The sequence below is a fragment of the Jiangella gansuensis DSM 44835 genome (assembly GCF_000515395.1).
In the GTDB taxonomy this organism is placed as follows: domain Bacteria; phylum Actinomycetota; class Actinomycetes; order Jiangellales; family Jiangellaceae; genus Jiangella; species Jiangella gansuensis.
On record NZ_KI911782.1, the window covers coordinates 5,019,110 to 5,131,205 of the forward strand.

General features: G+C 70.4%; 107 protein-coding genes, 1 tRNA gene, 5 pseudogenes and 1 riboswitch (2 of these 114 cut by a window edge). Of the genes and pseudogenes, 42 read left to right on the top strand and 71 right to left on the bottom strand.

The annotated features are described in order from the left end of the window. Window positions 1–631, top strand: partial view of an FAD-binding oxidoreductase gene (locus JIAGA_RS0123720; RefSeq protein ID WP_026877579.1) — the 3' end only. It extends 1,058 nt beyond the left edge of the window; only the last 631 of its 1,689 coding nucleotides appear in the window; its start codon lies off the left edge, out of view; it ends in the stop codon at window positions 629–631. On the opposite strand, the gene JIAGA_RS0123725 is transcribed toward JIAGA_RS0123720, so the two are convergent. Continuing rightward, on the bottom strand, window positions 591–1,871 hold the full coding sequence (locus tag JIAGA_RS0123725) for an MFS transporter (protein ID WP_026877580.1): 1,281 nt from the start codon (window positions 1,869–1,871) through the stop codon (window positions 591–593). The genes JIAGA_RS0123720 and JIAGA_RS0123725 overlap by 41 nt on opposite strands. 99 nt (window positions 1,872–1,970) lie before the next feature. Here JIAGA_RS0123725 and JIAGA_RS0123730 point away from each other — a divergent pair, with 99 nt between their 5' ends. Beyond that, window positions 1,971–2,597 carry an HD domain-containing protein gene (locus tag JIAGA_RS0123730; protein WP_026877581.1) on the top strand — a complete coding sequence of 209 codons (627 nt, stop codon included), beginning with the start codon at window positions 1,971–1,973 and terminating at the stop codon, window positions 2,595–2,597. A gap of 139 nt (window positions 2,598–2,736) precedes the next feature. Here the strand turns inward: JIAGA_RS0123730 and JIAGA_RS0123735 are convergent, their stop codons facing one another. Then, complete coding sequence (locus JIAGA_RS0123735) at window positions 2,737–3,000, bottom strand: DUF4031 domain-containing protein (RefSeq protein ID WP_026877582.1); 264 nt, start codon at window positions 2,998–3,000, stop codon at window positions 2,737–2,739. 15 nt (window positions 3,001–3,015) lie between these two features. After that, on the bottom strand, window positions 3,016–3,720 hold the full coding sequence (locus JIAGA_RS0123740) for a copper homeostasis protein CutC (RefSeq protein WP_026877583.1): 705 nt from the start codon (window positions 3,718–3,720) through the stop codon (window positions 3,016–3,018). A gap of 37 nt (window positions 3,721–3,757) precedes the next feature. Between JIAGA_RS0123740 and JIAGA_RS0123745 the strand changes: the two genes are divergently transcribed. Continuing rightward, the gene (locus JIAGA_RS0123745) at window positions 3,758–4,099 is read left to right on the top strand and encodes a hypothetical protein (protein ID WP_211239817.1); all 342 of its coding nucleotides are present in this window, start codon (window positions 3,758–3,760) and stop codon (window positions 4,097–4,099) included. Window positions 4,100–4,104: 5 nt separating this feature from the next. On the opposite strand, the gene JIAGA_RS34805 is transcribed toward JIAGA_RS0123745, so the two are convergent. From JIAGA_RS34805 to JIAGA_RS0123760, 3 genes are all read right to left on the bottom strand, one after another. After that, entirely contained in the window at window positions 4,105–4,254 is a 150-nt protein-coding gene (locus tag JIAGA_RS34805; RefSeq protein ID WP_157553462.1) for a hypothetical protein, read from the bottom strand. An 86-nt stretch (window positions 4,255–4,340) separates the two neighbouring features. Continuing rightward, window positions 4,341–5,489 (bottom strand): epoxide hydrolase family protein, encoded by a 1,149-nt coding sequence (locus JIAGA_RS0123755; protein ID WP_026877585.1) that lies wholly within the window; start codon window positions 5,487–5,489, stop codon window positions 4,341–4,343. 17 nt (window positions 5,490–5,506) lie between these two features. Beyond that, complete coding sequence (locus tag JIAGA_RS0123760) at window positions 5,507–6,637, bottom strand: epoxide hydrolase family protein (RefSeq protein ID WP_026877586.1); 1,131 nt, start codon at window positions 6,635–6,637, stop codon at window positions 5,507–5,509. Window positions 6,638–6,699: 62 nt separating this feature from the next. On the opposite strand from JIAGA_RS0123760, the gene JIAGA_RS0123765 reads away from it, so the two are divergent. Together JIAGA_RS0123765 and JIAGA_RS36275 are read left to right on the top strand one after the other, a co-directional pair. Then, a complete protein-coding gene (locus JIAGA_RS0123765) occupies window positions 6,700–7,656 on the top strand; it encodes a helix-turn-helix transcriptional regulator (protein ID WP_026877587.1) in 957 nt (318 codons plus the stop codon). 304 nt (window positions 7,657–7,960) lie between these two features. Then, window positions 7,961–8,254: pseudogene (locus JIAGA_RS36275) on the top strand (type II toxin-antitoxin system PemK/MazF family toxin); the annotation flags it as partial. Window positions 8,255–8,351: 97 nt separating this feature from the next. Here JIAGA_RS36275 and groL read toward each other — a convergent pair. Next, window positions 8,352–9,980 carry a chaperonin GroEL gene (groL, locus tag JIAGA_RS0123775; protein WP_026877588.1) on the bottom strand — a complete coding sequence of 543 codons (1,629 nt, stop codon included), beginning with the start codon at window positions 9,978–9,980 and terminating at the stop codon, window positions 8,352–8,354. 198 nt (window positions 9,981–10,178) lie between these two features. Here groL and JIAGA_RS0123780 point away from each other — a divergent pair, with 198 nt between their 5' ends. Further along, a complete protein-coding gene (locus JIAGA_RS0123780) occupies window positions 10,179–10,643 on the top strand; it encodes a hypothetical protein (protein WP_026877589.1) in 465 nt (154 codons plus the stop codon). Next, window positions 10,640–11,533 carry a hypothetical protein gene (locus JIAGA_RS31985; RefSeq protein ID WP_051426446.1) on the top strand — a complete coding sequence of 298 codons (894 nt, stop codon included), beginning with the start codon at window positions 10,640–10,642 and terminating at the stop codon, window positions 11,531–11,533. Before JIAGA_RS0123780 ends, JIAGA_RS31985 begins: the two co-directional genes overlap by 4 nt. 76 nt (window positions 11,534–11,609) lie before the next feature. Here the strand turns inward: JIAGA_RS31985 and JIAGA_RS0123790 are convergent, their stop codons facing one another. From JIAGA_RS0123790 to JIAGA_RS0123800, 3 genes are all read right to left on the bottom strand, one after another. After that, window positions 11,610–13,088 carry a phytoene desaturase family protein gene (locus JIAGA_RS0123790; RefSeq protein ID WP_026877590.1) on the bottom strand — a complete coding sequence of 493 codons (1,479 nt, stop codon included), beginning with the start codon at window positions 13,086–13,088 and terminating at the stop codon, window positions 11,610–11,612. 21 nt (window positions 13,089–13,109) lie between these two features. Beyond that, window positions 13,110–13,520, bottom strand: a complete 411-nt coding sequence (locus JIAGA_RS0123795) for a hypothetical protein (RefSeq protein WP_026877591.1) — start codon at window positions 13,518–13,520, stop codon at window positions 13,110–13,112. A 160-nt stretch (window positions 13,521–13,680) separates the two neighbouring features. After that, window positions 13,681–16,038 (bottom strand): Ig-like domain-containing protein, encoded by a 2,358-nt coding sequence (locus JIAGA_RS0123800; protein ID WP_157553464.1) that lies wholly within the window; start codon window positions 16,036–16,038, stop codon window positions 13,681–13,683. Between the two features lie 181 nt (window positions 16,039–16,219). Here JIAGA_RS0123800 and JIAGA_RS0123805 point away from each other — a divergent pair, with 181 nt between their 5' ends. Together JIAGA_RS0123805 and JIAGA_RS35090 are read left to right on the top strand one after the other, a co-directional pair. Then, entirely contained in the window at window positions 16,220–16,948 is a 729-nt protein-coding gene (locus JIAGA_RS0123805) for a class E sortase (RefSeq protein WP_169738930.1), read from the top strand. A gap of 4 nt (window positions 16,949–16,952) precedes the next feature. Next, a complete protein-coding gene (locus JIAGA_RS35090; RefSeq protein ID WP_026877594.1) occupies window positions 16,953–17,108 on the top strand; it encodes a hypothetical protein in 156 nt (51 codons plus the stop codon). 83 nt (window positions 17,109–17,191) lie between these two features. On the opposite strand, the gene JIAGA_RS0123815 is transcribed toward JIAGA_RS35090, so the two are convergent. From JIAGA_RS0123815 to JIAGA_RS35840, 4 genes are all read right to left on the bottom strand, one after another. Then, on the bottom strand, window positions 17,192–17,476 hold the full coding sequence (locus JIAGA_RS0123815; RefSeq protein ID WP_026877595.1) for a ubiquitin-like small modifier protein 1: 285 nt from the start codon (window positions 17,474–17,476) through the stop codon (window positions 17,192–17,194). 3 nt (window positions 17,477–17,479) lie between these two features. Then, the gene (gene thrC / locus JIAGA_RS0123820) at window positions 17,480–18,727 is read right to left on the bottom strand and encodes a threonine synthase (protein WP_026877596.1); all 1,248 of its coding nucleotides are present in this window, start codon (window positions 18,725–18,727) and stop codon (window positions 17,480–17,482) included. Between the two features lie 10 nt (window positions 18,728–18,737). After that, a riboswitch (SAM riboswitch) is annotated at window positions 18,738–18,863 on the bottom strand. Between the two features lie 110 nt (window positions 18,864–18,973). Further along, window positions 18,974–19,357 (bottom strand): type II toxin-antitoxin system death-on-curing family toxin, encoded by a 384-nt coding sequence (locus tag JIAGA_RS0123825; protein WP_026877597.1) that lies wholly within the window; start codon window positions 19,355–19,357, stop codon window positions 18,974–18,976. Beyond that, a complete protein-coding gene (locus JIAGA_RS35840; RefSeq protein ID WP_026877598.1) occupies window positions 19,354–19,557 on the bottom strand; it encodes a hypothetical protein in 204 nt (67 codons plus the stop codon). The genes JIAGA_RS0123825 and JIAGA_RS35840 overlap by 4 nt, the downstream gene beginning before the upstream one ends. Before the next feature lie 138 nt (window positions 19,558–19,695). Here JIAGA_RS35840 and JIAGA_RS0123835 point away from each other — a divergent pair, with 138 nt between their 5' ends. Continuing rightward, on the top strand, window positions 19,696–20,154 hold the full coding sequence (locus JIAGA_RS0123835; protein WP_211239818.1) for a hypothetical protein: 459 nt from the start codon (window positions 19,696–19,698) through the stop codon (window positions 20,152–20,154). Between the two features lie 7 nt (window positions 20,155–20,161). Here JIAGA_RS0123835 and otsB read toward each other — a convergent pair whose 3' ends face one another. The 3 genes from otsB to JIAGA_RS0123850 form a co-directional block, all read right to left on the bottom strand. Beyond that, entirely contained in the window at window positions 20,162–20,938 is a 777-nt protein-coding gene (otsB, locus tag JIAGA_RS31990; RefSeq protein WP_051426448.1) for a trehalose-phosphatase, read from the bottom strand. Then, a complete protein-coding gene (locus JIAGA_RS0123845) occupies window positions 20,935–21,519 on the bottom strand; it encodes a LytR C-terminal domain-containing protein (RefSeq protein WP_157553466.1) in 585 nt (194 codons plus the stop codon). Before JIAGA_RS0123845 ends, otsB begins: the two co-directional genes overlap by 4 nt. Before the next feature lie 112 nt (window positions 21,520–21,631). Beyond that, a complete protein-coding gene (locus JIAGA_RS0123850; RefSeq protein ID WP_084470026.1) occupies window positions 21,632–21,877 on the bottom strand; it encodes a DUF3263 domain-containing protein in 246 nt (81 codons plus the stop codon). 76 nt (window positions 21,878–21,953) lie between these two features. Between JIAGA_RS0123850 and JIAGA_RS0123855 the strand changes: the two genes are divergently transcribed. Next, on the top strand, window positions 21,954–23,354 hold the full coding sequence (locus tag JIAGA_RS0123855; RefSeq protein ID WP_026877602.1) for an alpha,alpha-trehalose-phosphate synthase (UDP-forming): 1,401 nt from the start codon (window positions 21,954–21,956) through the stop codon (window positions 23,352–23,354). Between the two features lie 92 nt (window positions 23,355–23,446). Here JIAGA_RS0123855 and JIAGA_RS0123860 read toward each other — a convergent pair whose 3' ends face one another. Continuing rightward, window positions 23,447–23,707 carry a hypothetical protein gene (locus JIAGA_RS0123860; RefSeq protein WP_026877603.1) on the bottom strand — a complete coding sequence of 87 codons (261 nt, stop codon included), beginning with the start codon at window positions 23,705–23,707 and terminating at the stop codon, window positions 23,447–23,449. A gap of 193 nt (window positions 23,708–23,900) precedes the next feature. Between JIAGA_RS0123860 and JIAGA_RS35440 the strand changes: the two genes are divergently transcribed. From JIAGA_RS35440 to JIAGA_RS0123875, 3 genes are read left to right on the top strand one after another with little or no spacing between them, the layout of a single operon-like run. Next, window positions 23,901–24,632 (top strand): hypothetical protein, encoded by a 732-nt coding sequence (locus tag JIAGA_RS35440; RefSeq protein WP_211239819.1) that lies wholly within the window; start codon window positions 23,901–23,903, stop codon window positions 24,630–24,632. Beyond that, complete coding sequence (locus JIAGA_RS0123870) at window positions 24,629–25,015, top strand: YidH family protein (protein WP_026877604.1); 387 nt, start codon at window positions 24,629–24,631, stop codon at window positions 25,013–25,015. The genes JIAGA_RS35440 and JIAGA_RS0123870 overlap by 4 nt, the downstream gene beginning before the upstream one ends. 4 nt (window positions 25,016–25,019) lie before the next feature. Next, window positions 25,020–25,340 carry a DUF202 domain-containing protein gene (locus JIAGA_RS0123875; RefSeq protein ID WP_035812914.1) on the top strand — a complete coding sequence of 107 codons (321 nt, stop codon included), beginning with the start codon at window positions 25,020–25,022 and terminating at the stop codon, window positions 25,338–25,340. 26 nt (window positions 25,341–25,366) lie between these two features. Here JIAGA_RS0123875 and JIAGA_RS0123880 read toward each other — a convergent pair whose 3' ends face one another. From JIAGA_RS0123880 to JIAGA_RS0123895, 4 genes are read right to left on the bottom strand one after another with little or no spacing between them, the layout of a single operon-like run. After that, window positions 25,367–25,756 (bottom strand): type II toxin-antitoxin system VapC family toxin, encoded by a 390-nt coding sequence (locus tag JIAGA_RS0123880; protein ID WP_026877606.1) that lies wholly within the window; start codon window positions 25,754–25,756, stop codon window positions 25,367–25,369. Next, window positions 25,753–26,019, bottom strand: coding sequence for a type II toxin-antitoxin system Phd/YefM family antitoxin (locus JIAGA_RS34100; protein WP_084470028.1), 267 nt, complete (start codon window positions 26,017–26,019; stop codon window positions 25,753–25,755). The genes JIAGA_RS0123880 and JIAGA_RS34100 overlap by 4 nt, the downstream gene beginning before the upstream one ends. Window positions 26,020–26,040: 21 nt before the next feature. Then, window positions 26,041–26,946 (bottom strand): N-acetylmuramic acid 6-phosphate etherase, encoded by a 906-nt coding sequence (gene murQ, locus JIAGA_RS0123890; protein WP_026877607.1) that lies wholly within the window; start codon window positions 26,944–26,946, stop codon window positions 26,041–26,043. Next, a complete protein-coding gene (locus JIAGA_RS0123895; RefSeq protein WP_026877608.1) occupies window positions 26,943–27,662 on the bottom strand; it encodes a GntR family transcriptional regulator in 720 nt (239 codons plus the stop codon). Before JIAGA_RS0123895 ends, murQ begins: the two co-directional genes overlap by 4 nt. A gap of 90 nt (window positions 27,663–27,752) precedes the next feature. On the opposite strand from JIAGA_RS0123895, the gene JIAGA_RS0123900 reads away from it, so the two are divergent. The 3 genes from JIAGA_RS0123900 (at window position 27,753) to JIAGA_RS0123910 (ending at window position 30,500) form a co-directional block, all read left to right on the top strand. After that, entirely contained in the window at window positions 27,753–29,333 is a 1,581-nt protein-coding gene (locus JIAGA_RS0123900) for a family 10 glycosylhydrolase (RefSeq protein WP_026877609.1), read from the top strand. Window positions 29,334–29,502: 169 nt separating this feature from the next. Then, window positions 29,503–30,063 carry a class I SAM-dependent methyltransferase gene (locus JIAGA_RS33465; RefSeq protein ID WP_051426449.1) on the top strand — a complete coding sequence of 187 codons (561 nt, stop codon included), beginning with the start codon at window positions 29,503–29,505 and terminating at the stop codon, window positions 30,061–30,063. An 86-nt stretch (window positions 30,064–30,149) separates the two neighbouring features. Then, window positions 30,150–30,500 carry a hypothetical protein gene (locus JIAGA_RS0123910; protein WP_026877610.1) on the top strand — a complete coding sequence of 117 codons (351 nt, stop codon included), beginning with the start codon at window positions 30,150–30,152 and terminating at the stop codon, window positions 30,498–30,500. A 27-nt stretch (window positions 30,501–30,527) separates the two neighbouring features. Here JIAGA_RS0123910 and JIAGA_RS0123915 read toward each other — a convergent pair whose 3' ends face one another. Continuing rightward, window positions 30,528–30,794, bottom strand: coding sequence for a twin-arginine translocase TatA/TatE family subunit (locus JIAGA_RS0123915; RefSeq protein WP_026877611.1), 267 nt, complete (start codon window positions 30,792–30,794; stop codon window positions 30,528–30,530). 109 nt (window positions 30,795–30,903) lie between these two features. Here JIAGA_RS0123915 and JIAGA_RS0123920 point away from each other — a divergent pair, with 109 nt between their 5' ends. From JIAGA_RS0123920 to JIAGA_RS0123940, 5 genes are all read left to right on the top strand, one after another. Beyond that, on the top strand, window positions 30,904–31,320 hold the full coding sequence (locus tag JIAGA_RS0123920; protein ID WP_157553468.1) for a hypothetical protein: 417 nt from the start codon (window positions 30,904–30,906) through the stop codon (window positions 31,318–31,320). Between the two features lie 90 nt (window positions 31,321–31,410). After that, window positions 31,411–34,008, top strand: a complete 2,598-nt coding sequence (secD, locus tag JIAGA_RS32005; RefSeq protein WP_157553470.1) for a protein translocase subunit SecD — start codon at window positions 31,411–31,413, stop codon at window positions 34,006–34,008. Window positions 34,009–34,057: 49 nt separating this feature from the next. Then, window positions 34,058–34,134: transfer RNA gene (locus tag JIAGA_RS0123930), tRNA-Thr, on the top strand. Window positions 34,135–34,232: 98 nt separating this feature from the next. After that, complete coding sequence (locus tag JIAGA_RS0123935) at window positions 34,233–35,021, top strand: helix-turn-helix transcriptional regulator (protein WP_026877613.1); 789 nt, start codon at window positions 34,233–34,235, stop codon at window positions 35,019–35,021. Between the two features lie 76 nt (window positions 35,022–35,097). Then, window positions 35,098–35,715 (top strand): LysE family translocator, encoded by a 618-nt coding sequence (locus JIAGA_RS0123940; RefSeq protein ID WP_026877614.1) that lies wholly within the window; start codon window positions 35,098–35,100, stop codon window positions 35,713–35,715. Window positions 35,716–35,788: 73 nt separating this feature from the next. On the opposite strand, the gene JIAGA_RS0123945 is transcribed toward JIAGA_RS0123940, so the two are convergent. The 3 genes from JIAGA_RS0123945 to JIAGA_RS0123955 form a co-directional block, all read right to left on the bottom strand. Then, complete coding sequence (locus JIAGA_RS0123945) at window positions 35,789–37,096, bottom strand: MFS transporter (protein ID WP_035812916.1); 1,308 nt, start codon at window positions 37,094–37,096, stop codon at window positions 35,789–35,791. A gap of 357 nt (window positions 37,097–37,453) precedes the next feature. Further along, on the bottom strand, window positions 37,454–38,653 hold the full coding sequence (locus JIAGA_RS0123950) for a right-handed parallel beta-helix repeat-containing protein (RefSeq protein ID WP_051426450.1): 1,200 nt from the start codon (window positions 38,651–38,653) through the stop codon (window positions 37,454–37,456). Between the two features lie 275 nt (window positions 38,654–38,928). Further along, a complete protein-coding gene (locus tag JIAGA_RS0123955) occupies window positions 38,929–39,369 on the bottom strand; it encodes a CBS domain-containing protein (protein WP_026877617.1) in 441 nt (146 codons plus the stop codon). A 321-nt stretch (window positions 39,370–39,690) separates the two neighbouring features. Between JIAGA_RS0123955 and JIAGA_RS0123960 the strand changes: the two genes are divergently transcribed. Next, the gene (locus JIAGA_RS0123960; RefSeq protein ID WP_026877618.1) at window positions 39,691–40,812 is read left to right on the top strand and encodes an ABC transporter ATP-binding protein; all 1,122 of its coding nucleotides are present in this window, start codon (window positions 39,691–39,693) and stop codon (window positions 40,810–40,812) included. Window positions 40,813–40,929: 117 nt separating this feature from the next. Next, entirely contained in the window at window positions 40,930–42,198 is a 1,269-nt protein-coding gene (locus JIAGA_RS0123965; protein WP_026877619.1) for a DUF4032 domain-containing protein, read from the top strand. A 9-nt stretch (window positions 42,199–42,207) separates the two neighbouring features. Here the strand turns inward: JIAGA_RS0123965 and JIAGA_RS32010 are convergent, their stop codons facing one another. Continuing rightward, window positions 42,208–42,594, bottom strand: coding sequence for a YciI family protein (locus tag JIAGA_RS32010; RefSeq protein WP_051426451.1), 387 nt, complete (start codon window positions 42,592–42,594; stop codon window positions 42,208–42,210). Between the two features lie 123 nt (window positions 42,595–42,717). On the opposite strand from JIAGA_RS32010, the gene JIAGA_RS32015 reads away from it, so the two are divergent. Together JIAGA_RS32015 and JIAGA_RS34810 are read left to right on the top strand one after the other, a co-directional pair. Further along, window positions 42,718–44,337: an MFS transporter gene (locus JIAGA_RS32015; RefSeq protein WP_245597233.1), complete on the top strand. Its 1,620-nt coding sequence runs from the start codon at window positions 42,718–42,720 to the stop codon at window positions 44,335–44,337. A 44-nt stretch (window positions 44,338–44,381) separates the two neighbouring features. After that, entirely contained in the window at window positions 44,382–45,140 is a 759-nt protein-coding gene (locus tag JIAGA_RS34810; protein ID WP_026877620.1) for a hypothetical protein, read from the top strand. On the opposite strand, the gene JIAGA_RS0123985 is transcribed toward JIAGA_RS34810, so the two are convergent. From JIAGA_RS0123985 to cysS, 4 genes are all read right to left on the bottom strand, one after another. Continuing rightward, the gene (locus tag JIAGA_RS0123985; protein WP_026877621.1) at window positions 45,119–45,943 is read right to left on the bottom strand and encodes a TrmH family RNA methyltransferase; all 825 of its coding nucleotides are present in this window, start codon (window positions 45,941–45,943) and stop codon (window positions 45,119–45,121) included. The genes JIAGA_RS34810 and JIAGA_RS0123985 overlap by 22 nt on opposite strands. Then, window positions 45,940–47,088: an acyl-CoA dehydrogenase family protein gene (locus JIAGA_RS0123990; protein ID WP_026877622.1), complete on the bottom strand. Its 1,149-nt coding sequence runs from the start codon at window positions 47,086–47,088 to the stop codon at window positions 45,940–45,942. Before JIAGA_RS0123990 ends, JIAGA_RS0123985 begins: the two co-directional genes overlap by 4 nt. A gap of 131 nt (window positions 47,089–47,219) precedes the next feature. Next, window positions 47,220–48,200 (bottom strand): 23S rRNA (guanosine(2251)-2'-O)-methyltransferase RlmB, encoded by a 981-nt coding sequence (rlmB, locus tag JIAGA_RS0123995; protein WP_026877623.1) that lies wholly within the window; start codon window positions 48,198–48,200, stop codon window positions 47,220–47,222. Beyond that, window positions 48,200–49,654: a cysteine--tRNA ligase gene (gene cysS, locus JIAGA_RS32020; RefSeq protein WP_051426452.1), complete on the bottom strand. Its 1,455-nt coding sequence runs from the start codon at window positions 49,652–49,654 to the stop codon at window positions 48,200–48,202. The genes rlmB and cysS overlap by 1 nt, the downstream gene beginning before the upstream one ends. 163 nt (window positions 49,655–49,817) lie before the next feature. Between cysS and JIAGA_RS33470 the strand changes: the two genes are divergently transcribed. Then, a complete protein-coding gene (locus JIAGA_RS33470) occupies window positions 49,818–50,573 on the top strand; it encodes a phosphatase PAP2 family protein (protein ID WP_169738931.1) in 756 nt (251 codons plus the stop codon). A gap of 5 nt (window positions 50,574–50,578) precedes the next feature. On the opposite strand, the gene JIAGA_RS0124010 is transcribed toward JIAGA_RS33470, so the two are convergent. Then, complete coding sequence (locus JIAGA_RS0124010) at window positions 50,579–51,871, bottom strand: L-fuconate dehydratase (protein WP_026877624.1); 1,293 nt, start codon at window positions 51,869–51,871, stop codon at window positions 50,579–50,581. Window positions 51,872–52,017: 146 nt separating this feature from the next. Between JIAGA_RS0124010 and JIAGA_RS0124015 the strand changes: the two genes are divergently transcribed. Next, on the top strand, window positions 52,018–52,764 hold the full coding sequence (locus tag JIAGA_RS0124015) for an SDR family NAD(P)-dependent oxidoreductase (RefSeq protein WP_026877625.1): 747 nt from the start codon (window positions 52,018–52,020) through the stop codon (window positions 52,762–52,764). A gap of 106 nt (window positions 52,765–52,870) precedes the next feature. Here JIAGA_RS0124015 and JIAGA_RS36280 read toward each other — a convergent pair. The 7 genes and pseudogenes from JIAGA_RS36280 to JIAGA_RS0124045 all read right to left on the bottom strand — a co-directional run. Then, window positions 52,871–53,122, bottom strand: a pseudogene (locus JIAGA_RS36280) (2-C-methyl-D-erythritol 2,4-cyclodiphosphate synthase); the annotation flags it as partial. Continuing rightward, window positions 53,119–53,364, bottom strand: a pseudogene (locus JIAGA_RS32030) (IspD/TarI family cytidylyltransferase); the annotation flags it as partial. The pseudogenes JIAGA_RS36280 and JIAGA_RS32030, both read right to left, overlap by 4 nt. Before the next feature lie 72 nt (window positions 53,365–53,436). Then, the gene (locus JIAGA_RS35445) at window positions 53,437–54,495 is read right to left on the bottom strand and encodes a hypothetical protein (RefSeq protein WP_211239820.1); all 1,059 of its coding nucleotides are present in this window, start codon (window positions 54,493–54,495) and stop codon (window positions 53,437–53,439) included. Next, complete coding sequence (locus JIAGA_RS34110; RefSeq protein ID WP_211239821.1) at window positions 54,485–55,399, bottom strand: glycosyltransferase family protein; 915 nt, start codon at window positions 55,397–55,399, stop codon at window positions 54,485–54,487. Before JIAGA_RS34110 ends, JIAGA_RS35445 begins: the two co-directional genes overlap by 11 nt. Window positions 55,400–55,503: 104 nt before the next feature. After that, complete coding sequence (gene serS, locus JIAGA_RS0124035) at window positions 55,504–56,796, bottom strand: serine--tRNA ligase (RefSeq protein ID WP_026877627.1); 1,293 nt, start codon at window positions 56,794–56,796, stop codon at window positions 55,504–55,506. Between the two features lie 11 nt (window positions 56,797–56,807). Continuing rightward, window positions 56,808–57,494, bottom strand: a complete 687-nt coding sequence (locus JIAGA_RS0124040) for a histidine phosphatase family protein (protein WP_026877628.1) — start codon at window positions 57,492–57,494, stop codon at window positions 56,808–56,810. A 2-nt stretch (window positions 57,495–57,496) separates the two neighbouring features. Then, the gene (locus JIAGA_RS0124045) at window positions 57,497–58,744 is read right to left on the bottom strand and encodes a methionine adenosyltransferase (RefSeq protein WP_026877629.1); all 1,248 of its coding nucleotides are present in this window, start codon (window positions 58,742–58,744) and stop codon (window positions 57,497–57,499) included. Between the two features lie 221 nt (window positions 58,745–58,965). On the opposite strand from JIAGA_RS0124045, the gene JIAGA_RS0124050 reads away from it, so the two are divergent. Both JIAGA_RS0124050 and JIAGA_RS0124055 read left to right on the top strand, forming a co-directional pair. Continuing rightward, complete coding sequence (locus JIAGA_RS0124050; protein WP_026877630.1) at window positions 58,966–59,736, top strand: aminotransferase class IV; 771 nt, start codon at window positions 58,966–58,968, stop codon at window positions 59,734–59,736. Between the two features lie 123 nt (window positions 59,737–59,859). Further along, a complete protein-coding gene (locus JIAGA_RS0124055) occupies window positions 59,860–60,729 on the top strand; it encodes an SUMF1/EgtB/PvdO family nonheme iron enzyme (protein ID WP_035812918.1) in 870 nt (289 codons plus the stop codon). Between the two features lie 157 nt (window positions 60,730–60,886). Here JIAGA_RS0124055 and ispF read toward each other — a convergent pair whose 3' ends face one another. From ispF to JIAGA_RS0124070, 3 genes are read right to left on the bottom strand one after another with little or no spacing between them, the layout of a single operon-like run. Beyond that, window positions 60,887–61,366 carry a 2-C-methyl-D-erythritol 2,4-cyclodiphosphate synthase gene (ispF, locus tag JIAGA_RS0124060; RefSeq protein WP_026877632.1) on the bottom strand — a complete coding sequence of 160 codons (480 nt, stop codon included), beginning with the start codon at window positions 61,364–61,366 and terminating at the stop codon, window positions 60,887–60,889. Continuing rightward, on the bottom strand, window positions 61,363–62,043 hold the full coding sequence (gene ispD / locus JIAGA_RS0124065; protein ID WP_026877633.1) for a 2-C-methyl-D-erythritol 4-phosphate cytidylyltransferase: 681 nt from the start codon (window positions 62,041–62,043) through the stop codon (window positions 61,363–61,365). The genes ispF and ispD overlap by 4 nt, the downstream gene beginning before the upstream one ends. A 27-nt stretch (window positions 62,044–62,070) precedes the next feature. Continuing rightward, a complete protein-coding gene (locus tag JIAGA_RS0124070; RefSeq protein WP_026877634.1) occupies window positions 62,071–62,553 on the bottom strand; it encodes a CarD family transcriptional regulator in 483 nt (160 codons plus the stop codon). A gap of 314 nt (window positions 62,554–62,867) precedes the next feature. On the opposite strand from JIAGA_RS0124070, the gene JIAGA_RS0124075 reads away from it, so the two are divergent. Further along, window positions 62,868–63,497, top strand: a complete 630-nt coding sequence (locus JIAGA_RS0124075) for a hypothetical protein (protein ID WP_157553476.1) — start codon at window positions 62,868–62,870, stop codon at window positions 63,495–63,497. A 126-nt stretch (window positions 63,498–63,623) separates the two neighbouring features. Here JIAGA_RS0124075 and JIAGA_RS0124080 read toward each other — a convergent pair whose 3' ends face one another. The 9 genes from JIAGA_RS0124080 to JIAGA_RS0124120 form a co-directional block, all read right to left on the bottom strand. Continuing rightward, the gene (locus JIAGA_RS0124080; RefSeq protein ID WP_026877636.1) at window positions 63,624–64,697 is read right to left on the bottom strand and encodes a mandelate racemase/muconate lactonizing enzyme family protein; all 1,074 of its coding nucleotides are present in this window, start codon (window positions 64,695–64,697) and stop codon (window positions 63,624–63,626) included. Next, window positions 64,684–65,583 (bottom strand): 5-dehydro-4-deoxyglucarate dehydratase, encoded by a 900-nt coding sequence (locus JIAGA_RS0124085; protein ID WP_026877637.1) that lies wholly within the window; start codon window positions 65,581–65,583, stop codon window positions 64,684–64,686. The genes JIAGA_RS0124080 and JIAGA_RS0124085 overlap by 14 nt, the downstream gene beginning before the upstream one ends. Further along, window positions 65,580–66,461, bottom strand: a complete 882-nt coding sequence (locus tag JIAGA_RS0124090) for an NAD-dependent epimerase/dehydratase family protein (RefSeq protein WP_026877638.1) — start codon at window positions 66,459–66,461, stop codon at window positions 65,580–65,582. The genes JIAGA_RS0124085 and JIAGA_RS0124090 overlap by 4 nt, the downstream gene beginning before the upstream one ends. Further along, window positions 66,458–67,825, bottom strand: a complete 1,368-nt coding sequence (locus JIAGA_RS32040; protein WP_211239823.1) for a Gfo/Idh/MocA family protein — start codon at window positions 67,823–67,825, stop codon at window positions 66,458–66,460. The genes JIAGA_RS0124090 and JIAGA_RS32040 overlap by 4 nt, the downstream gene beginning before the upstream one ends. Before the next feature lie 67 nt (window positions 67,826–67,892). Beyond that, window positions 67,893–69,212, bottom strand: coding sequence for an ABC transporter substrate-binding protein (locus JIAGA_RS0124100; RefSeq protein WP_026877639.1), 1,320 nt, complete (start codon window positions 69,210–69,212; stop codon window positions 67,893–67,895). 51 nt (window positions 69,213–69,263) lie between these two features. Next, window positions 69,264–71,369 carry a hypothetical protein gene (locus JIAGA_RS0124105; RefSeq protein ID WP_035812919.1) on the bottom strand — a complete coding sequence of 702 codons (2,106 nt, stop codon included), beginning with the start codon at window positions 71,367–71,369 and terminating at the stop codon, window positions 69,264–69,266. Continuing rightward, complete coding sequence (locus JIAGA_RS0124110) at window positions 71,366–72,661, bottom strand: ABC transporter substrate-binding protein (RefSeq protein ID WP_211239824.1); 1,296 nt, start codon at window positions 72,659–72,661, stop codon at window positions 71,366–71,368. Before JIAGA_RS0124110 ends, JIAGA_RS0124105 begins: the two co-directional genes overlap by 4 nt. A gap of 14 nt (window positions 72,662–72,675) precedes the next feature. Continuing rightward, window positions 72,676–73,605, bottom strand: a complete 930-nt coding sequence (locus tag JIAGA_RS0124115; protein ID WP_084470036.1) for a carbohydrate ABC transporter permease — start codon at window positions 73,603–73,605, stop codon at window positions 72,676–72,678. Next, on the bottom strand, window positions 73,595–74,563 hold the full coding sequence (locus JIAGA_RS0124120) for an ABC transporter permease subunit (RefSeq protein WP_026877643.1): 969 nt from the start codon (window positions 74,561–74,563) through the stop codon (window positions 73,595–73,597). The genes JIAGA_RS0124115 and JIAGA_RS0124120 overlap by 11 nt, the downstream gene beginning before the upstream one ends. A 278-nt stretch (window positions 74,564–74,841) precedes the next feature. Here JIAGA_RS0124120 and JIAGA_RS0124125 point away from each other — a divergent pair, with 278 nt between their 5' ends. After that, window positions 74,842–75,993, top strand: a complete 1,152-nt coding sequence (locus tag JIAGA_RS0124125; protein WP_035812920.1) for a Gfo/Idh/MocA family protein — start codon at window positions 74,842–74,844, stop codon at window positions 75,991–75,993. Window positions 75,994–76,009: 16 nt separating this feature from the next. Continuing rightward, a complete protein-coding gene (locus tag JIAGA_RS0124130) occupies window positions 76,010–77,056 on the top strand; it encodes a LacI family DNA-binding transcriptional regulator (protein WP_211239826.1) in 1,047 nt (348 codons plus the stop codon). 57 nt (window positions 77,057–77,113) lie between these two features. On the opposite strand, the gene JIAGA_RS32045 is transcribed toward JIAGA_RS0124130, so the two are convergent. Both JIAGA_RS32045 and JIAGA_RS0124140 read right to left on the bottom strand, forming a co-directional pair. Further along, complete coding sequence (locus JIAGA_RS32045) at window positions 77,114–78,478, bottom strand: pectate lyase family protein (RefSeq protein WP_211239827.1); 1,365 nt, start codon at window positions 78,476–78,478, stop codon at window positions 77,114–77,116. Window positions 78,479–78,590: 112 nt separating this feature from the next. After that, window positions 78,591–79,904, bottom strand: a complete 1,314-nt coding sequence (locus tag JIAGA_RS0124140; protein ID WP_026877646.1) for an ABC transporter substrate-binding protein — start codon at window positions 79,902–79,904, stop codon at window positions 78,591–78,593. A gap of 187 nt (window positions 79,905–80,091) precedes the next feature. Between JIAGA_RS0124140 and JIAGA_RS0124145 the strand changes: the two genes are divergently transcribed. After that, window positions 80,092–81,477, top strand: a complete 1,386-nt coding sequence (locus tag JIAGA_RS0124145) for a glycoside hydrolase family 5 protein (RefSeq protein WP_026877647.1) — start codon at window positions 80,092–80,094, stop codon at window positions 81,475–81,477. Between the two features lie 11 nt (window positions 81,478–81,488). Here JIAGA_RS0124145 and JIAGA_RS0124150 read toward each other — a convergent pair whose 3' ends face one another. Then, window positions 81,489–82,466 carry a GlxA family transcriptional regulator gene (locus JIAGA_RS0124150; RefSeq protein ID WP_026877648.1) on the bottom strand — a complete coding sequence of 326 codons (978 nt, stop codon included), beginning with the start codon at window positions 82,464–82,466 and terminating at the stop codon, window positions 81,489–81,491. Between the two features lie 71 nt (window positions 82,467–82,537). Between JIAGA_RS0124150 and JIAGA_RS0124155 the strand changes: the two genes are divergently transcribed. Then, on the top strand, window positions 82,538–82,717 hold the full coding sequence (locus JIAGA_RS0124155; RefSeq protein WP_026877649.1) for a hypothetical protein: 180 nt from the start codon (window positions 82,538–82,540) through the stop codon (window positions 82,715–82,717). On the opposite strand, the gene JIAGA_RS0124160 is transcribed toward JIAGA_RS0124155, so the two are convergent. Together JIAGA_RS0124160 and JIAGA_RS32050 are read right to left on the bottom strand one after the other, a co-directional pair. Further along, window positions 82,714–83,394 carry a response regulator transcription factor gene (locus tag JIAGA_RS0124160; RefSeq protein ID WP_026877650.1) on the bottom strand — a complete coding sequence of 227 codons (681 nt, stop codon included), beginning with the start codon at window positions 83,392–83,394 and terminating at the stop codon, window positions 82,714–82,716. The genes JIAGA_RS0124155 and JIAGA_RS0124160 overlap by 4 nt on opposite strands. Then, window positions 83,391–84,572, bottom strand: coding sequence for an ATP-binding protein (locus JIAGA_RS32050; RefSeq protein WP_084470038.1), 1,182 nt, complete (start codon window positions 84,570–84,572; stop codon window positions 83,391–83,393). Before JIAGA_RS32050 ends, JIAGA_RS0124160 begins: the two co-directional genes overlap by 4 nt. Window positions 84,573–84,758: 186 nt before the next feature. Between JIAGA_RS32050 and phoU the strand changes: the two genes are divergently transcribed. The 3 genes from phoU (at window position 84,759) to JIAGA_RS0124180 (ending at window position 85,948) form a co-directional block, all read left to right on the top strand. Then, the gene (phoU, locus tag JIAGA_RS0124170) at window positions 84,759–85,424 is read left to right on the top strand and encodes a phosphate signaling complex protein PhoU (RefSeq protein ID WP_026877651.1); all 666 of its coding nucleotides are present in this window, start codon (window positions 84,759–84,761) and stop codon (window positions 85,422–85,424) included. 78 nt (window positions 85,425–85,502) lie between these two features. Then, window positions 85,503–85,643: a hypothetical protein gene (locus JIAGA_RS34815; RefSeq protein WP_157553478.1), complete on the top strand. Its 141-nt coding sequence runs from the start codon at window positions 85,503–85,505 to the stop codon at window positions 85,641–85,643. Next, complete coding sequence (locus JIAGA_RS0124180) at window positions 85,643–85,948, top strand: type II toxin-antitoxin system PemK/MazF family toxin (RefSeq protein ID WP_026877652.1); 306 nt, start codon at window positions 85,643–85,645, stop codon at window positions 85,946–85,948. Before JIAGA_RS34815 ends, JIAGA_RS0124180 begins: the two co-directional genes overlap by 1 nt. Here the strand turns inward: JIAGA_RS0124180 and JIAGA_RS0124185 are convergent. Genes JIAGA_RS0124185 through mshA form a run of 3 tightly spaced genes read right to left on the bottom strand, consistent with a single transcriptional unit; the run spans window position 85,945 to window position 88,490 of the window. Beyond that, window positions 85,945–86,691, bottom strand: coding sequence for a phosphoglyceromutase (locus tag JIAGA_RS0124185; RefSeq protein ID WP_026877653.1), 747 nt, complete (start codon window positions 86,689–86,691; stop codon window positions 85,945–85,947). The two genes, JIAGA_RS0124180 and JIAGA_RS0124185, sit on opposite strands and share 4 nt — an antisense overlap. Before the next feature lie 9 nt (window positions 86,692–86,700). Continuing rightward, window positions 86,701–87,195, bottom strand: a complete 495-nt coding sequence (locus JIAGA_RS0124190; protein WP_084470040.1) for a type III secretion system chaperone family protein — start codon at window positions 87,193–87,195, stop codon at window positions 86,701–86,703. Further along, window positions 87,192–88,490, bottom strand: coding sequence for a D-inositol-3-phosphate glycosyltransferase (gene mshA, locus JIAGA_RS0124195; RefSeq protein WP_245597234.1), 1,299 nt, complete (start codon window positions 88,488–88,490; stop codon window positions 87,192–87,194). Before mshA ends, JIAGA_RS0124190 begins: the two co-directional genes overlap by 4 nt. A 385-nt stretch (window positions 88,491–88,875) precedes the next feature. Between mshA and JIAGA_RS33475 the strand changes: the two genes are divergently transcribed. Further along, entirely contained in the window at window positions 88,876–90,024 is a 1,149-nt protein-coding gene (locus JIAGA_RS33475) for a L,D-transpeptidase family protein (protein WP_211239828.1), read from the top strand. 21 nt (window positions 90,025–90,045) lie between these two features. Here JIAGA_RS33475 and JIAGA_RS0124205 read toward each other — a convergent pair whose 3' ends face one another. After that, complete coding sequence (locus tag JIAGA_RS0124205) at window positions 90,046–90,639, bottom strand: hypothetical protein (RefSeq protein WP_026877656.1); 594 nt, start codon at window positions 90,637–90,639, stop codon at window positions 90,046–90,048. Between the two features lie 283 nt (window positions 90,640–90,922). Between JIAGA_RS0124205 and JIAGA_RS32060 the strand changes: the two genes are divergently transcribed. Then, entirely contained in the window at window positions 90,923–94,504 is a 3,582-nt protein-coding gene (locus tag JIAGA_RS32060) for an ABC transporter ATP-binding protein (RefSeq protein WP_157553482.1), read from the top strand. Between the two features lie 48 nt (window positions 94,505–94,552). On the opposite strand, the gene JIAGA_RS0124215 is transcribed toward JIAGA_RS32060, so the two are convergent. The 11 genes and pseudogenes from JIAGA_RS0124215 to JIAGA_RS0124255 form a co-directional block, all read right to left on the bottom strand. After that, the gene (locus tag JIAGA_RS0124215; RefSeq protein ID WP_051426458.1) at window positions 94,553–95,839 is read right to left on the bottom strand and encodes a sugar phosphate isomerase/epimerase family protein; all 1,287 of its coding nucleotides are present in this window, start codon (window positions 95,837–95,839) and stop codon (window positions 94,553–94,555) included. A 210-nt stretch (window positions 95,840–96,049) separates the two neighbouring features. Continuing rightward, entirely contained in the window at window positions 96,050–97,228 is a 1,179-nt protein-coding gene (locus JIAGA_RS36430) for a COG1470 family protein (protein ID WP_425402794.1), read from the bottom strand. Between the two features lie 222 nt (window positions 97,229–97,450). Then, window positions 97,451–99,649 (bottom strand): annotated as a pseudogene (locus tag JIAGA_RS36435) (family 78 glycoside hydrolase catalytic domain); the annotation flags it as partial. A gap of 480 nt (window positions 99,650–100,129) precedes the next feature. Then, window positions 100,130–100,573 (bottom strand): annotated as a pseudogene (locus JIAGA_RS36470) (glycoside hydrolase family 78 protein); the annotation flags it as partial. Beyond that, on the bottom strand, window positions 100,570–103,902 hold the full coding sequence (locus tag JIAGA_RS32070) for a family 78 glycoside hydrolase catalytic domain (RefSeq protein ID WP_211239829.1): 3,333 nt from the start codon (window positions 103,900–103,902) through the stop codon (window positions 100,570–100,572). The gene JIAGA_RS32070 and the pseudogene JIAGA_RS36470, both read right to left, overlap by 4 nt. Window positions 103,903–104,074: 172 nt before the next feature. After that, a complete protein-coding gene (locus tag JIAGA_RS0124230; RefSeq protein WP_026877658.1) occupies window positions 104,075–104,290 on the bottom strand; it encodes a hypothetical protein in 216 nt (71 codons plus the stop codon). 35 nt (window positions 104,291–104,325) lie between these two features. Then, on the bottom strand, window positions 104,326–105,420 hold the full coding sequence (rhaS, locus tag JIAGA_RS0124235; RefSeq protein WP_026877659.1) for a rhamnose ABC transporter substrate-binding protein: 1,095 nt from the start codon (window positions 105,418–105,420) through the stop codon (window positions 104,326–104,328). A 24-nt stretch (window positions 105,421–105,444) separates the two neighbouring features. Next, complete coding sequence (locus tag JIAGA_RS0124240; RefSeq protein WP_084470046.1) at window positions 105,445–106,491, bottom strand: ABC transporter permease; 1,047 nt, start codon at window positions 106,489–106,491, stop codon at window positions 105,445–105,447. Next, entirely contained in the window at window positions 106,481–107,521 is a 1,041-nt protein-coding gene (locus tag JIAGA_RS0124245) for an ABC transporter permease (protein ID WP_026877661.1), read from the bottom strand. Before JIAGA_RS0124245 ends, JIAGA_RS0124240 begins: the two co-directional genes overlap by 11 nt. After that, a complete protein-coding gene (locus tag JIAGA_RS0124250) occupies window positions 107,518–108,996 on the bottom strand; it encodes a sugar ABC transporter ATP-binding protein (RefSeq protein ID WP_425402795.1) in 1,479 nt (492 codons plus the stop codon). The genes JIAGA_RS0124245 and JIAGA_RS0124250 overlap by 4 nt, the downstream gene beginning before the upstream one ends. Window positions 108,997–109,284: 288 nt before the next feature. Then, a complete protein-coding gene (locus JIAGA_RS0124255; RefSeq protein WP_026877663.1) occupies window positions 109,285–109,974 on the bottom strand; it encodes a FadR/GntR family transcriptional regulator in 690 nt (229 codons plus the stop codon). Window positions 109,975–110,080: 106 nt separating this feature from the next. Between JIAGA_RS0124255 and JIAGA_RS0124260 the strand changes: the two genes are divergently transcribed. Further along, entirely contained in the window at window positions 110,081–111,292 is a 1,212-nt protein-coding gene (locus JIAGA_RS0124260) for an alpha-hydroxy acid oxidase (protein WP_026877664.1), read from the top strand. A 49-nt stretch (window positions 111,293–111,341) separates the two neighbouring features. Then, a protein-coding gene (locus tag JIAGA_RS0124265; protein WP_026877665.1) for a fumarylacetoacetate hydrolase family protein crosses the window boundary here: on the top strand, window positions 111,342–112,096 show its 5' portion. Its footprint extends 94 nt past the window's final position; the window shows 755 of its 849 coding nt (coding positions 1–755); its start codon is at window positions 111,342–111,344; its stop codon lies off the right edge, out of view.

A 112,096-nucleotide genomic window follows, 5' to 3' on the forward strand; every position in this document is an offset into this window, starting at 1 on the left:
GCGCGGCTGGGATCTCGACGCGGCCTGCCTGTCCTACATCGGCTACGAGGGCGACGAGGGCCACCTCAAACACGAGAAATCGATCGTCGGCAAGATCGTCCGGAAGCACGGCGGCATCAAGCTCGGCAAGGGCCCCGGCGCGCTGTACGACCAGAAGAAGTTCGACACGCCCTACATCCGCGACTTCCTGCTCGACATCGGCGCCTTGGGCGACGTGTCGGAGACCGCCGCCCCGTGGTCGAAGCTGATGGACCTCTACGCCAACACGATCCGCACCGCCACCGACGCCTTCGCCGAGCTCGGGGTCAAGGGCTTCGTGATGTGCCACCTGTCGCACAGCTACCACTCCGGCGCGTGCCTGTACTTCACCTTCGCGTTCCCGCCCAGCGGCGATGTGGCCGCCGAGCAGATCGAGCAGTACTGGGTGGTCAAGCGGGCGATCCAGCAGTCGTTCATCGACAACGGCGCCACCATCTCGCACCACCACGGCGTGGGCACCGACCACGCTCACTGGCTGGAGGACGACATCTCACCGGCCGGCACCGATGTGATGGCCGGGCTGCTGAAGGCGGTGGATCCGGGCCGCAACCTCAATCCTGGGACGCTGCTGCCATCGCACCGGGAGTGGTAGCGGCGGGCTGATCCGGCTCGCTCGGCCGGAGCCGTCGGCCGGGGCCGCCGGTGGCTCGGGCCCGGACGGCGGCCGCGAGCAGTGCCACCGCCGCGGCCGTCACGGTGACGGCGAATGCCGGACGGTGCCCGCCGAGGTCGGCCAGCCGTCCGGCCACGCCGGAGCCGACGGCGTACCCGATGCCGGTGGCTCCGGCCAGCACGGTCAGCGCGGCACCGACCCGGGACGGCGGCACCAGTTGCTCGGCGGCGGCGAACACGCTGATCATGTACGGCGCGATGGCCAGGCCCAGCACCAGCACCGCCGGCACCAAGGCCGCCAGCGAACCGACCAGCAGCAGCGGCGCCGACAGCACCAGCAGCGCGCCGGCGAACACCAGGATGCGGCGCTGGTATCCGAACCGTTCCGGCAACGCGGCGGTGGCCAGACCGGCCAGCACGCTCCCGACGCCGAGCAGCGCGTGCACGAGCCCGGCCAGCCCCGGGCGCCCCTCGGCGGTGGCCAGTGCCGTCGTACCGGTCTGGGTGGCGCCGAAGATGACCCCGATGAGCAGCTGGGCCAGCGCGAGCGCGAGGAACGCGGAAGTGACGAATCGCCGCGACCCGCTGGTGGTGTCCGGCCGTAGCGTGTGGGCCAGCCGCGCGGTCGGGTGCAGCGCGAACCAGGAACCGAACACGATCAGGAGGGCGGCCGCGGCCAGCAGCGCACCGCTCGGGCTGAGTGCGACGGCACCGACACCGACGAGCGCCGGGCCGAGCACGAACGACGCCTCGTCGGCCGCGCCCTCGTAGGAGAACGCGGCGTCGACCAGCCGCCGCTGGTGCGCGCCGGTGCGATGGGTGATGGGCCGCCACCGGGTCCGTGCCAGCGGCCCGACCTGGGGCATCGCCAGCCCGGCGGCTGCCGCGGCGGCGACCAGGAGCGGGGTGGCCAGGCCGGCGTCGACCGCGGCGACGAGCACGGTCAACCCGACGCCGGCAGCCAGTGACTGCGCCAGCACCACCGGCCGTTGACCGAACCGGTCGGCGATGGCGCCGGCCACCGGGGCGCCGATGGCGTTGGCCACGGCGAGCGCCCCCGCGGCCAGCCCGCCGGCGGTGTACCGGCCGGTGGCGTCGGAGACCAGGAGCAGGGTGCCCAGCTGGCTCATGGCGAGCGGCAGCCGGCCGAGGAAGGCGACGGCGACGTAAGCCGGCCCGGCCAGGGCGATGAGACGGCGGTAAGACGACAGAGGCGACACGACAGGGCTCCACAACGGACACTCGACCTGCGCGCCTCCCCACCACCAGGTCGCGCCGAAACCCTGTGCTGTGTCGGAGTCTACCGCGATGATGGCCGCATGGACGAGCTGCGACGGCAGTGGGCGGTACTCGCGGGCACCGGCCCGGAGGCCGAGGCGGCCGGCGACGACCTGCTGCGGCGCTGGCAGGAACCGCACCGGCACTACCACGCCGTCGGGCACCTGCGGGCGGTGCTGGATGCCGTGGACGAGCTGGCCGATGCCGCCGACGACGTCGACGCGGTGCGCCTGGCCGCGTGGTTCCACGATGCCGTCTACGCCGGCCGGCCCGGCGACGACGAGCGCGCCAGTGCGGTGCTGGCCCGCGACATGCTGACGGGGCTGGGGGCGGCCCCTGCCCGGGTGGACGAGGTGGCGCGGCTGGTGCTCGTCACCGTCGCCCACGACCCCGCGCCCGGCGACGCCGACGGCGCGGTTCTGTGCGACGCCGACCTCGCCGTCCTGGCGGGTTCGCCCGCCGAGTACGCGGCGTACGCGTCCGCCGTCCGCGACGACTACGCGCAGGTGTCCGACGCGGACTTCGCCGCCGGCCGGGCCGCCGTGCTGGAGCGTCTCCTGGACCGGCCGGCGTTGTTCCACACCGCCACCGGCCGGCGGCGGTGGGAGGAACCGGCCCGGCACAACCTGCACACCGAGCTGGTGCTGCTGCGCGCGGCCGGCTCCTGACCGGCGGTGATGGGCGCAGCGGTCCGCTCCGCCCCCTCCCCGCGTTGATCTTGGAGTAATCGCAGAATCGCCGGGTGAAATGTCCGATAGATTCCGCCGTTACTCCAAGATCAACGCGCCATCGGGCCCGGACGCGCGGTCAGTGGCGGCGGCGTTTACGCCGGCGCAGCCCGGCTGCGTGCAGCCGGGCGACGATCTCGCGGCTGCGCGCCGGCACGGCTCCGGCATCGACCACGCGCTGGTAGTCCGTCTCCGGCACGTCGTAGTGGTCGCCGTCGAAGCCGCGCGCCGGCAGCCCGAGCCGCGCGGCGAACTCGTGCAGTTCGTCGAAGGAGCGGTCGGAGGCCAGGTGTGACCACAACCGGCCGTGTGCCGGCCAGGCAGGCGGATCGATGAGGATCATGACCAGGGGTGTCTCCTAGAGCGCCGCCGCGACGGCGTCGTCGATCAGGATGCGCCACGACCGCACCAGTGCGGCGTCGACGTACGCCTTCCAGGAGCCGCCCGGCCGAACCCGGCTGCCGACGTGGAACTGCCGGACGCCGGCCCGCGCCAGCCAGGGCACGTGATCGGCCTCCAGTCCGCCGCCGGCCATGATGAGCCGGGCAGCCGTGGCGTCGCCGGCGGCCCGGCTGCACAGCTCGTCCAGGCCGGACGCGACGCCGCGCGGCGAACCGGCAGTGAGGATGGCGTCCAGGCCGGGCAGGCCCGGGACCACGTCCCAGGCCGCCTCGTGGTCGAGGGTGTGGTCGATGGCACGGTGGAACGTCCACGGCATGCCGTCGAGCTCGTCGGCCAGCGCGATGGTCGCCTCGACGTCGACCTCCGCATTGAGCCCCAGGAAGCCCAGGACGAAGCTGTCGGCGCCGGCGGCGGCCAGCTGATGTGCGGCGATCTTGAGCCTGGCCAGTTCGGACCCACTGGTTGAGAAGCCGTCGTTGGAACGCAGCATGACCCGCAGCGGGAGGTCGCAGGCGCGTTTGAGGTCGCGGACGGCGTCGAGGGTGGGCGTGAGACCGTCGGCGTCCATGTCGGCTACGACTTCGAGCCGGTCGGCGCCGCCTTCGGCCGCGCCGGACGCGTCGCCGGGACCCAGCGCGATGACCTCCAGGAGCGGACGCACGTGCATAGTGTGCCAGCGAAATGGCACGATCGACATCGTGGTTGACGACGTGATGCTCGCGGCGCGGGCACTGGTGCTGCGCGACCTGGGCGCGCGCCGGCTCGACGTGCCGGCCGCCGTCGACGCGCTGGACGCCGCCGTGCGCGAGCGGCGCTGGTGGGTGGAGCAGTGGCCGGACGGTGCGGCGTTGGTGTCCGGGCAGCTGGCGCAGGACGTACAGGACCGGCTGCTGGACTCCGGTGTGGGGCGCTGGCCGCGGTGCCGGTCGTGCGACGAGACCGTCCCGCACGAACTGCGGATCGAGCCCGAGTTGGGGCCCGATCCGCAGTGGGTGTGCGAGAAGTCCGGCGTGCACGTCGCGCCGCTCGGCGCGTTGTGAGCCGGTCACGCCACGCGCGCCGCCGCCTGCTGTAGGTGTTCGTCGGCCGCCGGCTCCGGGACCCAACGAAGTTCCGTCCGCTCGCGGCCGGAGATGTCCGTCACGGTCACCCACCGGGCCACGAGACCGGAGCGCTGGACCATCGTCGTCGCCATGTCCGCCCCCTTCGGCCACTCCTGAGTCGGGTGCTGTTCACCTTCTGTTCACCTACAGTACCAGAGGTGTTCGGCTGGCCGCGCGGTCAGTGCCGGCCGCTGAAGAACTCGATGACGTCGGCGGCCAGCAGGTCCGGCGTCTCCAGCGCGGCGAAATGGCCGCCGCGGTCGAACTCCGTCCAGCGCACGACGCTGCCCATCGGGTCGACGAGGTGCCGGACGGAGGTGTCGGCGGCGAACACCGCGACAGCACCCGGCGGCAGGGCCGGCGGCACACCGTCGTCGGCCCCGGCACCCGCCGACGCCATGAACTGCTTGAACGCCTGCATCCCCTCGTAGACGACATGCGCGGCCGACGCACCGCTGCCGGTGAACCAGTAGATGCTGACGTTGGTGAGCAGCCGGTCGCGGTCGACGGCGTCCTCGGGTAGTTCGGCGGCCGGGTCGGTCCACTCCCTGTACTTCTCGGCGATCCAGGCGAGCTGCCCGACCGGCGAGTCGGTGAGCCCGTACGCCAGCGTCTGCGGTCGGGTCGCCTGCTGCACGAGGTAGCCGATGCCGTCCTCGCGGAACAGGTTGAACCGCTCGGCGCGCGCCCTCTCCGCATCCGGCAGCCCGGCCAGCTCGACCGGCGGCCCGAACGGGTACGGCGACGGGCCGTTGACGTGGGTGCCGATCACTCGGTCGGGGTGCAGCATCGCCAGCAGGCCGACCACGCCGGCGCCCACGTCTCCACCCTGAGCGGCGAACCGCTGGTAGCCCAGGCGAGTCATCAGCTCGGCGACCGCGCCGGCGACGCGCATCAGATTGCCCCAGCCGGTCTCGCGCAGCGGCGTGGAGAACCCGAACCCGGGCAGCGACGGGACCACCAGGTGGAACCGGTCGGTGAGCAGCGGGATGAGGTCGAGGAACTCGACCACCGAACTCGGCCAGCCGTGCAGCAGCACCAACGGTGTCGCGTCCTCGTTCGCGGAGCGGACATGCAGGAAGTGCAGGTCCTGCCCGTCGACCGTGGTGACGAACTGCGGGTGTGCGTTGAGCTCGGCCTCGCCGGCGCGCCAGTCGAAACCGTCGCGCCAGTACTCGGCCAGCTCCTTCAGGTAGCCGACCGGAACACCGCGCTCCCAGCCGGTATCGGTCAGCTGCGCCGGCCAGCGGGTGGCGGCCAGCCGCCTCCGCAGGTCGTCCAGATCGGCCTGCGGGATCTCGATGCGGAACGGGCGGATCTCGTTCATGGCTCCCCCTCGACGGGTCAGTGGGTCAGGTCCGCGAAGAACCCGCGGACGTCGGCGGCCAGCAGGTCTGGCGCCTCCATCGCGGCGAAGTGGCCGCCGCGGTCGAACGTCGTCCAGCGGACGATGGTGTGGTCGCGTTCGGCGAACCGGCGGATCGCGATGTCGGTGGCGAAGTTCGCCACCGCCGTCGGGACGGTGAACCGCTCCCGCGGCGCCCAGAAGGCGGCATCGTGTAACCGCTCGTAGTACGAGTGCGCGGTCGACGCGGCGGTCCCGGTGAACCAGTAGATGCTGACGTCGGTGAGCAGCCGGTCGCGGTCGACGGCGTCCTCGGGTAGTTCGGCGGCCGGGTCGCTCCATTCCTGGAACTTCTCGACGATCCAGGCCAGCTGCGCCACCGGCGAGTCGGTGAGCCCGTACGCCAGCGTCTGCGGCCGAGTGCCCTGCAGCCGCAGGTAGCCACTCCCGTCCTCCTGGAACTGCTGGAACAGCGCCAGGCGCCGCTGCTCGTCCTCGGTCAGCCCGGCCAGGTCGGACGGGTCGTCGGACGGGAAGGTCACGAACGCGTTCGCGTGCACCCCGACGACGCGGTCCGGCGCCAGCCGGCCGATCTCCGGGCCGAGGAAGCCTCCGACGTCGCCGCCCTGCACGCCGTAGCGGTCGTAGCGCAGCCGGTCCATCAGCTCCACCAGCGCGGACGCGGACCGGCCGTCGGTCCAACCGGCGGCGGTGACCGAGCCGGAGAATCCGTACCCGGGTAGCGACGGGACCACCAGGTGAAACTCGTCGGTGAGCAGCGGGATGAGGTCGAGGAACTCGACCACCGAGCCGGGCCAGCCGTGCAGCAGCAGGAGCGGCGTCGCGTCCTCGTTGGCGGAGCGGACGTGCAGGAAGTGCAGGTCCTGCCCGTCGACCGTGGTGACGAACTGCGGGTGTGCGTTGAGCTCGGCCTCGCCGGCGCGCCAGTCGAAACCGTCGCGCCAGTACTCGGCCAGCTCCTTCAGGTAGCCGACCGGAACACCGCGCTCCCAGCCGGTATCGGTCAGCTGCGCCGGCCAGCGGGTGGCCGCCACCCGGGCGCGCAGGTCGGCGACGTCAGCGTCCGGGATCTCGATCCGGAAGGGCCGGAGGTCCATGGAATTCGTCATACACCCACGGTCGCGGCAATCGCGGCCAGTTACGGGCCGCAATAGCTGGCAATATCGACGACATGGTGGAAACCTCGGCCCGGCTGCTGAAGCTGCTGTCGTTGCTGCAACTGCGCCGCGAGTGGGCCAGCGCCGACCTCGCCGCCCGGCTCGGCGTCGCGGTCCGGACGGTGCGCCGCGACGTCGAGCGGCTGCGGACGCTGGGGTATCCGGTCGATTCCACGCCCGGCGTGTCCGGCGGCTACCGCCTCGGGTCCGGCGCGGACATGCCGCCGCTGCTGCTCGACGACGAGGAAGCGGTCGCCGTAGCCGTCGGGTTGCGGACGGCCGCCAGCGGGTCGGTCACCGGCATCGAGGAGACCTCGGTGCGGGCGCTGGCCAAGCTGGAGCAGGTGCTGCCGGCCCGGCTGCGGCACCGGGTGGCGACGTTGTCGTCGGCGACGGTGCCACTGACCGGCGGCGGCCCCACCGTCGACGCGGACGTGCTGACGGCCATCGCGGCCACCGTCCGCGACCACGAACGGCTGCGCTTCGACTACGTCGGCCATGACGGCAGGTCGTCTCGCCGCGAGGTCGAGCCCCATCGGCTGGTCACCCGCGGCCGCCGCTGGTATCTGGTGGCCTGGGACGTCGGACGGTCGGACTGGCGCACCTTCCGGGTCGATCGACTGACGCCGAAGATCCCGACCGGGCCGCGGTTCACCCCACGCGAGGCACCGTCGGGCGATGTCGCCGACTTCGTCGCCCGCGGACTTGACTACGCGCTCTGGGAGTACCGGGTGAGCCTGCGCCTGCACGCGCCGACGGAGGCCGTCGCGAGCCGGCTGCCGTCGTCGATCGTCGTCGAGCCCGAGGACGAACACACCTGCGTCGTCCACACCGGTGCCGACAGTTTCGAGATGATCGCCGTCTACATCGCCATGCTCGACGTCGACTTCGACGTCCTCGACCCGCCCGAGTTCGCCGACCACCTACGCGCGCAGGCCGCCCGCTATCTGCGCGCCGCCGGCACGGTGTAGACCTCGTAGGAGACGGGCCGGATCTACAGCCCCGTAGATTCGACACATGTCGACGACGACGATCCGGGTGTCGCGCGAACTGCACGAGCGGCTGGCCAGGCACGCCGCGGAACGGAACACCCTCACTGGCCGGCGCGATCGCGCATGCCCTCGACACTGAGGAGCACATCGCGTTCTGGGCTGCGGCCCGAGCCACCATGGAAACGCGCGAGGCAACCGCCGTCCTGCGCGCCGAGGCCGAAGCACACGCGGGTTCACTCAAGGACGGCCTCGATCCGGATGAGCGGTGGGACGACCTGCTGTGATGCGCGGCGACATTCAGCTCTGCGACTTCGGCGACCCGATCGGCCATGAGCAGGGATTCCGGCGACCAGCCGTCATCGTGTCGGCCACGGAAATGTCCAGGTTCGGCCTGTCGATCGTCTTGCCGGTCACCCGCACGAAGCGTGGGTACGCGACGCACGTCGAACTCGACGGCGTCCTGCCGGTCACGAGCTACGTGCAGTGCGAGCAGATCCGCCTGGTGCCGACCGAGCGATTCATCCGCCGGCCCGGCGCCGTCGACACCGTGGACATGACGCGCATCGAAGCGGTACTGCGGCGGGTTCTGGAGCTCTGGGATCGCGAACGAGGGCGGCACCCCGAACCGGGGTACCGCCCTCGTTGCTGTGTCGTTCGCGACCGAACGGCAGGACTCAGAAGTCCATGCCGCCCATGCCGCCGCTCGGGTCGCCGGCCGGAGCCTTCTCCTTCTCCGGCTTGTCCGCCACGACGGCCTCGGTGGTCAGGAACAGCCCGGCGATCGACGCGGCGTTCTGCAGCGCCGACCGGGTGACCTTCACCGGGTCGTTGATGCCCTCGGCGAGCATGTCGACGTACTCACCGGTGGCAGCGTTCAGGCCCTGCCCGACCGGGAGGCCGCGCACCTTCTCGGCCACGACGCCGCCCTCGAGACCAGCGTTCACCGCGATCTGCTTCAGCGGCGCCTCGACGGCCACCTTCACGATGTTGGCGCCGGTGGCCTCGTCGCCCTCGAGCTCCAGCTTCTCGAACGCAGCGGCACCGGCCTGGATCAGAGCCACGCCACCACCGGCGACGATGCCCTCCTCCACGGCCGCCTTCGCGTTGCGCACCGCGTCCTCGATGCGGTGCTTGCGCTCCTTCAGCTCGACCTCGGTGGCCGCGCCGGCCTTGATGACCGCAACGCCACCGGCCAGCTTGGCCAGGCGCTCCTGCAGCTTCTCGCGGTCGTAGTCGCTGTCGGAGTTCTCGATCTCTGCACGGATCTGCGACACGCGACCAGCGATCTGGTCCGGGTCGCCCGCACCCTCGACGATGGTGGTCTCGTCCTTGGTGACCACGACCTTGCGGGCCTGGCCGACCAGGTCCAGGGTCGCGTTCTCCAGCTTGAGGCCGACGGTCTCGCTGATGACCTGACCACCGGTGAGGATGGCGATGTCCTGCAGCATGGCCTTGCGACGGTCGCCGAAGCCCGGAGCCTTGACGGCGACGGACTTGAACGTGCCGCGGATCTTGTTGACCACGAGGGTCGCCAGGGCTTCGCCCTCGACGTCCTCGGAGATGATGATCAGCGGCTTGCCGGACTGCATGACCTTCTCCAGCAGCGGGAGCAGGTCCTTGACGTTCGAGATCTTCGACTCGACGAGCAGGACGTACGCGTCCTCGAGGACGGCCTCCTGACGCTCGGCGTCGGTGACGAAGTAGCCGGAGATGTAGCCCTTGTCGAAGCGCATACCCTCGGTGAGCTCGAGCTCCAGGCCGAAGGTGTTGCTCTCCTCGACGGTGATGACACCTTCCTTGCCGACCTTGTCCATCGCCTCGGCGATCAGCTCACCGATCTGCGGGTCGCCGGCGGAGATCGACGCGGTCGCAGCGATCTGCTCCTTCGTCTCCACCTCGCGCGCCGAGCCCAGCAGCTGCTCGGCGATCGCCTCGACCGCCTTCTCGATGCCGCGCTTCAGCGCGATCGGGTTGGCACCCGCGGCCACGTTACGCAGGCCCTCACGGACCAGCGCCTGGGCCAGCACGGTCGCCGTCGTCGTGCCGTCACCGGCGACGTCGTCGGTCTTCTTCGCGACCTCCTTGACGAGCTCGGCCCCGATCTTCTCCCACGGGTCCTCGAGCTCGATCTCCTTCGCGATGGACACACCGTCGTTGGTGATCGTCGGCGCGCCCCACTTCTTCTCGAGGACGACGTTGCGGCCCTTCGGGCCGAGAGTGACCCTGACGGCGTCGGCAAGAGAGTTCATGCCGCGCTCGAGGCCACGCCGCGCCTCCTCGTCAAAGGCAATGATCTTTGGCATGGGTTCCTGGTCCTCCCATAGCGGGTGGATGGTCCGGTCCGGTGCCCGCGACGGACGACCGCAGGCAGTCCCGGCTCCTGTCACCGGAATCCCGCGGCCTCACCGACCGAAGTCCTGTCACTCTCACCTTGAGAGTGCTAACACTGTGTTTAGCACTCTGCCCTGGAGAGTGCAAGCTCGCCCGTATACTCCTGCCCTGTGAGCTCCGAACCGACCCTCCGACGGCTGTCCCGCGCGGGAAAGGGGTGGCGGCTGGGCGTCACCGCGGTCGCTCTGGTCATCCTGACCATGGGTCAGCTGCACGACACGAACGACTACTTCCCGCTCGGCTCACTGTCGCAGTACGCCACCCCGCGTGACATGGACGGCACGGTCCGCTCGGTCTACATGCTGGCCGACACCGCGGGCGGCGAACAGGTACGGGTGCCGCTCAACCCCCACGGCGTGGGCGTCGGCCGCGCCGACATCGAGTCCCAGCTCGACCGCATCGTCGACGACCCGGCCCTGCTCCAGGGCATCGCCGACGCCTGGTCGGAGCTGCACCCGGACGCCGACCCCTACGTGAAGCTGTACGTCATGCGTGACACCTACCAGCTGGCTGACGGCCGCCAGCAGGGCGCACCCGACACCGAGGAGCTCACCACGTGGGAGGTGCGCCGATGACCGCGCTGAGCGGCGCCGGCCGCGCGGTTGCCGGCTGGTGGACCCGCCCGGTCCCCCTGGCCCGGGTGGCGGTGTTGCGGGTCGCCATCTACCTGTTCCTGCTCTACGACATCTTCGTCCTCACCAACGACGTCATCCCGATGGCGCACGCGCCGGAGTTCTACCAACCCACCTGGATCGGCCGGGCGCTGCCGCTGCCGGAGCCGTCGGTGCCGCTGGCGCAGACGCTGCAGATCGTCATCGTCGTCGGGGCCCTGATCGCCGCGACCGGACGGCTGCCACGGGTGGCCGGGTGGGTGGTCGCCGGCGCCTACTTCCAGTGGATGGTGTTCAGCCAGGGCTACGGCTACGTCTCCCACGACCACCTGGCGCTGATGGTCGCCGTCGCCGCGCTACCCACCATCGGCCGGGCCGGCTTCACCGAGCGCGACTCCAGCGAGGCGGCCGGCTGGGCGTTCCGGTGCATCCAGGTGTCCACCATCGCCACCTACTTCGCCTCGGCCGTCGTCAAATGGGTTCGCAGCGGCTCACCGCAGGCCTGGGCCAACGGGGCGGTCTTCATCTGGGCGCTGATCCGGCGCGGATCCGACCTGTTCCGCTGGACCACCGACTACCCGTGGCTGCTGATCATCGCCCAGTGGGGGCTGCTGATCATCGAGTTCCTGTCGCCGGTGGTGCTGTGGCTCAAGGGCAAGGCGCTGTACCTGGCCGTGCTCATGTTCGCCGGCTTCCACCTGATGACCTACCTGGCGCTGGGCATCCACTTCCTGCCCACCGTCATCTGCTGGCTGGCGTTCCTGCCGCTGGAGCGGCTGGTGCCGCTGGCACAGCGGGCCGTGAACGGCGTGCGGCGCCGGCCCCCGGTCCCTGCCGGGCCGCCGAGCAAATGATCACGTTGCCCATGGGTGTATTCGCCGCACGCGGAATGCTTGCCTGGTGAGGCGGGAGCACCCATGGGGGACGTGATCATTTGCTCGGCGCCGACGGGGCCAGCTCAGGCAGGGTACGAATGCCGAAGCGGGCCCTCAGCGCATGACGGGCGGCGTTGAGCCCGCACATGCCGTGCACCGCCGGGCCCGGCGGGGTGGACCCTGAGCACAGGTACACCCCGGGCGCACCGGTGGCGTAGGGGTTCCACCGCAGCGTCGGCCGTTTGAACAGCTGCCAGAAGCTCATGGCGCCGGCGGCGATGTCGCCGTCGACGTAGTTGGCGTTGTGGTCTGCCATCTTCGCCGCCGGGATGGTGTGCCGCTCGACGACGAGGTCGCCGAAGCCGGGCGCGAACCGCTCGATCTGCGCCTGCACGGTGTCGCCGACGTCCATGGTGGACCCAGCGGGTACGTGCGCGTAGGTCCAGAACGGCCGCAGCCCGCCGACGGCGCGGCCGGGATCGAACAGCGCGGGATCCGACGCGAGAATCATCGGCCGCTCGGCGTGCCGGCCCGCCGCCACCTCGGCCTCGGCGAGCGACATCTCCGCCAGCGTGCCGCCGACGTGAACAGTGCCGGCCCGGCGGACCTCCGGATGCTCCCACGGCACCGGACCGGACAGCACGAAGTCGACCTTGGCCGCCGCGTTGCCGTACCGGAACCGTTCGACGGCGTTGCGGTAGCGCGCGGGCAGCTGGTCGCCCATGACCCGGGCAAGCGTGCGGGGCGTGGTGTCGAACAGGTAGGTGCGAGCCTTCGGGAGCTGCCCGAGGGACGTGACCTCGATGCCGGTGTGCACGACACCGCCGTGCGCGGACAGGTCGGCCACCATGGCGTCGATGATCGCCTGGCTGCCGCCCACCGGCAGCGGCCAGCCCGGCGAGTGCGCCAGCGCGCCCAGCGACAGCGCGGTACCGGCGGCGGTCAGCGTGGGCAAGCGGCCGATGGCGTGCGCGGCCACACCCATCAGCAGCGCCGGCGCCACCTCGCCCTTCCACCGGATGCCGTTCAAGCCGGTGCCCTGCTCGAGCATCGACAGCGCGAACTGGGCGGCCGTGAGCAGATCGGCGGGAAGGCCGCGACGGTCGGACAGCGCGAGGTCGACCACCGCCGGCGAGTGGCGGGACAGCGGGCCCATCAGGCGTCGCCAGGCCGGGCCGTCGGGGCCCAGACCGTCGACGGTGTCGTCGAGGTCGCGGTAGGCGATACCGGCCCGGCCGCCGTCCAGCGGCTGGGCGTACGACACATCCGGGTAGCTCAGCCGGACACCACGCGACGGCAGGTCGAAAGCGCGGAAGAACGGTGACGCCGCGGCCATCGGATGGACGGCGGAGCAGATGTCGTGGACGATGCCGGGAGCCAGGCCGAGGTCGAGCGTGCGAGCGCCACCGCCGATGGTGTGCTGCGCCTCGAAGACCTGGACGCTCAGCCCGGCCCGGGCCAGGACCACCGCCGCCGCCAGGCCGTTCGGGCCGGATCCGACGACGACGGCATCACACTGCTCGGATGCCTCCACGACGCCATCCTACGGCGGTGATCACTCCTGCATGGGCGGAGGCGTCATCGTGTCCTCGTACATCAGCCGGCCGCTCGGGCCGACCCGGAGGGTGGCATCGCGCAGCAGCAGGTCACGAAGCTCGTCGACGGTGGTGTTGTTGATCTCGGCGACCTGTTCGATGCGCTCGCCGAGGGCGTCGATGGCTTCCTGGCCTCCCATCGGCGATGGCAGCACCTCGACCGGCTCACCGGAACGCAGCGCCGGATCGGAGCCGCTGCCCTGGGAGCCTTCGGTCGCTGGTCCGTCGGTCGCGGGCACCGCCACGGCGTCGGGCTCGTCGTCGTCGCCGCCGGTGAGCCAGATCGCGAGCACCACCACGACCGCGGCCACCGCCACCGCACCCACGACGGCGAGCAAGCTGTTCCGCCTCTGCTGCGGTGCGTCCGGCATGGTTCCGGCCTCCCGTGATCCGGTGACTGTCTCTTACCCATGAGACGGCAGGGACGGCGCCGCGGTTTCGTGTGGGCGCAGGGCTCCGGAGACGCAGCTGGGGCCCGGGACGACAGTGTCCCGGGCCCCAGCGCCTTCAGCGGATGACGCGTGTGAAGCGTCAGCCGGTCACGCTACGACGGGTGCGGGCGTAGAGCGCCGCGCCCAGACCGAGCAGGAGCAGCCCGGCAGCCATGACCAGCGTGTTGGTGGAAGCACCGGTGTCCGGCAGGTCCTCGCCGCCGTCCTCGGTGCCGTTGTCGCCGCCGTCCTCGGCGCCACCCTCACCGTTCTCGTCGCCGTTCTCGTCACCGGACTCGACGTCGATGGTGAAGGTGACCGGCCCGGCCTCCGGCGACGTGGCGCCATTGATGGTCTGCACCGCGGTGACGGAGCACTCGCCGTTCGGGAGGCCCTCCTCCGGGGTGAACGACCAGGCACCCTCGGCGTCGACCTCGGCAGCACCGGCCCAGGTGTCGTCGCCGCAGGCGATGGTCAGCTCGACCGTGGCACCCGGGATGCCCTCACCACTGAAGGTGGGGGTGGCCGTGGTGGCGGTGTCGCCTTGCTCCGGGCGGACGATCGACGGAGCGTCGACCGGGACCACGACGGTGACCTCAGCGGTCTCCGGGACCTGGATGCTGCCGACGATCTGCCGCGCGGTGATGATGCTCTCGCCGTACGGCAGGTCGCCCTCGAGCACGATGCTCCAGGTGCCTTCCTCGTCCGTGGTGCCGGTGCCGACGACGCCGTCGCCGATGCTCAGCGTCACGGTCGAGCCGGGCTCGGCGGAGCCGGTGACCTCGACCGGAGACGGCTGGACCTCAGCGCCGTCCTCAGGCGAGATGATGGTGATCGGCGCGGCCTCGAACGCGGCGGCCGTACCGGTCAGGGTGTAGTTGCCCAGGCTGCCGTACGAGGTGTAGCCCGAGCCGTTGCTCGGCGTGTTGGCGGCCGGGTCGCCCTGGCCGGCACCGCTGACGCGCACGGAGTACGCACCGGCCTCGACCTCGGTCTCGATGGTGGCGCCCAGGCCGGTGGCCTGGCGGTCCAGCGGCGAGCTGGCCGGGTCGGTGGCCGTCTCCGGGTTCGCCTCGGCGACGCGGTTGCCCTCGGAGTCGATGAGCTCCAGGTAGACGTCGAGGTTCGGCCCGACGGACGCCGGGTCGGCGGTGATGGTGACCGGGCCGCCGTTGGTGACCAGCGAGAAGACGTCGCGCTCGTCGGGGGCACCGATGACGCCGGCGGCCTCGAACTCGCCACTGGCGTTGTCCAGCGCGCTGCCCTCGCCGATCTCGTCCGCGTGGTCGTCGGCCGCATAGGCCGCCCGACCACCGTAGTAGAACTGCAGCGTCAGCTCGTCACCGGGCGGGTTGCAGCCCCCGTCCGCGTTGGGCTTGTAGGCGCTGTCACCCGGCTGCGGGTTGTTCGAGTCCTCGGCGTCGGTGCAGAAGCCCTCGTTCCACATCTGGTCACCGTCGTACACCATGAACGACTGGAACGCCGCGTCCGCGTTGGTGATCTCGGCGAGGTCGTCCTGCTCCGGGTTGGTGGTACCGGAGTACTGACCGTTGTCCCACTGCGACAGCGGCGCGTACCAGGGAGCGCCCATGATCGGGCCCCACAGCGTCTCCGGCTCGGCCGGGGTGTCGCCGTAGTACTCGTCGTCGCCGATGCCGTCGTGGGTCAGGTTGAACGTGTGGCCGACCTCGTGCGACACGATGTTGCCGACGTCGGACGGGTTGCTGTCACGCGCGATCGGGGCGAAGATCAGCGCCGGCGAGTAGAACTGGTTGCCGAAGCCGCCCAGCCACGCCCGGCCGCTGGCACCGTCGGCCGGAGCGATGTCCGTGGTGTCGGTGATGACGGCGGTCATGCCGTACTCGCCGTCGTCCATGGACGTCTTGTGCAGCGCGTCCGCACCCGGGTCAGTGGTGGTGACGTTGATGTCGAACGGCGCGAAGTCCTCCGCCACCCGGGCCCACACCTGCTGGACGTAGTCCGCGTCCGAGGCCGCCGCGTTGGCGTCGAGCTCGAACACGTCCTCCTGGTAGTAGCGGTTCCACTCCGTGTCCTGGATGGTGGCGCCGTCGAAGTCGAGGTAGACCGTGTACGGCGCGCCTGGCTTGGAACCGCCGGCCGGGTCGCCCGGGACGTCGGCGGCGGGCGCCAGCTCCTCGGCGTGGTCGTGGTCGTGATCGTGGTCAGGTGCCTCGAAGCGGTCGGTGTAGGACAGCATGCCGGACTCGGCGACGACAGCCTGCTCGGTCTCGACCAGCTCACGCACCGTCTGGAGGCTCAGGTCGGCCCGGTCGGCCGCCACCTCGAGGATGCGGTCGGTCGTCGACGTCGCCCGCTCGACGAGCTCAGGCAGTCTGTCGGAGGAGCTGGCCGGCGACGCCACACCGGCGACCGTGAGGGCCGCGGCACCGGTGGTCGCCACCGCGGCAAGCAGCCGCCGTGGTGTTCTCGAACTCATTCGTCATATCTCCCGTGTCATGCGAATCACGGCAGCCCGATGGTGCCCATCGACCATGTAGTCCACCAGGCATACGCCGCCGCACGCTAGCAGATATGACACGTGAATCAACCGAACGGACATGACTTCCGACAAACGGTCCGGTCCCGGGCACCCAGTGTCGCCGGTTAGGCTTCTGACCATGCATCGCAAGGCGACTCGGGGGCGCCGCAGAGCCCCACGCCGTAAGAAGGCTCCCCAGAAGGCTCCGCAGCGCAACATCGCAGCCCTGGTCGCCGGCGGCTTCGGCGAACTCATGCTCACCGCGGGCGCGGTCGTGCTGCTGTTCGTCGTCTACACGCTGTGGGGCACGGGCATCCAGACGGCCAGCGCCCAGAACGACCTGCGCGACCAGCTGGGCCTCGACTCCGGGCAGATCGAGAAGGAGCCCGTCCCGCTGGACCAGCTCGAGGTCGGCGACGCCTACGGCATCATCCGCATCCCCCGCTTCGGCGAGGACTGGGAGTGGATCATCGTCCAGGGCACCGAGGACAGCGATCTGAAGAACGGCCCGGGCCACTACCTCGACAGCGTCGACCCCGGCGAGGTCGGGAACTTCTCCATCGCCGCGCACCGTTCTGGACATGGCGAGCCGTTCGCGCAGTTCCCGGAGCTCCAGGTCGGCGACGTCGTCGAGATCGAGACGGCCACCGGGACGTACGTCTACCAGCTGGACAACGCCCCGAACGGCGACCCTGACGGCAACCGGATCGACGTCACCGACACCTGGGTGGTCGACCCAGTGCCCGGTGAGCCGTCGGACATCGAGCCCACCGAACGACGCATCACGCTCACTACGTGCTGGCCCCGGTGGGGGTCGTCACACCGGATGTACGCGACCGGCGTCCTGGTCGGCGGAGAGGAAATCTAGATAGATGTACGCCTGGATATGGCGGCACCTGCCCGGACCATGGCCGGTTCGGCTGCTCATCTACCTGGTCCTCATCGCGGCCGTGGTGTACGCCCTGTTCATCTGGGTGTTCCCGTGGGCCGAGGACGCCTTCAACATCAGCGAGGTCACCGTCGGCTGAGCGGCGGCCGACCACGAGACGACGACGGCGGATCGGGACGCCCACTCGGGCGAGCCGATCCGCCGTCGCGGGTCTGTCCGGCCTCAGCCGCCGGCGACCGCCGGGATGACCGACACCTTGGTTCCGTCCGGCGTCGCCGTCTGCAGGCCGGAGGCGAACCGGACGTCGTCGTCGTTCACGTAGACGTTGACGAAGCGGCGGATCTGGCCGGTGTCGTCGAGGACCCGCGCGCCGATACCCGGATACTGGGCGTCCAGCGCCGCGAAGACGTCGGACAGCGTGGCGTCGGCCGCGACGTCCACGGTGACGTCGGACTCGCCCTTGGTGTAGGTGCGCAGGATGGTCGGAACGCGTACCGCAACGCTCATGGCTCAGCCTCCGTTGACGAGGCGGTGGAATGCCTCGGTAGTGGGTTCGATCGTGCCCGCCGGCCCGACAACCGGCGAGACGGCGTCGAGCGTCTTCAACCCGTCGCCGGTGTTGAAGACGACGGTCTCCGCCTCCGGGTCGAGCTTGCCCTCACGCAGCAGCTTCGCCAGGACGGCGACGGTGACACCGCCGGCGGTCTCGGCGAAGATGCCCTCGGTGCGGGCCAGCAGCCGGATGCCGTCGACCACCTCGTCGTCGCTGACGTCCTCGACCGCGCCACCGGTGCGCCGGGCGACGTCGAGGACGTACGGGCCGTCAGCGGGGTTGCCGATGGCCAGCGACTTCGCGATGGTGTCCGGACGGACCGGGCGGACGACGTCGTGGCCGGCCTTGAACGCCTCGGCCACCGGCGAGCAGCCGGTCGCCTGCGCGCCGAAGATGGCTGGTGCGTCGCCCTCGACGAGGCCGAGTTGCACGAGCTCACGGAAGGCCTTGTCGACCTTGGTCAGCTGCGAGCCGCTGGCCACCGGGATGACCACCTGGCGGGGCAGCCGCCAGCCCAGCTGTTCGACGGTCTCGTAGCCGAGCGTCTTGGAGCCCTCGGCGTAGTACGGGCGCACGTTGACGTTGACGAACGCCCAGTCGTCGTGCTCGCCGGCCAGCTCGGAGGCGAGCCGGTTGACGTCGTCGTAGTTGCCGTCGACGGCAACGAGCGTGGTGCCGTAGACGGCGCTGGTCACGATCTTGGGCTGTTCGAGGTTGCTCGGGATGAACACGAAGCTGCGGATGCCCGCGCGGGCCGCGGCGGCGGCAACGGCGTTGGCGAGGTTGCCCGTGGACGGACAGGCCAGCACGGTGAAGCCCAGCTCGCGGGCCGCGGCGAGCGCTACAGCGACCACCCGGTCCTTGAACGAGTGGGTCGGGTTGGCGGCGTCGTTCTTGATCCACAGCGCCCGTAGACCCAACTCGCGAGCCAGGTTGTCCGCGCGCACCAGCGGGGTGAAACCGGGATCGGTGTTCGGGGTGTCCGCCACGTCGGCCGGCACCGGCAGCAGGTCGCGGTAGCGCCAGATGGAGCGGGGCCCGCTCTCGATGCGCTCGCGGGTGATGGTGCCGTAGTCGTAGGCGACCTCCAGCGGCCCGAAGCACTCCAGACAGGCGTAGTGCGGCCCGAGCTCGACGGTCGCGCCGCACTCACGACATGACAGGTGCGTGGCGCGTCCCAAGGAGGTGGCGGTGGTGACGGTCATGCGAGATCCCTTCTCATCTCTCCCACCGGGTCGCGGCGGGCCGGAGTTGGCACCGTCGTCGCACGTGGCCCAGGGCCTCGCGCGGACGGTTGCCGGAGCTTCATCGGGCCGGTCCCTCAGCTCCTCTGGATGAGGACAACTGGCCGCCACTGTACGTGGGACGGCACGACAGCAGCATCGCTAGTCCGCGATGCGAGACATTTTTGTCTCACATCGCGGATGTATGCGGTGTGCGGTGCGACGACGTCAGCCGACCGCCTTCGCGTGGGTAGCCAGCCAGGACGCCATCACGGCCAGCTCGAGCCGCCCCTCGGCGACCGCGATCACGAAGTCGTACGCTTCATCCTGGTCCACCTCGAGCAGGCTGAGCCCGTTGTCGAGCAGGAACACCACCGTGGCCGCCCAGGCCAGACGCTTGTTGCCGTCGACCAGTGGGTGGTTACGAGCCAGCGACTCCAGCAGCGCCGCCGCCTTGGTGGGCAGGTCCGGATAGGCGTCGGCTCCGAACATCGACGCCTGGGGTCGGTGCCCCGCGGAGTCGAGTAGACCTAAGTCGCGGATCTCGGCGGGGTGACCGAAGATCTCGTCTGCCGCGGCGAGCACGTCCTCCAGGCTCAGGTAGGCCGTCACTCCGCCAGCCGGGCCAGCAGCCCGGCGTGCCTCTCCTTGACCTGCCGGGCGAGGTCGCGGACGTGTCCTTCGCGCTCGGCGACCGCGATCCGGTCCAGGATGGCGAGCCGGGCAACCTCCTGCATGGATCGGTGCTCGCGCTCGGCCTGCCGCCGCAGCGCCTCGGTCTCTTCCTCGGTGAGTCGCAGGGTCATCGCCATGCATCGATGATACCGCCGCGATACCACCCATGCCAGTTCGTGCGGCCGCGGTGGCGGACCGGGCTGGGCAGCCCACCAGGCGAACTCCCACTCCACGTGGCAAGCATCCGTGGTGCGGCGGGAGCACCCATACTGGACGTGATCATTTGGAGTCAGGAGGCCGGCGTGCGGCGGCAGCATCGGGTGCGGCAGGTGGTGAACTGGCTCAATCTGTCCACCCCGATCGGGCTGCTGATCGGCGTCATCGGCAGGGTGCGGTTCGGTCGCGGGCCGGACGGGCTCATCCTCGGCCGGAGATACCGCCTGCCGATCCCGCCGGCGCCGGCGTTCACCGTCGGCAACGTCGTCCTCGTCCGCATCGACGACACCGCGCTGGCGCGCCGGCCGGCGCTCCTGGCACACGAGGCCCGGCACGCCACCCAGTACGCGTGGTTCCTCGGCCCGGTCATGCTGGTGCTCTACGCGTTGACGTCGCTGTGGTCCTGGCTGCTCACGGGGGATCCGGCATCGCGGAACCCGTTCGAGCGCCACGCCGGGCTCGCCGACGGCGGATACACCGAGCGCCCGGTGCGGCGCTGGCGGCGACTGCGCCGGTAGGCCCGCGCTACGGCAACGCGGCCAGCTCGCGCAACAGTGCCTGCACTCCCGGCGGGCCGGGCACGACGACGTCGGCGGCGGCCCGTAGCTCGGCCGAGGCCTCCTCGGCGTCGCTGCACACCACCACGCCCACGACGCCGTCGCCGGCGAGGGACCGGACGGCCGCGACCGCCGGCAGGTCGCCGAGGTCGTCGCCGGCATAGACGACGGCGCTGGCGCCGGTCTCGGCCACCAGAGCCCGGATGGCCACGCCCTTGTCCATGCCGACCGGGCGCAGCTCCAGCACGAAGCGCCCCGGAGTGACCTGCAGACCGGCCGCGGCGGCGACGGCGTCGGCCTGCGGACGCAGCTCGGCGAGGGCAGCGGCGGGGTCAGGCGCGTTACGTGTGTGCAGAGCGACGGAGTGGCCCTTGTCCTCGACTGTGACGCCCGGCCGCGCGGCCGCCAGTTCGGTGACCCGCCGACGGGCGCTGTCGACGCCGTCGTCCGCACCCGGGGTGGACAGCCGCCCGTTCTCCCAGCGCTCCAGGCCGTAGTGACCCAGAACGCTGAGCCCCGGCACCTCGAACAGGCCGCCGAGCCGGACCGCGTCGGCGGCGGGCCGGCCGGTGACCACGGCGACCTTGGCCACCCGGGCGGCCACCGCGGTGAGCACGCCGGCGGTTTCCGGCAGCGCGACGGCGTCTTCGGGGCGGGGCACGATGGGCGCGAGCACGCCGTCGAAGTCCAGCGCGACAAGAGTGCGGTCCAGGCGGCCGGTCAGCCCGCGCAGCTGCGGCGTCATTCCGGCTCGCCGACCTCGTCGACGAAGTCCTCCACCAGCACCACGACCAGCCGGGTGTCGTTGAACGGCTCGACGGTGGGCATGATGCGGCCGATCTCGGGGAACTGCGCCATCAGCGCTTCCGCGGACTCCTCCATGCCTTCGGGGAAGTAGACCGTCGTCTCCGGGACGTTGCCGGTGAACGAGCCGACAGCGGCGACCTCCCAGCCGCCGTCGGTGAGCCGCTCACTCGCGAACTCGGCCAGGCCACTGACGCTGGTCTGGTTGAGCACGCCGATCGGCTCGCGCAGTTCCTCCGGGGCGGTCTCACCCTCGGTGGGCTGGTCGGTCGGCGCGTCCGTCGGCGCTTCGGTGGGGTCGCCGGTCGGGTCACCGGTCGGCGCCTCGGTGGGATCTTGAGTGGGCGGCGGCTCCTCGGCAGGCTCCTCACCCGCACCGCCATCGCCGCTGGCAGCGACGTCGTCGCCCGAACTACCGCCGCCGGTGTCGTCGCCGAACTGCCACAACAGAACGAGGACCACCGCCACGACGCCCACGAGCGCGACGAGCGACGGCCACAGCCGCTCCAGTCGTTCACTCATGGTCACAGGATCAGGAGACTACGCCACAGCCACGTGTCCATGCGACACGCCCGGCGCTGGCATTCATGATCAAGATCGGCGAAACTGACATATGGCCCAGCGACGACGTCCCTCAAGTCCGGACCCCGGCGCGGCGGCCGGTTCTGGCCTGCTGACGGGTGGCGCGCTGCCGGCGCAGCCGCTTGACCAACAAGGGGTCGAGCGCGAGCGCCTCCGGGCGGTCGATGAGCGCGTTCAGCACCTGGTAGTAGCGAGTGGCAGAGATGCCCAGCCGCGACCGGATGGCTTGTTCCTTGGATCCGGGGTACTTCCACCACCGTCGTTCGAAGTCGAGGATCTCGCGCTCCCGATCGTCCATATCGCCATCGTAGGCGCGGGCTGTGACATCCCCGCAACGCAACTCGGATACCGTTGACAGCACGAGGAGGCCCCATTTGTCCACGACTGGAACGAGTAGCTTCGTCGTAGTAGCCAACCGTCTGCCGGTCGACCGCGTCACCGCGGCCGACGGGCGGACCACCTGGCGCCGCAGCCCGGGCGGGCTGGTCACGGCCATGGCGCCGGTCATGCGCGCGTACGACGGCGCCTGGGTGGGCTGGACCGGCTCGCCCGACGACGCCCCGGACAACTTCTCGACCGACGACATGGATCTGGTCGCCGTGCCGCTGTCGGCCGAGGAGATCGCCATGTACTACGAGGGCTTCTCCAACGCGACGCTGTGGCCGCTGTACCACGACGTCATCGTCCAGCCGGAATACCACCGCGAGTGGTGGGACGCCTACCGTCAGGTCAACCAGCGCTTCGCCGAGGCGGCCGCGGAGGTCGCCGACCAGAACGCGGTCGTGTTCGTCCAGGACTATCAGCTGCAACTGGTGCCGAAGTTGCTGCGGCAGCTGCGTCCGGACCTCAAGATCGGTTTCTTCCTGCACATCCCGTTCCCGCCCACTGAGCTGTTCGCGCAGCTGCCGTGGCGGCGGCAGATCCTCGAGGGCCTGCTCGGTGCCGACCTCGTCGGCTTCCAACGCACCGGCGCGGCCAGCAACTTCGAGTCCCTGGCCGACCATTTCACCAGCGCCACCCTGGCAGGCGACCACCTAGTCACCGAGGACGGCCGCGAGGTGCTGGCTCGGGCGTTCCCCATCTCCATCGAGGTCGAGGAGGTCACCCGGCTGGCAGCCGACCCGGAGGTCAGAGCCCGCGCCGCCACCATCCGCGAGGAAGTGGGTTCGCCACGGCACATCCTGCTGGGCGTCGACCGGCTCGACTACACCAAGGGCATCGGGCACCGGCTCAAAGCCTTCGGCGAGCTGCTGAGCGACGGCGTGGTCACGCCGGAGGAGGCGGTGTTGCTGCAGGTGGCCACGCCCAGCCGAGAACGGGTCGAGGCATACCAGACGCTGCGCGACGACGTGGAGCTGCAGGTCGGCCGCCTCAACGGCGACTTCGGCCGCATCGGGACCCCGGCCGTGCACTACCTGCACTCGTCGTACGAGCGAGCCGAACTGGTCGCGCTGCTGCTGGCGGCCGACGTGATGGTGGTGACGCCCCTGCGCGACGGTATGAACCTGGTGGCCAAGGAGTACGTGAGCGCGCGCACCGACCTGCGTGGCGCGCTCGTGCTGTCGGAGTTCGCCGGCGCAGCCGACGAGATGGGCGACGGCGCCTTCCTGGTCAACCCGCACGACATCGACGGGCTCAAGCGAACCATGCTGGCCGCGATGCGCATCGACGACGCCGAGGCCGAGCAGCGGATGAAGCTGCTGCGCGACCACGTCATCAGCCACGACATCGCCCGCTGGGCCAAGGACTTCCTCACCGCGCTGCGGGCGATCTGACACTGTCTCCCGCGCCTTGCGGAGGCTTGTGCACCCCCTTCCGGGCCCGCGGAAGGTGCACGAGCCCCCGAGAGGCGCGGCTCAGGAGCCGCTCAGCGGCGGGTCTCGGTGTCCCGGTCCGGGTCGACCTCGGTGTAGGCCAGCCACGCCTGGGTGTCCGCGGCGTCCACCGGCTCCGGCGCCGGTACCGGCTCGGACAACGAGGCCAGCCGCTGCTCGGCCGATTCCGCGGTGCGCAGCTCCATCGTGGCGACGGCGATGAGGTCACGCAGGCCCTCGGCTCCGAACCGATCACGGACATTCTTCACCGTGGTGGTGACCATGGGGTCGACCTCTGGCGTCTTCGGCTGCATGCGAGGGTCCATCAGCGATCACTCCTGAACATTCACTCGAAGTCGAGAAGTACGTTAACGCGCCCGGCCGCGGAGCTCACGGCGGGCCGCCGTGACAGGATCGAGGCGCATCAACGATGATGTGGCTGCACAGGCCTGCGTGGCACGGGGGTGACGTCCGGCCTGCCCGGAGACTCTACGTAACGGTGGTCGCTTGCTCCCACGCCGCTTCGCCCTCGTTCGCCACGTCGACTACACCGGTGTCTCGGGAGTCGGCGTGGTGGCCTACGGCGTGGTGTTCGGTGACGGCCACGTGGCACTGCGCTGGACGTCCAGCTATCCCGCCACCAGTCTGTGGAACTCCGTCGACGACCTCGTGGCGGTACACGGCCATGGCCACGCCACCAGCATCGAGTGGCTCGATCCGGCGACGGACCCGTTCGGCCGCACGGACCGTCCCCGCCTGGCCGAGCCCGCGCCCCGGGCACAGTCCGAGCCCGCGCCGCTGCCAGAGCCCGCTCCCCGCCTGAAGCCCGAGCCCGCGCTCCGGCCAGAGCCCGAGCACGCACCGGAACCGCCCACTCCGCCGGCTCCGCAGCCCATCCGCGACCTCGTCCGGGAACCGACACCCACGCCGTCGGCCGGCCAGACCGACTCCGCGCCGCGGACCCGGGTGACCGGGCGCCGGGCCCGTCGCGTCGCCGTGGACTCCCCGGCCGTGCTGAACGCCCCGGCCGCGTCCGACTCGCATGCGGCCGACGCTCCCGCTGCGCTCGATGCCCCCGAAGCGCCGGCGGTGCCGCCACCACCGCCGGCTGATCCTGCCGGCGGCCGGCCGCCCCATTCACGGGTGCCGGGCCAGCGCCGCGCCGGGCGGCACCGCCGGGCCTCAGCGGAGCCCGGCTCCCACACCTCCACGCAGCCGATCGAAAGGGACGGACCATGACCAGTCCCGCCGACCACGACGACGCACCTCGCCGCTGGCCGCGCGGCGTCTATGCGGCCGGCAGCGAGCCCGACCCCCGGTTCACGTTCGCCAACGAGCGCACCTTCCTGGCCTGGATTCGCACCGCCCTGGCGCTGCTGGCGGCGGGCATCGCGCTGGAGGCGCTGGAGATCCCGGCGCAGGACACGCTCCGGCTGCTCCTCGTGCTCGTGCTCGCGCTGCTCGGGGCGATCAGCAGCGTGCTGGCCTTCTTCCGCTGGGCGCGCGCGGAGAAGGCGCTGCGGGAGTCGCGGCCGCTGCCGTCGCCGGCGTTGGCCCCCGTGCTGGCATTCGGGCTAGCCGTGACCGCCGTCGTCATCGTCGTCGCGCTCGTCGCGTCGTGAGCCGATGATCGACCAGACCTTCGACGACGGCGCACAGAACGAACGGACCGCGCTGGCCTGGACCCGCACCGCACTGGCCCTCCTGGTGGGTGTCGTGCTGGCGACGCGGCTGGCGGCCGAACCGCTGGGCGTGGTCGCGGTCGTGTTCGGAGTGGTGGTCGCACCGATCCCGGTGGCGATCCTGGCGCTCGCCCGCCGCCGCTACCGCCGATCGCACGAGGCGCTGCACGCCGAACGCGCGCTCCCGGACGGGAAGCTCCCGGCTCTGGTGGCTGTCGTCGCCCTGCTCCTGGCGCTGCTGGAGGTCGCCTACGCTGTTGCATAAAGGCCGCGCAACCGCGCCGACACCGCTCACACGACGATGACGTCCAACCCGGCCACGCCGCCGGGGAAACCTTGATCCTGCGTGACGACAGGCCAGCCGTGCGCGATGGCGGTCGCGGCGATCCAGGAGTCGTTGACGCCCATCTTCACGCCGACGCTCTTGAGCCGCTGTCGCAACAGCGTCCATGCCGCGGCTACGTGTTCGTCCACGACCACGGGCTCGAACCGCTGGGCCGCGGTCAAGGTATCGAGGCGGCGCGACCGGGACTCGTCGTCCGGCGCCATGAGCACGCCCCACCTGAGCTCGCCGATGGTCACGGCACTGACGGCCGATTCGGCCGGAAGACGGGCGAGGTCGATGGGCCGACCAGACTCGCGGGCGATGAAGATGGACGTGTCCAGCAGTCCGACGCTCATTCCAGCCACGGATCAGCCAGGTCGTCCGTCGTCTCGTCCAGAGCCTCATCGAGCTGGTGCCGCAACCCGCTGTCCGCCTGGGGCAGGGTGGCGAAGAACTCCTGCGTAGGCAGGGTGCTACGCCTCGTCTGCCGGGGGGTCATGAGCGCCACTGGGCGATCGTTCACCGTCACTTCGAGTGTCTCTCCGGCCTCGACTCGGCGCAGCACCTCGCTGACGTGATTGCGCAGTTCCCGCACTGGTACGCGAGCAGGTTCGCCCATGTGCGAAGTGTAGCAATGGTTCTACACCGCAGCGATCGCGTCGCGGACCTTGCCATCGGCGGCGGCCAGCCGCCGCCGGGCCTCGTCGGCGCCGACGCCGGCGAGCAGCATCACGGTGGCGGCCTTGGTGTCGCCGCCGCTGGCGCGCAACGCCTCGGCCACGGCGTCGTCGTCTTCGCCCGTGGCCGTGGCCACGATGCGGTGCGCACGGCGGCGCAGCTTCTCGTTGGTGGCCCGCACGTCGATCATGAGGTCGCCGTACGTACGCCCGAGCTGCACCATGACCAGCGTGGAGATGGTGTTGAGCACCAGTTTCGCGGCAGTGCCGGCCTTGAGGCGGGTGGAGCCGGCCAGGATTTCCGGCCCGGTCAGCGCCTCGACGGCGACATCACAGGCCGCCGCGATAGGCGAGCCGGGATTGTTGACGACGGCGACGGTGTACGCGCCGGCCGCGCGGGCGGTGTCGAGGGCACCGAGCACGTACGGGGTACGGCCCGACGCACTGACCGCGACCACGATGTCGTCGGGGCCCAGTCGCAGCGACGCCAGGTCGGCGCGGCCGCCGTCGCGGTCGTCCTCGTCGTGCTCAGCGGCGGAGCTGACGGCGCCGAATCCACCCGCCATGACGGCCACCACCTGGCGTTCGTCGACGCCGAACGTGGGGCCGCACTCGGCCACGTCGAGCACCGCCAGCCGGCCGGGCGTGCCCGCGCCGACCTCGATGAGCCGGCCGCCGCGGCGCATCCGGGCCACGATGCCGTCCACGGCCTCCACCAGGCGGTCCTGCGTGGCGGCGACGGCGTCGACGGCGACCCTGTCCTGACTGGCCATCAGCTCGACCTGCTCACGGGTGCTGCGCAAGTCGAGGTCGGCGGCAGCGGGCAGCCGCGCCTCGGTGGCCAGCCCGTCCAGGTCGGCGTTCCTCACTCGGCTGCCCCGATCCGGTGGGCAGGCTGCAGTTCGACGCGGAACTGGTACCGGTCGCCGCGATAGACCGATCGGACGAACTCGACCACCCGGCCACGGGCGTCGCGGGAGATGCGCTCGAACAGGAAGGCCGGCGAATGCAGGGGCACGCCGAGTGTGTCGGACTCCGTCTCGTCGGTCACCGTCGCCTCGATCGTTTGGACTCCGCCGGACAGCTCCAGACCGTACACGTCGTGCAACAGCTCGTAGAACGAGCCGTCCGCGAGCGTCGTACCGTCGAGGCCGGGCGCGATGTGCGCGGGCACGTGGAGCGTCTCGACCGCCATCGGGGCGTCGTCGGCCAGCCGCAGCCGGACCACCCGGACGACCCGTTCACCGGGGGAGATCTCCAGACGCCGGCCCAGCTGGGCGCCGGCCAGGACGTCGTCGACGGCGAGCGTCCGGCTGGACGGCACCGAACCGCGCTGGCGCATGTCCTCGGAGAACGACGTGGCGGCGAGACCCTGGGCGATCTTCGGGCCGGCGACGAACGTGCCGGCGCCCTGCCGCCGCACCAGCCGGCCCTCTCGGACCAGCTCCTCCACGGCGCGGCGCAGCGTCATCCGTGAGACCCCGAAGTGCGGGGCGAGGGTGCGCTCGGCCGGCAACGCGTCGCCGACGCCCAGTTCGGCCACCAGATCGAGGATCTCGTCACGGATCGAGTGATACTTCGCCACGGCCCGCACCCCCTTTTGGTCTAGACGTATCGGGCAAAGTCTTCCAGACTTGGCGCCCATATTGGTCTAGTCCAGCGAGGAGGCACCAGCGTGACACGATCGCGTCGCAGTTCCCTCGTCACAGCAGCGGCGGCTTTGGGCCTGATCGGGGCCGCCCTGATCGCGACCACCCCCGCCACCGCGAACACCGAGGCGCCCGAACAGTGGCGCAGCTACTGGGTGGACGCCTTCAACGAAGGCATCTACACGCCTGCACAGGTCGAAGAGCTGGTCGGGGACGCCCAGGAAGTCAACGCCAACGCGCTGATCGTCCAAGTGGCACGTCGATACGACTGCTTCTGCAACCGGGCGCTGTATCCCCGGACCGACGCCGCCATCGCTCCGGCACCGTACGACCCGCTGGACGAGGTGATCGAGCAGGCGCACGCGGCCGGTCTCGAAGTCCACGCCTGGGTCAACGTCGGCACCCTGTGGAACTCCACCACGCCGCACAGCTCCCCCGACCATGTCTTCAACGCACACGGTCCCAGCGCCACGGGCGCGGACCGCTGGCTGAACAAGCGCCACGACGGCACCGAGCTGGTCGGCGCGAACGCGTTCATCGACCCGGCCAACCCGGCCGCCGTCGACTACATCGTCGACGCAGTCCAGAGCATCACCCGCGAGTACGACGTCGACGGCATCAACCTCGACTACATCCGCTACCCGGACTACAACTCCACCACCACGCACAGCGACTGGGGTTACAGCGAGACCTCGATCGCCCGGTTCCAGGCGGCCACCGGCCGTACCGACGTGCCGGAGCCGTCCGACCAGCAGTTCACCGACTGGCGCCGCGAGCAGATCACGAACCTGGTACGCAAGATCTACCTCGGCATGCTGGAAGTCGACCCGACCGACAGGCTCACCAACGACGGCATCACCTACGGCTTCGGCCCGCAGAGCGTCGGCGGCTGGGAGCGGACCCGTACCTACGCCGAGGTCCTCCAGGACTGGAAGGGCTGGCTGGAGGAAGGGATCATCGACACCGTCGTGGCGATGAACTACAAGCGCGAGTGGATGCCCGACCAGGCACAGATGTACGCCGAGTGGAACGAGGTCCTGGCCGACTGGCAGGGCGACCGCCAGGCCGTGTCCGGACCCGCGCTCTACCTCAACGAGATCGACGACAGCGTCCAGCAGGTCCGCGACCTCCTGACGCCCACTGCCGCCGGCAACACCGTCGCAGGCTGGAGCGGCTACTCCTACGCCAACCCCTCACTGACCGCGGCGAGTGGTTCCGCGGCCGTCAAGGACGCCGAACGGGCCGCACTGGCCGCTGCCTTGACCACCGGCCCGGACGCTCCGTTCGCCGAGGACGCCGCCGTGCCGTCGATGCCCTGGAAGGAGAACCCGACGACAGGCAACGTGACCGGCGCGCTCGCACTGCGCAACGGCGCCGCGCTGGACGGCGTGCCGGTGACGCTGGAGCCGGTGGGCGGCGGCGAGTCGCAGTCGCACACCACCGACGGCTCCGGCTGGTTCGGATTCGTGGACGTGCGGCCGGGCGTCTACCTGCTGCGGGTGGACCTGCCCGACGGCGTGGTGGGCCAGCCGGTGTCCGTGGTGCGGGTGCGCGCCGGACAGATCGCGACCGCCCGCACGGCGCCGTACGTCCAGGTCCCGCGGTAGGGCCTGGATCCGCGGTGGGCACACCACCAGGTGTTCTCCCGCTTCACCAGGCAAGCATCCCTGGTGAAGCGGGAGAACTCCAGCCATTCCCGCCCTCGGCGGAGAAGATGGCCTCGGCCGCCCCGAACGTGATCACTTTCGGGGCGGCGGCGGCTGTAGGCTGCGGCGGATGAGCGGCTTCGGCGCGATCGCATCGCGCTTCTACGCCTTGTTCAACCGCAACCCGGCATCCAACCGCATCGTGGTGGACGTCGCGGAGCTGACTGCGCACGACCGGGTGCTGGAGGTCGGCTGCGGCCCTGGCGCGGCGGTCGAGCTGGCCGCCAGGACGGTCGGACCGGAGCAGATGGCCGCGGTGGATCCGTCCGAGACGTTCGTCGCCATGGTGTCCAAGCGGGTGCCCGGCGCGGACGTCCGGGCGGCCGGCGCGGAGGACGTCCCCTTCGACGACGGGACGTTCACCGTCGTCTACTCCATCATGTCCATGCACCACTGGAACGACCGCGACGCCGGGCTGGCCACGCTGACCAGGAAGCTCGCGCCCGGCGGCCGGCTGCTGCTGGCCGAGCGGCTGCTCGCCCGGCCCGGCCACGGCATCACTGCGGCACAGATCGCGGACGTCGAGGTGCAGCTGGCCCGGCTCGGCCAGACCGATGTGCACACCGTTCAGCGCCCCGACGGGCGCAAGACCATCGCCGTCGTCATCTCGACGCGACCTACCACCCGTTGATATGAAACGTCGTTGCACGTTGGGTGGACGGCGACGCTGAGCCCGCGCGCAGAGCTGCGCCGTTCCACCGTGATCAGGGAACCTCCATGACCGCCTGGCCGGTCCTTCGCCGCTACGACGCCGACCACTCGCTGCGCATCGCCCTCCCACTCGGCGGCATCGGCACGGCGACCGTCTCCCTCGGCGGCCGCGGTGACCTGCGCGACTGGGAAGTCATGAACCGCCCGGCCAAGGGCTGCACCCCACGCCTGGGGCACTGTCACCCAGGAACGGGCCGGCGATGGTGTCGAGGTCGTCGTGGAGGTCCGTGGTGGGCGACTGCGGCTGCGCTCGCTCGCGCTGACCGGGGTCGGCGTGGCGAACTCGCGGACCGCACCCTGACCGGCGGCGACGCCGTCCAGGTCACGGTGGCCCACGAGGCCGTCCTCAGCCGGTGAGCCGCGGACTCCCCGTGGTGACCGGGACTACTGAGCCGGCCGTGGCTGCGGCTCCGCCGGGGCAGCCGGCTGGGCCGGCGGCGCCGAATCGGCCGGCTGGGCCGGCTGGGCGTCGGCCGCGGTGGGTGCCGGTGGAGTTGCGGCCTCGGTGGCCTTCGGCTGCTGCATCTCGGTCTTGAAGATCCGCAGCGACTGGCCGATGCCGCGGGCCATGTCCGGCATCCGCTTGGCACCGAAGAGCAGGAACACGACGATGAGCCCGATGATCAGCTCAGGTGTACCGATGTTGGGCATGTGGCCACTTCTTCCTGACAGGTACCGGTCCACCCCATCGTACGCCGCCGTTCGCACGGGTAAGGTGGGCGCCGATTCGCGGGACACCTGTCGGAGGGAGGTCGGAGCCGTGACCGGTCGGCGGTCCGGGCGACGCCTGCTCCCCGGGACGAGGCCACTGCTGGCCGTCTTGTACTCCGGCGTCCTGATGGTGTTGTCGGGTGCGCTGATGCTGCTCGCGGCCGCATTGCCGACCTCGGCAAACCCCGCCGCACAGCCGCGTGGGCACGCTGTCGAGGCCCGCCACGCCACGCCACCGGCGGAACCGTCCGCTGTCGGCGCCGAGGAGCGCGGCGACGCCGTCGCCCCACCCGCCGCACCGACCGGAAAGCTGGGCTATGCGCCGCCCGGGTCGTCCGGCACCGAGGTCAACCCGCTCGACCTGTTCACCCTGGACACCGGGGCGGGCCGCGGCGACGCCGCCACCGTCGAGTCCGCCTGGGCAGCCACGGACCCCGACCGCGGGCCGCCGGCGCACCGGCAGTAGACGCTCTCCCTGCCATCGCTGTCGTCCCTCGCCTGGTCGCGCGCCTGTTCGGCCGCCGGGCATGTCTCCTGGAGACCCACTGTGGATCGCATGTCCGCTCTCTACCTGGTCCTCGCGGCCACGGCCCTCGTCCTCGCGACGTACAACCTGTTCCGCTTTCGGGCCAGGCGTCGCGGCCAGGAGAGCCCAGGCGGCAGTCGCGTCGTCCGCGTCGTCGCCTCTGTCCTCGTGCTCGCCGGGGCCGGGTTCGTCACCCTGACCAGTAGCCCCAACCTCGGGCTCGACCTGGAAGGCGGCGCCCAGATCGTCCTGGAGACACAGGACACGGACACCGTCGATGCGAACTCGGAGTCCACCGACCGGGCGCTGGAGGTGCTGCGGCGCCGGGTCGACGCCCTCGGCGTCTCCGAACCGTCACTGAGCCGATCCGGCGACCGGCGCATCATCGTCGAACTGCCGGGCGTCTCCGACCCCCGCGAGGCCTCCGAGGCGCTCGGCCAGACCGCCCAGCTGAACATCCACGCCGTCCTGGGCTACGACACCTCCGGCCTCACTCCGCCGACGGACGCCCCGGCCGAGACGCCGGCACCGGACGCTCCGGCCGAGACGCCGGCACCGGAGGCCACGCCCGGCGCGGCGGAGACGGAAGGCGCCGCCGGCGGTGCGATCGAACCGGCGACACCCCAGGGCGACACCGGCACCGACGTCGAGGCCGCTGGTGCGACGCCGCCACCTGCCGAGACACCCGCCCCCACCGAGACCCCGGCGCCCGAGACGCCCGGGGCCGAGGGTCAGATCGTGCTGCCCGACGAGTCGGGGCAGCCGCTGGTCCTGGCCCAGTCGGCGATGACCGGTGAAGAGATCGACGGCGCGGACGCTCTCTTCGACCCGCAGCGCGGCTGGCTCGTCACCATCGACTTCAGCGGCAGCGGCGGCAGCACCTGGGCGCAGCTGACCAGCGACGCCGCCTGCCAGCCCGAGGGCGACCCGCGGCGGCGGATCGCCATCGTGCTGGACAACGAGGTCATCTCCTCGCCCAACGTCACCAGCGGGGTGCCCTGCGGCGTCGGTATCCGCGGCGGCCAGACCGAGATCACCGGCGACTTCGACGAGGAGGAGGCGAAGGACCTCGCCGCCCTGATCGAGGGCGGCGCGCTCCCCGTCCCCGTCGAGGTCATCGAGCAGCGCGTCATCGGCCCGACCCTGGGCGACGAGGCCATCGAGGCAAGCGCCTGGGCCGCCATCATCGGCATGGCCCTGACGGCCGTCTTCATCGCCGTCACCTACCGGCTGATCGGCGTCATGGCCATCATGGCGTTGATCGGCTACGCCCTGATGTCCTACGCCGCGCTCAGCGCGCTCGGTGCCACCCTGACGCTGCCCGGCCTGGCCGGCTTCGTACTGGCCATCGGCATGGCCGTCGACGCCAACGTGCTGATCTTCGAACGAGCACGTGAGGACTTCGTCGACGGCAGGACGAAGAGCCTGCGCGGCGCGGTCCGCAGTGGTTTCAAGAACGCGCTCTCGGCCATCGCCGACTCCAACATCACCACTCTGCTCGCCGCGGCGCTGCTGTTCTTCCTCGCGTCCGGGCCGGTGCGCGGATTCGGTGTCACGCTGACCATCGGTGTGCTCGCCTCGCTGCTGTCCGCGCTGGTCCTCAGCCGCGTGCTGTGCGAGTGGCTCGCCGACCGGACGTGGATGCGCAACCACCCGAACGCCAGCGGCCTGGCCAAACACGGCCGGGTGCGGCTGTGGCTGCGCCGCCGCAATCCGAACCTCATGGCCCGCCCGGCCCGGTGGCTTATCGTGTCGGCTCTCGCAGTCGTGATCGCCGGCAGCGGCATCTTCCTGCGCGGCCTCGAGTACGGCATCGAGTTCACCGGCGGCCGGCTGGTCGAGGTGTCCACGACCGAGCAGCTCGACGTCGACGACGCTCGCACGGTGGTCGCCGACGCCGGTTTCCCGACGGCGATCGTCCAGGAGTCCGGCGACGACGACATCACCGTCCGGGCCAGCGACATGAGCGACGACGAGGCCGCCGCCGTCATCGAGGCGCTCGGCGACGCCGGCGGCGGCTCCGAGCTGATCCGCGACGAGCTGGTCGGTCCGAGCCTCGGCGACGAGCTGCGCCGCAACGCGCTCATCGCGCTGGGCGTCGCGCTGATCGCCCAGCTGACGTATCTCGCCATCCGGTTCCGCTGGACCTTCAGTACCGGCGCGGTCGTCGCACTGTTCCAGAACGTCATCATCACCGTCGGCATCTTCGCCTGGATCGGCAAGCCGCTGGACGGCATGTTCCTGGCCGCGATCCTGACGATCATCGGCTACACGGTGAACGACTCCGTCGTCGTCTTCGACCGCATCCGCGAAACCTGGACCCGCAAGGAGGACGAGGACTTCGCCCAAGTCACCAACACGGCGATCCTCAACACCCTGCCGCGGTCGGTCAACACCGGTGTCAGCACGTTGTTCATTCTGCTCTCGCTGCTGTTCCTGGGCGGTGACTCGCTGTCGGACTTCGCGCTCGCGCTGGTGCTGGGCATCGTGATCGGCACCTACTCGTCGAACTTCACCGCCTCGCCGCTGGCGGTCGTGTTGGAACGCAAGAAGCCCGCGCCGCCGCCCGAACCGAAGAAGGCCGACAAGCGCGACCGGGAGGATCCGAACTACGGCGCCGTCGTCTGACGCCACTGGTTGGAGGGACGGTACCCGCTCGGGTACCGTTTCCTCTCCCGCCCGAATAGCTCAGCTGGTCAGAGCAACCGCCTTGTAAGCGGTAGGTCGTCGGTTCGAATCCGACTTCGGGCTCCACCTGCACAAGCAGTGATCTCGGGGTTGAGCCGAGTAGCCCAGGACCACACCATAGGCACCAGTGGCACGTGGTGTAGCGAGCCGGCGGAGGTGGTCGTGTGGCGGAGTTCTGGCGCAGTGCCGCGCTGCCTCATCTGGAGGCCCGGCGATCGTGCCAGGAGAACCTCTGCTACCGGCCGCATACCCACGACTCGTTCTCGATCGGCGTGATCGACGCGGGAACCTCGGTGCTCACTGGCCCGCTCGACGGCACGATCCGCCTGGAACCCGGTGACGTCGTCGTCATCCCGGTCGGTCAGGTTCATGCCTGCAATCCGGACGCGGGCCGTTGGCTGTACCAGATGGTCCACATGGATCAGAACTGGGCGGTCTCACTCGCACCGCGCCAGGAGGCGAGTCGCCAGTTCGACGGGATCAGAGTGCTGCGCCGCCCCGACCTGCACCAGCGGGTCAGCGTGCTGAACGACGCGATCTTCACCGACGAGGCCCGCGAACCGATCGAGGCGCAGTTCACCGCCCTGTTCGCCGAGATCGAAGCCGCGTCACCGGCGCATTTCGCAGCGAGTGATGCCGACCCGGAGCTGCTCGCCCGTCTCGCCCCGGTCATGCGTCGGCTTCGCCACGACGAGTCGAATCCAGCGCTGAGCGAACTGGCCGGCATGGTCGGCATGACGAAGTACCAGCTCGTCCGTGCGATGCGACGTGCCACCGGGCTCTCCCCGCTGGCCTGGCGGCAGAATGCCCGCATCGTCCAGGCTCGACGCATGCTCCGAGGGGGTCGGCCCATCGCCGAGACCGCTCACGCGCTGGGATTCACCGACCAGAGCCACTTCCACCGCGTCTTCCGCGCACACGTCGCCGCCTCACCTGGCACGTACCGGGGCTGACTGCAAGAACGTACAAGATCCCGGCGGGGCCGCGCTCGATGCTTGACGGGTTCATCGTCACGCATCGAGGGGAGACATGGAGCAGTTCGTCGCCGTCGCCATCGCGCACTTCCTGGCACTGCTGATCCCCGGCGTCGACTTCTTCCTCATCGCCCGCACCGCGATGACCAGCGGCTGGCGCAACGCCACCGGCGCGTGCCTCGGCATCGCCATCGCGAACGGGATCTTCATCGCTGCCGCGTTCTCCGGCGTCTCACTCGTCTCGCACCCGGCGCTGCTCGACGCGCTCCAGCTCGCCGGCGGTAGTTTCCTGATCTTCGTCGGTGTCGCGTTCCTCAGATCACGAGCGCGGATCGACCTCGATCAAGGCCCGGGCGCCCAGCGCACGACGTGGCTGAGGAACTTCGGACTCGGTATCGCCTCCGGGTTGCTGAACCCCAAGAACGCGCTGTTCTACGTCAGCCTCGCCACCGCAGTCAATGCCGCCGCACCGTTGACGCTCGTGCTCTACGGCACCTGGATGTTCTCCATCGTCCTGGTCTGGGACGTGTTCGTCGCTGTCGTCCTCGGCTCAAGATGCGCTCTCGCCCGCATGGACCGCATCCTCCCGTGGCTCACGGGGCTCTCGGGCGGCTTCCTCGTTCTCTTCGGCGGCGGCATGATCGTCGCCCTCGCCGTCCAACTCCTCACATAGCCGCGAAAGAAGCGGCCAGCCACACCGCACGATGTGGACGCCAGCGGCCAATGGCCGCCGGTGACGGCTACCGTCAGGATCGGCGGCGCCGGCGGCGGGCGGCGAGGACGTCACGGATGGGTGGGACGACGACGCCGTGCTCGGCCATCCGCCGCCGCACTCGCCGCCGCGACCGCAGGATGCCGACCAGCCCGACCGCCCAGACCACGTACTGCACACACATCGCGACCCGGAAGTCGTCGAGCGCGTATGCGCTGGACCCGCCGGTGCGGGCGTCGAGCACGAGGCCGATCGCGAGGATGGTCAGCAGCGAGGCCATGAAGCCGCCGACGTTGACGATGCCCGTGGCGGTGCCGAGCCGGTTGGGCGGGTTGAAGGTGCGGGCGAAGTCGAACCCGATCATCGAACCGGGCCCGCCGAGCGCCAACGACATGACGAGCAGCACGAGCAGCCAGGCCGGCGCCTGCCCCGGCCAGAGCAGGACCGCCGTCCAGGCGCCGGCATTCGCGCCGACGACTCCGAGCACCAGCCACGATCGCCGCAGCGGGTGCCGCTGCACCATGACGCCGATCAGCGGGCCGGCGATCACGCCGAAGACGACGGTGAGGGTCAGCATCGCCCCGGCGAACGACGTGGACATCCCCTCGGCCGAGACCAGGAACGGGAACCCCCACAGCAGCGCGAAGACGGCGCCGGAGAACTGCGTGGTGAAGTGCGCCCACAGGCCGAGCCGTGTGCCGGGGTGCCGCCACGCCGTCACCAGGTCCTGCCCGAGGTGCCGCGACGAGCCGTCCTGCAGGGGTCCGGCCTGCGGCGACGGCGAGTCGCGCAGGGCCACCAGTGCGATCACCCCGACCAGCACGCCGAGCGCGGCCGCCGACCCGAACGCCGGGCTCCACCCGAACGTGTGCAGCACCGCCACGAACGGCACCGCGGAGAGCACCTGGCCGGCCTGTCCGACCAGCCCGGTGAGCTGCGTCATCAGCGGCACCCGCCCGGGCGGGAACCAGGCGGCGACGATGCGCAGCACGCTTACGAAGGTCATGGCGTCGCCGGTGCCGACGAGCACCCGCCCAGCGGCGGCCATCGGCACCGATTCGGCCAGCGCCAGCGTCACCTGACCGGCTGCCATCAGCAGGGCGCCGGCCACGACCAGCTGTCGTCCGCCGATCCGGTCCAGCAGCAGGCCGATCGGGATCTGCAACCCGGCATAGACGAGCAGCTGCAGGACGACGAACGACGCCAGCACGCTGGCGGAGAGGTCGAACCGGTCGACGGCATCGAGCCCGGACACCCCGAACGAGGTGCGGTGCAGCACCGCCACGATGTATGCGGATACGCCGACGCCCCAGATGGTCCAGGCCCGGGTCTGTGTCGGCATCAGGTGTCCATTGTCCAACGGCGTGCGGAGGGCCCGGCACTCCGGGCTGGAGCGCCGGGCCCTCCGACGTCGGTCACGAGGGCATGTGACCACCCCGGCCGCGGGTTTGATTTCAGGCGGTCCCCACGACCGGCCATGGCGGTCCGAGGACCACCACATTCAGGAATGCGTTCGACCGGCGAAACGCATGCAATCCGCCCGGGCCGGAATCGGCCCGGAACAGATTCGCAGAAATGACCCTGCCGCGCATGTCGACCCGCCCCCGACAATCACCGCAATGACCGTTTTCGCGGCAAAGGTCAGGAAAGATCGACCGATCGGACGATGACCGGCCGGTCCGATGTCACAGCCTTGCCCTCACAATGACGAGCGGTCGGCCAGTAGGGATGCGTCCGGGACCGGGAGGTCGTCGACCGCGGGCCGTTCTGGCGTGTCCGGCAGCGGGTCCGGTACCGCCTCCAGGTCGCCGTCCAGGCCCGGCTGGTCACCCGGCATGGTCACCTCGAGGTACGGCACCCCCGGTGGCGCGGCCGGAGCCTCGAACTGCACCCCGGGCGCGGACGGCGTTCCGGCCGGGCAGACCGCGGCGGCCAACGCGTCCGGCGCGACCGAGGGCGAGCCGTTGTCGATCAGGCAGGTCCCCGACGACGGCGTCCGCTCGCTCGACGCGTCCAGCACGTCCGTACCGTTGCCCGCGAAGGCGTTGGACCGGAACTCGTTGTCCAGCGCCGGAACGTCCTCGGCCCCGGAGAGCAGGCTGCCGGCCGTGGTGTTGCCGCCGATCAGGTTGCGCTCGATGACGTTCCCTTGTCCGCCGGCGATCCCGATGCCGATGCCGAACCCGCCCTCGGCCTGCGCCGGCGAGTCCGCCTGGACGTTGTCGGTGACGACGTTGCCGACGACGAGGTTGTCGCGCTGCGGGACGAACGCCTCCTGATAGTCCGTGGTCAGCGTCAGGCCGATGCGGTTGCCGGAGAACCGGTTGCCCGTGATCAGGACTGCACCGCTGGCGTTGGCGTTCTCGAACCCGACGGCGTTGCGCTCCGCGACGTTGCCGGCGACGACGGCGTCGCAGTCCACGCACTGCCCGAGGTAGAACCCGGAGTCCGCACCGCCGGACGCGTAACTGTCGACGATCGAGCCGTGCTGGGCGTGGAACGCGTAGATGCCGTAGAGGCCGTTGTTGCTGGCGGTGACGTTGCGCACCTCGTAGCGCTGCAGCAGTTCGTCCTCAGGGTCCTCGCCGGAGTAGATGTCGCCCGCAACGTTGCCCTCCGCGTCGTGCACGCCGGAGATCAGCACCCCCGCCAGGGTGTTGCGCACCGTGGTCAGGTTCTGCACCCGCACGCCGTCGGCCACGCCGAGAATCCCGATGGCGCGCTCCCCCTCGCCGTCGACGACGACGGCGTTGCGGTCGGTGCCGCGGATGGTGACGTCGGGGGTGTCGACGACCACCGCCTCGGTGTAGGTGCCGGGCGAGATGAGCACCATGCCGCCGGCCGCGACCTGGTCGACCGCCGCACCGATGGTGGGCGCGTCGTCGGGTACTCGCACCACTGTTGCGCCACCGGCCGTGGACGATTCCGGCGAGTCCGAAGGGGAAGCCGGCGCATCATCGCCGGAGCACGCAGCCAAGGGAAAAAGAACGGCAATGACGACAAGACCGGACAATCGGCGCACCGACGTTTCCCCCACCACGCAGTTGACGCTTCACCAGATGGTTTCCCTTTTGACGGGTTTACCGCTAGCCACTCTACCCATCCGGTGAATTGACTCACGGCACTTCCCGGCATTCCGTGAAGGCGACCGCGAGCCGACGCACCCGGCGCCCGTCAGGTGGCCGCCGCACGGATGTAGGAGGAGAGGGAGTCGCGCTCGACCTCGAGCTCGGTGATGCGGATCTTCACGACGTCGCCGATGCTGACGATGCCGTCCAGCTGGCCGTCGTCGGACACCACCGGCATGTGCCGGAACCGCCCCTCGGTCATGGCCGCGGCGAGCTCGTCGACGTGGGCGCCTCGCACGCAGGTCTGGACCTCCGACGTCATGATGGCCGACACCGGCTCGGACAGAACGGCCGCCCCACGCGCCGCCAGGGCACGCACGATGTCGCGCTCGGAGACGATGCCGCCGATGGTGCTGCCGTCGGACGACACGACCACCGCGCCGATGCGGTTCTCCGCCAGCACGGCGAGCAGTCCGCGTACGTCGGTGTCGGGCGGCACGGTGACCACGGCCTTGCCCTTGCTCCGGATGATGTCAGAGATGCGCATCGGGGCCTCCTCGCCGGCAGGGAGTACACCTGGTGCCTTTGAACCGTACGGCCAAACGGCCGTTCAGGAAAGGGATCCGTACGCACGACGGACGGTTCGACCCGGTTGATCCCGGTCCACCGGCGGTGCGTCACACCCACGGCGGGTCACGGCAAGCGGATCGTGCGGCGTGAGCTGCGTCACCCCCAGGTGACGTGCCGTGGCTCACCATATAGTGTCTCGTAACACCCGCAACCCGGTGGAAACCTGCGGGCCAACTGAATACTCCGTCCACTTCACAACGGATCGTCCGGCACGTACCTGCCGGTGAAGGGAAACACGATGGCTACGGTCACGTACGACAAGGCAACCCGGATCTACCCGGGTACCGACAAGCCAGCGGTCGACAGTCTCGACCTGGCCATCGAGGACGGGGAGTTCCTGGTCCTCGTCGGGCCGTCCGGTTGCGGTAAGTCCACCAGCCTGCGCATGCTCGCCGGCCTCGAAGAGGTCGACGGCGGCGCCATCCGCATCGGCGACCGCGATGTCACGCACATGCCGCCCAAGGACCGCGACATCGCGATGGTGTTCCAGAACTACGCGCTGTACCCGCACATGACCGTCGCCGACAACATGGGCTTCGCCCTGAAGATCGCCGGCGTCTCCAAGGACGAGATTCGCCGCCGCGTCGCCGACGCCGCCAAGCTGCTCGACCTCAGCGAGTACCTCGACCGCAAGCCGAAGGCCCTCTCCGGTGGTCAGCGTCAGCGTGTCGCCATGGGCCGCGCCATCGTGCGTGAGCCGCAGGTGTTCCTCATGGACGAGCCGCTGTCCAACCTGGACGCCAAGCTGCGCGTGTCCACGCGTACCCAGATCGCGTCGCTGCAGCGCCGCCTCGGCATCACCACCGTCTACGTCACGCACGACCAGATCGAGGCCATGACCATGGGTGACCGGGTCGCGGTGCTCAAGGACGGCCTGCTGCAGCAGGTGGACAGCCCGCTGCGGCTGTACGACAAGCCGGCCAACGTGTTCGTCGCCGGCTTCATCGGCTCGCCGGCCATGAACATCGCCACCTTCGACGTCGCCGACGGCCGCGCGAAGCTCGGTGACGCCGACATCGCCATCCCGAACTCCATCAGCTCGCAGGTGGCGGCCGAGGGCTCGTCTACGGTGGTCATCGGCATCCGGCCGGAGTCCCTGATCCCGGGTTCGAGCGAGGACGTCGGCGGCATCCCGGTGCTGGTGGACGTCGTCGAAGAGCTCGGTTCCGAGGCCTACGTCTACGGCCGTCCCGCCGGCCCGGCCGCGGACGAGCAGAGCGACCGGCTGCGCAGCGATCAGGTCATCGCCCGGGTCGAGCCGCGCAACGCGCCGCAGAAGGGCGACAAGATCACCTTCACCGTCCAGCCCGGCACCGAGCACTTCTTCTCGATCAAGACCGGTGAGCGTCTCGAGGCCTGACCTCAGGCTCGCCAGCACGTCGACGATCAGCTCCCGGCCGTTCTCGGCCGGGAGCTGATCGTTTCTCTCCTCGATCACCAACGCCGGCCGCGGCCGCGGTGCGGGACAATTGTCGGCATGGAGCTCCGGATCCTCGCCGCGCCCCGCGAGCAGCAGGCCCTGCTCGACCTCCCGTGGGACATGCCGCTGGAGCAGTGGCCCGAGTGGTACCTGGTGGCCCTCCCCCGCGGCATCTCCCGGCACGTCGTGCGCTTCACCCGCCTCGGCGGCAGGGTCTACGCCCTGAAGGAGATCGTCAAGCCGTTCGCCGACCGCGAGTACCAGATGCTGCGCGACCTGACTCGCCTGGACGTCCCGGCGGTCAAGGCCGTCGGCGTGGTCAGCGGCCGCGAGGCGCCCGACGGCAGCTCGCTCGACTCCATCCTCGTCACCCGGCACCTGCAGTTCTCGCTGCCGTACCGGGCGCTGTTCGCCCGCATGATGCGCCGCGACACCGTCGACCGTCTCATCGACGCCCTGGTCGTGTTGATCGCCCGGCTGCACCTCACCGGCTTCTACTGGGGCGACTGCTCGCTGTCCAACACGCTGTTCCGCCGCGACGCCGGTGCGTTCGCCGCGTACCTCGTCGACGCCGAGACCGGCGAGCTGCACAACAGCCTCAGCGACGGGCAGCGCGCCCACGACCTCGACACCGCCCGCACCAACATCGCCGGCGAGATGATGGACCTGCTCGCCGCCGGGCAGCTGGACGAGACCATCGACCCCATCGGCGTCAGCGACCAGGTGGTCGAACGGTACGAGGCGCTGTGGACCGAGCTCACCGAGTGGGAGGCGTTCGACGTCAACGAACGCTGGCGCATCGCCCGCCGGGTCGAGCGGCTCAACGAGCTAGGCTTCGACGTCGACGAACTCGACATCGTCACCGACATCGGCGGACGGACCATCCGGGTGCAGCCGAAGGTGGTCGACCCCGGCCACCACTCGCGCCGGCTGCTGCGGCTCACCGGCATCGACGCGCAGGAGAACCAGGCGCGCCGGCTGCTCAACGACCTCGACACCTATGCCGCCGTCACCGACCAGCAGGGTGAGGACGAGGAGATCGTCGCCAACGCCTGGGTGCTCGACGGCTACGAGCCCGTACTGCGCACGATCCCCCGCGACCTGCGAGGCAAACTCGAAGGGCCGGAGATCTACCACGAGGTGCTCGAGCACCGCTGGTACCTGTCCGAGCAGCTGGGTCGCGACGTCGGCCTGGAGGAGGCCACCCGCGACTACGTCGACACGGTGCTGCGGCACAAGCCGGACGAGCTGGCCATCCTGGGCGGGACCGCCGCCGAGCCAGACGCCACCCAGCCGTTCCGCATTCCCTGGAACGACCTCCAGTAGCCGTTGCGGTCAGCCGAGCCGATGCGGAGTGTCGCCGCGTACGGCCTGGGTGACGTCCTCGTCCACCGGACGGATCTCGACCGCGCCGCCGACACCGCAGGGTATGCGCCCGGCGATCTCGGTTGCTTCCTCCAGCGACTCGCACTCCACCAGGTAGTACCCGGCCAGCAGCTCCTTTGCTTCGAGGAACGGCCCGTCGGTGACGGTAGCCGGTCCGCCCCGCTGCGGCATGCGCACCGTGGTGGCCGCCGACGGGTCTCGCAGTGCGGCCGAGCTGAGCACCGCGCCGTCCGCCTTCAGTTCCTGGAACAGGGTGACGTGCCCCTGCAGCCGGCCCTCGGGATCCGGGTCGGGTCCGGCGCCGGGGTTGTTGTAGATGAGCATCAGGTACTTCACGGATCACACCCTCTCACGACATCGCTGTGACGTAGGTCACATCCATTGATGTGTCGTTGATGTCGAGGACGCGACGGCGGCGGCGACGTCTCAGGCAACACAGCCATCGAGAGAGGTACTCCCGTGATCACTTCCCCGTCCGCGGCTCCCGAGGCCCGCGCCGGCAAGCGCGAGTGGATCGGGCTCGCCGTGCTGGCCCTGCCCACCCTGCTGCTCGCCCTCGACATGAGCGTGCTGTACCTCGCGCTGCCGCACCTGGCCGCGGATCTGCAGCCCACCAGCACCCAGCTGCTCTGGATCACCGACATTTACGGCTTCATGGTCGCCGGTTTCCTGATCACCATGGGAACGCTCGGTGACCGGATCGGCCGGCGGAAGCTGCTGATGACCGGCGCGGTGTTCTTCGCCGCCGCTTCGGTGCTAGCCGCGTACTCCACCAGCCCGGAGATGCTGATCGCCACCCGCACCCTGCTGGGCATCGCCGGCGCCACCCTCATGCCGTCGACCCTGGGCCTGATCAGCAACATGTTCGCCAACCCCAAGCAGCGCGGCGTCGCGATCGCGGTGTGGATGAGCTGCTTCATGGGCGGCACCGCCCTCGGCCCGGCCGTCGGCGGAATGCTGCTGGAGGCGTTCTGGTGGGGCTCGGTGTTCCTCCTGGGCGTGCCCGTCATGCTGCTCCTGCTGGCCACCGGCCCCGTGCTGCTGCCCGAGCACAAGAACCCGGATGCCGGCCGCCTGGACCTGGCCAGCGTCGCGCTTTCTCTGTGCACCATCCTGCCGGTCATTTACGGCCTGAAGGAACTGGCGAAGGACGGCCTGTCCACCACGTCGCTCGGCGCCATCGCGGTCGGCGTCGCCGTGGGCGCCGCGTTCGTCCGCCGTCAACTGCGGCTGTCCGACCCGCTGCTGGACCTGCGGCTGTTCACCAACCGGCGGTTCTCCTCGGCCCTGGGCATCTTCTCCGTCGGCGGATTCGCGATGGGCGGGATGTTCCTCTTCGTCAGCCAGTACCTGCAGCTGGTCGAGGGACTGTCCCCGCTGCACGCCGGACTCTGGCTGGTGCCGCCGGCCGTCGCGATGATCGGCGGGACGATGTTCGGCCCCGCTCTGAGCCAGCGGATCGGCGCGGGCTGGGTCATCGGCGGGGGGATGGCACTGGCCGGGCTCGGCCTGGCCGTGATGACCCAGGCCGGGGCCACCGGCGGGCTCGGACTGATCATTGCCGGCCTGATGGTCGCGATGGTGGGCCTGGGCCCGGGCGCCGCGCTCACCGCCGACATCGTCGTGGGCTCGGCCCCGCCGGAGAAGGCCGGCTCGGCCGCGTCGGTCTCCGAGACCAGCGGCGAGTTCGGCATCGCCCTGGGCATCGCCGTCCTGGGCAGCCTGGGCACCGCGATCTACCGCTCCGGCTTCACCGCACCGGCCGGCACACCGGCCGACGTCGCGGCCACCGCCGAGGACACGCTGGCCGGTGCCGTCGCCGCCGCGCCGTCACTGCCGGCCGAGATCGCGGTGCCGCTGCTGGACACGGCCCGGGACGCCTTCATGAACGGCCTGAACGTGGTGGCAGGTGTCGGCTCGGTGGCCATGCTCGCCTTCGCCGTAGCGGGCGTGGTGCTGTTCCGCCGCTTCCAGCCGCCGGCCACGCAGGAAGCTCCGGCCGGAGAAGGCGGTGAAGCGGCCCCCAGTACGGCCGACGAGCCCCCCGCGGACACGGACGCCCTGGTCCACGCGGTATAGCGCGCCTCGACACCGAACGGACACCTGGCTGCTACCGTCCGTTCATGGCACACCCTGCCGGCCGCCTCCGGTTCGTCCCCGCGCCAGCGGCGGACGATGCCCGGTTCGCGGTCGGCAGGGTTCTGCTCGTGGTTTTCGTCGTCATCATGACCCTGCATCTCGCCAGCGTCACGGTGCAGACCCAGCTCCGCCCCGACAACCGGGCGGTGACCGACGTCCTGTCGCTGGTGAATGCCGGCACCGAACGCTCACTGGCCAGCTGGTGGACCGCGGCGCTCCTGGCCCTGTCCGGTGTGGCGGCGACGACGGCGTCCTGGCTGGCCAGGCGGCTGGCGGGCCGCAACCGTGAGGCGCGAGCCTGGCTGCTCCTGGCCGCCGTCTTCGCACTCCTCTCCCTCGACGAGGCCGTCTCCCTGCACGAACGTGGCGCCCGCTGGTCCGTCGCGGTGTTCGACACCGATTCGCTGCTGGCCCGGCTGGGGTGGACGATCCCGGCCGCCGCGGCGTTGGCCGCCTCGCTGCTCGTCCTGGTTCCGGCGTTCCGGGCCGTCCCGGCCCGGCCCCGCCGGCTGATCGTCGCCGGCCTCGCCACCGCGATCGCGGGAGCGCTGGGCATGGAGGTGGTGCACGTCCTGCTCACCGAGTCGGGTGCCGGCTACCTGTGGCGGCATCTGGCGATGGTGACCGAGGAGGCGGCGGAGCTGGCCGGGGTCGGGATCGTCCTCCTCGGCGTGCTGACCGCCGTCCGGGTCGGCACCGCGGGGAGCCGGCTGACCCTGGCCTATACGGACGACGACCGCTGAGCGCGCTGGCGCGACGCCTCGTACAGCACCACCGTCCCGGCCGCGGCCGCATTCAGTGAGCTGGCCCTGCCACCCATCGGGATGCGCGCCACCACGTCGCAGGATCGGCGCCACGCCTCGCTCATTCCCGCGGTCTCATTGCCGACCACCACGACGGTAGGGCCGGTCAGCGGGGTGTCGGGCAGGTCGACGGTGCCGGACTCGTCGGTCCCGACGATCGTCAGCGGCACTCCGGCCCGGCGCCGCTCGGCCACCCAGCCGAGCAGCGGCGCATGAGAACTCAACCGGACGATGGGGACGGCGAAGACGGAGCCGGTGCTGGCCCGCACCGACGCCGGATCCCACGCGTCCGCCGCGTGCCCGGTCGTCACCAGGGCGTGCGCACCCAACGCGTCCACGGACCGGGCCAGCGAGCCGATGTTCCCCGGGCTCCCCGGCCGGTCGAAGACCACCACCAGGGCGTCGGGCCGGTCCGGCAGGCGCGCGAGGTCGTCGTCGGGGCGCTGCACCACCGCGACCAGTTCCGGCGCGCCGTCGGAGCGCTCGCCCAGCTCCGCCAGCAGGTCGGGCGCCACCTCGATCACGGGTGCGATCCCGGATGCCAGCAACGCGCGCGCCCACGCCGACGGCCGCGGCCGCCCGTCGAACAACAGCGACCGGAAGGCGACCCCGGCCTCTGCGGCCACGGTGATGGGACGCACGCCCTGGACGATCAGCTCACCGGCGGCGTTGCGCTTGGAGCGGTTCGTCAGCAGCGCCTGCCACTGCTGGAAGGTGGCGTTGCGGCGCTCGACCCGTCTCACGTCTCCGAGCCCAGGGTACGGGCGATGACCATGCGCTGGATCTGGTTGGTGCCTTCGAAGATCTGCATCACCTTGGCCTCGCGGAAGAATCGCTCGACCGGGAAGTCACGGGTGTAGCCGGCGCCACCCAGCACCTGGACGGCGTCGGTGGCGACCCGCATGGCGTTGTCGGTGGCCACCAGCTTCGCGACGCTGGCATGGTGGCGGAACGGCAAACTGGCGTCCCGGCGGCGAGCAGCCACGATGTACAGCGCCCGGGCACTCTCGACCGCGGCGGCCATGTCGGCCAGCAGGAAGCCGAGGCCCTGGTGCCGGATGATCGGCTGGCCGAACTGCTCGCGCTCGCCGGCATACGACGCGGCGGCCGACAGCGCGGCCTGCGCCAGCCCCGTGGCGACGGCCGCGACCCCCAGCCGCCCTGAGTTCAATGCCTCCAGGGCGAGTGGAAAGCCGTGCCCCTCGGCGCCGATGCGGCGTTCCTCCGGCACCAGGACGTCGTCGAGGTGCAGGAGTGTCGTGGGTGACCCGGTGAGACCCAGCTTGCGTTCCGGTGCGCCGAACGACAGCCCCGGCGCGTCGGCCGGGACGAGGAAGCACGAGATGCCAGCGGCGCCGTCGTCGGACGTGCGGGCGAACACGGTGTAGAAGTCGGCCACACCCCCGTGGGTGATCCAGGCCTTCGTACCGGTGAGCCGGTAGCCGTCGCCGTCGCGGACCGCCCTGGTGGTGAGCGCCGCGGCGTCGGAGCCGGCCTGCGGTTCCGACAGGCAGTAGGCGCCCAGCAGCTCGCCGCCGATCATGTCCGGCAGCCACCGTTTGCGCTGCTCCGCCGTGCCGTGGGTGGCCAGCGGCCAGCAGGAGAGGGTGTGCACGCTGACGCTCAGCGCCACCGTGGCCCACCGTTCGGCCAGCTCCTCCAGCACCTGCAGGTAGACCTCGTACGGCTGCGCCCCTCCGCCCAGCGCCTCCTCGTAAGGCAGCCCCAACAGGCCGATGCGACCCAGCATGCGGACGAGGTCGCGCGGGTACTCGCCGGCGTCCTCCGCGGCGTCGGCCCGTGGACGCAGCTCGCGCTCGGCGAGGTCTCGGACCAGCCCGATCAGATCGGCGGCCTCAGGGGTGGGCAGCATGCGCTCGACGGGCACGGTCGGGGTACCTCCACGGCTCGCGCCGGCCGAGGATCGCCCGGCGCGGCGTAGGTCGTCAGGACACGCCGATCACCTACGAGAGCTGCGGAACGGTGGCCCGCGTCACACCCCGACCGGCGTGCGACAGCCTACCGTGACGCGCCACCACCGCGGGCCCGGGTGATCTCGTAGAGCGCCACGCCGGCCGCGACACCCGCGTTGAGTGACTCGACGTCGCTGGCGATGGGGATCCGGGCCACGAGGTCGCACGTCTCGGTGACGATGCGCGACATGCCGGCGGCCTCGGACCCGACCACCAGGCACAGCGGCTGGTCGAGCACTTCGACGTCGCCGAGCTCGGTGTCGCCGGAGCCGTCCAGCCCGACCACGAACAACCCGGCGTCCTGATAGGCACGCAGGGTCCGGGCCAGGTTGGTGGCCCGGGCCACCGGCACCCGCGCGGCCGCGCCGGCGGAGGTCTTCCACGCACCCGCGGTCATGCCGGCGCTGCGCCGCTCCGGCACGACGACGCCGTGCGCCCCGAACGCGCCCGCGGAGCGGACGACGGCGCCGAGGTTGCGCGGGTCGGTGACGCCGTCGAGCGCGACGATCAGCGGCGGGCGGTCGGACTCGTGCGCGGCTTCCACGAGATCGACGGGATCGGCGTACTCGTACGGCGGCAGCGCCAGCGCGACACCCTGGTGCACCGCGCCAGCGGTGACCTTGTCGAGCTCGGACCGGGGAGCCTCCAGCAACGGCAGCCCGCGAGCGGCCGCGATCTTGAGGATCTCGCGGATGCGGTCGTCGCTGTCGACCCGTTCGGCCACGTAGAGCGCCTTGACCGGCACTTCCGCGCGCAGCGCCTCGACGACGGCGTTCCGACCGGCCACCGTCTCGGCCGCGCCGGGCCTGCCGGTACCGGCGCCGCCGCGCCGCGCCGCCGTCCCGGAGCTGTCAGCCGCCGCCTTCTTGGCCCGGCGCGCCGCCGGATGACCGGGGCGCTCCTCCGCGCGAGGCGTCGGCCCCTTGCCCTTGAGCCCCTTGCGCCGCTGCCCGCCGGAGCCGACCACCATGCCCTTCTTGGTGCCGGTCTTGCGCATGGCGCCGCGGCGCTGCGAGTTGCCCGCCATCAGCGTCCACTCTCCTGGTTCGTCGGGGCGTCGGCATCAGCCAGCTCCCAGCGGGTGCCGTCGGGGTTGTCCTCGACGACGATGCCGGCGGCCTTCAGCCGGTCGCGCAGCAGGTCGGCGGTGGCGAAGTCCCTGCCCTCGCGGGCCCGCTGGCGCTGGTCGAGCACCGTCTGCACCAGGGCATCGACGACGCCGCGCAGCCGGTCGCCGGAGCTGCCGACGGTGTCGAGGCCCAGCCACGGATCGGCCAGCGGGTCGAGGCCGAGCACCCCGAGCATCGCCCGCACCGAGGCCAGATTGGCGCGCAGTTCCACCCGCTCACCGGAAGCCAGCAGGGTGTTGCCCTCGCGCACGGTCTCGAAGAGCACCGCCAGCGCCTGCGGCACCGACACGTCGTCGTCCATGGCCGCCCGGAACGCGGCCGGCACGTCGGGCGCCGGCGCGACGTTGGTGGTGACCTCGGAGGCGCGCACCACATAGCCCTCGATGCGCCGGAACGCCGCTGCCGCCTCCTCCAGCGCGCTCTCGGAGAACTCGATGTGGCTGCGGTAGTGCGGCGCGACCAAGTAGTAGCGCAGCTCGATGGGCCGTACCCGCTGGACGACGTCGGCGACCAACATGGAGTTCCCCAGCGACTTGCTCATCTTCTCGCCCGACGTGGTGACCCAGGCGTTGTGCATCCAGAACCGGGCGAACGCCTGACCGGCCGCGCGGGACTGCGCCAACTCGTTCTCGTGGTGCGGGAAGCGCAGGTCGATGCCGCCACCGTGGATGTCGAACTCCGGCCCCAGGTACTTGGCGGCCATGGCCGAGCACTCCAGGTGCCAGCCCGGCCGGCCGCGGCCGAACGGCGTGGGCCAGGACGCGCTGCGCGGCTCGCCCGGCTTGTGCCCCTTCCACAGCGCGAAGTCGCGTGGGTCGCGCTTGCCCCGCGGGTCGGCGTCGGCCGCGGGCTCCATCTCGTCGATCTTCTGGCCGGACAGCTCGCCGTACGACGGCCACGACCGTACGTCGAAATACACGTCGCCGGAGGTGTCCGCCGCGGCATAGGCGTGGCCGCGCTCGATCAGCACCTCCATGAGCTCGATCATCTCCGGGATGTGGCCGGTGGCGCGCGGCTGGTAGGTGGCCGGCAGGCAGCCGAGGACCTCGTACGCCGCGTCGAGCGCCCGTTCGTTCTCGTACGCCCACGCCCACCACGGCTGGCCCGCCTCGGCCGACTTCGCCAGGATCTTGTCCTCGATGTCGGTCACGTTGGCCACGATGGTGACTTCGTAGCCGTTGTGTTCGAACCAGCGGCGCAGCACGTCGAAGACCACCTCTTTGCGGATGTGGCCGATGTGCGGCGGGCCCTGCACGGTCAGCCCACAGTGGTAGATCCCGACCTTGCCCGGAACGACCGGGACGAAGTCGCGGATCTCACTGCTGGCGCTGTCGTACAGACGAAGACTCACCGGACAAGGGTAGCCACTCGGCGGCGTCCTGCGTGGCCGAGGCCGTACACGCCCACGACCGATCGCAACCGCGTTCGGTTCCCGGGCGGTCGATAGGGGACAATGGCCAGTGACCATGGCCGCAGAACACACCTCCCCGACGCCTCCGACGGAGCAGGCCCTCGTGACCGAGCCCGATCGCCCCGCCCCTCGGCGGCAGTGGCCGTGGTGGGTGCCGTCGGTGCCGGTGGGGCTCGCCGTGGCCGCGCTGCTCGGCCTCATGACCTGGCAGGTTGTCGCCCGCGGCCCGTTCGTTGCCTGGGACTGGGACGTGCACGTCTACGTCGACGCCCGGCAGCCCGGCGGTGTGACGCGGTCGCTGCTCGACTCGCTGGCCAGCCTCGGCGGTCAGCGGCTCTACACCTTGCCCATCATCGCCAGCGTCGGGCTCTTCGTGGCGTACAAGAAGCGGCGGCTGCGCCCGCTCATCGCCATCGGCGCCGGCCTGGCCACGGTGTTCTTCGTCGGGTACTGGATCAAGTTCGGCCTGGGGCGCACTCCGCCGGCCAGCGGCCAGGACGTCCTGCACGGTGTCGGGCAGGCGTTTCCGTCCGGGCACACCGCCAACGCCACACTCACCTGGTTCCTGCTGGTCATCGTGCTCTTCGGGGCGCACGGCCTGAAGCCCGACCCGGTCCGGTTCCGCCGCTACTGCTGGCTGGCCGCGGCCGGGGTGTTCGTCACCGGCGGGCTCATGACGACACTCGACTACCACTGGCTCAGCGACATCCCCGGCGGCTGGGCGCTCGGCCTGCTGGCGCTGATGGTGTCCGTGACGGTGCTGCGCGCGCCGGTCGTCCTGCCGTTCCGGCCGCTGCTCGAGCGTGGCCGGGGCTGGCCGTCCAGCAGCGACCAGACCCGGACGGCCGGCTCCGGCTGACCGGCTCACGCCCAGACGGCGCCGTCCGGGAACCGGTGCGCCGCCAGCGTCGGCGCCAGGATCTCGGTGCTGGCACCGGGACGTTGCGGCGCCAGGTACCGGCCGCGCTCGATCCGGACCGGGTCGCTGAAGTGTTCGTGCAGGTGGTCGACGTATTCGATGACGCGGTCGGTAGTGGTGCCGCTGACCGCGACATAGTCGAACATCGCGAGGTGCTGGACGGCCTCGCACAGCCCGACCCCGCCGGCGTGCGGGCAGACCGGCACCCCGAACTTCGCCGCCAGCAGCAGGATCGCGATGTTCTCGTTGACGCCCGCAACCCGGGTCGCGTCGATCTGGACGAACCCGGTGCCGCGTGCCTGCAGCAGCTGCTTGAAGACGACCCGGTTGGCCACGTGCTCGCCGGTGGCCACCCGCACCGGCGCGATGCGCTCGGCGATCGCGGCGTGTCCGAGAACGTCGTCGGGGCTGGTGGGCTCCTCGACCCACCACGGGTCGAACGCCTCGAGTTCCTTGACCCAGCGCACCGCTTCGTCGACGTCCCAGCGCTGGTTGGCGTCGACGGCGATGCGTACGTCCGGGCCGCAGATCTCGCGGGCGATGCCCAGCCGCCGCACATCGTCGGTGAGGTCGCCGCCCACCTTCAGCTTGATCTGGGTGAACCCGTCCGCGACGGCCTCGCGGGTCAGCCGGGCGAGCTTGGCGTCGTCGTAACCCAGCCAGCCCGGCGTGGTGGTGTAGGCCGGGTAACCGTGCTCGACGAGGTCGGCGATGCGTTGCGCGCGTCCCGGCTCGGCAGCCCGGAGCAAATCCAGCGCCTCGGCCGGGTCCAGGGCGTCGGTGAGGTACCGGAAGTCGACCAGGCCGACGATCTCGTCCGGCGACAGCTCCGACAACAGTTGCCACAGCGGTTTGCCCTCGCGACGGGCGCGCAGGTCCCACAGCGCGTTGACGACGGCGCCGATGGCCATGTGCATGACGCCCTTCTCCGGACCGAGCCAGCGCAGCTGCGAGTCGTGCACCAGGCGCCGCCATGCTTCGCCGAGGTCGGCGAGCATCGGCTCCACCTCGCGTCCGACGAGGAACGGTCGCAGCGCCTCGATGGCCGCCACCTGCACGTCGTTGCCACGACCGATGGTGAACACGAACCCGTGGCCGTCCGGGCCGTCGTCGTCGGTGCGCAGGATGGCGTAGGCCGCGGAGTAGTCGGGGTCGGGATTCATCGCGTCGGAGCCGTCGAGGAAGCGCGACGTCGGGAAGCGGAGGTCGACGGTCTCCAGTGCGGTGATCTGGCTCATGTCTGCCCTTCTGCCCGGCGGCACGAAGCATTGAACATCCGATGTCTGTGCGCCAAGTCTGTCATGAATCGCGGCCAGCACCACAGCCAGCGGCCATGACATAGGATGTATCGCGCCATAGAGCACTCGGGGAGCGGAGGCAACGGATGGGCGACTTCGACGGCCTGACAGCACTGGTCACCGGGGGTGGGGCGGGTATCGGGCTGGCCACGGCGACGCTGCTGGCACACTCGGGCGCCACGGTCGCCGTACTGGACCGCTCCACCGAGGGCGCACCCGACCCGCTGCTGGCGATCGAGTGCGACGTCACCGACGACGCCGCCGTGCACGCCGCCGTCGCCACCGCCGCCGACCGGCTGGGTGGCGTGGACGTCGTCGTCAACAACGCCGGCGTCGGCGCGGCCGGCACCATCGAGGACAACGACGACGCCGAATGGCACCGCGTCTTCGACGTCAACGTCGTCGGCATGGTCCGGGTGTCCCGAGCGGCGCTGCCCTGGCTGCGCCGGTCGTCGCGCGCCTCCATCGTCAACGTCTGCTCCATCGCCGCCACCGCCGGGTTACCGCAGCGCGCCCTCTACAGCGCCACCAAGGGTGCGGTCCTGTCGCTCACCCAGGCCATGGCCGCCGACCACATCGCCGAGGGCATCCGGGTCAACTGCGTCAACCCCGGCACCGCCGACACACCCTGGGTGCAGCGGCTGCTGGCCGCCGCACCCGATCCCGTCGCGGAACGCGCCGCGCTCGAGGCCCGCCAGCCCACCGGCCGCCTGGTGCCGCCCGAGGACATCGCCGCGGCCATCGCCTATCTCGCCGGCCCCGCATCAGGTTCCGTCACCGGCACCTCGATCGCCGTCGACGGCGGCATGCAGGGCCTGCGGCTGCGCAAGTAAGAGCGCCACCGGCTCGTCGATGCACTACCCGCCGGCAACCCACGCATCCTCCCCGCAGGCCGCGACGACGCCGAGCCCGATCCGCGCACCCACGACGGCTACGACTGGCGGTCTCCGTCAGCAGCGCCACACCCGATGCTCCGGACCACTCCGGCCGGTCCGTACCGAACACGGCGCCGAGGTCACCGAGCCCGCACGCGGACAGCAGCGCGTCGCAAATGGCGTGCGCGGCGACGTCGCCGTCGGAGTGACCCACACAGCCGGCCGGCTCGTCCGGCCAGAGCAGCCCGGCGACCCAGCACGGCCGCCCGGGTTCGATCCGGTGGACGTCGGTACCGACGCCGACCCGCGGCGTCACAGCGTGGCCTTGGCCGACAGCACTGCCTCGGCGAGCACGAGATCGAGCGGGCGAGTGATCTTGAACGCGTCCGGATGCCCGGGCACGACGTGGACCGGCCGCCCGAGCAGCTCGACCAGGCCGGCATCGTCGGAGACATCAGTCGTTCCGGGATTCTCGTGTGCCCGCTCCAGCACGGCGCGGCGGAAGCCCTGTGGAGTCTGGACAGCACGCAACGCCGTCCGATCCGGAGTGGCGGTGACCCGGCCGCCGGGCGCCACCCGAGGACATCGCCGCGGCCACTGCCTATCTCGCCGGCCCCGCATCGTGTTCCGTCACGGGCACGTCCATCGCGGTCGACGACTATGCAAGGCCTTTGGTTGCGCAAGTAGGGCCGGCCCGTCCGCCGGTTCGCGGCTGCGGGCGAGCTCGCGCTCGAGACTGACGACCGTCGCGTGCCACGGGACAGGCAGCGGCGCCGCGACGGCCCAGAAGTCGTGCGCCGATCGAACCGCGGAGCTGACCCCGAGGCGGGTAGCGTCCGGCTCCAACGCCCCTAGCAAGCGCCGGACCGCGGACCCAGCGCCTCGGGCCGCGGGCGCGATCCCGCTGCCCACCAGCAGAGTCGCGGTTCGGAGTGCGTCCAGGACCGACCGGGGCGCGGAGCCAGCGAGGTCACCGAACACAAGGTTGTTCCAGTCGCCGAGAGTTCTCGCCCACGCCAGGCGCTCGAGGCCTGAGCCGAGATCGACGGCCATGCGCCGTGGATCGGCCGCATTCCACAAGAGCACGATGTCACCAAGCACGAGGTCTCGATGGCGGAACATGAGCGTTACACCCGCAACCTCACGTCGACGCCATACCTTCAGGTGGCCGAAGAAGCTCAGGTGCCGGGCATGAAAGCCCAACCTGGACAGTACGAAAAGCCAATCGTCGACAGCCGTTGCGTACTCCTCCACCCGACAGATCGGCTCAACACGTGAGACGTTCACGAACGAGGTCAGGTATCCGTCGAGGAGACTCCCAGCAGCATCACGCTCACCCGTGAACCGAACCACAGGCTGCACCAAGAAGCCCCGTCGATGAGTCACGGGCCGACCGTCCTTGATGAACGGGTCAAGCGCTTGCACAGCTGAGATGGCCAGTTCGGTGTCTCGGCCCCACCGAAGTGGAAGACAGTTGTCCCGGCGTACTCCACGTTCTGCGAATGCCATCTCCATTCCCAGCACGAGGTCCCGCCAAGCCGGGTTGCGGCGGGGAGCCGAGTAGGGAGCTACTCCTCGTGAATGACGGATCTCCAGGTACGCACCGTCGAGACTGAACTCCCACCTCGATCCGAGCACCCGCCGCAGCGCAGCGAGTAGCTCCTGCGTGATCGCTCCGTCAGCGATCATTGACCGAGCATGGACTCGAAATGCCGTCTCGGGTCGAACCGCTGCAGGCCAATGGCCTGGACCTCTGTGTGGTCGAGGTCGCTCGCACGCTCGATGCATCCGCCAGGGCCCTGGCCGCGGTCTCGTCATCGGCCTCTGGCGACACGACGTTGGTGACGCCAGTGCGGTCGCACAGTGCTGCCTGCGCACAGGTCCCGTCGCGCCAGGTCAGGGCTGCCACCGGCGTGCCAGCACGTAGCGACTCGCCGAACACCGCGGCGCCGGCCTCGACGTACGTGCGCGCTTGCGTATAGACGAATACCAACCCTTCGCGCACAGCTGCGGCCTTGGCTCGCCCGCCCAGTTCACCCACCCATTTGACATGGTCCGCGAAAAAGACACGCTCTTGTCGCCGCAGGTAGGCGGAATCGAAGACCGGGCCAACGAGGTAGAGCCGCCGTCCAAGCAGCTGCGCTGCCAGGACGGCGAGATGAGGTGCCTTGTCCTCATCGATCCGCCCGAGCCACACCAGATCCGTGCCCTTGCGTGCGGCCGGCCCTTCTTCATCGAGGCCCAAGTGAACCGCCAGCTCAGCGATGGGCTGATGGATCGCATACCGCTCCATCATTTCTGGGGAGTAGCAGTACAGGCGCGATCTCTCTCCATCGAATGCAGCACGCTCGTGTGAGAAGTCTGGCGAATGCTGGAAGCTGACAACGTCGCACTCCAACTCACGCCAAGTCTGTACCCAGTCCGGCCGCGAAGGATACTCGTGTCCCACGACCAGAACGTCGTACGACGCAGCCTTGAGCGCCTTAATGAGGTCCGGATCGGCACCTGCGTCTTCGAGGCGGACGGGATTGTATCGCCAGCCCGGGAGGCCAGAACGCCAGCCAGGGCCAACCAGGTCGACCTCGGCCCCCATATTCCGAGCGCCGACGGCGACGGCCCAGAGCCAGCGCTCGATTCCGCCGTAGCCTGACGGCGGGAACTGGTACTTGCTCGGAAAGTCACAGATTCCAACGCGCACTAGTCCTCCGGTTCTCCATCGGCTGAGATCCGCCGGAAGCCGGTGTACGGCGCGAGCGGCTCCGGGATGACGACCGAACCGTCTGCCTGCTGGCCCTGCTCGATCACGGCGGCCATCGTCCGGCCGATCGGCAGACCGGAGCCATTGAGCGTCGCGGCGAGTTTGATCTTTCCGTCGGCGCCGCGGGTCCGGATGTTGGCTCGCCGAGCCTGAAACGTTCCGAAGTCCGAGACCGACGAGATCTCGCGATACGTCCCCTGACTCGGAAGCCACACTTCGAGGTCATACGTCAGCTGGGCGGCGAACCCGGTGTCGCCGGCCGCGAGGATCACCACGCGGTACGCGAGACCGAGTTCCTTGAGGCACGCCTCCGCGTGGCCGATCATCTTCTGCAACTCGGCTTCCGCGTCCTCGCTCTCACAGACTCGCACCATCTCGACCTTGTCGAACTGGTGCAGCCGAATGAGACCACGTGTGTCACGACCGTAGGACCCAGCTTCCGAGCGGAAGCACGGCGTCTGCGCCGTAACCGCGATCGGAAGGTCCTTCGACTGGATGATCTCGTCGGCGTAGAAGTTCGTCAGCGGAACCTCAGCGGTGGGTATGAGGAAAAGCTCGCGGTCCGCGACGCTGGTCTTGAACAGGTCTTCCTCGAATTTCGGCAATTGCCCTGTTCCTGTCATCGTTTTCCGCGATACGAGGAACGGAACAGCATGCTCGATGTAGCCGTGCCGACGAGTGTGCAGGTCAAGCAGGAAGGCTGAGAGCGCGCGCTCCAGCCGGGCGCCGAGTCCACAAGCGACTCGAAAACGCGGCCCCGACAACTTCGTTGCCCGACCGAAGTCGAGCAGCCCCAGGGACTCGCCGAGCTCGACATGATCTCTAGCCTCGAAGGCGAAGACTGGAGGAACGCCGACACGACGAACCTCGACCGCGAACTCTCCCGAATCACCATCTGGCGCCCGATCATCGGGAAGATTGGGGATTCCGAGCAGAAAGTCACGCAGTTCGCTCTCGGCGCGCTCTTGGTTGCCTTCGAGATCGCGAAGCTGTTGCTTGATCTCGCGAGCGCGATCCTTCAGCTTCGAGATGTCCTCGCCTGACCGCACGGCAGTTTGGACCTCACTCGCAATGCGCTTGCTCTCCGCCCGCAGCTCGTCGACGGAACGGATCGCCCGGTTGCGTCGGGCGTGGAGGACTTCCAGCGAATTCAGATCCAATGTGTAACCACGTCGAGCAAGCCGGCGTACGGCTTCGTCACCCATGGCGATCAGGGTGCGGGCGTCATGCATGTGAAGGGTCCTTACGCGCTAGGCGGTGCAGGTCGGTCGAAGGTAGCAAGGTTCTGAGCAGCACCGCTCACGCGCTTGGCCCGATCGGCGCTACGTCGATCACGTAGTCGATCCAGCTCCAACGTGCACCGGAGGGTTTTCACCACAGCGAACAGGTCCGGATCGCTCAGGGCGAATGGCCGCACGTACGGAGACTCGGGGAAGAAGGCCGGCATTCGCTCCGAGCGAACGCGCCCTCCCGCCCACAACACCATGGAGACGAGAAGGCCATGTGCGACCAAAACGCGCGGCGCCGGCCGGAGGAGGGCGCCGGCCAGGCCGGCCACCATCCGGCTCATGGCCTCGCGCTGAGATTCGATCGACCCCGGCGGACGGTCGCCGCCTCCATGGGCTCGCAGCCAAGCTGCGTAATCCAGGAACGTATGACCCTCGAAGTCGCCGTAGTCCAGTTCGTTCAGCCGCCGGTCTACGACCACCATGCCCGATGCCTGTCCCTTGAGGTGCGAGGCAGTCTGCTGAGCTCGCGGGAACTGGCTGGTGACCCACGTCTGAACGCGAGAGATGGGAAGCTCTCGCGACACTTGCCGACAGGATCGGACCCCTAGCTCACTGAGGAGGACCGTCCGTGCCGGGTCACCGTTCACCAGGTACTGCCTGCTCATCTCGGTTTCCGCGTGCCGTAGGAGATACGTCGTCATGGTCAGCTCAAACACAGTCCGTCGAAAACGATCTCCTCGGTCAGCGCAGGAAATTCGCCGAGCGTTTCAGCGACCAAGGCTTCGACTTTTTCAGCTTCTATCTCGGTCGCCGACAGCCGAATCAGGATGCGCCACGGTCGATCGAGTCTCTGGCCGGTCCGACTCACGAGATGGACCTCCGCATGGCCATCGGTCAGCTCATGCAACCTTCGTGCGAGTCGCCCTGCTGCAACGTTATAGAGCTTGCCGACGTGATAGACGGGGTTCTTCCCGCTCGCACCTTCTAGATTCATCGGCCGCAGCGGCGTGATGAGCCCGTTGACGCGGTTACCGCGCCCCACTACGCCTTCATCGCCTGATTCGATCGAGCTGCCTGTATATGTCAAGTAGATCTCGTCCTTCTCGAGGACGTCCCGCGCGTTGAGCTGGAAGCTCACATCTGCTCCGGCCAACCTGAGCGCCGCCAACCGATAGCACTCAGCAAGCACGCTTTCGGCGTTCTGCACGTACTCGCTGCGGCTGGCCACATGGCGCGACTTCTGCGGAACGCACAGCACGACGTCAGCAGCTTCCCCATCCCAATAGCCCATGAGCTTCACGTCGGATCCGCACCATGCGTTCGCGCGCGCGAAGTCGCCGCCGGACAAGCTATCGACCAGCTCCCGGACAAATGATTCGAACAGGGATTCCGGGGCCCACCCTGTCCCAAGCGACGTGTCGTTCGACAAGCGGACTCTCCGCTCACGTAGATCCTCAAGCGACCGCGGACTGAACCAGCGACTACGTTCGGGAACCGCGTCGCCGGTCAGCACGGCGCCGGGACTCGGATTACTGGTGATGTTGTGCACGATGTCGAGGTGATCCGAAACCTCTGGGAGCCGCTCGGAGAAGAAGTCGCGCACCTCGGAATCCACGATCTCGGCGACCGGAATGCGCCGTTCGCCACACTTGGCGGCCGCTCGACCGTTGACTAGGACCCGCACCGGCGAGGTCATGCATCCACCCGCGTAACGGACCTCGCTGGCGCCTCCGAGCAACGCGAGCTTGTCGAAGTTGTGATGGAGCACGGCACCGAACCGCTCCATCGTGTACCGGCTGTATGCACGAGACAGCCTCTCCGCCAAGTGATCGGCAAGGGTGTCCGGATGCCCCAGACCCTTGCGCTCAACGATCGTCGTGGCGGCCGGCTTCTGCATTCCCGTCTCGATGAACAGGTGGCTTTCACCTGCGATTGTCGTGGTCTTTGGCATGGCGCACTCCGTCCGGAGGTCAGCTACGGTCCGTGGAGGACGATGGGCCCTGGTCGTCCAGCAGAAGGCACTCGATGTTGTGCCGCTGATTCGAGTGTCGCCCGCACGGATGCCATCCGAGAAGGTACCGGCACCGCACCAGCACCGAACTTTCGCCGAACTGACCGCAGCGGTCCGACGCCGTTGCTGGATGCATTCGGCCCCAGTGCGATGCTTGCCGGATGGCTCAGCTGAACGGGAAGCCGATCGGAGTCGAGCAGCTCAAGGCTCTGGCCCTGGTCCCCTACGGGCATTTCACATCGATGCGGGTCGACGGAGCAGGGGTCCGGGGATTGTCACTGCACCTCAAGCGACTCGTGAAGGACTGCGAAACGCTCTTCGGCACCACGCTCGACCCGCAGCGCCTTCGCGACCTCGCCCGAATGGCGCTGCCGTCTCCCTCGTGCGTGCTGCGCCTCACGATCTTCGACCCAGGCATCGACCTCGGGCATCCCGCCACGGCAACGGATCCACACGTCCTAGTGACAGCCCGTCCGGCCGCGCGCGCGACGCCACCGCCTCTCCGGGTTCAGACCAGGCGCTACGTCAGGGATCTGCCTCAGGTGAAGAGTGTCGGGCTCTTCGGGACGCTGTTCCATCGCCGCGCTGCCCAACAGAACGGATTCGACGATGCGCTATTCCTCGACGAGCGATCCTGCGTCTCGGAGGGCGGCACCTGGAACGTGGGATTCATCCACGACGACGAGGTGATCTGGCCGCAAGCGGAGTGCCTGGCCGGCGTGACGATGCGATTGCTCCAAGACGCCTGCGCCCACCGCTTGTCGCCAATTCAGCACAGCGACATCCGCAGGATGAGCGCCGCGTTCGCCACGAATGCCGCCATCGGCGTCCGCCCTATCGCCAGTATCGATGACACCGCGATGTCCCCAACACATCCGAAGATCACGGCGTTACAGCGGGCCTACGTCAGCGTGCCGAACGAACCCTTGTAGTGGACAGCGCCACGACCGCCATGCGATGATCATCGGCTCTGTTGACCCGCCCGAGGAGTATCGGTGGCCACAGTGGAACGGTGGACTGGACGAGAGACACGGGCCCTACGCGAGGCCCAACGCATGAGCGTGACGGCATTTGCTGCTCACCTCGGAGTCAGCGATCGCATGGTCTCCAAGTGGGAATCCCGCGGCGATACGATCAAGATCCGGCCGGTCAATCAGGCTGCCTTGGACACCGCACTCGCCACGTCGCCACCGGATGCCCACGCGAGGTTCGTGAGGCTCGCGGGCCCTCATGGCTGTGTTCTCGACGACACCCCATTCCCCGGCCGTTCCGTGATCGCAACCTCGCACCAGATCCGGCACCATGTCGATGCCAAACAGATGGTGCTCGTCGCCGGCGGCCCTTATCCTGCCGGTGACGGTCGAGCACCCGTCGACGTCGATGCCTTCTACCTCGACGTCCACCCGGTGACGAACGTGGAGTACGAACGCTTCGTCACAGCCACCAAGCATCCCGCACCAAAGCACTGGCGCCGGTTGCCCTCGCTGGCCCACGTATCGGAGCACCCAGTGGTGTTTGTCTCGTGGCACGACGCGACCGCTTACGCGACATGGGCGGGCAAGAAGCTGCCGACAGCAGAGCAATGGGAGAAGGCCGCACGTGGCATCGACGGCGGCCGATATCCGTGGGGCGATCAGAGGACGCCAGCCAAATGCAATACGCGTGAGAGCGGAATCGGCGGCACCTCACCCGTTACCAGATTCCACAGCGGCGTCAGCCCGTACGGTGCCTACGACATGTGCGGCAACACCTGGGAGTGGACGTCAACGCGCTCCGAGCCGACGAGGTACGAACTCAAGGGAGGCGCTTGGACAAGCCCCTTCGCGCGTATCGATCCGGCGACCTTCAACGACGCATCGGCCGACATGCTCGACGATGACACGGGGTTTCGCTGCGTCGTCCGGCTCGACGAGCTTCCGGACTGAGCCGTGCGCTGAGGATGATCCCAATGCCGACCGTCGCGACCCTCGACGGAGGGAACCGACGACGGCCCCAGTTCGATGCATCTTCGAACTCGGACAGGAATGCGTCGCGACCGCGATGCAACGGGCGCGGTGGCACGAGCCGGGCGCCTACCCAGCGTCAGCTAGCGAGCGGGACGACCAGAGCGGTCGCGACGGCCGCCAGACCCTCCCCGCGGCCGGTGAGCCCGAGCCCGTCGGTAGTGGTGCCGCTGACCGCCACCGGGGCCCCGACGGCCTGGGACAGCACGGTCTGGGCCTCCGAGCGCCGGCTGCCGATCTTCGGCCGGGCCCCGATGACCTGCACCGAGGCGTTGCCAATGGTGAACGACGCCGCCCGCACCAACCGCGCGGTCTCCGTCAGCAGCGCCACACCCGATGCCCCGGACCACTCCGGCCGGTCCGTACCGAACACGGCGCCGAGGTCACCGAGTCCGCACGCGGACAGCAGCGCGTCGCAGACGGCGTGCGCGGCGACGTCGCCGTCGGAGTGACCCACACAGCCGGCCGGCTCGTCCGGCCAGAGCAGCCCGGCGACCCAGCACGGCCGCCCGGGTTCGATCCGGTGGACGTCGGTACCGACGCCGACCCGCGGCGTCACAGCGTGGCCTTGGCCGACAGCACTGCCTCGGCGAGCACGAGATCGAGCGGCCGAGTGATCTTGAACGCGTCCGGATGCCCGGGCACGACGTGGACCGGCCGCCCGAGCAGCTCGACCAGGCCGGCATCGTCGGAGACATCAGTCGTTCCGGGACTCTCGTGTGCCCGCTCCAGCACGGCGCGACGAAAGCCCTGCGGAGTCTGGACAGCACGCAATGCCGTGCGATCCGGAGTGCCGGTGACCCGGCCGTCGCCATCGACCTGCTTCACGGTGTCGACGACCGCGAGGCCCGGAACCACGGCCTCGTAGGCGCCACCGGCAGCGTCGTCGACGGCATCGGCGACAGCATCGAAGAGCTCCGGCGGTGCGAGGCACCGAGCGGCGTCGTGCACCAGCACCACGTGTGCCTCGGCCGGCAGCGCGGCCATTCCGCGGGCGACCGACTCCTGCCGGGTGCCGCCGCCCTCGACGACGCGCGTGGCGCCGTCGAGCGCGGGGTGGTTCTCGAAACCCGTCGGGACGACGACAACGACGTCGTCGACCCGGGCCGAGCGGGCCAGCGCCCGCAGCGCGTACTCGATGAGCGGACGCCCGCCGAGTTCGGCGAACGCCTTCGGCCGCTCATCACCAAGCCGCTCACCGCGACCGGCAGCGACCACAATGCACGCAACTGTCACGGCACGATTGTGCCCGACCCGCGTGCCTCAGCCGGCGAGGACCTCGTCCAGCAGGGTCTCGGCCTTGTCCTCGTTGGTGTTCTCCGCCAACGCCAGTTCGGAGACCAGCACCTGGCGGGCCTTGGCCAGCATCCGCTTCTCGCCCGCGGACAGGCCGCGGTCGCGCTCACGACGCCACAGATCGCGCACGACCTCGGCGACCTTGATGACGTCGCCGGAGGCGAGCTTCTCGAGATTGGCCTTGTAACGGCGCGACCAGTTCGTCGGCTCTTCGGTGTGCGGCATCCGCAGCACCTCGAAGACCCGGTCGAGCCCCTCCTGGTTGACCACGTCGCGCACGCCGACAAGATCAACGTTGTCGGCCGGGACACGAACGGTCAGATCACCCTGGGTGACCTTCAGGACGAGGTACTGGCGCTCCTCTCCTTTGATGACACGGGACTCGATCGCTTCGATGAGCGCAGCCCCGTGATGGGGGTAGACAACCGTCTCGCCGACCTTGAAAGTCATGTGTTCCTGTCCCCTTTCCCCTATAGAGGATAGCACGGTTCTGGCGAGCCAGAAGAGCATTTGTGCTGGTCAGCGCCAGCAGTGAGGGTTGACAAAACGCCATTCGGCATGCTCGTGCCGTTCGTCACGACCGCGCGACCACCCGGACCTGGTGTCCCATTCGCCCGTTTCCACGATCACCGGCCATGGAATTGCGGCAGGTGAGGCGGGCCACGGACCGTCCGGTAACGGCCTGCCGGTGCGTCGGTCCCGCAACCCCGTCGGTACCCTTGACGCTGGTCCGTGGAGGAACCACCGTTGACGAGGAGCACGTGGTGAAGCTTGGTGTGCGGCGGCTGGCGCTGGCCGCTGTCCCGGTCCTGACCCTGAGCGGCATCGCCGGGTGCAGCATGTCCGAACAGACCCAGCGGTGGTACACCCCGACCGACGGAGTCAACGCGGAGGCCGGCGACATCGGGCTGCGCAACGTCCAGGTGGTGTCCGACGGCGAAGGCCGGGCGACCCTGATCGCCACGCTGGCGAACGCCGGCGGAGAGTCCGACGAACTGACCGAGGTCCTCATCGGCGACGTGCCGGCCGAGCTGTCCGGCGACACCCTGGAGATCCCGGCCCGCGGCACCGCCGTCGTCGGCCCCGACAACGACCGCGTCGACGGCCTGGGGGTCGAGGCCGAGCCCGGCCGCACGGTGGCGGTGGAGTTCCGGTTCGGCAGCGCCCCACGCACGACGGTGCGCGCCTTGGTGCGCCCCGCCGAGGACGACCTCGCGGAGGCGCTGCCGGACAACCCGGGCCGTGAGGAGGATGAGCCCGACGCCGGTGACGACGCCGGGCCCACCGACGCGCCCACTCAGGGTGAGGCGGGCCCGACCGACGAGCCCGCGGACGGCGGCGAGCCCACGGACGAGGCGGCGCCGACCGACGGTGCCACCCCGGCCGACGAGTAGCCGGCCGGGCGCGTCCGTCGTCGGGCGCAGGCCTTACCAGGCGTCCTCCCGCTTCACCGGGCAAGCATTCGTGGTGAAGCGGGCAGACCCATGGTGGACGTGATCATTTCTGGCGGGGGGGTGCGGTCAGGCGAACGTGAGGCCGAGGCCCGGGCGCGAGCCGTCCACGGTGAGGCGTCCGTCCGCCATCGTGACGCCGCTCGGCTCCGCCAGGCAGCCCAGGGCGGCGAACGACGCGTCCTCGACGTCCTCGACGAGCGTCGGCTCCGGCAGGCACAGGGCCAGCTGGCCGGACAGCTCCGGCAGCAGGTGCGGCGCCACCGCCACCCCGTACGTGCGAGCCAGCGAGGCGATGCGCAGGAACGGGGTCACGCCGCCCACGCGCACCACGTTGGGTTGCACGACATCGCAGGCTCCGGCGTCCAGCAAGTCGCGGAACCGGTGGATGGTGTGTGCGTTCTCCCCCAGCGCGATCGGCACGTCCACGGCGACCCGTAGCTGTGCGTACGCCCAAGTGGCGTCAGCCAGCAGCGGTTCCTCGACCCAGTACAGGTCGAACCGCGACAACGCCGCGACCGCCCGGCGGGCGGTGGGCAGGTCCCAGCGCTGGTTGGCGTCGATCATCAGCCGGCGGCCGGGACCGATCACCTCGCGCACCGCGGCGACCCGTTCGACGTCCTCGGCCAGGTCCGGTCTGCCGACCTTCATCTTCACCGCGTCGTGCCCGGCCTCGACCCAGCGCGCCGCCTGGGCGACCAGTTCCTCGAGCGGATAGTGCAGATTGACGCCGCTGCCGTAGACCTCGACGGACTCACGGCGCCGGCCCAGCACGTCGACCAGTCCGGCACCGAGCCGCCGGCAGCGCAGGTCCCACAGAGCGAGGTCGATGCCGGCCATCGCGATGGTGGTGACGCCGCCGCCACCGGCCTCGTGCAGGTGCCGCCAGAGCCGGTCCCAGACGACGGCCGGGTCGCTCGGCCCCCCCACGACGAACCGCGTGCATTCCTCGTCGAGCAGGGCACGCACCGCGCCGGCGCCGATGGTGGGCGTCCAGCTGAAGCCGGTGCCCACCGTGCCGTCCTCTGCGGTCACCTCCACCACGATGACGTGCAGCCGCGGCACGTCCGGGCCCCACGGCCGGTGCAGGGGAATCCGCACCAGCCGGGTGGAGACCGCGGCGACGACGTCAGGCGAGCCCATCAGCGGCCTCGATCAGTTCCCGCAATCGCGCCAGATGCGCCTCGGACGGGTCCACCAGCGGCGGCCGGACCCCGCCGACGTCGAGTCCACGCAGCCGCACTCCTGCCTTCACCAGCGCGACGGCGTAGCCGGGCACCTGGTCGCGCAGCTCCACCAGCGGCTGGAAGAACTCCGCGAGCAGCCGAGTGCGCCGGGCCTCGTCGCCGGTGGAGATCGCACGGTGGAACGCCACCGACAGCTGGGGGGCGAAGCAGAACACCGCCGACGAGTACAGCGGCACCCCGATCGCCCGGTAGGCGGCCTGCGTCTGCTCCGCGGTCGGCATGCCGTTGAAGAACATGAAGTCCTCGCCGACCTCGGCCCGCACCGCGAGCACGATCCGTTGCATGAGATCGAGGTCGCCGAGGCCGTCCTTGAACCCGACGACTTCGGGCAGCTTGGCGAGCCGGACCACCGTCGACGGCGCGAACCGCACGCCGCTGCGTTGGTAAAGCACCAGCGGCAGCTCGGTGGCCGCGGCCAGCGCCTCGACGTAGGCGACCAGTCCGTCGGCGGGGCCGTTCACCAGGTACGGCGGCAACACCAGCAGCCCGTCCGCGCCGGCCGTCCGGGCCCGCCGGGCACACTCCATCGCGTGCGGCAGGGCGCCACCGGCGCCGCCGAACACCGGCACGGCACCGCCGACGGCACCGACCGCCGCCGCCACCACCGTCTCGTACTCGTCGATGTCCAGCGCGTGGAACTCGCCGGTGCCGCAGGCGGCGAACACCGCACCCGGCCCGTGCGAGAGCCCCGCTTTCACATGCGCCGCCAGCAGTCCCGCGTCGACCGCGCCGGTCTCGTCGAACGGGGTCACCGGGAAGAACAGAACACCATCCAGCTTCATCGCAGCTCCGTTCGCCAGCTTCGTTCCGGTTTCCAGCCCAGCAGTCGCTCGGCGTTGGCGTTGCTGAACGCCGCCGCGGTGCCGAGCAGTTCGGCAGCGAATCCGCCCGTCCCGGGGTGGAACCGCGGCAGCAGGTCCGCCAGCGGTTCGCGGGCCAGCGCGTCCGCGGCCCCGACGAAGAACGTCTCGCCGTTGGGGATGTCGTGAGCCCGCCGCAGCAGCACGCCGACGAAGTCCGCGGCGTCGCGGGCGTCGACGTAGTTGAACAGCGAGCCCGCCGCCAGGGAGGGGTCGTCCAGCCGTTCGCGGACGGTGTGACCCTGCTGGGTGGGCGCGCCGTCCCATTCCTCCTCGGCGATGACGTAGCAGGGCCGGATCGCGGCCAGCCGCAGCCGGTCGCCGGCCTGCGCGGTGAACATCCGCATCACCTGCTCGGCCATCAGCTTCGACAAGCCGTAGGCATTCCACGGCCGCACCGGGTGCGCCTCGTCGATCGGGAGATACGACGGCGTCCAGCCGGTCGGGGCGCCGTAGCCGACCACCGTCGGGCTGCTGGCCACGACGACAGTGCTCACGCCCGCGTCCAGTGCGGAGCGGCACACGTTGTACGCCAGTGCGGTGTTGGTGCGCAGGATCTCCCGCTCCGGACGGCTGAACGGCACCGCGATCGCGGCCAGGTGCACCACCGCGTCGGGCCGGACCCGCGTCAACGCCCAGCCGGCCTCGTCCACGACCGTGAGATCGGCCGGGAACCAGGCGTCCCGGTGCCGCCGCGGCTCGCGCAGATCGACGCTGACGACGTCATGGCCGGCCTGCCGCAGCCCGTCGACCACGCTCTCGCCCAGGCGCCCGGAACCACCCGTCACCAGCACCCTCATGGTGTGCTCGCAGCGCGCGGCCGGAGGTCCTCGGCCCGCAGCGGCAGACCCAGGTTCGCCACCCGCACCGGTTGCCCAGTGGCCAGCGACTCGTTGCCGGCCAGCCCGACGGCGATGCTGCGGAAGCCGTCCGCGGTGCTCGCCGGGCGGCCCAGGGGGTCGTCGCCGGGCCCGCGGAACACGTCGTCCAAGAGCAGGCGGTCCCCTCCGCCGTGGCCATGAGCCCCGTGCGGGCTTTCCGGCACCGGCACCTCGACCGCCGGCTCCCAGTGCTTCTGCAGCACGATCCGGGTGCCCTTGCGCCGGACCCGCTCGGCGTCCTCCCCCGGGTCCGGCGCCTTGTGCGCGGACTCCACGACCTCGATCTCGATGCGCCCGGCGGTGCCGTTGAACGCCACCCGGTAGCCCTCCCACGGCGAATGGGCGTTCAGGGTGTAGCTGAGACTGGCGCCGCGCTCGTAGCCGACCAGGACGTTCAGGTTGTCCTCGATGGTGATGCCCTCGCCGAACACGTCCTGGTCGCGGATGTAGCCGTCGTCGCCCTCGGCCTCCAGGTACAGCCGCCGCAGCTTGTCGTCGGCGGCGAGGTCCAGGGCGAACGGGTCGGAACCGCGGCCGGCGTCGTCGCGGCTGCGCACCGGCCGCGGCCCGAGCCCGCGCGCCTTCGCGTTCTCGGCGCCGTAGAAGCGCAGCCCGCCGAGCGCGAACACCGTCGCCGGCACGTCGCCGAGCCACCAGTTCACCAGGTCGAAGTGGTGGGTGGCCTTGTGCACCAGCAGCCCGCCGGAGCGGTCTTTCAGGCGGTGCCACCGGCGGAAGTAGTCCGCGCCGTGCGAGGTGTCGAGCACCCACTCGAAGTGCACCGATGTGACGTCACCGATGGCGCCGTCGAGGATCAGCTGCTTCACCGTCGAGTTGCGCGGGGAGTAGCGGTAGTTGAACGTCATGACCAGTCCGGCGGACGACCCCGCCGCCGAGGCCGCGATGGCCCGGGCACTCTCGACGCTGGTGGTGAGCGGCTTCTCCACGATGACGTCGCAACCGTTCTCCAACGCCGCCACCACGTAGCGGTGGTGGGTCCAGTCCGGCGAGGTGACGACGACGCCGTCCGGGTTCACCTCGGCGAGCAGCTTGTCGAAGTCGTCGGGCGCGTACCGGGGCGGCAGCGGCGCATCCGCACCGCGGGCCGCCCGGTAGAGCTCGTCGTAGTAGGACATCCGCACCCCGTTGACATCGCACCAGGCGACCGGCGTCCCGACGTCGGCGTGGGTGGTGAGCATGGCGTCGACGAACATCTGCGCCCTGCTTCCGGTGCCGACGACGGCGTACCGGCGCGGGCCGCTGCCGGGGATGGTTGCGTTCACTGCTGCTCCATTTGCTGGGTTGGACACGGAGGACGAGGCCGAGGCCGGGACACCGCCCGTGGCGCCCCTAGCCTGTGGCCGCCTCGACCTCGCTGATGAACTGCTCGGCCGCCTCGTCGGGGCTGAGACGATCGAAGAGCACCTCGATGTTGAGCCGCTTGATGATGTCGACCACCTGACCGGCGCCGACCGGTGGCGCGGGCGGCGCGTCGACGACGTCCTCCTGGATCTCGGCCAGGTACTCGGCCTCGGCCACCTGGTGCGCGTCGAGGTTGCCGAGGATGCGCTCGCGCTGCTCGAGGTTGGCCGGCAGGCCCCGGTCGGAGAGGATGGCGTCGATGGCGGCGGGGTCGTTGAGCAGGAAGTCGACCAGCATCGCCGCCTCCTCCGGGTGCTCGGTGCTGGCCGAGACCGAATAGTGCTGGGCCGGCTTGTAGAAGTTGCCGGTCCGCTCACGCTCGTGCTCGCCCGGTGGGCGCAACAGCATCAGTTCGCTGCCCGACGCCGTCGACAGCGCCGCCAACGTGTTGCTCCAGTACCACGCCATGGCCGCCCGGTTGGTGCCCAGCAGCGTCTGCTCCGGCGAGCCGGTGTCCTGCTGCTCCGCCGACAGCGTGGCCTGGGGTGCGCCGCCGCTGTCACGCAGCTGAAGGGAGTACTCCCACCACTGTGCGAGGGTCTCCGGGTCGAAACCGAGCTCGCCGTCCTGGTCGTACATCTCCTCACCGTGCTGCCGGGCGAGGATCTTGAAGCCGGCTTCGTTGCCGCCGTAGTCCATGGCTCCGTACACCTCGCCGCCGGTGGCCGCGGTGATCTCACCGGCGATGCGGATGTAGTCGTCCCACGTCCACGTGGTGTCGTCCGGCAGCTCCACACCGGCCTGGGCGAACAGCTGCGGGTTGGCGTACACCACGTAGGCGTTGACGCCGGTCGGCAGGCCGTACAGCCCACCGTCGATCTCGCCGCTGCCGGTCACCAGCGGGTCCAGCTGGGACATGTCGATGATGTCCTCGTGCTCGGACAGGTCGAGCAGCGCGCCGCGGCTGGCGTACTCGCGCAGGAACCGTTCCTCCTGGCTCATGACGTCCGGGGCGTCACCGGCCGCGGTCTGGGTGGCCAGCCGGTCCCAGTACCCGCCCCACTCGATGTACTCGCCCTGGACGTCGATGTTCGGGTGCTGTTCCTCGAACGCGGCGATGGCCGCCTCGGTCAGCTCGTTGCGCTGGTCACTGCCCCACCAGGCGAACCGCAGTTGAACCTGCTCGTCCGAGCCGGCCGCCGCGCCGTCGCCGCCGCCGTCGTCGCCACCACCGCAGGCGCCGGCCACCAGTGCCAGCGCGACCGTACCGGCCAGGGAAAACCCGGCCCTTCTGTACCTGCCGTTCATCTCCATCCCACTCCTTCGGGGTCTGGTCGTTCGAAGTCAGAGAGCTGGTGCTCAGGGAGCTGGGACGAGGCCTTCCGCCTCGACCGTCCACCGGCCGTCGTCCGGGAATCCCGGCGCGGCGCCAGCGGGCGCGCCGTCCCATCCGGCGGCCATCAACGCGACGGCCGCCAGCAATCCCCCGTTGCCCGGTAGGTACAGCGGCAGCGACGCCGTCTGCCGGTTGTGCCCGTTCGGGAGGAACTCGTTCTTGCCCATCGGCATGGTCAGCGCCGTCACCGCTTGCTCGGGCTCGCCGAGGCGGGCCGCCGTCATGGCGATGACCGGGTAGTCCCAGCCCCAGGTGCTCTCCCACTTCCAGTCGGCCAGCACGTCGTGCAGGGTCGCCCGCATGGTCGACGGGTCGATCAGCGGAGTCTGGGGCACGAAGCCGAGCCCGCAGAGCATCGACGGGTGATCGGTGCGGATGGTGTACGGCTCGACGTCGATAGCCGTGTAGACGCCGTCGCGCACGTGCGGCCGGGCCAGTCCGGACGCCACCGTGCTCCAGCGCTCCTGGCGGGGCAGCCCGGCCCGCTCCCGCCACAGCTGCGCGACCTCCAGGGCCCAGTGCCAGTACGCCAGCTCGAACGTCGGGTTGGTGGCTCGGGCCCGGATGGATCCGTACGACTCCTGGGCCGGGACCAGCGGCGGGCCGAGCTGGAAGCCGCCCGCCGTGGGTGCGGGGAAGTCGGCCATGAACTCGGCGGTCTCGAAGACGATGCCGGCGAACTCCTCGACCACCTCCGGCCCCGGAGCGGCCCGGTACACCAGCTCCGCGAGGTAGATGGGGTGCGGCTGCTGCCAGATCAGGAACGCACCGATCGGGCTGGGACTCTCGCGCGCGTCCGGGCCGACCTGTTTGGGCCATCGCGCCCCCGCGTAACCCTGCAGTTTCGCGGTCGCCCGGGCAGCGTCCAGTGCCGAGTGGTACCACCGCAGGCTACGAGTGAGCAGCTCCGGGCGCCCCCACAGCGCGAAGTGCGCCACGTGCCACCAGTGCATCTCCAGGTGGAACCGGCCGCGCCAGGAATTGCAGACCAGACCGGTCTCCTGTGGCGGCAGCGATCCGGCGCAGTTCACCGCGGTCAGGTACTGGGACAGGACGGTGCGCCGCTCGATCTCGACCGCGCGCTCGTCGCTGCTGCCGGCCAGCTGCACCGCGCCGCCGCCGGACCAGAACGCCGGCCAGTGCTTCGCGGCCGCGTCGTGGACCTCGTCGAAGGCCGACGACGGTGGCAGGGCGGCAGCGGACGGCGCGAAGCCGATCACCAGGTCCAGCGTCGCGGTGTCACCGCTCAGCCGCAGCCGGTGCTCGCCCACCTGCGTCATCGTCAGACCCGCCGTGGCGGCGACGGCGACGGCGTAACCGTCGGCGTCGAGCTCCCGGTCGATGTGCCAGCCGCCGCCGACCCGCCGCGTCGTGGTGCGATGCGCACCGGGACGGCTCCAGTCAGCCGCGTCGTGCCAGCTCTCGGAGCCGTACGGGAACGCGACGCGCACCGCGAGCCGCCCCGCCCGGACCGCCTCGGAGACGATCCGGACCGCCACCACGTCGGAGTCCGGGTGGCACACCGTTCGCACCCGGACCGGCTCGCCGCGCAGGCTGAACGAACTGTCGATGACGCCGTGCCAGAGGTCGAGCACCTGGCGCACGCCGGTGACGTCGTCCGGCGTGACCGGATGCGGCCGGCCGTCGTCGTCGATCAGCTCCAGGCCGATGCGCCCGAGGTCGATACGGTGCGGGTTCGACCGCAGCCACAGCTCGGCCGGTGAGTCGGTGCGGTCGCCGCCGGCGCCGATGCTGCCGGTCATGTCCGCGTACGGCACCGGCCCCGACGGCGTGTCATAGGTGACGAGGATGTCCTCGAGCCGGAAGCCCGCGCCGTCGGCACCGCCGGGGACGGTGTGCCAGCCCCACTGTGCCTGGGTCCCCAGCAGCGTCGCGTCCGGTGAACCGTCGCGAGAGCCCACCGGATAGTGCTCGGGCAGCGTCTGCAGGCCGGTGACGTCGACGGTGAAACAGAACTCGCCGTTGCCGACCGACAGCGGAGACCGCCCGTCCAGCTGCGTCACCTCGACGCTGTGCCGGGAGACCAGGGTGCGCCGGTCGATGCTCATTTGCTGATGGCCGTCTCGACCTCGGCGATCATCTGCTCGGCGGCCTCCTGCGGGGTCGTGCGGTCGAACAGCACCTCACTGTTGAGCCGGGTGACGATCGAGGCGGTCTCGGTCGACCCCACCGGTGCCGGCGGCACCGGGTCGCCCACGGCCTCCTCCAGCCGGTTGAGGTACTCGGCCTCGGCCTGCTGCACCGGCGTCAGGTCGTCCATGATCGCCTCGCGCACGTCCGTGTTGACCGGCAGACCGCGGTCGGTCAGGAACGACTCCGCCGCCGCCGGCTCGTTGAGCATGAAGTCGACCAGCCGGGCCGCTTCCTCGGGGTGCTCGGTGCGCGCGGAGATCGTGTAGTACATCGACGGGCCGAGCCACGAACCGGGCTCGCCGCCGGCGACACCCGGCGGGATCAGCAGCTGCAGCTCCTCCCCCGACGCGGTGCTCAGCGCTTCGAGCACGTTCGACCAGACCAGCGACATGCCGCCGTTGTTGGTGCCGATGAGCGTCTGTTCCGGCGCGCTCTGGCTGGCCAGCTCCTCACTCAGGGTGGCCGGCGGGGTGCAACCGGACTCGCGCAGCTGGTTCGAGAACTCCCACCACTCGGCGAGCGTGCCCGTGGAGACACCCACCTCGCCGTCCTCGGTGTACAGGGCCTCGCCGTGCTGCCGGGCCCACAACGCCAGCGTGTTGTGGTTGGTGAGGTCCTGCGCACCGTAGCCGGCGTCGCCCAGCGCGGTTCCGATCTGCGTGCACATCTGGGCGAAGTCGTCCCACGTCCACGAGGTGTCGTCGGGGAGCTCGACACCGGCCTGGGCGAACACCGTCGGGTTGGCCACCATCGCGTACCCGTTGACACCGGTCGGGATCGCGTAGAGAGAGCCGTCGATGGTGCCGTGGGCCAGGATGTCGTCGGAGATCTGGTCGGTGCGGATGACGTCGTCGACCTCGGCGAGGTCCAGCAACGCGCCGCGGCCGGCGTACTCGGTGTGGTAGGCACCGCCCATGGTCATGATGTCCGGCGCGTCGCCGGCCGCCACGCTGGTGGCCAGCTTGTCGAAGTAGGCGCCGAAGTCCGCGTAGTCGACCGTCACCCGGATGCCGGGGTTCTCGGCCTCGAACTTGTCGATCATGTCCTGGGTCATCTGGGCACGCTCGTCGCTGCCCCAGAAGGCGTAGCGCAGCTCGACCACGTCGCCGTCGCCGTTTCCGCCGCCGGTTGTGTCGTCGCCACCGCAGGCGGCGAGCAGGAGCGCAGCGGCCGGTGCGGCCACGGCCAGGGCACGGAGGGTACGCATCGAAGGTCCTTTCGTCATTTGATGCCGGTGGTGGCGATACCGCGCATGAGATAGCGCTGGCCGGCGAGGAAGAAGCCGAAGATCGGACCGAGCGCCACCAGGGACATGGCGAACAACGGGCCCCAGGCGGACTCCCCCTGCGAATCGACGAACGTCCGCAGCGCCACCGGCACGGTGTAGAGATCGGGATCGGTCACGAAGATCAGCTGGCTGTAGAAGTCGTTCCAGACCGAGATGAAGGTGAAGATGGCCGTCGTCGCCAGCGCCGGCACACACAGGGGCATGATGATCCGCCAGAAGATGCGCACGTGGCCGCACCCGTCGATCCGCGCGGCGTCGTCGAGCTCGCGGGGCAGTCCGCGGATGAACTGCACCATGAGGAAGATGAAGAACGCGTCGGTGGCCAGGAACTTGGGGACGATCAGCGGGTAGTAGGTGTTGATCCAGTCCAGCTGCGAGAACAGGATGTACTGCGGCACGATCACCACGTGGATCGGCAGCATGATGGTGCCGAGCATGGCCGCGAAGAACAGCTTCTTGCCGCGGAACTCCAGCCGGGCGAACGCGTACGCCGCCATCGCGCAGGTGAGCAGGTTGCCCACCACCGAGAAGCCCACGATGATCGCGGAGTTGATCAGGTAGTGGTGGAACGGGTGCGCCAGCGCCGTCCAGCCCTCGGTGTAGTTGCTGAAGTCGAACTCGCTCGGGATCAGTGAGGGCTCGCGGAAGATCAGGTCGGACGGCTTGAACGAACTCGACACCATCCACAGCAGCGGATAGAGCATCGCGAAGCCGAAACCGATCAGCGCGACGTGCTTGAGCAGCCGCCTGCGGCCGTCACTGCGCCGGCGCCGCCGCGCGGTGTCCTGCTTCGGGCCGGCGCTTCCACCGGTGATGTCGCCCGCACCGGCACCGCCGATGCTCGGGCCCAGGTCAGTCGCCATAGTGCACCCACCGCTTCGCCGCGAGGAAGTTCACCGCGGTGAAGATCGCGATGATGACCAGCAGCACCCAGGCCAGCGCGGAGGCGTACCCCATCTCGAAGGAGCCGAAGCCGCGCTGGTACGTGTACAACGTGTAGAAGAGCGTGGAGTCGGCCGGTCCGCCGGTACCGCCGCTGACGATGAACGCCTGCGTGAACGTCTGGAACGACCCGATGATCTGCAGCACGAGGTTGAAGAAGATGATCGGCGTCAACAGCGGGATGGTGATGCGCCAGAACTTGGTGAACCCGCCGGCGCCGTCCACCTCGGCCGCTTCGTAGTACATGGTCGGGATCTGCCGCAGCCCGGCCAGGAAGATCACCATCGGCGCGCCGAACGTCCACACGTTGAGGACGATCAGCGTCGACAGCGCGTGGTCCGGATGTGACACCCAGCCTTCGCCCTCGATGCCGATGGCGGCGAGCAACTGGTTGATCAGGCCCTCGGTGCCGAAGATCTGCCGCCACAGGATCGCGATGGCGACGCTGCCGCCCAGCAGCGACGGCAGGTAGTAGACGGACCGGTAGATGGCCAGCCCCCGCACGCCACGGTCCAGGAAGAACGCCAGTGCCAAGGCCAGCGCGAGCTGCATCGGGACGGACAGGAAGACGTAGGTGAACGTCACCCGCAGCGCGGTGTGGAGCCGTTCGTCCTCCAGCATGCGCTGGTAGTTGTCGAAGCCCAGCCATTCCGGCGGCTGCAACAGGCTGTACTCGGTGAACGACAGGTACAGCGAAGCCAGGATCGGCCCGATGGTGATGGCCACCATGCCGATGAACCAGGGCGCCAGGAACAGGTAGGCGACCCGGCCTTCGCGTTTCGCCAGCGGACTGCGGCCACGCCGCTTCGGTCCTTTCGGTGCCTCGGTCTGTGTCGGCGGGTCGCTGGGCGGACGAACCCGCTGCTCGACGTCGCTCATGGCGCCGCGCCGAGAGTGCGGCGGCGGCCGGCCGTTCGGTCGCACCGGGGCGTCGGAACGGTGGTCATCGGTGACCTCCTCGCGGTCGATCGTCGACGGGGGCACGGCGACAGGGGAAAAGTGGGAAAGCGCTGTCCGTCGAGATACCGATTTCTAGCAATCGTAGGGGTGGGTGTCAAACACGGGCAAGAGGTCGTGCGTTTTGCCTGTAGATTTGCTGGTCGTGGCGGTACAGTACGCTGAGATACCGGTTACTCACAATCCCCTGGGAGGGTTCGATGGCTCAGCCGCAGGCCCCGGTCGTCCTCGCCGGAGCGTACGGCTACGGCGCGACCTACCTGCGCCGGCTGACCGGCCTGGCCGAAGCCGGGGTGGCCCAATTGGTCGGCGTCGCGGATCCGCGCCCACCCGAGCCGGACCTCGCCCACCTGCCGCCCGGTGTCCCGTGGGCCTCCAGCCTGCCGGAACTGCTGGAGAAAGTGACAGCCGACGTCGTCATCGTCGCTGCCCCCATCCACCTGCATGTCGAACTGGCCGTGGCCGCCATGCAGGCCGGCGCCGACGTCATGCTGGAGAAGCCGCCCACACCCACGCTGGCAGGCTTCGACACCCTGACAGCGCTGGCCGGCCGTCTCGGCCGCCGCTGCCAGGTCGGCTTCCAGAGCTTCGGCACCGAAGCCGTCGAGCACGTCCGGAACCTCAGCACGGACGGCAGCATCGGCACCGTCACCGGGGTCGCAGCGGCCGGCGCCTGGGTCCGCAGCCACGCGTACTGGCGGCGCTCCAGCTGGGCCGGCCGGCGCGAGCTGGACGGCGTCCCCGTCGTCGACGGCGTCGTCACCAACCCGCTGGCCCATGCGGTGGCCACCGCGCTGCGCATCGAGGGCAGCGACCGCCGCGGCCGGCTCACCTCCGTCGAGACACAGCTGTACCGCGCCAACGACATCGAGTCCGACGACACATCCTGCCTGCGTATCACCACCGCCGACGGCGGCACTGTCGTCGCCGCGCTCACCCTGTGCGCGGCCGAATCGCACGAACCGTACGTGGTCGTGCACGGCAGCCGCGGCCGCGCCGTCCTCTGGTACAAGACCGGCCGGGTCGACGTCACCGGACCGGACGGCACGACGTCGACGCGCACCTTCGGCTTCACCGACCTGCTGGCGAACCTGCTCGAGCACCGGCGCGACCCCTCGGTGCCGCTGATCTCGCCGCTGGAGCGCTGCGGCGCGTTCACCGAAGTGCTCGAGGCCGTCCGGACCGCCCCGCCGCCCACCCGCATCGCCGCGCCGCACGGCGTCGTCGTCGGCACCGGAGCGGAGCGCCGCACCGTGGTGACCGGCATCGACGAGACGGTCGATGCCGCCGCCGGCACACTGCGGACGTTCGACGATCTCGATCTGCCATGGACCCGGTCGGCGGCGGCATGAGCGCTACGATCACCGCGTGCGGGTCGACGGCCACGCCGGGGAGGGGATCATGACGGCGGAGACCGACGCGCGGCCGGCCACCATCAGCCGGGTCGCCGAGCTGGCCGGGGTGTCCCGCGCCACAGTGTCGCGGGTCATGAACGGCAGCTCCACCGTGGCGCCGCACCTCGCGGAGAAAGTCCGCGCGGCGGCCGCCACCCTCAACTACCAGCCCAGCGTGCTGGCCCGCAGCCTCGCGGTCGGACGCACCGCCACCATCGCGCTGGTGGTGCCCGACCTCGCCAACCCCATGTTCCAGGACGTGCTGCGCAGCCTGAGCCACGCGGCCGCCACCCAAGGCCACCGGTTGCTGGTCGCCGACTCGGAGGAGAACGTCGCCGAAGAGGGCCTGATCGCGCTGGAGGCCCGGCGCCGATGCGACGGCCTGGTGTTGTGCGCACCGCGCATGACCGACGCCGAGCTGGCGGCACTGGCGCCGCAGCTCGCCCCGTTCGTGCTGGTCAACAGGGAAGCACCGGATCTCTCCGTGCCGTCGGTCAACGTCGACTATGCCGCGGGCATCCGCGATCTGGTGTCGCACCTGGTCGGGCTCGGCCACCGCACCGTCGCCTACCTGGCCGGACCCCCCACCAGCTCGTCGAACAAGCTGCGGTTGAGCACCCTGCGCGGGTACGCCGCGGCCGGCCGGCTGAAGCTGGTGGAGCACGAGTGCGGTGCCACGTTCAGCGACGGGCACGCCGTCGCGGGCCGTCTCATCGACGACGACTGCACCGCCGTCATCGCCTACAACGACCTGGTGGCCTTCGGGGCGCTGTCCGGACTGCACGAGCTGGGGGTCTCGGTGCCGCAGGAGATCTCGGTGGCCGGTTTCGACGACATCCCGTTCGCCCAGTACACGACCCCGCCGCTGACCACGGCGTCGGTGCCGCCCAGCGAGGTCGGCGAGCGCGCCTGGCAGCGGTTGTGGTCTCTGCTCAACGGCCAGCAGCCGGAAGCGGATGTCCGGTTCCGGCCCCGGCTCGTGGTGCGCGGCAGCACCGGCCCGGCGGCCGGATCCACGTGATCGACAGGGAGTTGCTACCGCTGCGGCGATACCAACTCCCTGTCGATCACAGGACCCCTACGCGGCGAGCCAGTTCAGGTACTCCTCCAGGTCGGTGTAACCGTCGCCGTCACCGTCGGCGTTGTTGCCGGGAACCTGCGGGTCGAGACCGTGCTCGCGTTCCCACCAGTCCGGCATGCCGTCGCGATCGCTGTCGCGGGGCGCCAGCCCACCGCGGACCGGCCCAGGGCCGTTGATCGGTGCCGCGTTCTCGTCGCTGATGATCGCGCCCTTGGTGCCCAGGGACGTGACCTCACGGACCAGCAGGTTGTCGACCCGGTCCCGGTCCAGCGACGCGCCCGCGTTCTCGACGACGTGCTCATACGCCTCGGCCGGGCTCATCACGTCGGCGATCGGCGGATACGGGAACGGCTCGTCCATCCAGGTGACCGTCGTGTACTCCTCGCGCGGCACGTCGTAGCCGTCGAGGACGCCGTCACGGTCGGCGTCGTGGTAGTTCTGCTCCGCGAACAGATGGAAGTTCTCGTTGCCGCGGGTGAACGGGCCGGTCTCGGTGCTGGGTCCGGCGATGAAGTAGTTGTGGTGCACGTTCGCCTCGGACGTCCACTGCGAACCGCCGAGGATGTATGCCTCGCGGCGCCAGTTGTAGATGACGTTGTTCACGTACTGGTTGACGCCCTTGACCTTGGGATTGCGGATGTCGTTGTCCAGGTAGAGGTTGCGCAGGAGGCTCACGCCGCCGCTGGTCTCGATGAGGCCACCGGCCGAGTGCGTGTCCAGGCCCTGGCCGATAATCGAGTTCTGGATGGTGATGCGGCTGGCGCCGTCGGCAGGGTCGCCGTTGCTGACCGAGAAAACCTCGTCGCGCCCCCAGGTGACGGAGAGGTGGTCGAAGATCATGTTGTCGCCGGTGACGACGGTGATCGCGTCGGTGCCCGAGTCGCCGTTGATGCCCTGCCGCACCCGGAAGTGCCGGGCGATCGTGTTGTTCGCGTCGGTGAAGGACAGCCCGTTGCCGTAGATGGTGATGCCCTCACCGGGCGCGGTCTGGCCGGCGATCGTGATGTTCGGCGCCACCATGATGCGCTCGTCGATCTCGATGACGCCGCCCACCTCGAAGACCACGGTGCGGTTCGGCTGGCTCACCGCGTCGCGGAACGAGCCGGGACCGCTGTCGTTCAGGTTGGTGACGTGGTAGACGCTGCCACCGCGACCGCCGGTGGCGTACCTGCCGAACCCCTCCGCGCCCGGGAAGGCGAGCTGCTCGGCGTCCGCCTGGGCCCCCGCGGCGGCGCGTGCTGGCGCGGGCGTGGAGGCGGCAGGTGTGGAAGCGGCCGCGGCCGCGGCGCACAGGCCGGCGGCCGTCACCCCCGCGACCAGTGCGCGCCGGCCTCCTAGGCCATGACGTCGTGATCGGATCATGCGACTCCTCTCTCGATGGTTCACCGGACGCGTCACCGAGTGGGCCCTCGGCGACGCCGCGAGGGGGCGGCTCCACGGGACGCCCCTTGGGGGTGTCTCCAGGAGACACCCCCTAGCCGATCGCCGCCTCGATCTGGTCGACGAGCGAGGTCGCGGCCTGCTCCACCGGCATCCGGTCGAACAGGACCTCGTCGTTCAGGCGCATCACGATCGAACGGGTCTCGGTCGAGCCGGTCGGCCCGATGATGAGGTCGGGGTTCACGTCGCCGGCGATCTCGGCGATGAACTCCGCCTGCGCCGTCGTGTGCTCGTCCAGTTGCGGTGTGATGGCCTCGAGCACCTCGGCGTTCGCCGGCAGGCCTCGGTCGGCCAGGATGAACGAGGCCGCTTCTTCGCTGTTGACCAGGAAGTCGATGAGCATTGCCGCCTCCTCCGGGTGCTCGGAACCGGAGTAGATTCCGTACGACTGCGACGCCTGCAGCCACATGCCCGGCGCCACGCCCGACGACTCCCCCGGCGCCCGCATCAGCTCCAGCGGCGCGCCGGACGCCGTGCGCAGCGCGGTCAGCTGGTTGCTCCAGTCGAACTGCATACCGGCCAGGCCACGGCCCATCAGCGTCTGTTCCGGCGACGGCTGACCGCCCAGCTCGGCGGTGATGGTGGCCGGCGGGGTGGCACCGGAGGCGCTCATCGCGGTCGTCATGGCCCACCAGGCCTCGGCCGTCGCAGGCTCGAGCGCGACGCCGCCGTCCTCGGTGTACAGGCCGGAGTCGGTCTGCTGGCGGGCGTAGAGGTCCAGGGTGTCGGCGCTGGTTGGGTCCGCCGCGCCGAACGTGCCCTCCGGCGAGTTGTCGGAGATCTGCTGGGCGATGTCGACGAAGTCGTCCCAGGTCCACGTGGTGTCGTCGGGCAGTGGCACGCCGGCGGCCTCGAACACCTCGGGATTCAACACCACGCAGTAGGTGTTGACGCCGGTCGGGATGCTGTACTGGACGTCACTGAAGAAGCCGTTGCTCAGCGCCGCCGGGTCGATGCCGTCGGTCGGCAACTGCTCGGCCACCGTCGACAGGTCCAGCAGCGCGCCGCGGTCGCCGTACTCGCGGGGGTAGGCACCACCCAGCGTGATGACGTCGGGAGCGTCGCGCGCGGCGACACTGGTCGCGAGCCGGTCGAAGTAGCCCTCGAAGTCCAGCGGCTCGCCCTCGACGGTGATGTTCGGATGCTCCGCCTCGAAAGCGTCGATGGCCTGCTCGGTGATCCGGGCCCGATCGTCGTTGCCCCACCAGGAGAAGCGCAGCGTGACCTGGTCGTCGTCACCGGATTGCGTGCTGTCGCCACCACACGCGGAGACGGCCAGCAATGCCGCCGTCGTCGCCCCGATCGCCATCCGGCGCCGCACCACGACGCCGTTCCACACGTGCCCCATGACTCGTCCTCTTTCGCCGATACACGTCGTTGAGTTACCGGTTTCCCGCTGGGTTCAGCGGTTTTGAATCGGTTTTACTGGTGCGTTGCGACATAGTTGCATGCCCGGCCAGCATCTGGCTAGCCTCGGCGGGAACCGGTTTCTAGTTCGTCGGCCCCTGGTGGCCGCCCATTCCCAGGAGGCGCCCATGCCGCTGCCGTGGATCGTCGTCGACGGCGACCGGCTCGCCGACGAGGCCGGCCGCACCATCCTCCTGCGTGGCGTGGGCCTCGGCGGCTGGATGAACATGGAGAACTTCATCACCGGGTACCCCGGCACCGAGTCGCAGCACCGTGCGGCACTGCTGGCCGCGCTGGGACCGGAGGGCTACCAGCGGTTCTTCGACCGCTTCCTCGACGAGTTCTTCGACGACGCCGACGCCCGGTTCCTCGCCGACCTCGGGGTCAACGCGCTGCGCGTGCCGTTCAGCTACCGGCACTTCGAGGACGACGACCGCCCGTTCGAGCTGAAGCACGAGGGGTTCCGCCGGCTCGACCGGGTCGTCGACGCCTGCGCCCGGCACGGCATCCACACCATCCTCGACCTGCATGCCGCACCCGGGCACCAGAACCAGAACTGGCACAGCGACAACCCGACCCACCACGCGTTCTTCTGGGACCACCGGCACTTCCAGGACCGAGTGGTGCACCTGTGGGAGGCGCTGGCCGATCACTACCGCGACAATCCCGCCGTCGCCGGCTACAACCCGCTGAACGAGCCCGCCGACCCCAGCGGCGAGGTGATCGGCCCGTTCTACCAGCGGCTGGAGCGGGCCGTCCGGGCCGTCGACTCCCGGCACGTGCTGTTCCTGGACGGCAACCGCTACTCCACCGACTTCTCCATGTTCGACGAGCCGTTCGCCGGTGCCGTCTACACCGCGCACGACTACGCGCTACCCGGCATCGCCCGCGACAGCCGCTACCCAGGCCACGCCCGGGGCGAGTGGTTCGACCGCGACGTGCTGGAGAAGACCTTCCTGCGCCGCACCGAGTTCATGCGCCGCACCGGGACGCCGATCTGGATCGGTGAGTTCGGACCCATCTACACCGGAGACCGCGAGCGCGACGAGGCCTGCCTGCGGATGCTCACCGACCAGCTCGACATATACCGTGACCATGGCGCCAGCTGGTCGCTGTGGACGTACAAGGACATCGGGTTGCAAGGCCTGGTGCACGCCCGGCCGGACTCCCCGTACCTGCGTCGCATCGCTCCCGCACTGGAACAGAAGAACCGGCTCGGCACCGACTCCTGGGGCGGCACCGACCAGCACATCCGCCACGTCATGGGACCGATCGAGGAACTGCTCGACGCGGAGGTCCCCGATTTCGCGCCGTACCCCTGGGGGCGCAAGGCATGGATGTCGCTGCTGGTACGCAACATCCTGCTGGCCGAGCCCATGGTCGAGCGGTTCCGCGAATGCTTCGAAGGCGTGCCACCGGAGGAGGCGGCCGAGCTGGCCGGATCGTTCGCGTTCGGCCGCTGCGTGGTGCGCGCGGACCTGGCCGACCTGCTACGCGGGCAGCTCGCGACCTGAAGGCCGCAGCCCTAGCGCATCTGGAAAGCGCGCCGGTAGGCCAGCGGCGAGGTCCGCACCAGACGGCCGAAGTGCTGGCGCATGGTGATCGCCGAGCCGAATCCACATCGCCTCGCGATCTCCTCGACCGACAGCTGGGTCGTCTCCAGGAGACCTTGAGCGTGCTGTACACGCTGGCGGAGCAGCCACTGAATGGGCGTGGTGCCCGTCTGGTCGCGGAACCGGCGGTTCAGGGTGCGAGGGCTCATCGCCGCCTGACGTGCGATGTCCGAGAGGGACAGCGGCTCATCGAGCCGCTCGAGCAACCAGAGCATGACCGGTTCGAGCGAGCCACCGTCGCCACCGGGCTCCGGGTGAACGATGAACTGCGCCTGGCCACCATCGCGTTGGGCCGCCATCACCACGTGCCGGGCGACGTCCGCGGCGACCGCCGAGCCGAAATCGCCGCGGACCATGTGAATGCACAGGTCGAATCCGGTCGCCGCACCCGCAGACGTGAGCACGTCACCGTTGTCGACGAAGAGCACGTCCGGGTCCAACTCGACCTGCGGGAACCGTTCGGCGAAAGCCTGCGAACACGTCCAGTGGGTCGTGGCCCGCCGGCCGTCCAGCAGGCCCGCGGCGGCCAACACGAAGGCTCCGCTGCAGATCGACGCGATCCTGGCGCCGAGGTCGTGCGCCTTGCGGAGGACGTCGAGCACCTCGGCCGGCGGCTCCACGGCGATGGGCGCGCCAGGCACGACGAGGGTGTCGGCCGTCACCGCATGGTCGAGGTCGTACGGCGCCGTGAGCTGGTACAGGTCCGTGTTCCCCAGGCCGGTGATGGTGAGTCCACGACGCTGGCCGCACACCGCCACGTCGTACAGCGGGGCACCGAACAGTGCCCCGGGCGGTTTGTCCAGCGAGTGTGCGGTGCCGAACACCTGACCGGGGATCGCGAGATCGAGACTTGCCACGCGATCGACCGCGACGACCGCGACACGGTGCATGGCGATAATCTATCGAAGAGCGGCGTTGTTGCCGCTGTCGACGGACGCAACCGTCGCCCACGATTGCCTGCGTGTTGCTCGAAATCCTGGTCTACGCCCTGGGCACGGTGCTCATCGTGGCGCTCGGACGGCTGACGGACGCCGCCCTCGGCCAACCGGCCGTGACCCGGTGGTGGACCGAGCCGGACGGCAGCACCACGCCCCGCCGGCCTGGCCCCGGCACCGATCTGACCCGCCGTGGATCCCCCTAGGCCTCCAGCTTGTAGCCCAGGCCGCGCACCGTCAGCAGGTAGCTCGGCGCCGCCGGGTCCGGCTCGATCTTCGCGCGCAGCCGCTTGACGTGCACATCCAGCGTCTTGGTGTCGCCGACGTAGTCCGCGCCCCAGATGCGGTCGATCAGCTGGGCGCGAGTGAGTACCCGGCCGGCATTGCGCAGCAGCAGCTCGAGCAGCTCGAACTCCTTCAGCGGCAGCCGGACGGTGTCGCCGTTGACCGTGACGACGTGCCGTTCGACGTCCATGCGCACCGGGCCGGCACCCAGCACCGCCTGGCTGGTCTCCGTCGGCTCCGTGCCGCGGCGCAGCACCGCGCGGATACGGGCCACCAGCTCGCGGGAGGAGAACGGCTTGGTGACGTAGTCGTCGGCACCCAGCTCCAGGCCGACGACCTTGTCGACCTCGGAGTCCTTCGCGGTCAGCATGATCACCGGGACGTTGGACCGCTGCCGGAGCTGGCGGCACACCTCGGTTCCGGACAGGCCCGGCAGCATCAGGTCGAGCAGGACGAGGTCGGCGCCGCCCCGGTCGAACTCGTCGAGGGCGTCGTCGCCGGTGGCCGAGACGGCGACCTCGAAGCCCTCCTTCCGGAGCATGTACGACAGGGCGTCGCTGAACGAATCCTCATCCTCGACGACGAGCACGCGGGTCACGGCGTCTCCTTACCAACTGGCGTCTCGAGCCCGGACGGTTGCCCGGCTCGGTGCGGGTGCAACGGCAGGCGCAGGGTGAACGTCGACCCTGCTCCTTGCACGCTCCACACGCCTACCTCGCCGCCGTGGCTGGCGGCGATGTGCTTGACGATGGACAGGCCGAGGCCGGTGCCACCGGTGGCCCGCGACCGGGCCGGGTCGACCCGGTAGAAGCGTTCGAAGATCCGGTCCAGCTCGCTCTCGGCGATGCCGAACCCCTGATCCGTGACGCTGATCTCCACCAGGTCGTCGCGCCGGCGGACGCCGACGGCGACGCGGGTGTTGGGCGGGCTGTAGTTGACGGCGTTCTCGACCAGGTTGCCGAGCGCGATCACCAGCTGCCCGACGTTGCCGAGCACCTGCAGGCCGGGGGTGCCTCCGGAGGTGAGCCGGATCTTCCGCTTCTCCGCCTCGACCCGGCTGCGGTCCAACGCCGCCTCGACGACACTGTCGACGTCGACCGACTCCGGCGACTCGACCGGGTCGTCGTACTGCAGCCGCGACAGGTCGATGATCTCCTGCACCAGCCGGGTGAGCCGGGCACCTTCACGTTGCATGCGCTCGGCGAAGCGCTGGACCGCCTCGGGGTCGTCCTTGGCGTCCTCGACCGCCTCGGCCAGCAGGCTCAACGCACCGACCGGCGTCTTCAGCTCGTGCGACACGTTGGCGACGAAGTCGCGGCGGACCTCGTCGACACGGATCTCGTGGGTGCGGTCCTCGACCAGTGCCAGCAGCAGCTTGCTGTTGAGCGGCGCCACCCGTGCCGAGACGTACAGCGTCTGGGTGGTGTCGCGCGAACGAGGGATCTCGAGCTGGACCTCACGGATCTGCCCGTCGCGGCGGACCCGCTCGGTGAGCTCCACCAACTCCGGTACCGCCAGTCGATCGTGCCGGACCAGGCCGAACGCATACGCGGAGGGGCTGGCCTTGATGACGTCGAGGGCGCTGTCGAGGACGACGGCGCTGGAACGCAGCACCGAGAGGACCTCATCGACCCCCTCGGGGACACGAGAGGTGCGCTCGGGTGCGGGTGGCCGCTGCGCGCGCTCGCTGGCTTTGAACGCCAGACCGGCCGCGAGGCCGACAACTGCGCCGACACACGCGGCCAGCGTCCCAGCTGTCACGGCATCCACATCCACCGATGTTATGTGCCAGCGGCGGTCTCATCGCCACTTCGCAGGACTTCACGCGGCTCTTTCGAGTGCCTGTTCATCTAGGTTTCGTCACGCATTCATCTTGGACCGTTGCCCGGTCACCAGGAGCGCCTAGTCTGATCAGACGGAGCAATCCGTTTTCCGCCAGCCGACGACAGGATGACGAACAACATGCGCGAGGCGTATCGCGAGCAGCTGGACGACGTCAACGGCCGGCTGATCGGCATGATCCGCAAGACGGGCGAGCAGATCGGGCTGGCCACGACCGCCCTGCTGAAGGCCGACCTCGACGCCGCCGAGCAGACCATGGCCGCCGACTCCAGCATCAACCGAGACCAGCTCGAGATCGACGAGAACGTGCTCGAGCTGATGGCCACCCAGGGCCCGGTCGCGTCGGAGCTGCGCGTCGTCACCTCCGCGCTGCGCACCACGTCCGACGCCGAGCGGATGGGCGACCTCGCCGTGCACGTCGCCAAGGTTGCCCGCATGCGCTACCCCGACCACGCCGTGCCCGAGGAACTGCGCGACACGTTCGCGGCCATGGGCCGGGCCGCCGTGGACATGTCCGCCAAGGCCTGCGAGGTGGTGCGCTCCCGTGACCTCACCGCCGCCGCCGAGCTGGCCCAGGACGACAACGAGATGGACCACCTGCACCGCTCGCTGTTCCTGGTGCTGCTCGACGATGCCTGGGACCGCGGTGTCGAGGTCGCGGTCGACATCGCCCTGCTGGGCCGCTACTACGAGCGCTTCGCCGACCACGCCGTGCACATCGCGACCAACGTGCGGTACCTGGTCACCGGCGAGATCGAGTGGGCGGACAGCACCGCCGGCCACTGACCTCCCGCCGCACCGGCAGCGCTCACGCGACGCACTCAGCGAGTCGAGGCAGGCGAGGCGCCTAGTCGTGCCGCCATCGTGACCCAGGCGCTGGAGGCCGCTCGACGCCGGGAAGCTGCGGAGCACGACGCGAAGATCTACGCCGGGCTCAGAACCGACCCTGACGATCTGCACGGTTTGGCCGAGTGGACGGTTGGTAAGCCGCTCGGCGCCGACTGATGCGGCCGATTCATGTCGCCAAGCTCGACAAGTCCCGACCCGCACTGGTGCTCACGCGGGCGGCTGTCCGCCCGTACATCGGCTGGTTCACCGTCGCGCCGATCACGAGCACGATCAGAGGCCTGAGCACCGAGGTCACCGTCGATGCCCGGAACGGCTTGGATCATCCGTGCGTGGTTTCCTGCGACAACATCGTCACCGTGCCCGTCGAGTCGGTCGACCGGCAGATCGGCAACCTCTGGGACGACCAGGAAGAGGCGCTCGCCCACGCCATCGCGAGCGCCTTCGACCTGCGGACGTTCTAGCGGCCCTGGTTCTTGACCGCCTCGATGGCCGCCGCGGCGGCGTCGGGATCGAGGTACTCGCCGCCGCGGGTGACCGGGCGCATCGACTCGTCCAGCTCGTACAGCAGCGGCACGCCGGTGGGGATGTTCAGGCCGGCGATGGCCTCGTCGGAGACGTCGTCGAGGTGCTTGACCAGCGCCCGCAGCGAGTTGCCGTGTGCGACGACGGCGACCGTGTGGCCCGAGCGCAGGTCCGGCACGATGGCGTCGTACCAGTACGGCAGGAACCGGTGCAGCACGTCCTTGAGGCACTCGGTTGCCGGCAGCAGCTCCGGCGGCAGGTCCGCGTAGCGCGGGTCACCGGTCTGGGCGAACTCGTCGGACGGGTCGATGGCCGGCGGCGGGGTGTCGTAGGAGCGGCGCCAGAGCATGAACTGCTCCTCGCCGAACTCCGCCAGCGTCTGCTTCTTGTCCTTGCCCTGCAGCGCGCCGTAGTGCCGCTCGTTTAGCCGCCACGACCGGCGCACCGGAACCCAGTGCCGGTCGGCGACGTCGAGGGTGATGTTGGCGGTGCGGATGGCCCGGCGCAGCACGCTCGTGTGCAGGACGTCGGGCAGGATCCCGCGACTCTTCAGCAGCTCGCCACCGCGGCGGGCCTCGGCCTCGCCTGCGGCCGTGAGGTCGACGTCGACCCAGCCGGTGAAGAGGTTCTTCGCGTTCCATTCGCTCTCGCCGTGACGGAGCAGAACCAGCCGAAAGGTCATGCGCCAAGCCTACGGGGGCGGTCGCAGGTGCTCGAACGCGGCCAGGTTACGAGTGGCCTCGCCGCGGGCCAGCCGCCACTCCCATTCGCGCCGGATGGAGCTGGCGAACCCCAACTCCAGGATGGTGTTGAACGAGCCGTCGGCGGTGTCGAGCACGACACCGAGCAGCCGGTCGAGCTCGTCGGCGGTGACGGCGTGCAGCGGGAGCCGGCCGACCAGATAGATGTCACCGGCGTGGTCGACGGCGAACGCGACGCCGGACAACCGGGCGTTGCGCTCGAGCAGCCAGCGGTACACGGCCTCGTGGTTCTCGTCCGGCCGGCGCGCGACGAAGGCGTTGACCACCAGGCTGTGGTCGCGCACGGCCAGGCTGCACGACGTCTTCAGCTTGCGTTCGCCGGGCAGCTCGACGGAGAACGCGCCGGGCGCGGACTCGGCCCACGGCTGGCCCGTGCCGGCGAGGTAGTCGCGCACCACCGTCGCTGGGTCATGCTGGTCGCTCATGCTGTCACCATCTGCCGACGCTGGATCGCTCGCGCGTAGACGTCGAGCATACGGGCGGCGGTGACGTCCCACCCGAACCGGGCGGCGTGCGACACCGCGCCCCGGCTGAGGCCGTGCAGCCGCCGCGGATCGGTCACCAGAGCACCCAGGACCCGGGCCCAGTCGGCAGGGTCGTGCCCGTCGACGAGCACGCCGGAGTCGCCGTCGGCGACGGCCGTGCGCAGGCCGCCCACGCCGGCGGCGACCACCGGCGTGCCGCAGGCCTGTGATTCCAGCGCCACCAGGCCGAACGACTCGTTGTACGAGGGCACGACGGTCAGGTCGGCGGCGCGGTACCAGTCGGCCAGCGCGTCCTGGCCGACCGGCGGTTCGAACCGGACGACGTCGGCGATCCCCAGGCCCCGGGCGAGGGCGGGGAGGTCTGCCTCGGGCGGCCGGCCACCGCCGGAGCGGCCGCCGACCACCACGACCACCATCCGGTCGCGCAGCCCCGGCGCGGCGCTCAGCAGCATCGCCGCGGCTCGCAGCAGGATGTCCGGCGCCTTCAGCGGCTGGATGCGCCCGGCGAACAGCAGCACGACGTCGTCGGACCGCAGCCCGAGCCTGGACCGGGCCCGCGCCGGCGAACCGGGGGTGAACAGGCCGAGGTCGACGCCGGGCAGCACCGTCGTGACCCGTTCCGGCGGCGCCCCGTACAGCGCGACGAGTTCGGCTGCTTCGTCCTCGGTGTTCGCGACCAGCAGGTCGGCGGCGGCCACCACCTGTTCCTCGCCGAGCTCCCGCTCCCGCGGTTCGGGAGTGTCGCCCTCGGCGAGCGCGGCGTTCTTGACCTTGGACATGGTGTGCATGGAATGGACCAGCGGCACGCCCCAGCGCATGGTCGCCAGCCAGCCGACGTGTCCGGCCAGCCAGTAGTGGGAGTGGACGAGGTCGTACCAGCCGGGCTCATGCCGGGCCTCCGCGCGCAGCACTCCCGCGGTGAAGGCGCACAACTGGGCGGGCACCTCGGCGGTCGGCAGCAGTTCGTACGGCCCGGCTGCGATGTGCCGGACCGTCACGCCGGGCGACTCCTCGACCACCGGCGGTTGGTCGGACGACGTGGCCCGGGTGAAGACGTCGACCTCGACGCCGCGGACGGCCAGCCTCCGGGCCAGTTCGACGACGTAGACGTTCATTCCGCCGGCGTTGCCGGCACCCGGCTGGTCCAGCGGCGAGGTGTGCACGCTGAGCATCGCCACCCGGCGCGGTCGGTGCGGGCCCGGCATCACGTCCGCCACAACGGTGCGCATACCCATTCCCATTCCACCTGATCGCCGATTCGTCACCTGATCATCGTCTCGGCGGCGATCAGGTGAAAGCTCGCCCGGGGCGACCGGCCATTGGGTCACCTGATCGTCTCCACCATTCGGACCAGAATGAATCAAGTGACGTACCAGCGCAGCGGCGGCGCCTTCTGTCACCTGATCCACCTGCGTCCACATGCTGGAGATGATCAGGTGGCATATCGGCGATCAGGTGAAAGTGACACTGCGCGCACGTCTCCATCAGCGCGCTGACCGTTCGATACCTTTTCGTGATACAAATTGCGCCGCCGTCGGGGCAACCTAGTGCGGGCTCCATGAGTCTTTCGGGGTGGGAGCGGCGTCAACGGGACGCCGGTTTGAGGGGGAAGGAAACACCGTGACGCGAGGCAGGAAAGCCGGACTGGGCCTGCTGGTGGTTCTGCTGGCCGCCGCGATGGTCTCGGCCGTCGTCATCGGCCTGAACCGCTTCGGCGGCGACGAGCCCGCAGCGGCGACTCCGGCCGGCTCCAGCCGCGACGCCACGCAGACGCCGGAGGCCACCCCGACCCCGACGGCGACGCCCACCCCCACCGTCACGCCGACGCCGACCGCGACGCCGACTCCCACCACCACGCCCACACCCACACCGACCGCGCTGATGGCCCCGGGCGCCAGCGGCGACGAGGTGCGCGAGCTGCAGTCGCGGCTCAAGCAGATCGAGTGGTATTCGCCGGACATCTCCGGTGAGTACGACGACGTCACCGTGCAGGCGGTCACCGGTTTCCAGGCCAAGCGGGGGTTGCCGGAGACCGGCCAGGTCGACCAGGCCACCTGGGACGCCCTGGTCGACATGACCCGTGAGCCGACCGACGACGAGATGCACAACCGCCTCGTCCCCGGTCCGACCATTCTCGGCCCGGGCGACACCGGCGACGACGTCCGTGAGCTGCAGGCCCGGCTGAAGCAGATCGACTGGTTCAGCGGCGATGTCACCGACACCTACGGCGACACCACGGCTGCGGCGGTCGAGGGGTTCCAGACCAAGCGCGGCTTTCCTGCCACCGGCGAGGTCGACCAGCGCACCTGGGACCGGATCGTCGAGATGACGCGTGAGCCCACCGACGACGAGCTACACAACCGCGAGCCCGAGAACAACGGCGGCAACGAGGGTGGCCTCGACGAGCGGTGCCTCACCGGTCGCGTGCTGTGCATCGACAAGAGCACCAACACGCTGCGCTGGGTGGTCGGCGGCGAGGTCCGCATGACGCTGGACGTCCGGTTCGGCACCGAGCTGACCCCCACCCGCGAGGGCGAGTTCGAGGTGTACTGGAAGTCGCGCGACCACGTCTCGTCGCTCTACGACACCCCCATGCCGTTCGCCATGTTCTTCAGCGGCGGCCAGGCGGTGCACTACTCACCCGACTTCGCGCAGAACGGTTACAACGGCGGCTCGCACGGTTGCGTGAACGTCCGCGACCGCGACGCCATCGAGTCGCTGTTCGACCAGGTGAAGAACGGCGACGACGTCATCGTCTACTGGTCCTGAGCCAACCGGACGGCATTCCGTTCACCGGGCGGGGTGCCAGTCCGGCAGCTTCGCGGGATCACGGGGGTAGAGCTCCTGGTCGCGCCGGAGTAGCTCGACCTCGCCCGGCCCCCACGTCATGAACGGCGGGCTCTCGTAGTCGTAGCGCGGTTTGAGCGCGCCGGTGCGCTCCAGCCTGACGGTCAGGGTGTACCAGGCGCCCCGCCCTTCGGGCTCGTGGGTCGCCCGCCGTAATGCCGCGGCAGCTTCGGCGACGCGGGGCAGGTAGAAGAGGTTCCGCATGGCCGTGACGTCGTCGGACGGCACCTTGACGATGACCCAGGTGCGCACCTCGTCCGCCGCGGCACTGACTATGAGGAGTGCGTACTCCCACTCGTCCGGTAGCTCCGCGAGCAGGGCGTAGCCGACCCGCAGCAGGGGGTCGTCCGTCGCCGGCGGCGGGCCGTCGAGGTCGAGGCGGGGGTACGGGTTGCCGTCGGCGTCGGTGGTGACCTCGGCCTGGTCGCGCTCCTGCTTGCGGGCGTACTGCATGGTGTACCGCATCAGCTCTTCTTCGCTGATGGGCGGGTCCTCGGCGTGACCAGCGGGCTCGGGAGCTGCAGCGTCGTCGCTCATCTGCCCACGATAGTGGCCGGTCGTGGCCGTCCGGGGGCGCCGAAAGACCGTTGATCACCTACGGGACCGGGCGTAGGATCGTCCACGGCCCCGTTCGGGGCGACCAATCCGACCGCTGCTCCGGGAGATCCCTGTGCCCAGCCGCACCGCGTCCGCCCGTCCCTCAAGTCACGACACCTCCGCCCGGCCGTCAACGCCAGCGCCGGGCACCCCGTCAGCCGAACCCTCAGCGCCGGGCACTGTCCGCCGGCTGGCGCCGTACCTTCTCCGGCATCGCGGCACGGTGCTGGCCTCCGTCGCGTTGGCGCTGCTGTGGGCGGTCGCCGTCGCGGCCCTCCCGGTCACCCAGGGCCGTGTCATCGATGACGCCATCAGCGAGCACAACCAGCCGTTGATGCCGCTGATCCTGCTGCTGGCCGGGCTGGCCGTCGCACGGTTCGTGCTGTCGGCCTCCTGGCGGCACCTCGGCGGCAAGACCGCGTTCCGCATCCAGGACGACCTGCGCCGCGACGTCTACGACACCCTGCAGCGGCTGGACTTCACCGGCCATGCACAGCTGCAGAGCGGTCAGCTGGTCTCCCGCATCAGCGGCGACCTGCGCTACGTCCACATGTTGCTGTCGTTCATCCCGCAGGTGGCCGCCACGCTGCTGTCGGCGACTCTGGCGGTCGCGGTGATGTTCGTCCTCTCGCCCATCGTCGCCGCGCTGGTCGTCGCCGTCATCGTCGTCGTGTTCGCGGTGACGAACCGGCAGCGCCGGCGGGTGTACGCGGCCGGTTGGGACGCTCAGGACCGCGAGGCGGAGATGACCTCGCAGGTCGAGGAGGCCGTCACCGGCGTCCGGGTGGTGCGCGCGTTCGGGCAGCAGCCGGCGGAGACGGGACGGCTGCACAAGGCGCTGCTCGACATGTTCAGCGCCCGGGTGCGCGCGGTCCGGTTGCGCGCACCGTTCATCGCCTCGTTGCAGGGCGCGCCACTGTTCGGCCAGGTTCTGGTGATGCTCGCCGGCGGCCTGCTGGTGATGAACGGCCAGCTCACGGTCGGTGTCTTCCTGGCCTGCACCGGCTATCTGGCCGAGCTGATCGGCGGCGCCCGGGTCGCGGGCATGGTGCTCACCAACGCGCCGCTGTGCCGCGCCGCCACGGAACGCGTCGGTGAGCTGCTGGACCTGAAGGCCGAGATCACCGAGCCGCTGCGGCCGGCGGGCGTGCGGCCGGGTGGCGGCGCCGTCTCGTTCCACCGGCTGCGTTTCGCCTACGCCGACGGCGACGGGCACCAGGTGCTGCGCGGTTTCACGCTGGAGGTGAAGCCGGGCGAAACGGTGGCGCTGGTCGGCCCGTCCGGATGCGGTAAGTCCACCGCGCTGGCCATGCTGCCGCGGTTCTTCGACGCCGACGCCGGCACGGTCACCGTCGACGGCATCGACGTGCGCCGCTGGTCGCTGCCGGAGCTGCGCCGCCGCATCGGGGTTGTCTTCGAGAACAGTTTCCTGTTCTCCGACACCATCGCCGCGAACATCGCCTACGGCCGGCCCGACGCCTCGCTGGACGAGATCCGGGCGGCGGCTCGAGCCGCGGCCGCCGACGAGTTCATCGACGCACTCCCCGACGGCTACGACACCGTCGTCGGCGAGCAGGGCATCACCCTCTCCGGCGGCCAGCGGCAACGCGTGGCACTGGCCCGGGCGCTGCTCACCGAGCCGGACATCCTGTTGCTCGACGACGCGACGTCGTCGGTCGACATCAAGGTCGAGGAGCGCATCCACGCCAACCTGGAGCCGTTCCTCGCCTCGCGGACCGTGCTCCTGGTCGCGTACCGGGAGTCCACGCTACGGCTGGCCGACCGGGTGGTACTGGTGGACGACGGCCGGGTCGTCGACGAGGGCGGCCACGCCGAGCTGCTGGAACGCAACGCGCTGTACCGCGACCTGTTCGGTGACGGGGCGGACGGCGCCGGCACCGGCTCCGACGCCACCGTCGACCTGATGTCGCGGGCCCGGGCCGGCCGGTTCGAAACCACGTCGTCGGCCTGGGAGTCGCGGCAGGACGCCACCGGCTCACTACCTGGGCCGCGGATGAGCGTCCCACCGGCGGTGGCCGAGCGGATCGCGGCACTGCCGGAGCCAGTCGATCGGCCCGCCGTGGACCTCGACCGGGAGGGCTCCACCTCCGGGCCGCTGCGGCTGGCGTCGTTCCTGCGCCCGTACGTCGGCGGACTGGTCGTCGGCCTGGTGCTGGTGATCCTCGAGGCCGCCATCATGCTGATCAACCCGATGCTGGTGCAGCGGGCGGTCGACGACGGCATGCTCGCCGGCTCGGTGCCGGTGCTGCTGACCATCTGCGGCATCGCCGCGGTGATGGTCGGGCTTCTCTGGTTGGACCAGCGCACCGGTTTCCTGTGGACCACCCGCAGCACCGAGCGGCTCCTGCTGGCGTTGCGCATCCGCATCTTCGGGCAGCTCCAGCGCCTGGGCATCGACTACTACGACCGCACCCAGGCCGGCCGGGTCATGACGCGCATGACCTCCGACGTCGACGCGATCGCCCAGCTGTTCCAGGTCGGGCTGATCAACGCCGTCGTCAGCCTGGCCACCTTCGCCGGCATGTCGGTGGTGGTCGTCGCGCTGGACCCGATTCTGGCCTTGGTGGTGCTGGGGGTGATCCCGTTCGCCGCCGCCATCACCTGGTGGTACCGGCGGCGCGCGTCGGTGGCGTACGACGAGGCCCGCGAGCTGCTGTCCTCCCTCAATGCCGACGTGCAGGAGAGCATGGCCGGCATCCGCGTCACGCACGCGTTCCGCCGCGAGGCGGTGAACCTAAGCCGGTTCGCCGCGCTCGGGCGCGAGTACGTGGCGGCCAGCCTGCGTGGGCTCTACGCGACGTCGGTGTACGTGGCCACCATCGAGCTGCTGTCGGTGCTGGCGGTGGCGGCGGTGTTGTGGGTAGGTGCACAGCGCATCGAGTCCGGCACGCTGGCGCTGGGCACGCTGATCGCGTTCCTGCTCTACCTGGCCCAGGTGTTCGCGCCGATCCAGCAGCTGTCCCAGGTGTTCGACGTGTACCAGCGGGCTCGCACCGGCCTGGTGCGGGTACGCCGGCTGCTGGGCCTGGAGACGTCGACGCCGGTGCGCGCGGATGCCGAGCGGTTGGACGCGCTCGAGGGCGAGCTGCGCTTCGACCGCGTGCGGTTGCGCTACGCCAGCGCGTCGACCGATGCCATCCGCGATGTGGACCTGCACATCCCGGCAGGTCAGCGGGTGGCGTTCGTGGGGCGCACCGGAGCGGGCAAGTCGACGCTGTCGAAGCTGGTCGCCCGGTTCTACGATCCGACCGCCGGCACGGTGCTCGTCGACGGCCGGCCGCTGGACGGGCTCGATGTCACCGACTACCGCAAGCACCTCGGCTACGTGCCGCAGGAGCCGTTCCTGTTCTCCCGCACCATCCGGGACAACATCGCCTACGCCCGGCCGGACGCCACCGAGGCCGAAGTGGAGGCGGCCGCACGAGCGGTCGGGGCGCACGAGTTCATCACCCGGCTACCCGGCGGCTACCACCATGTGGTCGCCGAACGCGGCCGGTCGCTCTCGGCCGGGCAACGACAGCTGGTGTGCCTGGCCCGGGCACTGCTGGGTGACCCGTCGATCCTCATCCTCGACGAGGCCACGTCCAACCTGGACCTGGCCAGCGAGCGGAAGGTGAACCAGGCGATGCGGGTGGCCTCGGCCGGCCGCACCACCATCGTCGTGACGCACCGGCCGCAGTCGCTGCACTGGGTCGACCGCGTCGTCGAGGTCGCCGACGGGCGCATCGTCACCGACGAACCGGCACCGCACTACGTCGCGCGGGTGCTGCAACCGGCGGGCTGAGAGGTGTTCACCCGGCCGGCCGGGGTCGATCCCGGCCGGCCGGGGAGCTCAGCGGGCCATGCTGGCCATGTTCCGGCCGCTGATGTGGGCGTGCCGGAGGGAGCGCCCGGGGTCGGCGGCGCCGCCGGGAGCGGTGTCGTCCTCGTAGTTGGGGTTGTGGTAGCCGCGCGGCCGGTGCCGGCGGAAGATGGCGTCGTAGTCGATGTCGCTGCGCGGGTCGCCGAACGGGATCATCCGGTAGCCCTCGCCGACGCCGACCGGCTGCTCGTCGCGGCGCTCGCCGTCCTTGGCGTGGTAGAGCGGGTACCGCAGCGGCTGGGCGGCGATCTGGTCGATCGGGCTGAAGATGCTCTCGCGCCGCTGGCCGTCCCAGTCGTAGTACCACCGGAACCGGTGCTGCGCCGAGTGGGCCCAGTAGATGTCGATCTCGCAGTAGCACTTCGTGCTGGGTGTGATGTCCAGGTAGTACTGCATCCGCCGGATGCCGGACTCACCACGCACCATCATCGGCTGGGGCAGCGGCTCGCCGGTGACCCGGTCGACGGTCACCTCGACCATCGGGCCGTCCTGCAGGAACCCGTAGGCGTCGGCGTGGTTGTGCGGGTAGATCGAGATGCGCCACTCACGGCCGAGGTCGTTGAGCGCCTCCCACTTCTGCGCCGCGAGGTCCCAGGCTTCCTTGGCGCCGCTGCCGGTCGGGTCGCCGCCGGTGCCCATGTAGGGCATGCCGAGGATGGACGCGAACTCCAGCTCGACCTGGAATCGGTCGTAGTCGTCGGCGCTCATACCGCCGTTCGGCCCGCCCGGCCAGGTACCCGGGATGAACCCGTGATTGCCGATGGCCTCCAGCCCGGCCTCGTCCAGGAAGCCACGCAGTGTCCGTGCGTAGTCCAGGTAGGCCGGGAAGTTCTGCCGCAGCAGCTGCCCGCCCTGGCTGATGACCGGCGCCGCACCACCCTGGTTGTCAGCGTGCTGGTTGTAGCCGGCGAACTCGACCTGCTTGAAGCCGACGCGGGCCAGGTACTGGAACACCTCACGGAACCCGCCGGGCAGCGGCACCAGCGGACCGAGGTCGTTGGGGTCGTCCGGGAATGCCGGTCCCCCGAGGTAGCCCATGGTCGGCGCCGGGTTGTTCCAGATGCCGCGCCGGGCCGTGGCGTCCCGCTGGGTGTAGAGGATCGTGCCGCGCTTGCCCGGCGGCAGCAGCGGGTTGGGCACGTTCGGCACCAGCGATTGCGCGCCGGCCGCGACCGACGGCACGAGCGCGGCCGCAGCCAGCGTGCCGGCGCTGATCGTCAGCAGCCGCCGGCGGCTCAACGGGTGTTCCAGGGCCATGAGTCGTCTCCTTGCTCCGTCGACAATGGGGACGTTGCTCGGCCAGGTCGCGATGCTGCGGCGGCGCGATCCGGCTACTTTCACCGCCGTGTGGCGAAAGCCACACCGATGGTGTTGAAACAGTAGCGGCATCTCGGCGTAATGCGATATGCCTCGACGGAAAATTGTCGGGATTCTTCCGCCCCACGGGTCGCCCCGTCACCTCCGCCGTCAGCGGACGATCCGGATGGCATCGATGACGACGTCGCCGTCGCGCTCCAATGGGTCCAGCCGGAGCCCCGTGAGGGTGCCGTCGAAGCCGCGCACCGGGACCCGGTAGGTACGTGGCTCACCGGCGGTGACGGGGAACTTCGTGCTCTTGCCCTCGCTGAAGAACGGCTCGGCGGCGCTGGTCCAGAACAGCTGGGCCCCGCTGTCGGCCGCGACCTGCATGGTCACCTCGACGACGACGCCGTCCGCCGCATCGATGGACAGCGGCGTGGAGCTCACCAGGTACGGGTCACCGCCGGTGGACGTCACGCGCAGCACGCCGCCGGAGACCTCGGGCTCGGTCAGGTGGTTGCCCGGTTCCCAGCCCTCGGCGTCGCCGTCGGTGTCGAACAGCCAGCCGGCCAGTGAGTGGGTCAGCCGGACGGTGGCCGTGGCGCCGTCGTGGTCTCCGTAGCCTGCGGTGAGGGTGACGTCTCCCGCGGCCGGTTCCGCCGGCGGCACCACCCGGAACGACACCTCGGCGTGCTCACCGGCCGCGAGCTGATACGCCACCGACGCCGGCTCGACGCTCCAGCCCTCCGGTACCGCGGCCCGAACGGTGCTGTCGACCGGCTGCGCCGCGCGGTTGGTGACCACGGCCGTCACGGTCGACGGCGTGCCCGGCTCGTCGATGATGCGCGGGTCGGCCGCGACGTCGCCGAGCGTCACCGGCGAGAGGACGTCCAGGGTGGCCGGGGCGGACAGCTCGACCCTGCCCCCGGCGTGCAGGTAGGACGCCGTCGCGGTGATCGGGACGGCAGCCGCGACCGGCTGCGACAGCGGGGCGGCCACCGAGAACCGCACGGTGAAGGTCTCGCCCGGCGGCAGCGATCCGACCCGGTCCGGGCCCGCCGGCGTCACCGTCCAGCCCTCGGGCGCGGTGACCACGGCCTGGACGCCTTGGACCCGGTGCTCGCCGCTGTTGGTCACGGTCACGCCGACCTCCGCAGCGCCGCCGGCGACGACGGAGCCGTCCGCCGGCGGGGCGACCGTCACCGCGACGCCGGTGATGAGTGCGCTCGCGGATGACAGCTCGCCGTGCACCGCGCCCACCGCGGCGGCCAGCGCCTCGGCCGTGTCGGCGGGCAACTCACCGGCCGTCCGCTGTCGGTCCAGCCAGTCCAGCAGGCGGCCGGTCACCGTCAGTGCCCGCTGAACCTGCCGGACGACGGCGTCGTCGCCGGACCCGTCCGCGACCGCGGCGATGGCCGCCTCGACGTTCGCGGCCGCGGCGGTGCTGCGCTCGCGCAGGTGGGCGGCCTGCTCGTCGGTCAGGTCTTCCGCGGCCCGGTCGATCGCCGCACCGAGATCCGTGGCTGCGGCGTCGCCCAGGTGCAGGTGGCCGAGGACGTGGTCGGAGCCGAAGCGGTAGTCACCGGAGCCGACCCGGAAAACGGCGTACCCGTCGGCCATCCGGTCGAACTCCACCCCGTCCGCGTCCGCCGCCGGCCCGCCGCTCTCCGTCACCGCGGCCGCTGCCAGCGCCGGGACCCACACCTCGGCCGTGGTGTTGACCGGGATCGACACGTCCAGCTCGAAGACGCGAGCGGACTGCCGCCAGGAGCTGCGGACCTCGCCGGCGACGGAGCGATAGGTGGCGGCGGCGTGGTCCAGGTCGCCGCCGGGCCGGGGCCGGATCACGGTCTCGCCGAAACCGGGCGCGGCCGGCTCGATCCCGGCGATCGTGTCGAACATCCACTCCCCCACGGCGCCGTAGGCGTAGTGGTTGAAGGAGTTCATCGCCGGGTTCTCGAACGTGCCGTCCGGCTTGAGTGAGTCCCAGTGCTCCCACATGGTGGTGGCGCCGTTGGCGATCTGGTAACCCCAGGACGGATAGGTGTCCTGCGTGATCAGCCGGTACGCCACGTCGGTGTGGCCGGTCTCGGTGAGCACCGGCAGCAGGTCGGGGGTGCCGAGGAAGCCGGTGGACAGATGCCAGTCGCGGGCCCGGATCAGCTCGACCAGCCGGTCCGCGGCCGGCGCCCGCAGCTCATCGGGGACCAGGTCGAAGCCCAGCGCCAGCACGTAGGCCGTCTGGGTGTCGCCCTCGACCCGGCCCTCGCCGTCGACGTACGCCGCGGCGAAGGCGGCGGCCACGTCGTCGGCGAGCTGCCGGTACCGGGCCGCGTCGGCGTCCTCGCCGAGCACCGCCGCCAACTCGGCGACCAGCGCCGCGCTGTGCGCGAAGTACGCGGTGCCGATGACGTCCTTGGGCGTCTCGTCGTCGACGTTGAGCCAGTCGCCGTACCCCTCGGCCGGCCGCAGGTAGCCGTCGGAATGCTCGATCAGGTAGTCGATCCACGCCTGCATCGCCGGATAGTGCTCCTCCAGCATCCGGCGGTCGCCGTAGCGGTGCCACAACGTCCACGGCACGGTGACACCGGCGTCACCCCATCCGGCCGCGCCACCGCCGAGGAATCCGACGATCGGTGCGACGTCGGGGAACGCGCCGTCGTCGAACTGGGCGTCGCGCAGGTCCTGCAGCCACTTCGTCAGGAACGGCGCGACCTCCATGTTGTACGCGGCGGCACCGACGAAGACGTTGATGTCACCGGTCCAGCCCATCCGCTCGTCGCGGGCGGGCGTGTCGGTGGGGATGGAGAGGAAGTTGCCGCGCTGGCCCCACGTGATGTTGCTGAACAGCTGGTTCAGCATCGGGTCGGACGTCTCGAACTCGCTGGTCATCGGGGCGTCGGTGTGCATGACCAGCCCGGTGACGGTGTCCGTCGTGGGTGCCGCGGGCAGACCGGTCAACTCGACGTAGCGGAAGCCGTGGAACGTGAACCCCGGCTCGTACACCTCGGGGTCGCCGCCGGCCAGGGTGTAGTGGTCGGTGGCCAGGGCGCTGCGCAGGTTGTCGGTGTAGATCGTGCCGTCGGGGTTGAGCACCTCGGCGTGCCGCAGCCGCACCGTCTGCCCGGCTTCGCCCTCCACCCGCAGCCGGACCGTTCCGACCATGTTCTGCCCGAGGTCCACGACGTACACGCCGTCCTCGGGTTCGGTGATCTCCACCGGGGTGAGTTCCTGCGTGACCCGGACCGGCGGGTCGGCCTGGGCCACGACCGCCGCGCTGACCTCGTCGTCGACCACCACCGGCTGCCAGCCGGCGTCGTCGAAGCCGGTCCGCGTCCACCCCGGCGTGGCCTCGCGGGCGTCGTACCTCTCGCCCATCAGCAGGTCCGACTCCAGCACCGGCCCGGTGGCCGAACGCCAGGTGTCGTCGGTGGCCACCACCTCGGTGCTGCCGTCGGCGTAGGTGACCTCCAGCCGGGCGGCGAACCACGGCTGGGTCCCGTACTGGTCCGGGCCGAAGATCGCGATGTGGCCGGCATACCAGCCGGGACCGACCGTCGCTCCGATCGCGTTGCCGCCTTCGCGCAGCTGCTCGGTGACGTCGAACGTCTGGTACTGCACCCGGGTGTCGTAATCGGTCCAGCCCGGTGCGAGCTGGTGGTCGCCGATGCTCTCGCCGTTGACCTCCAGTTCGTAGACCCCCAGCGCGCTGGCGTAGACGCGCGCCGAGGCGATGGGTTTGTCCAGCTCGAACTCGGTCCGCAGCTGCGGTGTGCGCCCGTCGGCCTCCGCGAGCGACGGCTGCCAGCGGATGCTCCGATCGCCCGCGACGGGCACACCGTCGGCGAAGGCCTCGCCGTGCGCGTACACGTCGTCGGTGTGGCTCCACCAGCCGACGGTGCCGGTCGGTGCGGACAGCTCCAGGTAGTAGACGCCGGGCGGCAGGGGATCGTCGACCGCGACGCCGACCCAGTCGTTGTCGGCCACCTCGTCGACCACCTGGCTGGCGACCTCGGCACCGTCCGGGCCGTCCGCCCGCAGGGTCGCGGTGACCGTCGACCCGGAGGTGTTCCAGGTCGGCGTCCTCGCCTCGGCCGCGGTGAACGGGTCGTCGGTGGTGAACGTCTGCCCGAGCGTGCCGTCCTCGGCCAGCCGCACGGGCTGGTTCTCCTCGGTGTTGCTGCGCGGCAGCCGCTCCTCGACCTGGTGGCCGATCCAGGCCGCGCCCAGCTCGTCGTCCATCAGGCCGGTCTCCCACCAGCCGGCCGGACCGGCGACGGGGCCGGCGCCGTCGGTGTCCCACACCTGCACCGCCCAGTGATACCGGGTGGTCGGCCGCAGTGCGGGACCGCCGTACTCGATCAGGTGGGCCTGCGCCGACTCGACCCGGCCGCTGTCCCAGACGTCGCCCCGGCCGGCCGCCAGTTCCTCGGCACTCGACGCCACCAGGATCCGGTATGCGCCCTGGGCCTGCGCTCGCTGATCCGACTCCAGTCGCCAGCTGAACCGGGGCACCGCCACGTCCAGGCCGAGGGGGTTCGTGCGGTACTCGACCCGTGGGTCGACGACGGTGATCGCGCCGCCCGTTCCGCGCGCCGGGGATGACCCCGGCACCGCCAGCAGGGCGACCGCGGCGACCAGCGCCATCACCAAGGCGGCCCTGGTCACCGTACGCAACGGTAGCGACGTCATCGGCCGGCTCCTTCCGGATCACGGACGGGGTGGTAGACGGAACGGCCGGAGCCGACCTCGAAGATGGCCCGGCCGTTCTCGACGCCCAGGTAGGTGGCGGGACTGCGACCGTCGGCCCGGTAGGAACGCCCGGCCGGGAGCGGCAGCGCGACCCGCGCCGTCACGTTGACCGGCACGTCCAGCTCCAGCCGGACCGCGTCGCCGACCCGCCGCCACGCGACCGTCACGTCACCGCGCTGGGTCGGCACCGTGCCCGCCGCGGAGGCCAGCCCGGCATCGCCCGACGGCGGCGCGATCTCCACGGTCGCCGCGCCCGGGCTGGTGGTCCGGACTCCCAGCAGCGTCTGCTGGATGTCGACGACCGCCTGCGCGCCCCAGCCGTGCGACTGGCTGAAGTTCGTCCCGGGATCGAGGGTCCATGCCTCCCAGGTGAACGTCGCGTCCTGGGCCAGCAGGTTCGCCCAGCCGAGGTCGTCGGCGTCGGTCAGCATCTCCAGCACCGCGTCCGGCCGGCCGGCGTCGCTCAGCGCCTGCAGGATCCAGTGCGCCGTCATCGGGCCCTGTTTCATGCCCAGGCCGGCGACGTACTCGGCCAGTTCCGCATGGTCGGCCCGCGGTGCGACGCCGTGCGCGATCGCGTAGGTGGTCGAGTGCTGCCCGGCATGGGTGCTCTGGCTGCCGTCGGCGCCCAGGCCGTCGACGTACACGCCGTCGGCGCGGCGCAGCGTGGCGTTCATCCGCTCGACCAGTTGGTCGGCGCGCTCCGTGAGCTCGGCGGTCTCGGCCTCGGGCCGGCCCAGGGCCTCGCCCATCGCGGCGGCGTCGCGCAGCACGGCGACGCTCTGCGCGTTGATGGTGGTGCGCGCGGCAGCGCTCATGTCGTAGCCGAACCGGCCCGGCTCCGGCCAGTCGACGATGCCGTACTGGTAGGCGCCGCTGCCGCCGGAGAGCTGGGTCACCAGGCCCGCGGTCGGCCCGTCGGCGGGGATGTGCCGAAGCACGTAGCCGGCGGTGTCGAGGACGGCCGGGTACGCCTCGGCGAGGAGCTCCCGGTCGCCCGTCTCCTGGTAGTACCGCCACACCCAGTCGACGAACATCAGCGAGTAGTCGGGGATGTCGCGCTTGCCGTCGCCGTTCGGGTAGACGGCGTTGTAGCGGCCGAGGTCGTTGCCGGTGTTCCAGAACCGGCGCGCGGAGTTCAGGAATTCGCGGATCGCCTGCTGGGTCGCGTCGCGCTCGCCGAACGCGGCCATGGTGGCGTAGGAGATGTTGACCGCGTCGCCGAGGAACTGCCCCTTCTCACGGGTCGGGGTGTCCACGAAGGCTTCCTGCACCGAGTAGATGGCCGAGCGGACCATCAGGTCCCACACCGCGTCCAGCGTCGCGTCGGAACTCTCGAACGTCGCCTCCCGGCCGGGCGGGGTGTCGGTGTGCACCACGACGGCCTCGACGTCGTCGAGCGCGATTTCCTCGCCGGCGCCGGGAAGCTCCAGGTACCGGAAGCCGAGGTGGGTGAAGGCCCGGAACTCCTGCGGGCCGTCCACCTGGGTGTAGGGGAAGCTCATGTTCGTGCCCTGGCTGAGCAGCGTCGACGTGGCCACCCTGCCGTCGTCGGTGAGCATGTAGCCCGCCCGCATCGGCACCGTCCGGCCGGCGACGCCGTCGTCGAAGCGCACGACCGGCCGGGCCGGGATCACCACCCCGAAGTCGATCACCGGGGTGCCGTCGGCGGCGGTCAGCAGCGCGACCGGCCGCGCGGTCGTCTCCGTCAGCCGGGTCTCCTGGCCGGTCAGGTGGGTGAACGGCGCCGTCGGGTGCGGCCCGAGCACGACGGCGTCGTCCCACGCCGCGTCGTCGAAGCCGAGCCGGTCCCAGCCGGCCGGGACCCGGCGGGCGTCCAAATGCTCGATGTAGTCGCCCTCGCCGTTGCGCCGCGATGTCGCGACGTACGGGCCTTCGGTGACCTTCCAGGAGCCGTCGCTGACGACGACCTGCCGCTCGCCGTCGGCGTACTCCACCACCAGCCGCACCAGCAACCCGGGCACCTCGGCCGGGCGGCCCTGCCCGCCGCCGTACCAGTGCAGGATCCCGCCGAGGGCGAGCTCGTCCTTCCCGTCCACCAGCGCCGTGACGTCGCTGGCCTGGTAGAAGTGCTCGCCGCTGTAGGCGAACGACTGGCCGCGGTCGGCCCGCTGCCCGTCGATGAACAGCTCGTAGGTGTGGCTGCCGGCGACGTAGGCGCGGGCCCGGGTGACCGGCTGGTCGCGCAGCGCCACCTCGGTGCGCGCCAGCGTCCACTCGTCCGGCTGTCGCGACGGCGGCGGCTCGGCCCAGCCGGAGAGGTCGCCGCTGAAGTCGTCGGCGAACAGGGTCGTGCCGTCCGGCGCGGTGACCTCGACGTCGTCGAACTCGCCGATCTCGTTCGATGCCTCCCGCAGCCCGACGCCGCCGGCCGGGAAAGTGTCGTCTTCATGCTCGTCGACCAGTACGCCGTCGACGTAGGTGCGGAACGTGGAACCGGCGATCTCCATCCGCACCCGGTAGTCGGTGCCGGCCACGACGCTCAGCGGCACGCTCGCCAACCGGGTCGACGAGCCGTCACGATGCAGGTGCGTGTTGAGACCCTGTCCGGGCACCAGCTGCCAGAGATAGCCGTTGCGCCGGTCCGGGCTGCGGAAGACCCAACCGGCGCCGCGGGTGTACGGGCGCACCGTCAGCTCGAGCGTGTAGTCGGTGGCCGCGATGTCCATGTCGGCGAGCGTGATGTCGCCGCCCGTCACCCGGACCCGCCCGTCGACGATCTCCAGGGGGCTCCGGCCGCCCGGCGGGCGCTGGATCCACTGTGCGCCGTCCCAGCCGTCGTCGGGGATGCCGGTCTCGAAGCGGGCCGGTTCAGCCCATGGCGACGGCCGGCCGGCGCTGTCCCATGTACGCACCGTCCAGGTGTAGGCGGTGCCGGGGTCCAGGGACGGCCCGTCGTACGGCACGTAGGACTGCTCGGACGAGGCGACCTTGCCGCTGTCCCACACGGTGCCGGAGGCGCCCTCGACGACGAGCTGATAGGCGGTCTGCACCTCGCCGGGATCGCGGTCCTGCGGCAGCCAGCCGAACGACGGCGTCCCTTCGACGTTGAGCGGGTGGACGCGATCGCCCACGGTCAGCTCGACGGGCGCCAGCGGCGGACGGCCCGCGGCACCCGCGCCCGCGGGTGCGGCCAGGCCGGCCGCGGCGGCACCCGCCACCAGGGCGGCCACCGCCAGCCACGTGGCTGATCGACGCACCGGAATGGAACGATTCACCTCGACCTCCCGGAGGTCATCGCCAGGCATGACAGGACTGTGACTCAGCGTGACGGGCGACCGAAGGGGCAGACAAGACGATCAAGAAAAGTCGTCCGGAAACGGACACGCGCCGGCCGACCCTCTTCCCATGATCATCGAGACTTCGCCCGGTTATGGCCGGGTCAAGTCTTGATGATCATGGGAAGTCGGGGCGGAGCGGTCAGAGCAGGCCGCGCCGGGCGGCCCACACGACCGCCTCGATCGGCGTCCCGACCCCGAGCCGGTCGCAGATGGCTCGGGTCCGGCGCCGGATGGTCCGGTCCGAGAAGCTCATCCGGCGGCCGACGGCGTCGAGCGGCAGACCCTGCGAGATCAACCGCAGCAGCTGCAGGTCGTCGTGCGCGAGTACCGGCCGGTCCGTGGTCGAGGCGGTCATGTGTTCCTCCTCGTCGTCGGGGAAGGGCTGGCTGGTCAGAAGTCGAAGTCGTCGATGTTCTCGGCGTTGAACCTCGTCGGCGGGCCCAGCGTCACGACGCCGTCGGCGCCGACCGTGTATTCGCCCAGCTCACCGGCGGTGAAGGTCTCACCCTCGGCGCCGGTGATGATGCCGGACGCGATGGCCGCGCCCGTGTACGCGGCCAGCTCGCCCAGCGCCGTCGGGTCCCAGAGCGCGAACTCCGTCACCGTGCCGTCCTTGACGTACTCGCGCATCTGGTTCGGCGTGCCCAGCCCGGTCAGCGCGACCTGCCCCTTGAACTCCGACCCGGAGAGGTATCGGGCCGCGGCCGCGATACCGACCGTCGTCGGCGAGATGATGGCGCCGAGGTCCGGATTGGCCTGCAGCAGACCCTGGGTCTCCTGGAAGGACTTCTCGTCCTCGTCGTCGCCGTAGACAACGCCCGCCAGTTCGATGTCCGCGTAATCGGGGTTGTTGGCCAGCTCGTCCTCGATCACCGCGATCCAGGCGTTCTGGTTGGTGGCGTTCGCGGTAGCGGACAGGATGGCCACGGAACCGGCGCCGCCGATCTGCTCGGCCGCCATCTCGATGAGCGCCCGGCCCACCTCGTCGCTGTCGACCTGACTGACGAACAGGTCACGGCAGCCCGGGTCGACGTCGGAGTCGAACGTGACGACGTACGTCTCGGCACTGCGCGCCTGCTCCAGCGAGGAGCACAGCGCGTTGGGGTCATTGGCCGACAACAGGATGACGTCCGCCGCCTGCTGGCTCAGCGTGTTGATGTAGCTGACCTGCGAGGACGCGGATGCGTCGGACGGGCCGGTGTACTCGTACTCGCCGCCGAGCTCGTCGACCGCACTCTGGGCGCCGTCGCTGGACGCTTCGAAGTACGGGTTGTTGACCGACTTGGGCAACATGGCGATGGACAGGTCGGCGGCGTACTCGGCGTCCGGGTCGGCCGCGGCCGCGGTCCCGTCGTCGCCGGCGCCGTCGTCGTCATCCCCGCTGTCCTGGGTTGTGCCGCCGCAGGCGGCGACCGTGAGCACCAGGGACAGGCCCAGGGCGGCCGGCGCGAACCTACGCGTCCGGCGGGTTCGACTGGCGAACATGAGCGGTTCCTTTCTCAGGTGGTGCTACGACGTCGGGGTCGTGCGCAGACGTGCACGCCGGCGGACCAGGGCGGCCCGCGCCGACGTGACGACATTCGGGGCGAGGACGGACACGATCAGCAGCGATCCGGTCACGACGGTGAGCGCCTCGGTCGACACGCTGGCCAGCCGCAGGGCGTTCTGCAGCGACGACAGCAGCACCACGCCGGCCACCACGCCCGGCAACGTGCCCTTGCCGCCGAAGATGGAGACGCCGCCCAGCAGCACCGCCGCGACGACCGTCAGTTCCAGGCCGCTGGCGTTGTCGGCGCGGGCGCTGGAGTAGCGCAGCGTCCAGAAGACGCCGACCAGACCGGCGACCGCGCCGGACGTGACGTAGAGCCAGAACTTCAGCCGCCCGACCGGGATGCCGGCGAAGGCCGCGGCGATCGGGTTCGCACCCGCGGCGAAGACGGCCCGACCCACCGGGGTGGCGTGGAGGACGGCGGCGAAGAGCCCGGAGATCACGATGAGCGGGATCAGCACGTTCGGCACCGACGACGTACCGAGGTTGCCGATGGTCCAGCTGCTGAAGTCGCGCGGGAAGTCCGCCACCGCGGTGTCGCCGAGCAGCACGAAGGCCAGCCCGCGATAGAGCGCGAGGGTACCGATGGTGACCGCAAGCGACGGCAACCCCAGCGCGGTGACGAGGATGCCGTTGACGGCACCGAGCACGGCGCCGATCACCACGCACAGCGGCATGATGGTCTCCAGCGGCAGCCCGTTGTTCCACATCACGCCCATGGCGGAACTGGTCAGCCCGACGGTGCTGGCGACGGAGAGGTCGATCTCACCGGTGACGATGATCAGCGTCATCGGCAGTGCCAGCAGCAGAACCGGTGTCAGGTCCAGGATCAGGAACCCGGCGTTGCGGGACGTGCCGAAGTGCTCGACCGTCAGCGCCGCCACGGCGATGACCAGGACCGTCACCAGGACGATGGCGCCGTCCCAGCCCACGATCCGGCTGGAGCGCAGCCGCGACGACGACGGCTGGGCCTGGGTGATCCGGTCCGGTGCGGTGTCAGTCGACATGGGAGTCCTTCGTCCGCAGGGAGGCCGCGACCCGCAGGCTGACGAACCGGTCCAGGCCGATGGCGCCGAGGATCAGGGCACCGACGATGGCCTGCTGCCAGAACTGGTCGATGCTGAGCACCGGCAGTGCGTTGCTGATGACGGTCAGCAGCAGCGCGCCCAGCGCCGCCCCGTACACGGTGCCGCTGCCGCCGAAGATGGCCACGCCGCCGACCACCACGGCCGCCACCACCGACAGCTCGAGGCCGGACCCGGCCGACGCGTCGACGGTGCCGAAGCGGGCCGCGTGCAGTACGCCGCCGAGGCCGGCCAGTGCCCCGCACAGCACGTAGGCGGTGAGCAGCCGCCGCCCGGCCGGGACGCCGGCCAGCCGCGCGGCCTCCGGGCTGGACCCGAGCGCGTACATGTCGCGTCCGGCGCGGTATCGCGACAGGAACACACCGGCCAGCACGAGCACGACCAGAGCCACGATGATGAGGTACGGGATGCCCAGGATCCGGGCGGTGCCGAAGTCGAGGAAGCCCCGCGGCATGTCCGAGGCGTTGATGCGTGAGCCGCCGGCGACGAAGTAGACGATGCCGCGGAACACGTACAGGGTGCCGAGCGTGGCGACCAGCGACGGGACCTTGCCGACGTGGACGATGACGCCGTTGACGAGACCGCATACGGCGCCGACGGCCAGCCCGAGCAGCATGGCCACCGGCAAAGGGGTCCCGGTGTTGTTCTGCAGGAAGTCCGCGGTGATATAGGCCGACAGCCCCAGCACCGAGCCCACCGACAGGTCGATGCCACGGGTCAGCACCACGATCGTCATGCCGATGGCCAGCAGCATGGTGATGGCCGCCGAGAGCAGCAGGTCGCGGATGCTCTGCTGGCCCACGAAGCGTGGGTTGACCGCCGCGGTGACGGCGACGACGGCCACCAGCGCGACGACCAGCCCCAGTGCCCGGAACCGCAGGACCAGATCGAGGGCCGTGGAGCCGGTGCGGGTCCTGGTGTCCGGCTCGGCCGGCTGCGCCAGCAGCGTCATGCCGCGACCTCCTGCCCGGTGGCGAGGAACATGACCGACTCCTCGGTCGCCTCGGCTCGGCTCAACTCACCGACCAGGTGCCCCTCCCGGATCACGAGGACCCGGTCGGCCATGCCGAGGACCTCGGGCAGTTCGGAGGAGACCATGACGACGGCGACCCAGTCGGCCGCGAGCTGCGACATCAGCCGGTGCACCTCGGCCTTCGTGCCGACGTCGATGCCGCGGGTGGGCTCGTCGACGATGAGCACTTTCGGCCCGGTGGCCAGCCATTTCGCCAGCACGACCTTCTGCTGGTTGCCGCCGGAGAGGGTGCCGGCGGGGTCGGTGAGGCGACCGTAGCGGGTCTGCAGCCGACGGGTCCAGTCGGCGGCTTCACGCCGTTCGGCGCCGCCGGTCAGGAAGCCGAAGCGAGACAGCCGGTTGCGCCGGACGAGTGTGGCGTTACGCATGATCGACAGGTCGAGGATGAGTCCCTGCTGCCGGCGGTCCTCGGGCACCAGCGCCACGCCTGCTCGCATGGCCGCCTTCGAGTTTCCGGCAGGCAGCGCGTGCCCACCGACCCGCACGGTGCCGGCGTCGCGGGGGTCGACGCCGAACACCGCCTGCACCACCTCGGACCGGCCGGAGCCCACCAGTCCCGCCAGCGCCACGATTTCGCCGGCCCGGACCTGGAACGACACGTCGCGGAAGACGCCGGCGCGACTCAGCCCGTCGACCTCCAGCACGACCTCACCGGGGGTGACCTCCTGCTTCGGGAAGAGCGCGCCGAGTTCGCGGCCGACCATGCGGCGCACGATCTGGTCGATGGTGACGTCGGCCAGCAGGTCGGTGGACACGTGGGCGCCGTCGCGCATGACCGTCACCCGCTGACACAGCGCCTCGACCTCGTCGAACCGGTGCGAGATGAACAGCACCGCCGCACCGGCGTCGCGCAGCCCGCGGACCACGGCGAACAGCCGCTCGACCTCGACGCCGGAGAGTGCCGCCGTGGGCTCGTCCATGATCAGCACGGTGGCGTCGACGGAGATGGCCTTGGCGATCTCGACCAGCTGCTGATCGGCGATGGACAGGCCCTTGGCCGGCCGGGCCGGGTCGAGCGGGACGCCTAGCCGTTCGAACAGTGCGGCTGCGTGGCGATGCATCTCCGCCCGGTCGATCAACCCGAACCGGCCGCGGGGCTGCCGCCCGACGAAGATGTTCTCCGCCACTGACAGATCGGGGAAGAGAGTCGGTTCCTGGTAGATGACGGCGATGCCCGCATCCTTGGCCGCCGCGGTGTTCGTGAATTCGACCGCTTCGCCGTTGACTGTGACAGTGCCGGTGTCGGGCCGGTGGACGCCGGCGAGGACCTTGATCAACGTCGACTTGCCGGCGCCGTTCTCGCCGACCAGCGCGTGTGCCTCGCCCGGATACAGCTCCAAGCGCGCGTCACGCAACGCCGCGACCGGCCCGAATGCCTTGGTCACCCCAGCCAGTGTCACCACCGGACGGACCGGCGAATGGCCGGTTTCGAACGTGCTCCCGGTAGCGGACAACGGCGTCCTCCAGGTTAATGAATCGTTTCACGACCTTGCGAGGACATTAGGCCCAGTGACGCTCGCGGTCAACCCCCAAGTCGCATCGAAACCGACACTCCGCCACCCCCGGAATGATCACGTTCACCATGGGTGCTCCCGCTCCACCATGGATGCTTGCCTGGTGACGCGGGAGAACCCCTGGGGTCGCCAGGCCCGAACCGGACCTGCACCGGACCCGCGCCCGTCTCACGTCAGCCGCGCGTCCCGGTAGAAGCCCTCGATGTGCTCGGCCACCAGCGACGCGGCGCGCTCACCGTCGCCGGCGGCGATCGCGGCGAGCACCGCCCGGTGCTGATGCCTCAGCGCGTCGGCGGTGTTCTTCCAGTCCGGCAGGTCCGCTGCCGCTGCGACGACGTAGCCGTGGATCGCCTCGCGCAGCGACGCCATGATGGTGGAGACCAGGACGTTGCCCGCCAGCGCGGCCAACGCCACGTGGAACTCCGCGTCGAGCAGGTGGAAGCGTTCGCGCGGCAGGTCGGCGTCGTCCATCGCCTCCAGCAGCTGGCCGGCGGCGGCCAGTTGCTCCGGCTGAGCCCGGCCGGCCGCCTCGCGCACCGCCCACGACTCCAGCAGCACCCGGGTCTGGACGATGTCACCCATCGGCAGGTGGCTGGTGGCCAGGTGCAAACGCAACGTGGCCGTCAGCGGCGAGGCCGGCTCGGCGACGATGACGGCACCGGCTTCCGGGCCGGACCCCGCGGCGGTGCGGACGACGCCCATCGCCTCGAGCACCCGGATGGCCTCGCGCACGGATGGCCGGCTCACCCCCAGCAGCCCGGCCATCGCGCGCTCGCCGGGCAGCCGATCGCCCAGCCGCAGCCGACCGGCGGCCAGGTCGGCCTCGATCTGGCGCAGCACGAGCTCGTACGTCTTCACGATCGGCAACCCTACTGGCCGGCTTCCGTTCCGCCTCCCACCTGGTCTACCGTGTGGTCTGACCACACCGAAACGACGCACCCGTACGACGCCAACGGAGCGCTCCATGACCGATCGACAGATCCCGCGCTGGTCCGAGCTGAAACCCCTGCTGCGGGCGAAGCCGGTGACGCTCAACCCCACCGAACGCCGTCTCGAGAAGGCGCTCACCATCGCCGACCTGCGCCGGATCGCGCGGTTGCGCACACCGCGCTCGGTCTTCGACTACACCGACGGCGCCGCCGAGGCCGAGATCAGCCTGCGCCGCGCCCGGGCCCTGTTCGCCCAACTGGAGCTGCGTCCGTCCATCCTGCACGACGTCTCCGAGGTGGACCCGACGACGACGATGCTCGGCGCGCCGTCCGCGCAGCCGTTCGCGTTCGCGCCGACGGGCTTCACCCGCATGATGAACCACGAGGGCGAGAGCGCGGTGGTCCGCGTGGCCGAGCGGGCCGGCATTCCGTACGCCCTCTCGACCATGGGCACCACGTCCATCGAGGATGTCGCGGCCGCGGCCCCGGACGCGCGCAAGTGGTTCCAGCTCTACGTGTGGAAGGACCGGTCCTCCGGCGAGGACCTGGTGAAGCGGGCCGCCGCGGCCGGCTACGAGGCGCTCATGCTGACCGTCGACGTCCCGGTGGCCGGCGCCCGGCTGCGCGACGTCCGCAACGGCTTCACCATCCCGCCGTCCCTGACCGCGAAGACGGTGCTCGACGCCGCCGCCCATCCCGCCTGGTGGATCAATCTGCTGACCACCAAGCCGCTGGAGTTCGCCTCCCTGAGCGAGTGGCAGGGCACCGTGGCGGAACTGCTGAACAAGCTCTTCGACCCCACCATGACCATCGACGACCTCGCGTGGCTGCGCTCCATCTGGTCCGGGCCGCTGATCGTCAAGGGCATCCAGACGGTCGACGACGCCCGCCGCGTGGTCGACGCCGGCGCCGACGCGATCGTGCTGTCCAACCATGGCGGGCGGCAGCTGGACCGGGCACCGGTGCCGCTGCGGATCCTGCCGGAGGTGGCCGCCGCCGTGGGTGACCGCACCGAGGTGTACCTCGACACCGGCATCACGAACGGCGCCGACATCGTGGCCGCGTTGGCACTGGGGGCCGACGCCTGCCTGGTGGGGCGTGCCTACCTCTACGGGCTGATGGCCGGTGGCGAACGCGGCGTCGCCCGCGCTGCCGAGATCCTGACCACGGAGGTCCGCCGCACCATGCAGCTGCTGGGGGTCCGCACCGTCGACGAGCTGAACCCCGACCACGTCCGGCTGCCCTGATCCAGGCAGCCCGCTGAGAACCGCACACACCACCCAGGGAGAGACGATCATGCACCTGATGCGCATCGGCGAGCCGGGCCAGGAGCGTCCCGCCGTCCGCGACGACGACGACACCCTCTACGACCTCACCCCGCTCACCGGCGACATCGACGGCACCTTCCTCGCCGACGACGGCATCCGCCGAGCCCGCGCCGCACTGGCGGCCGGCGAGCTGCCGGCGCTGCCTGCACAGGGCCGCATCGGCGCACCCATCGCCCGCCCCGGCAAGATCGTGTGCATCGGCCTGAACTACCGCGACCACGCCGCCGAGACCGGCGCAGCCCTGCCGGCGGAGCCGATCATCTTCATGAAGGCATCCAACACCGTGGTGGGACCCAACGACACCGTCCTGGTCCCCCGCGGCAGCACCAAGACCGACTGGGAGGTCGAGCTCGGCGTCGTCATCGGCAAGACCGCCCGATACCTGGACTCACCCGACGATGCCCTGGACGTCATCGCGGGCTACACCATCTCCCACGACGTGTCCGAACGCGAGTTCCAGCTCGAGCGCGGCGGGCAGTGGGACAAGGGCAAGTCCTGCGAGACGTTCAACCCGCTGGGCCCCTGGCTGGTCCCGACCGACGACATCGACGACGCCGGCAAACTCGGCCTGCGGTTGTGGGTGAACGGCGAGCAGCGCCAGGACGGCACCACCGCCGACCTCATCTTCGGCATCGGCCACGTCATCTGGTACCTGAGCCAGTTCATGGTCCTCGACCCCGGCGACCTGGTGAACACCGGCACACCCGCCGGCGTGGCCATGGG

Excerpts from the sequence above, each read along its gene's own strand:
- JIAGA_RS0124230 (WP_026877658.1), bottom strand. The coding sequence starts at position 104,290 with ATGACCGCCTCGACCACGGACCGGCCGGTACTCGCGCACGACGACCTG.
- JIAGA_RS34810 (WP_026877620.1), top strand. The coding sequence starts at position 44,382 with ATGGCACACCCTGCCGGCCGCCTCCGGTTCGTCCCCGCGCCAGCGGCG.
- JIAGA_RS33465 (WP_051426449.1), top strand. The coding sequence starts at position 29,503 with ATGAGCGGCTTCGGCGCGATCGCATCGCGCTTCTACGCCTTGTTCAAC.
- JIAGA_RS0123960 (WP_026877618.1), top strand. The coding sequence starts at position 39,691 with ATGGCTACGGTCACGTACGACAAGGCAACCCGGATCTACCCGGGTACC.
- rhaS (WP_026877659.1), bottom strand. The coding sequence starts at position 105,420 with ATGTTCGCCAGTCGAACCCGCCGGACGCGTAGGTTCGCGCCGGCCGCC.
- otsB (WP_051426448.1), bottom strand. The coding sequence starts at position 20,938 with ATGACGCCGCAGCTGCGCGGGCTGACCGGCCGCCTGGACCGCACTCTT.
- JIAGA_RS0124120 (WP_026877643.1), bottom strand. The coding sequence starts at position 74,563 with ATGAGCGACGTCGAGCAGCGGGTTCGTCCGCCCAGCGACCCGCCGACA.
- JIAGA_RS31985 (WP_051426446.1), top strand. The coding sequence starts at position 10,640 with ATGACCGCGCTGAGCGGCGCCGGCCGCGCGGTTGCCGGCTGGTGGACC.
- JIAGA_RS0124045 (WP_026877629.1), bottom strand. The coding sequence starts at position 58,744 with ATGCCAAAGACCACGACAATCGCAGGTGAAAGCCACCTGTTCATCGAG.
- JIAGA_RS34805 (WP_157553462.1), bottom strand. The coding sequence starts at position 4,254 with ATGGCGACGACGATGGTCCAGCGCTCCGGTCTCGTGGCCCGGTGGGTG.
- JIAGA_RS0123875 (WP_035812914.1), top strand. The coding sequence starts at position 25,020 with ATGATCGACCAGACCTTCGACGACGGCGCACAGAACGAACGGACCGCG.
- rlmB (WP_026877623.1), bottom strand. The coding sequence starts at position 48,200 with ATGGCGGGCAACTCGCAGCGCCGCGGCGCCATGCGCAAGACCGGCACC.
- JIAGA_RS0123940 (WP_026877614.1), top strand. The coding sequence starts at position 35,098 with ATGGAGCAGTTCGTCGCCGTCGCCATCGCGCACTTCCTGGCACTGCTG.
- JIAGA_RS0123805 (WP_169738930.1), top strand. The coding sequence starts at position 16,220 with ATGCATCGCAAGGCGACTCGGGGGCGCCGCAGAGCCCCACGCCGTAAG.
- JIAGA_RS35090 (WP_026877594.1), top strand. The coding sequence starts at position 16,953 with ATGTACGCCTGGATATGGCGGCACCTGCCCGGACCATGGCCGGTTCGG.
- JIAGA_RS0124110 (WP_211239824.1), bottom strand. The coding sequence starts at position 72,661 with ATGCGTACCCTCCGTGCCCTGGCCGTGGCCGCACCGGCCGCTGCGCTC.
- JIAGA_RS0123760 (WP_026877586.1), bottom strand. The coding sequence starts at position 6,637 with ATGACGAATTCCATGGACCTCCGGCCCTTCCGGATCGAGATCCCGGAC.
- JIAGA_RS0123850 (WP_084470026.1), bottom strand. The coding sequence starts at position 21,877 with ATGGACGATCGGGAGCGCGAGATCCTCGACTTCGAACGACGGTGGTGG.
- JIAGA_RS0123755 (WP_026877585.1), bottom strand. The coding sequence starts at position 5,489 with ATGAACGAGATCCGCCCGTTCCGCATCGAGATCCCGCAGGCCGATCTG.
- JIAGA_RS35840 (WP_026877598.1), bottom strand. The coding sequence starts at position 19,557 with ATGGCGATGACCCTGCGACTCACCGAGGAAGAGACCGAGGCGCTGCGG.
- JIAGA_RS0124205 (WP_026877656.1), bottom strand. The coding sequence starts at position 90,639 with ATGAGCGACGACGCTGCAGCTCCCGAGCCCGCTGGTCACGCCGAGGAC.
- JIAGA_RS32070 (WP_211239829.1), bottom strand. The coding sequence starts at position 103,902 with ATGCCTGGCGATGACCTCCGGGAGGTCGAGGTGAATCGTTCCATTCCG.
- JIAGA_RS0123765 (WP_026877587.1), top strand. The coding sequence starts at position 6,700 with ATGGTGGAAACCTCGGCCCGGCTGCTGAAGCTGCTGTCGTTGCTGCAA.
- JIAGA_RS0124125 (WP_035812920.1), top strand. The coding sequence starts at position 74,842 with ATGGCTCAGCCGCAGGCCCCGGTCGTCCTCGCCGGAGCGTACGGCTAC.
- JIAGA_RS0123870 (WP_026877604.1), top strand. The coding sequence starts at position 24,629 with ATGACCAGTCCCGCCGACCACGACGACGCACCTCGCCGCTGGCCGCGC.
- JIAGA_RS0124105 (WP_035812919.1), bottom strand. The coding sequence starts at position 71,369 with ATGAGCATCGACCGGCGCACCCTGGTCTCCCGGCACAGCGTCGAGGTG.
- JIAGA_RS0124085 (WP_026877637.1), bottom strand. The coding sequence starts at position 65,583 with ATGAAGCTGGATGGTGTTCTGTTCTTCCCGGTGACCCCGTTCGACGAG.
- JIAGA_RS0123815 (WP_026877595.1), bottom strand. The coding sequence starts at position 17,476 with ATGAGCGTTGCGGTACGCGTTCCGACCATCCTGCGCACCTACACCAAG.
- JIAGA_RS0124150 (WP_026877648.1), bottom strand. The coding sequence starts at position 82,466 with ATGCACCGTGTCGCGGTCGTCGCGGTCGATCGCGTGGCAAGTCTCGAT.
- JIAGA_RS0124010 (WP_026877624.1), bottom strand. The coding sequence starts at position 51,871 with ATGAGCCAGATCACCGCACTGGAGACCGTCGACCTCCGCTTCCCGACG.
- JIAGA_RS0124240 (WP_084470046.1), bottom strand. The coding sequence starts at position 106,491 with ATGTCGACTGACACCGCACCGGACCGGATCACCCAGGCCCAGCCGTCG.
- JIAGA_RS0123915 (WP_026877611.1), bottom strand. The coding sequence starts at position 30,794 with ATGCCCAACATCGGTACACCTGAGCTGATCATCGGGCTCATCGTCGTG.
- JIAGA_RS0124185 (WP_026877653.1), bottom strand. The coding sequence starts at position 86,691 with ATGACCTTTCGGCTGGTTCTGCTCCGTCACGGCGAGAGCGAATGGAAC.
- JIAGA_RS0124215 (WP_051426458.1), bottom strand. The coding sequence starts at position 95,839 with ATGGCCCTGGAACACCCGTTGAGCCGCCGGCGGCTGCTGACGATCAGC.
- JIAGA_RS35445 (WP_211239820.1), bottom strand. The coding sequence starts at position 54,495 with ATGATCGCTGACGGAGCGATCACGCAGGAGCTACTCGCTGCGCTGCGG.
- groL (WP_026877588.1), bottom strand. The coding sequence starts at position 9,980 with ATGCCAAAGATCATTGCCTTTGACGAGGAGGCGCGGCGTGGCCTCGAG.
- secD (WP_157553470.1), top strand. The coding sequence starts at position 31,411 with ATGTCCGCTCTCTACCTGGTCCTCGCGGCCACGGCCCTCGTCCTCGCG.
- JIAGA_RS0123795 (WP_026877591.1), bottom strand. The coding sequence starts at position 13,520 with ATGCCGGACGCACCGCAGCAGAGGCGGAACAGCTTGCTCGCCGTCGTG.
- JIAGA_RS32045 (WP_211239827.1), bottom strand. The coding sequence starts at position 78,478 with ATGATCCGATCACGACGTCATGGCCTAGGAGGCCGGCGCGCACTGGTC.
- JIAGA_RS0124040 (WP_026877628.1), bottom strand. The coding sequence starts at position 57,494 with ATGACGACGTATCTCCTACGGCACGCGGAAACCGAGATGAGCAGGCAG.
- JIAGA_RS0124140 (WP_026877646.1), bottom strand. The coding sequence starts at position 79,904 with ATGGGGCACGTGTGGAACGGCGTCGTGGTGCGGCGCCGGATGGCGATC.
- JIAGA_RS0123735 (WP_026877582.1), bottom strand. The coding sequence starts at position 3,000 with ATGATCCTCATCGATCCGCCTGCCTGGCCGGCACACGGCCGGTTGTGG.
- JIAGA_RS0123965 (WP_026877619.1), top strand. The coding sequence starts at position 40,930 with ATGGAGCTCCGGATCCTCGCCGCGCCCCGCGAGCAGCAGGCCCTGCTC.
- JIAGA_RS0124090 (WP_026877638.1), bottom strand. The coding sequence starts at position 66,461 with ATGAGGGTGCTGGTGACGGGTGGTTCCGGGCGCCTGGGCGAGAGCGTG.
- JIAGA_RS0123845 (WP_157553466.1), bottom strand. The coding sequence starts at position 21,519 with ATGAGTGAACGACTGGAGCGGCTGTGGCCGTCGCTCGTCGCGCTCGTG.
- JIAGA_RS0124190 (WP_084470040.1), bottom strand. The coding sequence starts at position 87,195 with ATGAGCGACCAGCATGACCCAGCGACGGTGGTGCGCGACTACCTCGCC.
- JIAGA_RS0124070 (WP_026877634.1), bottom strand. The coding sequence starts at position 62,553 with ATGACTTTCAAGGTCGGCGAGACGGTTGTCTACCCCCATCACGGGGCT.
- JIAGA_RS0123880 (WP_026877606.1), bottom strand. The coding sequence starts at position 25,756 with ATGAGCGTCGGACTGCTGGACACGTCCATCTTCATCGCCCGCGAGTCT.
- JIAGA_RS0123910 (WP_026877610.1), top strand. The coding sequence starts at position 30,150 with ATGACCGCCTGGCCGGTCCTTCGCCGCTACGACGCCGACCACTCGCTG.
- serS (WP_026877627.1), bottom strand. The coding sequence starts at position 56,796 with ATGCATGACGCCCGCACCCTGATCGCCATGGGTGACGAAGCCGTACGC.
- JIAGA_RS0123730 (WP_026877581.1), top strand. The coding sequence starts at position 1,971 with ATGGACGAGCTGCGACGGCAGTGGGCGGTACTCGCGGGCACCGGCCCG.
- JIAGA_RS0123860 (WP_026877603.1), bottom strand. The coding sequence starts at position 23,707 with ATGCAGCCGAAGACGCCAGAGGTCGACCCCATGGTCACCACCACGGTG.
- thrC (WP_026877596.1), bottom strand. The coding sequence starts at position 18,727 with ATGACCGTCACCACCGCCACCTCCTTGGGACGCGCCACGCACCTGTCA.
- JIAGA_RS0123800 (WP_157553464.1), bottom strand. The coding sequence starts at position 16,038 with ATGAGTTCGAGAACACCACGGCGGCTGCTTGCCGCGGTGGCGACCACC.
- JIAGA_RS0124015 (WP_026877625.1), top strand. The coding sequence starts at position 52,018 with ATGGGCGACTTCGACGGCCTGACAGCACTGGTCACCGGGGGTGGGGCG.
- JIAGA_RS0124080 (WP_026877636.1), bottom strand. The coding sequence starts at position 64,697 with ATGGGCTCGCCTGACGTCGTCGCCGCGGTCTCCACCCGGCTGGTGCGG.
- JIAGA_RS0124245 (WP_026877661.1), bottom strand. The coding sequence starts at position 107,521 with ATGACGCTGCTGGCGCAGCCGGCCGAGCCGGACACCAGGACCCGCACC.
- phoU (WP_026877651.1), top strand. The coding sequence starts at position 84,759 with ATGCGCGAGGCGTATCGCGAGCAGCTGGACGACGTCAACGGCCGGCTG.
- JIAGA_RS0124145 (WP_026877647.1), top strand. The coding sequence starts at position 80,092 with ATGCCGCTGCCGTGGATCGTCGTCGACGGCGACCGGCTCGCCGACGAG.
- mshA (WP_245597234.1), bottom strand. The coding sequence starts at position 88,490 with ATGGGTATGCGCACCGTTGTGGCGGACGTGATGCCGGGCCCGCACCGA.
- JIAGA_RS0124260 (WP_026877664.1), top strand. The coding sequence starts at position 110,081 with ATGACCGATCGACAGATCCCGCGCTGGTCCGAGCTGAAACCCCTGCTG.
- JIAGA_RS0124180 (WP_026877652.1), top strand. The coding sequence starts at position 85,643 with ATGCGGCCGATTCATGTCGCCAAGCTCGACAAGTCCCGACCCGCACTG.
- JIAGA_RS0123945 (WP_035812916.1), bottom strand. The coding sequence starts at position 37,096 with ATGCCGACACAGACCCGGGCCTGGACCATCTGGGGCGTCGGCGTATCC.
- JIAGA_RS0124115 (WP_084470036.1), bottom strand. The coding sequence starts at position 73,605 with ATGGCGACTGACCTGGGCCCGAGCATCGGCGGTGCCGGTGCGGGCGAC.
- JIAGA_RS0123955 (WP_026877617.1), bottom strand. The coding sequence starts at position 39,369 with ATGCGCATCTCTGACATCATCCGGAGCAAGGGCAAGGCCGTGGTCACC.
- JIAGA_RS0124100 (WP_026877639.1), bottom strand. The coding sequence starts at position 69,212 with ATGAACGGCAGGTACAGAAGGGCCGGGTTTTCCCTGGCCGGTACGGTC.
- JIAGA_RS0124055 (WP_035812918.1), top strand. The coding sequence starts at position 59,860 with ATGAGCGTGACGGCATTTGCTGCTCACCTCGGAGTCAGCGATCGCATG.
- JIAGA_RS34110 (WP_211239821.1), bottom strand. The coding sequence starts at position 55,399 with ATGGGGGCCGAGGTCGACCTGGTTGGCCCTGGCTGGCGTTCTGGCCTC.
- JIAGA_RS34100 (WP_084470028.1), bottom strand. The coding sequence starts at position 26,019 with ATGGGCGAACCTGCTCGCGTACCAGTGCGGGAACTGCGCAATCACGTC.
- JIAGA_RS0124050 (WP_026877630.1), top strand. The coding sequence starts at position 58,966 with ATGGCTCAGCTGAACGGGAAGCCGATCGGAGTCGAGCAGCTCAAGGCT.